Source organism: Propionibacterium australiense, assembly GCF_003666605.1.
GTDB classification, from domain to species: domain Bacteria; phylum Actinomycetota; class Actinomycetes; order Propionibacteriales; family Propionibacteriaceae; genus Propionibacterium; species Propionibacterium australiense.
On record NZ_RCIV01000002.1, the window covers coordinates 1 to 115,343 of the forward strand.

A 115,343-nucleotide genomic window follows, 5' to 3' on the forward strand; every position below is an offset into this window, starting at 1 on the left:
CTTGGACTTCTGGACGACCCCTGGAACGACTTGTTCGGTGAACTCTGCACTGTATTTCGATGCCGACATGATCTAATTCTACCTCACGATCATTTCACCCACTGTCCGAAAAACACCAAGCACTCCAGTGGGGTGTAGGCCTGTTCGTGTTCGATGGGGCTGTGCATGTCTATGGCGGAGTGGGGGCGGGTCGTGTTGTACCAGTGCACCCATTCGGCGGTGGCGAGTTCGACGTCGTCGATGCCCTGCCAGGGGCCGTGGGCGTCGAGGTAGTGGCGGTTGCGGATGAATTCGGCTTTGTAGAGGGAGTTGAGGGCCTCGGTGAGAGCGTTGTCGTAGGAGTCTCCCACTGATCCGACGGAGGCGACGGCGTCGGCCTCGGACAGGGCCTGCCCGTAGCGGATGGCCCGGTACTGGACCCCGCGGTCGGAGTGGTGGATCAGGCCGGTCAGATCGGCTCCTTCTCGTTGGCGCTGCCAGATCCCCATGCGCAGGGCGTCCAGGGCCAGGTCGGTGTACAGGCTGGTGGAGGTCTGCCAGCCGATGATCCTGCGGGAGTACACGTCGGTGACGAACGCGACGTGCACCCAGCCCGAGAAGGTACGCACGTAGGTGATGTCCGCGACCCACAGCTGGTTCGGTCTGAACGCGCTGAAGTGTCTGTTGACGAGGTCCGCCGGACACTGTTCCTTGGGAGCGCTGCGTGTGGTGCGCGGTGATGTGGCGCGACCGATGCCGTGCAGGCCCATCGCCCGCATCAACCTCTCCACGGTGCAGCGGGCCACGTGTCCGGCCCCGTGCCGCTCAGATTCCTCGGGCCGGTTCAGTACCGCGTGCATCTTACGAGCCCCCAGCGCCCAGCAGTTGTCCTCGTGGAGCCTGCTGATCTCAGTCTTCAAAGCGTCATCGCGCACAGCCCGCTCTGATGGGGGCCTGGTCTTGCGGTCCCGGTAGGCGGAAGGAGCGACCTTGATTCCTGACTGGGTCAGGACCTGGCAGATCGGCTCGACTCCATGGTCCGCCTTGTCGTCATCGATGAACGAGTCGATGACCTCTAGCGGCGGTCGAGTTCCGCCAGGGCGAAATACGCACTCGCCTTGCGCAGGATCTCATTAGCCCTGCGTAGCTCACGGTTCTCGGCCTCCAATTCCCGGATCCGTTGGGCGTCCTGGCTGGTGGTTCCCGGCCGGGTGCCGCCGTCGATCTCGGCCTTCTTGACCCAGGTACGCAGCGCCTCGGGATGGACACCCAACTCGCCTGCGATCCTTCCGATCGCGCCCCTGGCCCGCTCCGGTTCCCGACGAGCCTCCACAGCCATCCGGGTGGCCCTCTCCCGCAACTCCTCGGGATACTTCCTTCGTACACTCATGACAGTGATCCTTCCGTGCATTCACTGCCTCCACCAAACCCGGAACGATCCCCCCTGCCACCAAACCCGGGGCTTGACAGTCCAACTCAGGCCTAAGCTTGACCGGTGCCACGCATCAAGCCCCTCGTCCTCACCTCGCCCTCGGGCGGTCGCGTCGAGATCGCGACCCCCGTCATCCTGGCCCCGATGGCCGGGGTCACCAACGCCGCCTTCCGCACGCTCTGCCAGGAACAGGGGGCAGGGCTGTGCATCTGCGAGATGGTCACCAGCCGCGGTCTGGTTTGTTCGGACCGCCGTGCCGGGGCCATGCTCACCTTCTTCGACGAGGAACCGATCCGCAGCGTCCAGACCTATGGCACGAACCCGCCCGTCGTGGCCCGGGCCGTGGAGCTGCTGTGCACGCGTCACGGAGCCGACCACGTCGACCTGAACTTCGGCTGCCCGGTGCCGAAGGTCACGCGCAAGGGCGGTGGGGGAGTCCTGCCCTGGAAGACCGGGCTGGTCCGTGAGATCGTCACCGCCGCCGTTCGGGCCGGCGACCGTCACGGTGTGCCGGTGACCGTCAAGACCCGGATCGGCATCGACGAGAGCCACACCACGTGGCGTGACGTCGCCCGGATCGCCCAGGATGCGGGTGCTGCGGCGATCTGCCTGCACGCCCGCACCGTCGAGGAGGCCTACTCGGGCCACGCCCACTGGGACGTCATCGCCGAGCTGGTGCGCGAGGTCGACATCCCGGTGCTTGGCAACGGCGACATCTGGGAGGCAGACGATGCGCTGGCCATGATGGAGCGCACCGGCTGCGCAGCCGTCGAGGTCGGCCGCGGCTGCCTCGGACGCCCGTGGCTGTTCGCGGATCTGGCCGCAGCGATGTCCGGTGGTGAGCGCCTGACCCTGCCCACCCTCGGCGAGATATGCCGGACCGTGCGCCGGCACGGCGAGCTGCTGGCCCGCCAGATGGGCGAGCGGCACGGCCTGACGGACCTGCGCAAGCACATGGCCTGGTATTTCAAGGGTTTCCCGGTGGGCGGTGAGTTGCGCCAGGCACTCGGCATGATCGATTCGTTCGAGCGCCTCGACGAACTGCTCGCCGTCCTCGTCGACAAGGCCGGAGCCGACTGCCCCTATCCCTCCGGTGTCCTGGGCCGGCCGCGCGGACGCCAGGGCGCGGTGCGCCGCAAGGTCGTCATGCCGACCGGCTGGCTGGACGACCGTGACGGACGCGACCTCGATCTGTCCGACGCCGAACTGGGATACTCCGGCAGACTGAGCTGACCGCCCTGCTCCTGTGTCGGTACCCACCGCCATACTGGTGACCATGACGAGCAGCAGTGACAGCGGTCAGCAGGACCCGGACGGCCATGGGCTGGTGGTCACGGCACGGTCCAGGGCGTGGGCTCGCACCATGAGCGGTCATGAGCACGAGGTCGGTGGCGACGGCATCGTGCGTCCGCACCGGGACTCGCACCTGCTCATCGGCCGCGGGGAACCCGTCGGGCGCCTGGCCCGTGAGGAACTCGAGGCCCGCACCCTCCGCGAGGGAGCCGCACGATCCCATGGCGCCGGCAACCGGCTGCGCGCGGAAGAACCCGACACCGAACGCACCTGCTTCGAACGGGACCACGACCGGATCGTCCACTCCACCAGCTTCCGGCGCCTGGCCGGCAAGACACAGGTCGTCGTCTACCCGACCGACCACCAGCGAACCCGCCTGACGCATGCCATCGAGGTCTACCAGGTGGCCACCTCCATCGCCCGTGGCATCGGCGCCAACGTGGCACTGACCGAGGCCATCGCACTCGGTCACGACTGCGGTCACGGCCCGGGCGGCCACGCCTCCGAGGAAGCCTTCGACGCGTTCCTGCCCGAGGGCTTCGACCACGGCCCCTGGGGCGCCGAGGTGGCCTTGGCCGGCCTGAACCTGTGCGCCGAGACACGTGACGGCATCGCCAACCACTCGTGGTCGAGGCCGGCCCCGTTCACCGTCGAGGGCGAGCTCGTCAGCTGGGCCGATCGCATCGCGTACTGCGCTCACGACCTCGAGGACGCCATCCGGGCCGGCATCGTCGATCCCTGCGATGTGCCGGGCGGGGTCGTCGACATCATCGGTCTGTCACTGCGCGAGCAGCTGGCGGCGCTCATCAGGGCCGTCATCGCCACCACCACACGCACCGGCGCCGTCGGCATGGATGCCCGCACGGCAGGGGCGCTGGCCGCCTTGCGCAGGTTCAACTATGAGCGGATCTACACCCGGCCCGAGTCACTGGCACAGTCGCACGCGATGATCGAGGTGCTGCAGCAGCTCGTCTCGTACTATCTCAGCCACCCGGCAGACCTGCCGGCCGAGTACTGCGACCATGACAATCTGACCCGCAGCGCCGTCACCTATGTTGCGGGCATGACCGACCGCTTCGCCTTCGACTGCGCCGAACGCCTGCTCGGCTGGGACCCGGCGCGGTTGCCACGCGGCGTGGGGCACGGGGCCTGAGGGGCCAGAACCCGGGCGGCGCAGATGCGCCCCCGCTCGGTCGGCCGCTCAGGCGTGCAGTGCCTTGCAGAACACCGATGAAGGCGCCCGGCAGCGTCACCAGACCCGCCGTTCGTGTCTTGTCGAGCGTCGGGACGAGGGACTCGCCCGCAATAGGGCGCACGATGATCCCGATCGCACCCGACCGTGTGAAGCCGAGCGACAGGGCGGCCTCGAAGACGTCCTGTCCCCCGCGCAGGGCCGCGAAGAGCCGCCGTCCGCTCAGCGTATGGGCGCTCATCGCATTGCCGATGATGATCGAGCCGATCGGCACGAGCGAGGCCCCGTTGAGCGGTGCGGCGCCGGTCGCGAAGATGATCGCCAAGACCGGAAGCACACCTGCGGCGATCGTCAGCGCTGACCAGGCCCAGACCCGCCGGGTGCCGATCCGGCCCGTCGTCGTCCATACGGCGACCGCGAACATTGCGGTGACGAACAGTGCGGCGGCCCACAGCCTCGTGACGGCCGCCACGACGATGAACGAAACGGCGAACAGTTGGATGATGGCACGCGCGGCGGCCCAGGGCACGGATTTCAGGAGACTGAAGCGGCCGCCCCACGCGGCGAGCATTGTCAGTGCGACAAGCAGCACAAGCGCGACGGCCAGTCGCGGGCTGGGGTCAATGGACACACCAGTATTCTCCACCAGGACGAGATCCTGGCGGGGCTGTCTGGCACTGCGGACCGCCGCCGAGCTGGTCCACAGCTGGGACCTTGCCGCGGCCTCGATCAGCCAGGAGGCGATCAACTCCTGGTACTCACTTCGGCCTCTGCCGCCGAGAAGGCTCCGCGGCGGTCGCGGACGTGGCATACTGACTCTGTCATGTCCCGGGGACGGTGGAAACCCGTACCGGCGGTGACAGTCCGCGACCCGGCCCCCCGGCCGGTTGATCTGGTGGAACCCCAGAACCGACAGTCAGAGTCTGGATGGAAGGTACATGACATGAGTGGTGATCACTCGGCAGGCCGCACAGGCGCCTGACGGGGGACGGGCCGCGCACCAGCCGGTCGTCCGAGAGCGCTCGCTCATGGCCCCGGGCAAGGATGCCGGAGGGGCAGATGAGTTCACAGTCGGACTGGGGCGGCGTGCAGGCGGAACAGCCCCACACGCCGCTCGAGGCGCAGGCCATGGCAGTGGCCCTCGACGTCGCCAGGCAGGGCGTCCGGGGCGCCAATCCGCTCGTCGGGGCCACCATCGTCGACCAGAACCGGATCATCGCCGTCGGCCACCACAGGGGAGCGGGCACCCCGCACGCCGAGACCGACGCGCTGCGCGCAGCCCAGGAGAGCGGGCAGGACGTGCGCGGTGCCACCATGGTCGTCACCCTCGAACCCTGCGACCACACCGGACGCACCGGCCCCTGCTCCCAGGCCCTCATCGACGCCGGGATCTCACGTGTCGTCTACGCCACGGCCGACCCGCACACCATCGCCTCGGGTGGTGCCGCCAGGCTCCGGGCCGCCGGAGTGGAGACCGTCGAGGGACTCATGGCCGAGCCCGCACGTGAACTCAACGAGCGGTGGCTGCTCGCCGCGAGGCAGGGCCGGCCGTACGTGACGGCCAAGATCGCCCAGAGCCTCGACGGGTGTGCGGCGGCGGCGGACGGCACGAGCCAGTGGATCACCAGCGACCAGGCGCGCCAGTGCGGCCATGACCTGCGCGCACGGGCGGACGCCATCCTCGTCGGCACCGGAACGGTGCTCGCCGACGACCCCAGGCTCACCGCCCGCGACCGGAACGGGGACCCGCTCGGCCAGCAGCCCCTGCACGTCGTCATGGGCATGCGCCCGGTACCCGACGGTGCTGCGCTGCGCGACGGCCGCTGGACCCGGATCGCCAGCCACGACCCCGCCCAGGTGCTCGCCGAACTGGCCGCCGAGGGCATCGGCCATGTCCTCGTCGAGGGCGGTCCGGCGGTCACCGCCGCCTTCATCGCCGCCGACCTGGTGGACACCCTCGTCGTCCACCAGGCCCCCCTCATGCTGGGCCCCGGCCTCGGATCCACTCGCACGCTGAGCGTCGGCACACTGAGCGAGGCCATCAGGTGGCAGCTGGACGGGCCCGTCCGCACCCTCGGCGACAGTCTCGAAATCACTCTCCGGCCGTCCACGCACCGGCCGGAACGAGTACCGACCCATTGAGGAGAAGAATGTTCACCGGAATCGTGAATGGACTGGGAACCGTCGTCGAACTCGCTCCCGGAACCGCCCCGGGCATCACGCGTCTGGTCGTCGATGCGCACGGCGTCGCCGACGATCTCGCCATCGGGGGATCACTGGCCGTCAACGGAGTCTGCCTGACCTCGATCGACGATCCCGCTCACCCCGGCATGTTCGTCGCCGAACTCATGGGCGAGACCATGGACCGCACCAGCCTCGGCCAGATCGCGACCGGGGACGTCGTCAACCTCGAACGTTGCGTGCCCGCCGACGGGCGTCTCGACGGCCACATCGTGCAGGGCCACGTGGACGCCGCCGGCCGGGTGCTGTCCATCACCCCGCAGGGCAGGTGGACGACGCTGCGCGTCAGCGTTCCGACCCGCCTGGCCCCGCAGATCGCGGAGAAGGGCGCCATCGCGGTCGATGGTGTCTCGCTCACCGTCACCGCCGTCAGCGAACCCGGCGCCGCGCAGAGCTGGTTCGAGACCGGCCTGATCCCCACCACGCTCACCGAGACCCGTCTCGGTCGTCTGACCGAGGGAGACCTGGTGAACATCGAGACCGACGTCTTCGCCAAGTACGTGAACCGGCTCATGGTCTTCGCTCCCACCGGGGACCACGAGTGAGCACCCCGCCTGTCCGGCACGTCACGAACGGTGCTGTCGCGACCGGGACAGCACCGTTCGTGGAGCGAACCGAACCCGTCGCCCTGCCGACCGAGTGGGGTTCCTTCACCGCTCAGTGCTGGCGGATCGACGGTGTGGAACACATGAGCCTGGTCGTGCCGGTGCCCGAGTCTGGTATTCCGCTGGTGCGTGTGCACTCGGAGTGCCTCACCGGTGACGTGCTCGGCTCGCACCGCTGTGACTGCGGTGAGCAGCTTCACCTCGCCATGCGCATGGTCGCCGAGTCCGGGGGAGCCATCGTCTACCTGCGCGACCAGGAGGGGCGGGGCATCGGACTGTTCAACAAGCTCCGTGCCTACCGGCTGCAGGAGCAGGGCCTTGACACGGTGGCCGCCAACGAGATGCTCGGGCTGCCTGCGGAGGCGCGCAGCTACGAGTCGGCGGCCACGATCCTGCGAGGGTTGGGCATGACCCGTGTTCGTCTGCTCACCAACAACCCGCTCAAGGCAGCCGGACTGCGTGCCGCCGGCATCGAGGTGTCCGCTCTGGAACCCGACCAGGTGCGTGCCCGGCCCGAGAACATCTGCTATCTGCGGACCAAGCGTGACCGCATGAATCACCTGCTGGACCTGGACTGAAGGAGAAAAGACCATGGCCGAGACCGGCGATGCCCCCGCCAACGCCATCGAACCAACCACCCTCACCGCTCAGGCGGGACGCCGCGGCGACGGCAGCCCGGTGAGCGTCGCCATCGTCGCGGCCAGCTGGTACGCCGAGATCATGGACGGCCTCATCGCCGGCGCGACCCGCGCCTGCGCCGATGCCGCCATCACGCCCGACGTCATCCGGGTGCCCGGAAGCTTCGAGCTGCCGCTGGGCGCTCAGGCCGCCCTGCGTGACCACGACGCCGTCATCGCCCTGGGCGTTGTCGTGCGCGGCGGCACCCCGCACTTCGACTACGTCTGCGACGCCGCCACCGCCGGGCTCACCAGGGTCAGCCTGGACAGCGGCAAACCAGTCGGTTTCAGCCTGCTGACCTGCGAGAACGCCGATCAGGCGTGGGACCGGGCAGGACTGCCCGGGTCGGCGAAGGACCACGGTTACGAGGCGACTGCCGCGGCACTGCGCATGGTCGCCGTCACCGAGGGCCGCGGCTGAGCCGGTCGGCCGCCGAGCCGGGTGCATAGAATTCGGACATGGCCGGACGCATCAACGACGAGGACATCGCCCTGGTCAGGGAGCGTGCCCGGATCGATGATGTCGTCGGGTCCTATGTGACACTGCGCAACGCCGGCGGTGGTTCGCTCAAGGGGCTGTGCCCCTTCCACGACGAGAAGACCCCGAGCTTCCAGGTGACGCCCGCACGCGGCCTGTTCTACTGCTTCGGCTGCGGCGAGGGCGGCGACGTCATCACCTTCATGCAGAAGATCGACAATCTCTCCTTCACCGAGGCCGTCCAGGCCCTGGCCGACAGGACCGGGGTGCAGCTGCGCATCGTCGACGACGGCCGCCCCTCGACGCCGCCCGGGCAGCGGGTACGCATCATGGAGGCCAACCAGCTCGCCGCCGACTTCTACGCCGCCCAGCTGGCCGGCCCGGAGGCCATCGAGGCCCGGCGGATGCTCGACGGCCGCGGCTTCGACCGGGCCGCGGCTGAGAAGTTCGGCGTCGGCTATGCCCCCAAGGACGGCCGGGCCCTGCACCGTCACCTGGCCAAGGCGGGTTTCGGTGACGACGAGCTCGTCCGCGCCGGACTCATCCGCGAACGCGGCGGCTGGGACTACTTCCAGGGCCGGGTCATCTGGCCCATCAAGGACTCGGGCCGCTCGGTGCTCGGCTTCGGCGCACGGCGCCTCTACGACGACGACCGACTGCCCGCCAAGTACATCAACACCCCCGAGACGCCCGTCTACAAGAAGTCGCACGTCCTGTACGGGCTCGACCTGGCCCGCCAGAACATCGGCAAGAAGCAGCAGGCCGTCGTCATGGAGGGCTACACCGACGTGATGAGTGCCCACCTGGCCGGCGTCGACACGGCGGTCGCCGTCTGCGGTACCGCCTTCGGGGAGGACCACGCCCGCCTGCTGCAGCGTCTCATGGGCAGCTCGGACGTGACCCGCGGCGAGATCGTCTTCACCTTCGACGGAGACCGGGCCGGTCAGGCGGCCGCGCTGAAGGTCTACAAGCTCGACCGCTCCTTCACCTCGCAGACCTATGTGGCGGTCGAGCCGAGCGGGCTCGACCCGTGCGATCTGCGCATGGCACAGGGCGATGCCGCGGTGCGTGAACTCATCGGGCGCCGTGAGCCCCTCTACCTGTACGTCATGGCCCATACGATCGCCGGCTACGATCTCGACCGGGCCGATGGCCGGGTCGAGGCGGTGCGCGCCGCCTCGGGGATGATCGCCTCGGTCCGTGACTCCTCGCTGGTCAACGAGTACGTCCGTGAGCTGGCCCGCCTGGTCGGCATGGACCCTGGTGAGGTGCGCAGGATCATCAGCGATGAGCGTCGCCGCCGGCCCCGCCGGCCCGAACCCGAGCGGGCGCCGGACCGCATCGTCGAGCCGGGTCCCGGCCCGACGCGCCAGCAGGTCGGTCTGCCCTGGCCGGACCCGCGGGATCATCGGCTGGACGTCGAACGCGGCACCCTCAAACTCATGCTGCAACGACCGACCCTGTTCGACACGGCCTGGAACGGCGTGGGCGCAGACGACTTCACCCATCCCGCGCTGCGCGCCGTCTTCGAGGCCATCGCCGAGACCGGCTACCAGCCGCAGGGCTGGGTCGAGCAGGTCCAGTCGGCCACCGCCGACCCCACCGCCCGTCAGCTCGAGGTGGCCCTGCTCGTGGAGCCGCTGCTGAGCGAGGAACCGACCGAGCGGTACGCCGCCGCCTACACGTCGAAGCTGCGTATGCTCACGGTGATGCGGCGCATCGACGACCTGAAGTCACGTCTTCAGCGCACCAACCCGGTGACCGATCAGGCCGAGCACGCCGACATGTTCACCACACTGCTGGCCCTGGAGGTCGAGCGCAAGCGGCTCGCCCAGGACAGCATCGGCTTCCTGGAATGACCGGTCCCGGCCAGACACACGACGGGTGTCACGGCCGGTTCTCCACAGAAACCAGTGTTGTCCGTTTCCCGGCGTCCACAGCTCTGGTGCCGGCCGCGAGCCTGCCGGGAGGCTGAGGGCATGGATGCCATCGACGTCATCAGAAACGAACCGAACCGGCTCAGCGCCGAACAGGAGATCGCCCTGGCCAAGGCCATCGAGGCCGGGCAGTACGCCCGGCACTGCCTGGACCGGGGCTTGTGGACCGCCGGGGTCGACGCCACGGAACTGAGCCTGATCGCCGAGCAGGGTGAACAGGCCTTCCTCGTCTTCTGCCGGGCCAATGCGGCCATGGTGCGCCGTATCGCCCGCAAGTGGGACAAACCTGGAGTCGCCGAACTGGACGAGCTCATCGCCGAGGGCACCGCGGCCCTCGTCGAGGCCATCCACCGGTGGGACTGGCGGCGTGGCACGCGCTTCAGCACACTGGCCTGGCTCATCATCTCCCAGCGGGTCGGCGCCCTCGGTGCCCAGCAGCACAGCGCCGGCATGTGCGGCCGTTCGCTCATGAGGCGACTGGCCGTGGCCGGAACGGATGACGGGCGCGGCGAGCCGGTGCGGCTGAGTTCCCTGTGGACGAGCAGTCCGGATCTCGGCGAGGTTCCCGGCACCTGCCACCACGACGAGCAGGACACCGACATCGAGTGGATCTGGTCGCTGCCCGGTGACGAGAGACGCGTCCTCGTCATGACCTTCGGCCTGGACGGTCGCGGGCCCAGGACGCTCGCCCAGATGAGTTCCAGCATGGGTGTCAGCGTGGCCAGTGTGGCGCGCACCAAACGGCGGGCACTGGAGCGGGGACGCCGGCTCGCCACCCAGGCGATGATCGCCTGACCGGGCCGGGCAGCCGCAGCAGCGACAATGGAAGCATGCGAACGATCGGACACACCAGCACACCTGGACGCGAGGAGCTGCGTGAACTGCGCGCGCTGCGGGGCAGTGCCCCTCACGTCATCGCGGCCGGCCGCGGCGAGGGGGTCCTCGTGGTCGCCCTCGGCGACGTTCTCGCCGTCCGGCGCGAGGGACAGTGGGGTCAGGTCGGCTGGCAGCACATCCAGCACGGCTCGTGGGATGGCGACGACGATCGCCTGAGCTGGACACTCATCGACGGCACCGAGCACTCGGCGGTGCTGACCGAGGCGGGACAGCTGCCCGGCGCCTTCCTGGAACGTGTGCAGGCGTCAGTGCTCGTGCAGGAGAAACTCGAGCTTCCAGGTGGGGGATCGGTGGTGCTCATCGGGCGACGGAACCCGGCCGGGACGGGCGAGGTCACCTGGATGGCCCAGCCATCTGGCAGGGCCGCCATGGACGAGCCTGCGGTGCAGGAGTTCATCGTCAGCCAGAGCGAACGCCTGGCCGACGAGTACGGCCTGTGAGGCCCGGGGCCGGGCGGCAGCCCCGATTTTTGTTTCCGGGTGGAGACTGGTAACGTTCCTTCACGCGCTGAGCGCTTCGGCGGGAGGCGGCTATTGATCCCCTGTAGCTCAATTGGCAGAGCATCTGACTGTTAATCAGAGGGTTACTGGTTCGAGTCCAGTCGGGGGAGCCACGAGAGATCACAGGGACTCCGGGCACCTCGCCCAGGGTCCCTGATTCGTCTGAACGACCGAACGCATCCCACGGTGCCACTGGGTCATGGCCGGCCGGGCCATGCTCGGGCCGGGCCATGCTCGGGCCCTGGTCGAGGAGGACCCTGCCGTGCTCTGTGCCGAACGGTCTCTGCCCGCCCGGCGAGCGTGAGGGCATCGCATGCTCCACAACGCCGGCACCTCGGAACGTTGTCGCGGAGAGCCGCGGACACCTGGTCCTCCGGCGGGCTCGTCACCCGGGATCCGCCTCCGGGGGGAGTGGTTCGGATCCGTTCCTGACAAGGAGAAACGTCGTGGTCAGCCGATGGCCCGGTCGCGTGCTCTCGGTCCACTCAACCCGGATCTCGTGCTCCGGGCCCGGCCCGGTCCCGCGCGGGGCTGTTGCCCTGAGGCGGGTCCCCGCCATGACCGCTTTTCTCAACGGGGTGCGAGGACGCAAGGCCCTGCCGTCGTCAGAGACGATCTCCACCGGTCTCCCGTCGAGTTCGATCGCCACGTTGTAGGCGACCCCCTTGCCGACGTGAGTGAGCTCAATGTCCCACGGGGCGATCGCCGGGTGCCCGCTGCGTAGCTGCGTGATCTCTGCCTCGGTACCCGGGTCGATCGTGCAGAGAGCCGGCGACCAGTGGACCCGGACCCGGCGGCGGTTCTTCAGTGCCAGCCACACCGCGACGCCCGCCGATGCTACGCCGCCGAGCATGCCCGCCCATTGCAGGACGATCCACCAATCTCCCATGCAGGAATCGTCTCACAAGGGGACGTCCGCTCACAGGATCGGTGGAGCGGCTCCGTCGTCGGCAAGGGGCAGAAGCTGTCACGATGCCCGAGGTCACACCGGAAACAGTCGAACCGCACGGAGGCCGGCCAGGGGGTGGTGAGATCGGATCACCATCCCGGTATGCGAGCCGGCGTCGGGTTCAGGTTCAGGAGCGCAGCGGGGCCTGGATGACGGCCCGCTCGACGGCGACCCGCATCGCGGCGACGATCTCGTCCTCCTGCTGCTGGGTCCAGCGCGATGCGGGGATCGAGCACGAGATCGCATCGGTCACGGGCTCGGTGTACGGCAGGGCCAGCGCGATGCACCGCAGGCCGGTCGTGCTCTCCTCGTTGTCGGTGGCGTAACCGCGCCGGCGAGTCGCCCTCATCTCGGCCTCGAAGACCCCTGGGTCTGTAATGGAGCGGGGCGTGAGCTGCTCGAAGGAGGAGGGGACAAGGTCAGGGCGTTCGGCGAGAACTGCCTTGCCAAGCCCTGTCGCGGTGGCCGGCATGCGCCGTCCCACACGTGAGTAGGGGCGGATGTCCTGACGGGATTCCTGAGTGACGAGGTAGACGATCTTGTCGGCATCGATTCGTCCCAGATGGAAGGTCTCGTCGAACTGGGTGGCCAGGTCCGTCAGGAGCGGCCTGACAATCCTCACATGGGGATCGGCGTCAATGTACGAGGTACCGGTGATGAGGGCCCTGATGCCGAGGGAGTATCCCTCGGAACCGTCGGCCTGAACCCAGCCACGGGCCTGAAGTGTCTTGAGGATCGCGTACACCGACGACCTCGGGGCGCCCAATGCCTGCGCCATCTCGTTCAGCCGGGGTGGGTTCGCCTGGCGGTCTGCAAGGAATTCGAGAAGTTCGATGGCCCGGCCAGCGGACTTCACGTCGCGCACACCACCTGCCGCGTCGTGAATGCTCGTCATGGGGAATCCTTTCACCGGTGACGCCCGCCTGCGGAAGCCTTCCCGTCTCTTCGCCATGCCGTATGGCGGGCTGAGCGGCGCCGGACGCGCCAACACGATAGCCCGATTCCTCCTCGGCTCTCGATTTGATGCGCGTGTCGCGCAGGGTGATCCTAAAGGACGATGTTTGTTCTTCAGTTAAGACGTATGTCTACGAGTGTGGACATAAGTCTACGAAAAAGCTAGGCTCGACAGCACATGGACGCATCACCGCCGATGCAGGAAGGGAGACCGCCATGTCGTTCAGGCCTCACGGGATCATCCCGGCACTCGTGACACCCCTCGACAGAGAGGGTGAGCTTCTGGAGCAGGGCTTGCGGGATCTGCTCGACTACACGATCTCCAACGGGGTGCACGGGGTCTTCGTCCTGGGGTCTTCAGGGGAGATCTACGGGTTGTCCGATGCGCAGAAACGCCGTGTTGTCGAGATCACCGTCGAGCACGTGGCCGGCCGCGTGCCGATCTACGCAGGTGCTTCCGAGATCACGACCCGTGACTGCATCGCGACGGCACACATGGTCCAGAGCATCGGGGGAGTGCAGGCCCTGTCCGTCCTCACCCCATACTTCATGACGCCGACCCAGTCGGAGCTCGTCGAGCACTACCGGGCGATCGCAGCCGAGACGGACCTGCCGATCCTCGTCTACTCGAATCCCGGGCGCACCCAGGTGCCCGTGGCGCTCGGCACCGTCCTCGAACTCGCCGAGGTCGACAACATCATCGGGATCAAGGACTCGGCCGGCAACATGACCCTCACCGCCGACTACATCCGGGAGGTGCCCGAGGACTTCACCGTCCTCATGGGCCGTGACACCCTCATCTATCCCGCCCTGGCCATGGGCGCCGACGGGGCGATCGCCTCCACGGCGAACATCGCGCCACGGCTGCTCTCCGATCTGTACAACAGCTTCGTGGCCGGTGACCGGGCTCGCGCACTCGAGCTGCAGGAGCAGCTCTCCCCGTTGCGCAATCTTGTCGACAAGGCGACCTTCCCGGTCGTTCTCAAGGAGGGCCTGCGGTACGCGGGCGTCGAGGCCGGGTTCTGCTTCGCCCCGGCCCGGGAACTCGACGAACAGTACCGCGAGCCGCTGCGCACGGCGGTCCTTGCCGTCACCGCCCGCTGACCGGCCTCACACGGCCCTGCTCACAACCGCAGAACTGCATCGCCGGATGCCTCGCGGGACGCAGTGCAGCCTGCCGCGCCTCCGGCTCATCGTAGGGAGGACCCCATGCCCCTGGTCATTCTCGCCGTTGGCATAGCGCTCTTGCTGCTGCTCATGCTCGTCTTCAAGCTCAACGGCTTCATCTCACTCATCCTCGTCGCCGTCGTGGTCGGCCTCCTGCAGGGGCTGCCCTTCATCAGCGGTGACAGCGATGAGGTCACGGTGATGAGTTCAGTCGTCGACGGTGTCGGCGGGCAGGTCGATGACCTCATACTCATCCTCGGCTTCGGCGCGATGCTCGGGGTCCTCATGGCCGACATGGGCGCCGCGAACCGGCTCGCCACCACGCTCATCCGTGCCTTCGGCGTGAAACGCGCCCAGCTGGCCATCGTCATCGTGGCCTTCCTCGTCGGCGTCGTCCTGTTCTGGGAGACCGCGTGGATCATCCTCATCCCGATCGTCTTCGCCGTCGCCCGGCAGCAGAAACTGCCGATCATGTGGCTGGCCATGCCGCTGGCGATCGCACTGTCCTCGATGCACTCCTTCCTGCCGCCACACCCCGGACCCACCGCGGTGGCTGGCATCTACGAGGCCTCGATCGGCAAGACCCTGCTCTTCGGGCTCATCATCGCCCTGCCCGTCGGCCTCGCGGTCGCCCTCGTCTGGCCCCGGCTCAGTTTCGTCCGCAATGTCACCGCGACCGCCCCCGAGGGGCTCGTGAGCGAGAAGGAGTTCACCGACGAGACCATGCCGAGCTTCGGGGTCTCGCTCGGCATCACGGCACTGCCCATCCTCCTCATCGCCGGATCGGCCATCTTCGAGCTGGCTTTCGGCGAGGAACACGTCGTCACGCAGATCTTCGCCGCCATCGGTGACGCCCCGGTCGCCCTCCTCATCGGGCTGCTCGTCGCGATCTGCTACTTCGCGCTGGTGCGCAGGGTGCCGATGGACACGCTCATGAGTTCGTGCAGCTCCTCCATCAAGTCCATTGCGATGATCATCTTCATCATCGGCGCGGGCGGCGCCTTCAAGCAGGTCCTCCAGGCCGGCGGCATCTCCGACTACATCATCGAGCTGACGGGCGGATGGGACGTCTCCCCGATCATCCTCGCCTGGGCGATCGCGGCCCTCATGCGCATCGCCCTCGGCTCGGCGTCGGTGGCCGTGGTGGCGGCGGCCGGCATCGCCCAGCCCCTGGTGGCTTCTGGCGCCGTCAGCCCGGAGCTCATGGTGCTGGCGACGGCGTGCGGCTCCGTCATCGCCTCCCACCTCAACGACCCCGGGTTCTGGATGTTCAAGGAGTTCCTCGGCCTGTCGGTCAAGGACACCCTCAAGGTGCGCACCACCTACACGACGGTGCTCGCCATCCTCGGCCTTGCCGGCTGTCTGATCCTCAGCCTCTTCATCCAGGCATGATCCGACCGGGGAGGGAGTGACCATGACAGCACCGACCATCGTCAGGGCCGACGTCTATCCGGTTGCCGGGCACGACTCGATGCTCCTCAACCTGGCGGGCGCCCACCAGCCCTGGTTCACCCGCAACGTCGTCGTCCTCACCGACTCCGAGGGCCGTCTCGGCGTCGGAGAGGTCCCGGGCGCCGAACGCATCACGACGGCGATCAGGGACGGGTTCACCGCCATCGTCGGCGAACCCGTCACGAACTACCGGAGGATCCTGCGCGAGGTCGCGCGCGCCATGGCAGGGCGCGACGACGCCAACATCTTCTGGACCTTCGAACGCACGGCGATCCACGCCGTGACGGCGATCGAGACGGCCCTGCTCGACCTCTTCGGCCAGTTCACCGGCCTGCCCGTGGCCGAGCTGCTCGGCGACGGGCAGCAACGCGACGAGGTTCGCGTCCTCGGCTATCTCTTCTTCGTCGCCGATCCCGGCCGGACCGATCTGGACTACCTGCGTGAGGACGACGGCGACTGTTCGTGGTACCGGCTGCGCCGCGAGGAGGCGCTGACCCCGGAGGCCATCATCCGGCAGGCCGAGGCGGCGCAGGAGAAGTACGGTTTCCAGGACTTCAAGCTCAAGGGCGGGGTACTGGAACCGGAACAGGAGATCGAGGCCGCCAAGAGGCTCAAGGAGCGTTTCCCGCAGGCGCGCATCACCCTCGATCCCAACGGCTGCTGGTCACTGGACCAGGCCGTCGAGCTGTGCAAGCCGCTGCTCGGCGTGCTCGCCTACGCCGAGGATCCCTGCGGCGCCGAGGGCGGTTTCTCCAGTCGGGAGACCCTGGGCGAGTTCCGTCGCCTGACCGGCATGCCCACCGCGACGAACATGGTCGCCACGACCTGGCGCGAGATGGCCTCGACCCTGCTGCTGCAGGCCGTGTCGATCCCGTTGGCGGACCCGCACTTCTGGACGATGCAGGGCTCGGTTCGGGTGGCGCAGTTGTGTCACGACATGGGGTTGACGTGGGGCTGTCACTCGAACAACCACTTCGACATCTCACTGGCCATGGCTGTCCAGTGCGGCGCGGCGGCGCCGGGGGAGTACAACGCCCTCGACACGCACTGGATCTGGCAGGAGGGCGTCGAGCGACTCACCGTCTCCCCTCCACTCATCACCAATGGCACGGTGCGCGTCCCCGACCGGCCCGGGCTCGGCGTCGAGCCGGACATGGACCAGATCCGGGCCGCTCACGAGCTGTATCGGGAGAAGGTCGCAGGTTCGGGGGCCCGTGATGACGCGATCGGTATGCAGTACCTCATTCCGGGTTGGACCTTCGACCCCAAAAAACCCGCTCTCGTCAGGTGAGACACCGTCGGCCCAGACGGGCTCGTGAAACCAGAAAGGACATCCGATGACCGTTCCCACGGTAGCCAGAATCGACGTCTTCCCCGTCGCCGGACGCGACTGCATGGAACTCAACCTCTCCGGCGCGCACGGCCCCTACTTCACCCGGAACGTCGTCATCATCGAGGACTCCTCCGGGAACGTGGGTGTCGGTGAGGTGCCGGGCGGTGAGAAGATCACGCAGACCATCGAGGACGCCAAACCGATCGTGCTGGGCAGGCCGCTCAGCCAGTACAAGAACATTCTCACGCAGATCCAGGCGACCTTCGCCGACCGCGACGCCGGGGGGCGGGGCCTGCAGACCTTCGACCTGCGGACCACCGTGCATGCGGTGACGGCGGTCGAGGCGGCCCTGCTCGACCTCTTCGGCCAGTTCGTCGGCGTGCCCGTCGCGGCCCTCCTGGGAGACGGCCAGGTCCGCGACCGGGTCAGGACCCTCGGCTATCTCTTCTACGTGGCCGACCCGGACAAGACGGACCTGGAGTACGCCCGCGAGAAGGACTCCCCGGTCGAGTGGTACCGCATCCGCCACGAGGAGGCGCTGACCCCCGAGGCCATCGTCCGCATGGCCGAGGCCACCCACGAGCTGTACGGCTTCCACGACTTCAAGCTCAAGGGCGGCGTGCTGCCCGGCGAGGAGGAGATGAAGGCGGTGCTCGCCCTCAAGGAGCGCTTCCCGCAGGCGCGCATCACCCTGGACCCCAACGGCGCGTGGTCGCTCGACGAGGCGATCGCACTGTGCCGGGACAAGGTCGGGGTGCTCGCCTACGCCGAGGATCCCTGCGGCGCCGAGGACGGCTTCTCCGGACGCGAGATCCTCGCGGAGTTCCGCCGGGCGACCGGCCTGCCCACCGCGACGAACATGGTCGACACGGACTGGCGCCAGATGACCCACTCGATAGCCCTCCAGGCGGTGTCGATCCCGCTGGCGGACCCGCACTTCTGGACGATGCAGGGTTCGGTGCGAGTGGCGCAGTTGTGTCACGACATGGGGTTGACATGGGGCTGTCACTCGAACAACCACTTCGACATCTCACTGGCCATGATCAGTCACTGCGGCGCGGCGGCGCCGGGGGAGTACAACGCACTCGACACGCACTGGATCTGGCAGGAAGGGTTGGAACGGCTGACGAAGGAACCACCGGTCATCGTCGACGGGCAGGTGACGATACCCGACCGGCCCGGGCTCGGCGTCGAGCCGGACATGGACCAGATCCGGGCCGCTCACGAGCTGTATCGGGAGAAGGTCGCAGGTTCGGGGGCCCGTGATGACGCGATCGGTATGCAGTACCTCATTCCGGGTTGGACCTTCGACCCCAAGAAACCCGCCCTCGTCAGGTGAGACGATCGACAGGGACGAGACGTGAACACTGCCCCTCGGGGCCATTCGGGACGATCAACCAGAAAGTTGAAGGAGAGGAATTCATGAAGATCGGTTTCATCGGACTGGGCATCATGGGCCGCCCCATGGCCAAGAACCTCGTCAAGGCGGGTCATGAGCTCTACGTGAACGATCACCACCAGGACGCCGTCGACGACCTCGTGTCGCTCGGGGCGACCGCCGTCGAGAAGGCCTGCCAGGCCGCCGAGGCAGCCGAACTGGTCATCACGATGCTCCCGAACTCGCCCCACGTGAAGGAGGTCGCGCTGGGCCCCGGCGGCATCATCGAGGGCGCCCACGAGGGGCTCGTCTACGCCGACATGTCCTCGATCGCGCCGCTCGTGTCCCGCGAGGTGCACGACGCGCTCGCCGAGGCCGGCATCGCCATGCTCGACGCCCCGGTCTCCGGCGGGGAACCCAAGGCGATCGACGGGACGATGTCGGTCATGGTCGGCGGCGACAAGGCCGTGTTCGACCGGGTCGCCCCAGTCCTCGACGCGATGGCCGGCGACGTCACCCATGTCGGTGCCATCGGCGCCGGCAACATCGCCAAGCTCGCGAACCAGACCATCGTCGCGGTCAACATCGCCGCGTGTGCCGAGGCCTTCACCCTCGCCCAGAAGGCGGGGGTCGACCCAGAGGCCGTGTACCGGGCCATCCGTGGCGGCCTTGCCGGGTCGACGGTCATGGACGCGAAGGTCCCGATGATGCTGGCCCGCAACTTCGCCCCGGGCTTCCGCATCAATCTTCACATCAAGGACCTGGCGAACGTCCTGGACACGGGCCACGGCGTCGACGCGCCCCTGCCGCTGACATCCCTGGTCCGCGAGATGATGAGTGTCCTGGACGGTGACGGCTTCGCCACCGAGGACCACTCCTCGCTCGTCAAGGTGTACGAGAAGCTCGCCAACATCGAGCTGACGCCGGGCGAGCCTCAGGACTGACCCGTCGAGCCCGGGGCGGCACGGTGCAGATGTGAAGGAGGAACTGACATGAAGATCGTCTGCGCACCCGACAGCTTCAAGGAGTCCATGGGCGCGGCCGAGGCAGCCGCGGCGCTCGCCGAGGGCGTGCACCGGGTGCTCCCCGACGCCGACTGCCCCCAGGTCCCCATGGCCGACGGCGGCGAGGGCTTCACCGAGTCCCTCGCCGACGCGCTCGGCCTCGAGATGATCGAGGTGCCCGTCGCCGACGCGTACGGCGGCCCCGCGTCGGCGCGGTTCGCGCTCGCCGACGGCGTGGCCGTCATGGAGTGCGCGCAGGCGATCGGGCTGGGCATGATCCCCGCCGAACGCCGCCGCATCCGTGAGGCGACCACGGCCGGCGTCGGGCAGATGGTCCTCGCCGCACTCGACCGGGGCGCACACGAGTTCCTCATCGGCATCGGTGGGTCGGCCACGAACGACGGCGGCGCGGGGATGTTGCGTGTCCTCGGCGTGCGGTTCACCGACGAGGCGGGCGCCGAGCTGGACGGCAGCCCGGTCTCTCTCGCCCGCCTCGCCGCGGTGGACGCCTCGGGCCTTGACCCCAGGGCCCGGGACGCGGTCTTCCGGATCGCCTGTGACGTCGACAACCCCCTGCTCGGCGACCGCGGCGCTTCAGCCGTCTACGGCCCGCAGAAGGGGGCTTCCCCCGAGGACGTCCGATTCCTCGACGACGCCCTGCGACGCCTCGCCGCCGTGTCCGGTCACCTGGACACCGTCGCTGCCGAGGAGGGCGCCGGCGCCGCCGGCGGGCTGGGCTACGCCTTCCGCGCCTTCCTCGACGGCAGGCTCCAGTCCGGGGCCGATCTGGTCGTCGAGGCCGTCGGGCTCGCCCGGACCATCGAGGGCGCCGATTTCATCTTCACCGGTGAGGGCGCCATGGACCGCCAGACGCTCATGGGCAAGACCCTCTCGGGGATCGCCCGCGTGGCCCAGCCGGCCGGCGTACCGATCGTCGCCTTCGCCGGCAGGCTCGGTGAGGGGGTCGAGGAGCTGTACGATCACGGTTTCGTCGGGCTCGTACCGATCGTCGCCTCCATCACGACCCTCGAGGACTCGCTGCGCAACGGGCGGCAGGCCCTCGCCGATGCCGCCGAGCGGGCCATCCGTCTCATCCTCGCCGGTCGCGGGAACGAGTGAGCACGCCCCAGCGACTCAGCCGCCGTCACCGGACGGCAGCGTCTCGGCGTCGAGGGCCGCGAGGGACCGGGCCAGGTGGGCGCGCATCGCGGCCCGCGAGGCATCGGGGTCACCCCTGACGATCGCATCGCAGATCTGCTGGTGCTCGTGCACGAGCAGGTCGGCGTGGCCGGGTTCCAGCACAGTGGGCCCGGTCAGCCCCGCCCGGTGCCGGAGGATGGCGTGCGGGCCGAGTTCACGCAGGACGTCGTTGATGAGGGGATTGCCCGAGGCGAGCGCTATCGCCGCGTGCACGGCGAAGTCCTCCGCGATGGCCGGTTCCCGGCGGGCAAGGGCCTCGCGCAGGTCCGCCATCGCCCGTCTCATGACCTCCCGGTCCACCTCGGTGCCTCTCGTGGCCGCGAGCGCAGCGGCCTCGCACTCGACGGCGAGACGCAGTTCCATGACGTGGCGGGGGCTGCCCGCCAGGTGGGCAGTGGCGGGTTCCGGGTCGCCACCCGGCGCGGTGACGAAGGTGCCGCGGCCCTGGAAGGTCTCCACCAGCCCCTCGGCCCGCAGTTGGGCGACCGCCTCCCTGACGACCGTGCGCGATACGGCGAAGTCCCGGCACAGCTCGGCCTCGGAGGGGAGCCGTTCGCCGGCACCGAGCTCACCTCCGGCGATGCGGTGCTTCAGCTGATCCGCCAGGGCGTGACCGAGGCCGCGCGGATCCGAGCGGTGCAGTGCTGTCATAGGGTCTCCCGGTGGTTGCGCGTGTCAACGGCAGGCTACCGAGAACCGGGGCCGCCGGACCGCATCGCCACGTCCGGCGGCCCCGGGGTGTCGTCACCGGGCGCCGAGCTCGAAGGTGTCGATCGTCCAGGCACGCAGCTGGTCCGACAGTGTCACGCCCAGTCCGGGGCGTTCCGAGACGATCATGCGGCCGTCCCTGATCTGCATGTGCTCGTTGAAGAGCGGGTCGAGCCAGTCGAAGTGCTCGACCCAGGGTTCGATCGGATAGGTCGCGGCCAGGTGTGAGTGGATCTCCATCGAGAAGTGCGGGGCCAGCATGAGACCGGCCGTGGCGGCCAGGGCCGACAGCCTGAGGAACTCGCAGATGCCGCCGATGCGCGGGGCATCGGGCTGGATGATGTCGCAGGACTTGTGCTCGATGAGCGCGGTGTGCTCGGCGACCGAGGTCAGCATCTCGCCGGTGGCGATGGGTGTGATGACCTGGCGGGCCAGGTCCGCGTGCCCCTCGTGGTCGTAGGCGTCCAGGGGTTCCTCGATCCACACGAGGTTGAACTGCTCGAACGCCTTGCACATGCGCAACGCGGTGGGGCGGTCCCACTGCTGGTTGGCGTCCACCATGAGCGGGAAGCCGTCACCGAGGTGCTCGCGCATGGCGGTCAGCCGTTCGAGGTCGACGTGCGGGTCCGGGTGCCCGACCTTGATCTTGATGCCGCCGATACCGGCCTCGACCGATCGCGTGGCGTTCTCCAGGATGGTTTCGAGCGGGGCGTTGAGGAAGCCGCCGGAGGTGTTGTAGCAGCGGATGGAGTCCCGGTGGGCGCCGATGAGCTTGGCCAGCGGCAGCCCCGCGCGTTTCGACTTGAGGTCCCACAGGGCGACGTCGACGGCGGCGATGGCCTGGGCGGCGACCCCGGACCGGCCGACCGATGCGCCGGCCCACAGCAGCTTGACGCGCAGGCGGTCGATGTCGTTGGGGTCCTCTCCGATGAGATTGTCGGCGATCTCCTTGGCGTGCGCGAACTGCGCCGGGCCGCCGGCCCGCTTCGAGTAGGCGAAGCCGACGCCGTAGAGACCGTCGGTCGTCCAGAGTTCGCAGAAGAGGAAGTTGACCTCGGTCATCGGTTTCTGCCGACCGGTGAAGACCTTGGCGTCCGAGATCTCCGTCGCGAGCGGGAGGACGACGTGGGACAGGTTGAGACGAGCGATGGTGTCATGTGTCACGGTGCGCTCCTTTGCGGTTGCGTGTCACGTACAATTCATCATACGAGTCATCAACATATCTGTTAAGTGGTTTCTGGGGTCGGTCTTCGGGGCGATCCCGGGTCCGGGCCACCGTGTTCTCGGCGATGCGGGCCGGACGCGGCAACCGGGAGAGCCCCGCGGCGGCTCGTCGCCGGCCACGGCGAGGAGCCGGTCAGGCTTCTGTCGCCGCAAGCAGCGCCAGCGGCACCAGCAGGTGCGCGGTCGTCACCGGCGCGGCGCCGATGAACGGTGCCGCCTCCTCAACCAGCCGGCCGGCCGATTGCAGCATCAGCTCGGTGCGGGCGTCTGGCAGGTGCGGTGCGAGATGTTGCAGGTGCAGGGCCCGAGTGAGGGCCAGGGCGGGCAGCATGCGGGCCCTGCCGCTCGTGCCCTCGTGCAGCACGGGGACGCGCAGGGTCGGGTCCCCGGGCGATCCCAGGCGCGGCAGGAACCCGGCGAGCCATTGGCTGAAGGCGCCGGCCGGCAGCACCCGGCGAACCAGGTCGGCCTGCGCCAGGGCGGGGGAGCAGATGTCGTCGGCGTGCGGATCCACCGCCGAGGAGGAACGTTCCCGGCCGCCGAACCAGGAGCGGGCCCGGTCGCTCAGGGCATTGACCACCCGGGCGTCCCCGAGCGTCTGGAAGGCGTCCAGCAGGAGTCCCATGCTGAACGCCGTGTTCTGCTCGGTGCCCAGCCGCTCCGGGGCGCCCATCCGCGGCAGGACGGCGAGCAGACTGTCCCGCACCGCGTCGGCCAACTCGCCCAGCTGGGCGTCCCAGCCCCGGCGGGCGGCGAGCTCGTTGCGGCGGGCCTCGGCGGCGAGCATGACGGTCCACGCCCAGCCGAACATCCGACCGGCCTCGGGGTGCGTGAGCAGATGGTCGGCCTCCACCCCGATCGCCCCGCCATGCCAGCGTCGACGCAGTGCCCCGGTCAGCAGCCGACACAGCTGGGGGCCGAGCTCGGCCGGAGCCGTGCGCAACAGGACGAGCGCGGCCCACAGCATGTGCGAGGAGGAATGCCAGTCCTCCTCGGTGTGCGGGCGGAGGCTTCCGGCGTCCGGCCCGGGCCTGCTCGCCGCGGACGAGCGGGAGGGTGGGGCCCAGGGAGTGGGCGTCCCCAGTGAACGCAGCAGCGAGTGCCCCCAGCCAGCCGCCCACAGGCTGCGCCACAGAAGGTGGGAGGGCGTGCTGCTCACCGGGAAGGAACCTCGCAGACCGGGTGGACGGGTAACGCAAGTGGGGCGCCCATCAGGACGCCCCACCAGATGATCAACGGATCACTCCGCCTTGACCGGAGCGGGCTGGCCGATCTCGGACAGCATCTGCTTGTACCAGTCCTGGTCGATGTCGAAGGGCTTGTGCCCGGCGATCCGTGGGAAGGCGATGACCGACAGCTCGTCGCCGGCCTCCTCGTCCTGGCCGACGACACCGGAGTTACCGGCGAGCGCAGCGTCGACGGCCATGTCGCAGGTGGCCGCGATGAGCTCGAGATCCTCGTCGTTGGACTTGGCCGAACGGCTGAAGTAACCGGACTTCTGGACCATCGTCTTGGCCGCCTTGATGCGCGGGGCGAACTGCTTGGCGAACCATTCGCCCGGGTTCACCTTGTCGAGCTGGATGTGCCCGAAGGCATCCGTCGGGACATCCTGGCCGGCGGCCTGCAGCTGGGCGACGATGTCGTTCACGCCGGCGCCCTCGGACAGGAAGATGTTCACATTGCCGACCTCGTCCATGATCGCGGCCAGGCGCTCCGCCTCGGCGTCGATGTCGATCTTGGCCTCGGGCACGTACACCGCGTGGATGTCCCAGGCCTCGCGCTTCAGTCCGGCCTCGGGCAGCCATTCCTGCTCGTCGAGCCAGGAGCGGTAGCGGCGCGCGGTCTCGGCGGTGAGGTAACCGCAGTTGCGGCCCATGACCTCGTGGATGATGAGTTCGCGGGGGGCCGAGTTGTGCTCGCCGATGATGTTGGCCGCGTACCTGGCGCCCTGCTCCGCCGCTGTCCAGGCGCCGAGCGACTGGCGCACCGGGACGATGTCGTTGTCGATGGTCTTGGGCAGCCCGACCACGGTGAGCGGGTACCCGTTCTGCGCGAGGAACGCGGCGAGATCGGCCGCGGTGGTGTTCGTGTCGTCACCGCCGATGGTGTGCAGGACGTCGACGCCGTCGGCGACCAGCTGGTCGGCGGCGATCTTCAGCGGGTCTGCGCCCTCGGGCACCAGCCCCCGCTTGACCAGATCGGCGACGTTCGTCAGCTTGACACGCGAATTGCCGATGGGCGAGCCGCCGAAGGCGAAGAGACGGTCGTAGTGGGCTCGGACCTCGGGGGAGAACTCGATCGAGTCGCCCTTGAGCAGACCCTCGTAACCGTAGCGGTAACCGATGATCGTGGTATCGGGGGAGACCTCGGTGTAGCGGCGCACCAGACCGGCGATGGCCGAGGACAGGCACGGGGCGAAACCGCCGGCAGTGAGCAGGGCTACCTTCTTCACCATGTGGAAGCCTTTCCATTGAGCAGGGCCCGCCCTTGTGCGGGCCTGTTGCTCCAAGCCTAGGCCACGAGGGCGACGAAAGGGGACCCGTCATCAGGGGGATGTCCACAGCCCTGTCGTCCCGTGAGGGTTCCGTGCCACACTGAAGGCGTCCCCACCCCCCTGGGAGCATGCGATGAGGCCAGACCTTCTCACCGGGAACGCTCGGCACGGCTCACCACCCGGCCCCGCGCGGGCGCTGCCCAGGCCGGCCGGTGACGAGCGCGGCATGAGCGTCAGCACACTCTTCGCCGCCGTCCTGCCCGCCTTCATCCTCGCAGCCGGCCTGGCGGTCGACGGGGCGGCCCGGCTGGCGGCCCAGCGCGAGGCCCAGGTGGCCGCCGCAGCAGCGGCCCGGGCCGCCACCGACAGCGCCGCGACCGGGCGCCTGCAAGGGGCCGCTGGCGACGCGCAGGCGATCGCCGCCGCCGGCGCCGTGGCCCGCGAGTACGACGTCGTCGACGTCCACGTGTCCATCGGTCCAGACCGGCGGGTGCGGGTGAACACCACCGCCGAATGCGACACCACCTTCCTGGGAATCGTCGGCATCAACCGATTCACGGTCACTGGTGAGGCCGAGGCCGAGCTGCGACGGATATGACCGGCCGGCACGTGACTCAGATCACTCGTGCCGGTTCGCGGTGGGGTTCCCGCCCATTCCTGTCCGCCGCACATCCAGAACCCGCCGTACGCCTGGGTCCTGTCGTCTGAGGGCCCAGGCCCGGGGCCGAGTCTCGGCTCGGTCACGCTGTCGGCGTGCTCGTCGTGGTCCTAAGCTGGTCCCATGGCTCGCTACTACCCGGTTCACCCGGTCAACCCGCAGCAACGCTCGATCAACCAGACGGCTGACCTGCTCCGTGGGGGAGCGGTCATCGCCTACCCGACCGATTCCGGATTCGCGCTGGGCACCGCCTACGGCAACAAGGCCGGGATCGACCGCATCCGACGGATCCGCGAACTCGATGAGAAGCACCACCTGTCGGTCGTCGTCAGTGACTTCGCACAGCTCGGCACGTACGTCGAGATGGGCAACCGCCAGTTCCGTGCCGTCAAGGCGGCCACGCCCGGCCCCTACACGTTCATCCTGCGTGCCAGCCGTGACGTGCCCCGTGCCATGCTGCACCCGAGCCACCGCACGGTGGGGGCCCGGGTGCCCGATCACGTGACGGCGCTGGCGCTCATCGAGACGCTCGGCGAACCCATCGTCTCGTCCACGCTGATCCTTCCCGGCGAGGAGGAGCCCCTGGCCGACGGCTGGCAGATCAAGGAGGCCCTTGACAACGACATCGACGCCGTTCTCGACTCCGGCGATGCCGGCTACCTGCCGACCACCGTCATCGACCTGACCGGGGACGAACCGGAGATCGTGCGCCGCGGCGGCGGGAGCACCGAACTGTTCGAGTGAACCGGTTGCGTCCGTGACGTGAATCCCGGACGCCACGGTGGCCTGATCAGAGGTCGCGGGGCGGTCCGTGTCGGCCGAGAGCCACCCGAGGCGGACACCGGACGGCATCGTTGCCATCTGCCCGGTGCGCCTGGCGGGCTCAGAGCAGCGCGGCGACGAGCAGCATCAGGACGATCGGGACGAGCAGCACCCACAGCTCCGTGGTGACGGCCCGCCCGTTCTTCCGGCGCCTGAGCAGCCAGCCGGCCGCCAGCCCCATGAGGAATCCGCCCAGTTTCTGCTGCCAGGGAATCCACGGGTACATGAACACGAGCAGGAAGTTGATGACGAGGATGGTCCAGAAACCGCTCATGGAGCGCAGCTGGTCCCTCGGCAGCAGGGTGATGAGCAGACCGAACGTGCCCAGGATCACGGCCGACGCTCCGGTGGGGATGAGGTACACGTCGAAGACCCGGCACCACAGGACGAGCGTCGCCGAACCGGCGGCGATGAGCAGCAGATAGACCAGGAGGAAGTCGAGGTGGCCCAGGGCCGGCTCCAGACTGCGACCCATGATCCAGATCATCAGCAGGGCGAAGACGAGGCTGAAGAGACTCACGTTCGTGTAGACGAACCCGCCGGTGACGAGCCGCCACGGCTGGGTGAACGCCAGATCGGGGCTCATCTCGAGGGCGCCGGCCACCTGAGGGGCGACGAGCGACACGAACCACAGAGCGGCACAGATCACCATCGTGACGTAGGTGACGAGCGGCTTGGGCTCCTTCGGTATCGGCTGGCCGGCCACGACGACACCGCCGTCTGGCGTCTCCACGTACTGGGGTGCGCTCGGCATCTGGGCCGGCTGCTGGCCCCAGGCCGGCATGGCGGCGCCCCCGGCCGTCCCGGGACCCGGCTGGCCGGCGGGGCCGTAGGGGGTCTGTCCGGCGGCGGCCGGCGGTGTGTAGCCGTAGGACGGCGTCGGGCCCCACGGGGGATTCTGCCGCCCCGCCCCGGGCTGGGCGATGCCCCGGGAGTCTCGGGCATCCCAGGACTGGCCGGTGCCGCCAGCCGTCGAGGTCCAGCTCTGCGGCCGGTGCGACGAGGCATTGGCGCCGAAGGAGGGCGCCTGGCCGTCTGCCGGCAGGTTCGGCTGCTGCCATGCCGGGGTCAGTGGTACCGGTGAGGGCCGGCCGGGCGTTGTGCCCGGCGCTTCCTGACCGTGGCCTGGTGGATCCAGCGAGGGCCAAGCCGACTCGGGTGCGGCGAAATCGGGCATCCCGGACGGGGGAGTCGGCTCGGTGCCGCCGTCCTTGTTCGTCTCGTCACTCACCAGGCCAGTCTACGGTCGTGCCGCGAACCGTCCCGGCTCGTCGCGAACCGATGAGGCCACGCACTGGGGACCCAGCGTGCACCGGTACCTTCCTGCGACAAGCGCGGAGGGTGATCCTGCAACGCCACGGTCGAACTGTTCAGCCCAGGGCTTGACGATCACGGACTGGGGAAAACTGGGGGATGATTGCCTGGTGACGAACTGGGTCTTCCTCCATGCACATCCTGATGACGAGGCCAGCCAGACCTCCGGAACCATGGCCATGGCTCACGAGCGCGGCGACCGGGTCGTCGAGATCCTCGCGACCGACGGCGCCCTCGGTGTCGTTCCCGACGGTCTCGACCCAGCCGGCCTGGCCAGGCACCGCCAAGCCGAGCACGAACATGCCGCCGAGGTCATCGGCATCGACCGGATCGTCCGCCTGGGGTTCACGGACTCGGGAATGGCCGGCTGGGACTCCAACCAGAACCCCAGGGCCTTCTGCAATGCGGACCTGGGGCTGGCTGCCGAGCAGGTCGCCCGGGTCCTGCGCGAGGAGGACGCTGACGTGTTCGTCCACTACGACCCGCGCGGCAATTACGGGCACCCAGATCATCTGATGGTGCACCGTGTCGGTGCTGCTGCGGGGGCACTGCTCGGCCCGCAGCTGCGCGTGCTCGAGGGGACGGTCAACCAGGACGCCATGGTCGAGCAGTACGAGAAGGCCCGTGCCATGGGCCTCGACACCGGCTTCTGGGGCCCCGAAGCGGTCGCCGACGATGGCGAGCTGATCGGTTCGCCCCAGTCGCAGATCCGCTGGGCCGTCGATCTCCCCGAGCACATCATCGCCACCAAGTACCGCGCCCTGGAGGCCCATGCGAGCCAGGTGAGCGATGTCGGGGTCATGTTGTCGCTGTCGGCCGATGTCTTCGCCCTCATACTCGGCACCGAGTACTACCGCGAACCGGCCGATCCCGGGCCGATGCGGTCCGCCTGGCCCCTGTAGGTCCGGCTCCTCCCGAGCCGCCGCGACTGCTCTGGCCCATGCTTGCTCGCTGAAACGATGAAGGCCAGACGCGTGGCAGGTGTCTGGCCTTCATCGTTTCTCCCCATGCCTCGGGGTTGAATCCGCGAGGCATGGCCACAGGCGCCCAGCTGCTACTGCGGTTCCGGGTCCTGATCCGGGCCGCTGTCGTCCTGCGGCTCCGTCTCCGGCGGGGTACCGGTGTCGCCGTTCCTCGGGGTGCCGCCGACGGGGCCGAAACCATTGCCGGCGGCGCTCCCGTCATCGAGGCTCGCGAGGAAGTCCTCGACGGCCTGGCCGATCTCGTCGGCGTTGGGCAGGCCCTCACCGTTGGTCGGCAGGGAGCGGTCTGCCATGAAACGGTCGTACTGGTTCTCGAGCTGTGCGACGATCTGCTGCAGCTGCTCGGAGGCGTTCACCTGGGCGTCGATCTGGCCCCGCACCAGTCGGGCCGCCTGCTCCAGGTCACCCATCGGAACGTCGAGGCCGGCGTTGAGGTTCAACCCGTGCACGAGGGCGATCGCGGCCGGCGGGTACTCGTTCTCGGCAAGGTACTGCGGCACGTGAACCGCCAGGTTGATGACATCGAGGTTCTTCTCACCGAACCGCTGGGTCATCATGGCCGAGAAGGAGGCGCTCATGCGGAACGACCCGATGCCCTGATTCCCGGGCAGCAGTTCCGGACGGGTGGACAGCTTGGTGAGTGTCGCCGGGCGGGTGTGCGGCACCGGCATCGGGACGCCCTGAGCGGTCACCACGAGCTGCACGTCGAGCTCGTCGATGATGCGCTCGATCGAACGCGTGACGCGCTCCCACTGCAGCGACGGCTCGGGGCCGGTCAGCAGCAGGAAGGGATGCCCGGACTTGTCGGTGACCTCGTGCAGCTCGATCGCCGGGGCACGGTAGTTGGTGTAGTGGTCGACGTCCAGGTCGATCATGGGGCGGTGCTCGCGGTAGTCCATGATCTGATCGACGTCGAAGGAGCCGAGCTTGCGGTGGGCAAGGGTGTTGAGCAGGTGCTCGTCAAGCTGGGCCTGGGCCGACCCCGCGTCTGCGTAGCTGCCCAGGGTGACCACCAGCACACGGTCATGAATCGTGCGCTGATCGATGGAACTCTCGTAGCGGAACAGCGATGTGGGATCGGGCATGTCTTCATCCTCCTGTACTCGCGCGCGCGACAGCGCCCACGACACATACAGTGCAACGTCGGCAAGACGTGGTTCATTCCAGGAACTTCAGTGAACCCGACTCAACTTTACCTGGCGGATGGGGGTCTGGGGGTCCTCCCTGGGGCCTGCACCCGCGGCCGGACTCAGGTGAGCAGTGTCCGATCGGACAGCTGACCGCCCTTGATCTTGTCGAACTCGGCCATCAGGTCCTCGACGCTGGCAGCCGCCTTCGCCTGGCCGCCGAGTTCGAGGATGATGCGGCCCTCGTGCATCATGATGAGCCGGTTGCCCAGCCGCAGGGCCTGCTCCATGTTGTGCGTGACCATGAGCGTGGTCAGGCCCTTCTCGGCGACGAGTTCGCGCGTCAGTCGCGTGATGAGCTCGGCGCGCTGCGGGTCCAGGGCTGCGGTGTGCTCGTCTAGGAGCAGCACCTTAGGGTCGCTGAAGGTCGCCATGACCAGCGACAGCGCCTGACGCTGGCCACCCGAGAGCAGGCCCGCCTTGGTGCTCAGGCGGTCCTCGAGCCCCTGCTCGAGCACCGCGAGCTGCTCGCGGAAGAAGGCGCGTTTGGCCTGGCTGATGCCAGGCCCCAGACCCCGGGTGGTGCCGCGGCCCAGGGCCAGCGAGAGATTCTCCTCGATCGTCATGTGCGCCGCGGTCCCGGCCATCGGGTCCTGGAAGACGCGCGCCACGTGCCGGGCGACCTTGTAGTCGGGCAGACGGTCGATGCGCTGGCCGGCGATCTTCACCACGCCGCCATCGGGGCGGTACCGTCCCGAGATCGTGTTCAGCAAGGTCGACTTGCCGGCTCCGTTGGAGCCGATGACAGTGCAGAAGTCGCCCTCGTCCAAGTGCAGGTCGATCCCCGCCAGGGCGACCTTCTCGTTGACCGTGCCGGGGAAGAAGGCCTTGTGAATGTTCACCACGTCAAGCATCTCAGGCTCCTGGTTTCACCAGACCGGACACGGGGTCGCGGTCCTCGATCGACGCCGTCACGTCGGGCTCGGCGGGCAGGCTGCGGGCACGCCGTCGAGCCCGGACATTGGCGAACACGCCCCAGCGGGGGATGAGCAGGGCCAGGACGACGATGACCGCACTGACCAGTTTCATGTCGTTGGGCTGCAGCCCGACCATGAGGGCCAGCTGGATGATCACGCGGTAGATGATCGAGCCGAAACAGACCGCGGCGGTGGCCACGGCGATCCTCGACGAACTGAAGATGGCCGTGCCGATGATGACCGAGGCCAGCCCGGCGACGATGAGGCCGATGCCCATCGAGATGTCGGCGTAGCCCTGGAACTGCGCGATGAGGGCTCCGGACGTGGCGACCAGGCCGTTCGACAGCGCCAGTCCGATGATCTTCGTCGTGTTCGTATTGATGCCATTCGCCCGGGCCATCGACTCGTTGTCACCGGTGGCGCGCATCGCGAAACCAAGATTCGTCGCCAGGAACCAGTCCATGACGAGGACGAACAGGGCCAGCACCAGGGCGAAGATCACGACAGAGCTCAGCGTGCCCAGCAAGGCCCGCTCCGACAGCGGGGTGAACACCGTCGTGGCGCGCAGCAGCGGCAGGTTCGCCTTGCCCATGATGCGCAGGTTGATCGAGTAGAGCGCGATCTGGGTGAGGATACCGGCCAGCAGCGGATGGATCTTGCCCATGGTGTTCAGCAGGCCGGTGACGGTGCCGGCGAGCAGACCCCCACCGAAGCCTGCCGCGGTGGCCAGCACGGGATTGCCGCCGTTGGTGATGATGAGGGCGCACAGACCCGCCCCGGTGGTGAAACTTCCGTCGACCGTCAGGTCGGCGAAATCGAGGATCCTGAAGGTGAGGTAGACCCCCAGGGCCATGAGCCCGTACAGCAGGCCCAGTTCGATGGCACCGAGCATGAGACGTTCAGCCGACCTTCTCCGAGCCCTCGAGCAGGTCATCGGGGATCGTCACGCCCATGGCATCCGCGGCAGTCTCGTTGACGTACACGGTCAGATCGGACTGCGTCTCGACCGGCATGGTGGCCGGATCGGCGCCATCGCGCAGGATCCGGATCGCCATCTCGCCGGTCTGCCGGCCCAGCTTGTTGTAGTCGATGCCGTAGGTGATGACGCCACCGTTGCGCACGGAGTCGCCCTCACCGACGACGAGGGGGATCTTGCGGTCCTCGCACAACGCGACGACCGTGGCCAGGCCCGAGATGACGTTGTTGTCGGTGGGCAGGTAGATGGCGTCGACGTCGAGGGCCTCGGCCGCCTGCTGCAGTTCGGCGGTGTTGGTGATGGTCTTCTCCTGGACCGTCAGGCCCTGGTCGTCGGCGGCCTCCTTGGCCAGGTCGACCTGAACCTGCGAGTTCACCTCGCCGGAGGAGTAGAGGATGCCGACCGAGCCGGCCTCGGGCTTGATCTGCTTGATGAGACCGATCTGCTCGGCGACCGGGTTCATGTCGCTCGTGCCTGTGACGTTGCCGCCGGGGGCGTCCTCGGACTCGACGAGCTGTGCCGTCGCCGGATCAGTGACGGCGGTGAACAGGACGGGCGTCTGGGTGATGGTCTGGGCCGCTGCCTGGGCGGCCGGGGTGCCGATGGCAAGGACCAGGTCGAGGCCCTGGGAGGAGAACTTCGACGCGATGTTCGTCGCGGTGGTCTGGTCGCCCTGGGCGTTCTCCTCGTCGAACTCGCAGGTGATGCCGGCCTCCGCGAAGGCGGACTTGAAGCCCTCGCGGGCGGCGTCCAGCGAGCTGTGGGTGAGAATCTGCATGATGCCGATCGAGTAGCTGGCGGAGGAGGAACCCGACTCGCCCGAGTCGGAGGAACAGGCGGCCAGCGGCCCGGCCAGAGCAGCGAGGCCGGCGGCGGAGAGCAGGGTTCGACGGTTCATGATTGTCCTTAGCCATTGTGAAAGAAAATTTTTCAGGGCCTCACGTTAACGCTCAGCGAAAGCGCGCACTGCCCGTGCCCGACCGCTGGACATTCTTCCGTCCCAGCGGTGCGATCGCGCCGCGGACGAGAGATCGTACGGTGTCCTGGTGGCCGGGGACAGCCTGTCCGGCTCACTAGGATTGTACGGGCCGGCCGAGGTGGGCCGGCCCGTGGGGAAGGAGAACAATGCCGGTCAGCCCTCGCCTGGTTCTGGTGCGTCACGGCCAGACCGAGTGGAACACCCAGCAGCGCTGGCAGGGAGCCACGGACATCCCTCTCAACGAGAATGGCAGGCGGCAGGCAAGGTCGGCCGCACCCTTCTACGCCTCGCTCGAACCGGTGGCGATCTGGAGCTCCCCGCTGAGCCGAGCCCACGACACGGCCACCGAGGTGGCCGCGCTGACCGGGCTCCGGATTCGTACCGACGATCGTCTCAAGGAGATGGACTTCGGTGCGGCGGAGGGCTGCGTCTGGGAGGAGGTGTTGGCCCTCGACCCGGGCATCGCCGGCTGGCGTGCCGGGCAGGACGTGCTGTGGCCGGGCGGCGAGTCGGGCTCTCTCGTCCAGCAGCGCGTGGGTGGGGCACTCAGGCAGATCGACGCGTCAGCGCCGGCCGGCCTCGTACTCGTCTTCTCCCATGGCACGGCCATCCGGATGGGCGCCGCGGCCATGCTCGGATGGGGCGTCGAGGGCGCATGGCGTCTCGGCTCGGTGGACAACTGCTGCTCGACGGGCCTGCTGCCCACGAGCAGCGGATGGCGGCTCGACCATTTCAACGCCTCACCGCAGTGGGGGAGTGACGCCGGACCCGTGCTAACTTGACCGCCATGGCGAATGCGGAGGGGACAGGCGGCGCCGGTGATTTCATCAGCGACGCGATCGAGCGCGACAACGAGGACGGTGTCTACACCGGGCGCGTCCAGACCCGCTTCCCCCCCGAGCCGAACGGATACCTGCACATCGGTCACGCGAAGGCCATCACCGTCGACTTCGGCGCCGCCGAGAAGTTCGGCGGGGTGTGCAATGTGCGGCTCGACGACACCAACCCCGTGGCGGAGGACCCCGAGTTCGTGCAGTCGATCCTCGACGACATCGCCTGGCTCGGCTACGAACCGGCAGCCGTCCTGCACGCCTCCGGCTATTTCGAGCAGCTCTACCAGTGGGCCCGTCACCTGATCCAGCAGGGTCTGGCCTACGTCGACGACCAGGACAACGAGACCATCTCGGCCCAGCGGGGCGGCTACGGCAGGCCCGGCGTCGAGAGCCCCTACCGGGACCGCTCCGTCGAGGAGAACCTCGACCTGTTCACCCGCATGCGTGCCGGCGAGTTCCCCGACGGATCCCGCGTGCTGCGCGCCAAGATCGACATGGCCACGGACAACATGGTCCTGCGCGACCCGGTGATGTACCGCATCCGGCACGCCGAGCACCACCAGACCGGCATGCAGTGGCCGATCTACCCGACCTACGACTGGGCGCACGGTCAGAGCGACGCCATCGAGGGCGTCACCCACTCGCTGTGCACCCTCGAGTTCGACACCCACCGCCCGCTGTACGACTGGTACCTCAACCATCTGCCCCTGCCTGCGGAGAAACCCCGCCAGATCGAGTTCGCCCGCCTGGAGCTCACCTACACGATCACCTCCAAACGCCGGCTGGCCACACTCGTCCGGGACGGTGTCGTGGACGGCTGGGACGACCCGCGCATGCCCACGCTGCGCGGCCTGCGCCGCCGCGGCTACCCGGCCAAGGCGGTGCGCGACTTCTGCACCTACCTCGGCACCACGCGCACCAACGCACGGCACAACATCGAGGAACTCGAATCCTTCGTGCGCCGCGAGCTCAATGCGACGAGTCAGCGCCGCATGGTCGTCACCCGCCCGCTGCACCTGGTGATCGACAACTGGCCCACCGACGAGAACGGCGCGCCCGTCGTCGAGTACTTCCCGCTGACGAACAATCCGGAGAACCCGGACGAGGGCACCAGGCAGGTGGCCTTCACCGGTGACCTGTTCATCGAGCGCGAGGACTTCGCCGAGACGCCCCCACCGAAGTTCTTCCGGCTGTCGCCAGGGCGCGAGGTCCGCCTGCGCGGCGCCTACTTCGTCACCGCCACCGACGTGGTCAGGGACGAGGCCGGAGAAATCGTCGAGGTGCACGCCAGCTACGACCCCGCCACCCGCGGCGGGGACGCCCCTGACGGTCGGAAGGTCAAGTCGACGATGCACTGGGTCAGCGTCCCGCACGCCGTCGACGTCGACGTGGCCCTCTACGACCGTCTGTTCACCACACCCAACCCGGGCGAGGAGACCGGTGAGCCGCTCGACGACCTCAATCCCGGCTCCCGTGAGCTGCTGGCAGGAGCCAAGGGCGAGGCGGCGATCAGCGATGTCGAGCCGGGCCAGGTCGTCCAGTTCGAGCGTCTCGGCTACTTCGCCGCCGACCTGGACCGCCCCGGCCTGTTCCACCGCACGGTGGGTCTGCGTGACGAGTGGGCGGCGCTGCAGCGCAAGGCCTCGAAAGCGGCCATGACGGCGAAGAGAGCCTGAAAGCAATCCCGGCGAGCGATCCGGCGGTGTCCGTTCGTCCAGCCTCCGCTGCAGTACCAGCTCCTGGACGGGGTCATGCTCGGTCCGACAGGCTCTCGTGGCACGGTGGCGGGGCAGGACGCCGGAGAAGAACTCGGCCCCGCCCTCCGCCCGGGTGGGGAAGGACGGGGCCGCAGAGCCCGGGATCAGAGCGTGAAGAGCGTGCTCTCGATGTACTCGCGGGCCTTGACGGCGTACTCGTGCGGGTTGGCGATGGCCGGGTCCTGCTCGGCCTCGACGAGGATCCACTGGTCGTAGCCGTGCTCGACGAGCAGCCGGTAGGGCTCGGTGAAGTCGATGCAGCCGTCCCCGGGCACGGTGAACATGCCGGCCAGGAAGGAGTCGAGGAAGGAACGCTCGGCGTCGCGGGACTCGGCCATCTTCTCGGGCCGGACGTCCTTGAAGTGGACGTGCCTGACGCGGTCGATGGTGGGTTCCAGCAGCCCCATGACCGTGCCGGCGCCGACGAAGGCGTGGCCGGTGTCGAACAGCAGGGAGACCCTGGCAGGGTCGGTCATCTCCATGAGCCGGATGGTCTCCTCGGTGGTCTGGATGACGGTTCCGAGGTGGTGGTGGTAGACGAGTTCGAGGCCGTGCGCATGGGCGACGTCGCCGAGCCGGTTCAGGCCCTCGGCCAGCACCGGCCACTGCTCCTCGGTCAGGACCGGCTTGTTGGTGAAGATGCTGACGTCGCGGACGCCCTGCACCGAACCGGTCTGCTCGGAGACGACGATGCGGGTGGCGCCCAGGTACTCCAGGTAGCGGCAGTTCTCCTCGAAGACCGGGACGACGGCGTCGATCCCGTCCCGCAGGATGAAGGAGGAGAACCACTGGGCTACGATCCGGATACCGCGCGCCTCGATGCGCTCCTTGACCTCCTCCTTGGCGGGGAAGAACCCGGCGCACTCGGTGCCGGCGTAGCCGACATCGGCGAGATCGAGCAGCATGTCGTCGAGGGTGTTGAAGGCGCCGACCTCGGGGATGTCGTCATTGCGCCAGGCGATGGGGTGCATGCCCCAGTTGATGCCGTGCGGATCCTTGATCGCTGTGGCGGGGTCGAGTCGGAAGGCCATGGTGTGTCTCCTTTGTTCGGATCTTGTGTTCTCGGTTGCGTCAGTGAGTCGAAGCCGGGTGACCGCTTGGGTGCGCGCGGCTAGACTCCCTCATGCCCTGCTCGACCGGTCCGGGGCGTCGAAGGTCGTCGTCCCGTCCACCCGGGCGACGTCGTGCCAGGCGCCATCGGCGGCGGAGGCCACGATGGCCTCGTCCACCTCGGCGGCGCACCAGGCGTCGGCGGCGGAGGGGGCGAGCTGCTCTCCGGTGAGGATCGAGCGCAGGAACTGGGCCGCCTCGATGGACTTCATGTCGTCGAATCCCATGGAGGTGCCGATGGCGGGCTGGTAGCGGCTCCACTCTCCCCAGGCCGGGTTGGCCATGGCGCGGGTGTAGCCGTGGGTGGGGCCGCCGTCGACGGTGGTGCAGACCTCTAGTTCGTTGAGGCGCTCGAAGTTCCACCGGGCCGAGCCGTTCATCCCGTAGACCTCGACGACGTACTCGGCGCGCGGGCCCACGCTCACGCGAGAGGACTCCATCGTGCCGATGACGCCGTTCTCGAAACGGACGAGCATGCCGACGTAGTCCTCGTTCTCGACGGGGCCGGTCTCGTCGCCGATCTCGAAACCGGCGTGCCCCATGCCCATCTTCGTGGGGATCGGGCGTTCGGTGATGAAGGTGTCGGTGATGGCGGTGACCGAGGCGATGCGTCCGACGATGTACTGGGCGAGATCGGCGCCGTGGCTCATGAGATCGGGGACGACGCCGGCACCGGCCTTCTCACGGGAGGCACGCCAGGTGAGTGGCCCCTGAGGGGAGGCGTTGTAGTCGGCGATGAACCAGACGCGCACATTGGTGATCCGGCCGAGTTCCCCGGAGCGGACGAGGGTGCGCAGGTACTCGATGGCCGGGACGTGACGGTAGTTGAACCCGACGGCGGTGACGAGGCCGGCTCGGGCCGCAGCCTGCGCGATCGTCCGGGACTGGTCGGCGTTGACTCCCATCGGCTTCTCGATCCAGAAGGGCTTGCCGGCCTCGATGGCGGCCAGCGCGATCTCCTGGTGGAGATAGTTCGGTGCGCAGATGGAGACGGCCTCCACCCGTGGATCGGCGAGCAGCTCGTGGTAGTCGGAGTAGGCCCGTTCGAAGCCGAGGTCCTCGACGGCGGCCCGCCGTGCCTCGTCGATGGGGTCAGCGGCCGCCACGATCCGGGCCTCGGCGCCCAACTCGGGGAAATGTTCCGAGACCGTGCGGTAACTGCGGGCATGGAGGCGTCCCATCCATCCCAGGGAGACGACGCCGACTCCGATCTGCTTCTTGCTGTTCATGGGTGTTCTCCTTCCCGGTCAACAGTGACCGGTCGCGCAGTTTCTGACCTGCGCCGCACGATGTGTTCGAGGTGTGGAACGTGAGATGCCATGAAAGATGTGCTAACGCGCGTCATCAATGACATGACAAACAGTAGCAAGAGTTCTGGAAGCATCGCAAGGTGATGCTCGACCCGATTGCGGGTGTCAGGGGCGTAGACGTCGTGCGCGGTGAGGTGGATCAGCCCCGTGGCGGCCTTCGCCGGCTCGAGGCGCGGATGACGAGGGTGGCCGGGACAGTTACGTGTGCCGCCGGATCTTCCCGTGGGGCGAGCACCGCGGCTATGGCGGCCTCGGCCAGCCGATCCGGGGACTGGTCCACGCTCGTCAGTGAGACCTCCCGGCGTGAGGCCAGCGATGAGTTGTCATAGGAGATGACCGCAAGGTCCGGTCCCGGTGTGAGACGGGCGGACAGCGTCGCCGCGATGAGGTCGATGCCGAGCACGTCGTTGTAGGCGACGGCTCCGAATGGTCCTGCCGAGGTCGCCCGGGCCGCCATCAGGGCCTGGCTCGCGCCGTCGTCGCAGGCGATCTCGGCGAAGTCGAGGCCGCCCGCCGCCGAGGCCTCGCGACAGGCCTCCCGCCGCTCGTCGAGCAGTGACTCGTACCGATTGTGGGCGGGGGAGAAGAAGACCATGCGCTCGAATCCCTGCTCGGCGAGATGGCCGGCGATCTGTGCGGCGGCGCCGGCCTCGTCGAGACGGACCGTCGGGATCGACGGCTCGTCGAGGGCGCGGTCGAGGACGCACAGGGGCATGTGCTCGGACAGCGCCAGGAGTTCCGACTGGCTCATCGAGGTGCCGGGCAGGATCAGCCCGGCGGGTCGCATCGACAGGACGTCGTCCACCGTCGTCTGCTCGAGCTGGTCCTCCAGATCGGAGACGAGGACGACCAGGACGTAGCCGGCCGCGCTGGCGTGGTGGCGCAACCGTCGCAGCAGGCGATCGAAGAAGGGATTGTCGAGATAGGGCAGGATGACGGCCAATCGACGCGAATGCCGGGCGGCGAGTTCGGCGGCGGCGGCGTTCGGGTGGTAGTGGAGGGCCTGGGCGGCGTCGAGAATGCGCTGGCGGGTCTGGTCGGACATGCGGCCCTCGCCCTTGAGGGCGAGCGAGACGAGTCCCCTGGAGACCCCCGCCCGGGCTGCGACGTCCTGCTGCGTGGCATGGGCCTCACGGTCGGGAAGGGACATGTGAACTGATCCTTGTCGTCAGCTGGGTCACATCCGCATTCTGACAGCAAAGGAGCCATCGCGCGTGCTGCGGTGGCGCTGCGATGGCTCGGTGGTCTGGGGGAAGAGATGTGCTGGTGAGTCCTCCTGACGGGTCCGGGTGGTTCTTCCTGCGGCGGCTGACGTCAGATCAGCCCTGGGCGAGGGTGTTGATGCCGTTGTAGGTGCCGAGCAGGGTGGCGGCGCTGAAGGCGAGGGCGCCGGTGAGCATCATGGGGGTCATCGTGGTGGCAAGGCCGACGATGATCATGAGGATGCTGGCTGCGATGAGGGCGCCGGCGACGAGAGTGCCGGCGACAACCGGAGAGATGGTAGCCGTCTCGTGGCGAACGGTGGAGGCCTGAGTGGCAATGGTGTCGATGGCGGTCATGATGTCCTCACTGGGTGCGGAGTGCATGCCGCGACACCAGCCGTGACATGCACGACGGTGTACTCAGGTCCAGGGACGTCCTGGTCCTGCTGACGAGGTCCACTATAGGGGTGGATATTTGTCACAACAAATGGTCTGTTCTGTTGTTGCTCATGGTTGGCATCAGGGAACAAGCATCGTCCCGGACCTGTTGAACCTCATCCTGGCGGGGCCGGACACGCGGCCTCGTCCTGCGTGCCCATCGGTCCTGCCGTCCGCGAGGCCGTGTGTGGCGCGGCCTCGCCCGAGCCGTCAGACGAGCAGAAAGGCCGAGGAGACGATCGTCAGCGCGATCACGAGAACGTCGAAGACGGTGGTCCGGATGCGGCGGATGACGAATCGTCCGAGGAGGATTCCCAGAACCAGCGGCACCAGCAGCACGGCGTCAATGCTCAACGAGCGCGCCGAGAACAACCCGAGGCCGGCCTGGAAGGGAACCTTGGCCAGGTTGACGAAGAAGAAGAAGTAGGCCTGCGTGCCCATGAAACGCATGACGTCGAAGCCGGACGCGACGAAGTACATCGTCATCGGCGGGCCACCGGCGTTGGCGACCATCGTGGTGAAGCCCCCCAGCGACCCGTAGGCCCAGCGAGCGGCGGGGCTCTGGGAGAAGGAGTGGGCCGTCCTGCCATGGTGTCCGGGGCGGCTGCGCCGCCACATCATCCACAGCGTCACCGCGGTGAGCAGGAGCAGGATGACCCCGATCATCCGCTTCATGTGCGCGTCGTCGATGCGCCACAGCACGAGTGTCCCGGCACCGAGGCCCACCAGGATCGCGGGCGCGAGCCGGCGCAACGTCGGCCAGTCGACGTCGTGGCGGTACATCCAGATCGCGGAGAGATCACCGGCGATGAGGAGGACGACCATTGCCGCAGTGGACTCGCGTGCCGGCAGGACGGCGGCGAACAGGGCCACCGACAAGGTGGCGAGCCCGGGCAGGGCGGTCTTCGCGACACCGACGAAGAACGCGGCCAGCGCCAGGACGGCCCACTGCATGATTGTCAGGGCGAACGGTGCGGGCACGGGGTTCATCCTAGGTGTGTTGTGAGGACCGGCGGTGCGCCCGTGCCCGTTCGGCGGCGTCGGGCTCGACAACGAGGCGGGACGGGGCGGGAAGCCGGGCCCGACGACAAGGGGCCGCGCGTCCGGGGTGGTTCCGTGCGCGCGGCCCTCGGTCGAATCCGTCGAACGGGCCGGCTGGTTGTCCGGGTGTCAGATCTTGGCCGCGGCGGCCAGCAGATTGGCCGCGGAGACCTGCAGCCCCTCGACGTTGCCGTACTCGGCGTCCTCGTGCTCGATGTTGACGTTCATGTCGGGATCAGAGCTCTCGATGGTCCGCAGGAACTCGGCCCAGTAGTCGGTGTCGTGGCCCAGGCCGAGGGCGACGAAACGCCAGGCCGGGTCCTGCGGCCACGCCGAGCACCAGTAGCCGTAGGCCGTCGGCGTCTTGTTCTCGGCATCGGCGGGCACGTGGCCGAAGTCGGTGTCGAGGACGCCCCGGTAGGCGACGCCCGGGAAGATCTTCGTGTCCTTGGCGTGGACGTGCCCGACGAGATTCCCCAGCCGCTTGGTGGCGGCGATCGGATCCATCTGCTGCCAGAACAGGTGCGAGGGGTCCATGTTCACGCGCAGGTTCGTGGATCCGGTCTCCTCGACGAGGCGTTCGAAGGCCGGGATGTTGAAGACCAGGTTGCGCGGGTGCAGCTCGAGGCAGACCTTGACGTCGTTGTCGCGGGCCAGCGCGTCGACCTCCTTGAAGAAGGGCACGACGACGGACCACTGGTAGTCGAGGATCTCCAGGTCGATCCCGTTCCACGGGTTGACGACCCAGGAGGCGTACTTGGCGGTGGGATCGGTGCCGGGGGTGCCCGACATCGTCACGATCTCCTTGACGCCGAGCAGCCCCGCCAGCTTGATGGCATTGCGGATGTCCTCGGCGTGCTTGAGGCCCTCGTTCGGCAGCGGTGAGACCGGGTTGCCCGAGGTGTTGAGGCCGGACAGCACCATGCCCTTCGACTCGAAGGCGCCCAGGTAGTCGTCACGGGCCGCCTTCGAGGCGAGCAGGGCGTCGACGGGACAGTGCGGGGAGGGGATGAAGCCGCCGACGTTGACCTCGGCCCCGGTCAAGCCGGCTTCCTTGAGAATGTCGAGGGCGGCTTCGAGCGGGCGGTCCTGGAGACACGCGGTGTAGGCGCCATAGGTGAGTGACATGGCGGGGCTCCTTCGTTCGTCAGTGAGTCAGTTGAGGTGGGTCAGGTCGATTGCTGCGCCGTTGGCGGCGGCGGAACGGGCGATGGCGTCCATGATCTGCATCTCGCGGTACCCGTCGGCGAAGGACGCGCACGGGGGCAGGCCCTCGACGCCGGCGATCTGCTGCAGGAAGGCGTAGGCCTGGTAGGTGAACTGCTCGATCTGGGTGAGACCGACACCGCCGAAGGCCATGGAGGAACCACGGGCGAAGTAGGGGAACTCGGGGTTGACGAGCACCTGACGGGCGCCGCCCAGGCCGGCCGGCGAGTTGGTGTCGTCGATCTTGATCTCGCCGCAGCGGGCGAGATCCCAGGAGGCGCGGCCCTTGCTGCCGAGCACGTCGATCATCATCGCGTTGGGCATGTTCCAGGCCACGCGGGAGACCGAGAAGGTGCCCACGGCGCCGTTGGCGAAGTGGCCGGTGAAGGTGGCGACGTCGTCATTGGTGACCGCCTCCATCTCGAGTTCCGTGGTGTCCAGGGTGGTGCCTCGGGTGACGTGTCCCTTGGCGACCGGGCGCTCCTTGATGGCGGTGGTCATGGCACCGCCGGAGACGGAGACGAGCGGGCCGCAGATGATCTCGGCGGTGTCGATGAGGTGGCTGCCGACGTCGCCCAGGGCGCCGGAGCCCATCGGGCCGCGGTAGCGCCAGGCCATCGGGGTGTTCGGGTCGACGCCGTAGTCGCACCAGTAGCGGCCCGAGAAGTGGTTGATCTCGCCCAGGTGGCCCTCGGCGACGAGTTTCGCGATCTCCGCGACGGCGGCGTTGCGCCGGTAGGTGAAGCCGACCGAGGTGACGACCCCGGCCCGGGCCTCGGCCTCGGCCATCGCCTTGGCGTTCTCGAGGGTGTCGGCCAGCGGCTTCTCGCACAGGACGTGCTTGCCCGCCGCGATCATGGCCTCGGCGATCTCGCGGTGCAGCGCGTTCCCGACGACGATCGAGACGATGTCGATGTTCGGGTCGTCGGCGACGTCGCGCCAGTCCTCGACGGCCTTCTCGTAGCCGTAGCGCTCGGCGGCGTCCTGGGCGAAGGGCGGATAGGCATCGGCGATGGTGGCGAGCCGGATCTTGGGCAGTCCCAGGTCGAAGACGGTGCCGACTTGGCGCCACGCGTTGGCATGGGTGGTGCCGGCCATGCCAGCGCCGATGACAGCCACAGAAAGAGTTTTGGGGGTCATGTCGAAGCTCCTCGTTGTCTTCGTTGACAGTGCTAGTCCGAAGGGATTAACGCGCGTGAAAAACGCGTTGCTACGAGTATGGGCGTCGAACTCGGGCGATGTCAACCCCTGGTGCCCGGTTCTGCATCGCCGGGTGTACTGCATCTGGGCTGGACGGGTGGACCATGGGGAGCGGGTCTGAGGGATCGCAACGGTGCAGCGCCGGGTGGTGCTCGGTTCTGACGTACTCGGTGAGCGGGTCCGGCTGTGGCGCGGTGCCAGGGTCCGTGGGATCGTCCACGGGCCCTGGCCGGTGAATGGATCAAGGCGTCAAGCGCTCCCGGCCGGGGCAGGAGGAACCCCGGATGGCGAGGGCGGGTTCCAGCACCACGTCACGAGGGCTCCTGGGCGGGGCCGTGGCCCCGTCGTCGGCGCGCTCGCACAGCAGGCGCACGGCTGTCGTGCCCAGCACGTCCTCGAGCTGGTCGATGCTGGTGAGGGAGAACTCACCGCGTCTGGCCAGGTAGGTGTTGTCGTAGGAGACGAGGGCGATGTCGCTGCCCGGGTGCCGGTTCGTCTCGCGCAGCACGGGGACGGCGTCGATGGCGAGGATGTCGTTGTGGACGACGAGACCGAGTGGTTCGGGGTGGGAGCTCAGCATGTCGCGCACGGCGGGCCCGGCGTCCTCGCCGCACTCGTGGACGTCGAGGGTTAGTCCGGCGGCCAGGGCGGCACGACGCAGCGCGGACTCTCGCTCGAAACGGGAGGTGTCGTTCACGACGCGCGGTCCGACGTAGCCGACCGAGCGCATGTCGAGCTCGGTGAGATGGCCGATGAGCAGCCGGGCGGCGGCCTGCTCGTCCACGCGCACCGAGTCGACTCTTCCGCCGGGGCTGCGCCGTCCGATGAGGCAGACGGGCACCTCCTCGCCGATGGCGATGAGGTCCTCGTCCGACAGCCAGGGAGAGACGAGGATGAGCCCCATGACGCGGACACTCAGCAGGCTCTCGATGGCGCGGTGGAGAACCTCGGGCTGCTCGGAGCCCACCGTGACGAAGAGGGCGAGGTCCCTGGCGCTCGTGGCGTCGCCCAGGGTGTGGGCGATCTGCTCGAAGAAGGCGTTGCGCAGATTGGGCAGGACCAGGCCGATCGTCCTGGAACGCTGACGGGCCAGCGAGGCCGCGGCCGCGTTGACCCGGTAGCCGAGACGCGCTGCGGTCTCGGCGATGCGCCGTCTGGTCTCCTCGGCGACCTTGGGCGAACCGTTGAGGGCGAGGGAGACCAGGCTGCGAGAGACGCCGGCGGCACGGGCCACGTCGTCCTGGGTGACGTCCTGTCCGCTCGTCCCCACGGGTCCTCCCTGTCTGCCGGTGGACCGGTCCGGCCCACCGGCAGGTTACACGGGAGCGCCGCTGCGGCGGTGATCCCAGGCGGAGTTGCCCGGTAGCGTTCAGGTGTTTCGCGGGCGAGGGGCTGCGCTCCTGGCCGTCAAAGGCGGCGTGCCGATCTCCTCGATCTCGTGCCCGGTACAGGCTTCGTCGGTGACGCTGGCCTTCTGGATGCGAGTCACTGCGAACCAGCGGACGGCGGATCGAGAACGACACCACCCGATGAGGTACCAGTTGCCGCCGGTGGAGGCGAACAGCATGGGCTCCACGTCACGGTGGCTGGTCACGCCTTCACCGGACGTGTAGTCGATGCGGACCACGCGCTGGTCGGCCATCGCTTGTTCCAGGGCGGACCGGATTGCTCTCGACGGGACGGCGGTGCGGTCGACCCAGACGCGACTGGCCAACTGCTCGGCACGCTCCCGGGTCCGCGGATCCAGGACATCGACGATCTTGCGGGCTCCCGCGGCGGCCAGATCGGAGTACGGTGCATCGGGTGATGCGGCAACCGCCGCCAGCAGGGCCATCGCCTGGACCGGGGACAGGTTCACGGGTGGGAGCGAGGCGCCCTGCGCCAGCCCGTACCCGCCGCTGGGGCCGGGCCGCGACCAGATGGGAAGGCCGGCACTCTCCAGGGCTGCCATGTCTCGTTTGATCGTGCGAACCGACACCTCGAACTCGTCCGCCAGCCGCCTGGCGCTGCACCCCTGCTTCCCGCTGCGGCGCAGGGCCTCCGAGAGGGCGTGGAGTCGTTCGGATCGCTTCACGATCGGGCCCACGAGAAATTCATGCCGCACATGGTGACACACCGTTGGCCAAGGGCTCCGGAAGCATCGTGGCATGAGACCAACACCGCAGAACTCAGTCCTGTCCACGATCGTACTGGTTCCCGGCCACTGGCTGGGGGCCTGGGCCTGGGACGAGGTGCTCACGCACCTCAGAACCGCAGGCCTCCGAGCCGTTGCGATGACCCTTCCCGGGCTTGACGACCAGGACCCGGGGAGCTCCTCGAGGACCCTCGAGGAGCAGGCCGCAGCGATTCAGGCAGTCGTCGATTCCGTGCCGGAAGGTGTCGTCCTGGTCGGCCACAGCGGCGCCAATGCTCCGGTCAGCCTCGTCCTGGATCGAAGCCCGGAGCTGATTCGGCGCGTCGTGTGGGTCGACTCCGGCCCGGTCACGCCCGGGAACGTGTTCGCTCCGGAGCTTCCCGAATCCGTCGAGGAACTGCCGTTGCCCTCGTTCGACGTGCTGGGGGAGCGGGCCAGCCTCGAAGGCCTCAGCGCCGACGACCTCGACCGTTTCCGCGCCAGGGCCGTCCCCGAGCCCGGTCCGGTGCTGTGGGAGGCTGTCCAGTTGACCAATGATGCCCGGCTGGGGGTGCCGACCACACTGGTGTGTTGCTCCATCCCCAGCACGCGGATCCTGGAGCTGGCCCACATGGGCCATCCCATGTTCGCGGAAGTGAGCAGGCTCGAACACGTGGAGGTCGTCGACCTGCCCACGGGTCACTGGCCGATGTGGAGCCGGGCCGAGGATCTTGCCGAGACGATCCGCGATGCGGCCCTGCGCCCCACCTGACCAGACCTGATGGCCAGGACGTGCCGGTCAGCCGTCGCCGACACGTCGGGTCGCCCGCCGCCGATCAGGTGAATCGGCGCTGAGCGTTCCCTGTGCGTCCATGCCGCGGTGGAAAGGTACAAGGGCCGGGCGCTGCTCACCGGACAACCGGCGGGCAGCGCCCGGCCCCTGGAGTGGAGGGTCAGGAACTGATCCCGGTTCAGGAGACGAGCCGGACGACCTCACCGGTACGGGCGGACGTCGTGGCAGCCTCGGCCAGCCGCAGGGCCTCGACGGCGTCCGTGATGCCCGTGGGCGGCGTGGTCCCGGCCTCGACGGCCTCGATGAAGGCGGACAGCTCCAGTCGGTAGGCGTCTGCGTAGCGCTCGAGGAAGAAGTCCAGGTACGGCTCCTGGGCATCGGTCACCTCGGCGTTCGACAACCGCACCGTCGTGCCGCGGATGTTCTCCGCGAAGAGGGCGCCGTCCCGCCCGGAGGCCTCGAGACGCTGGTCGTAGCCGGAGGCGCAGTGGCGGTTGTTGATGATCGTCGCGACGGCCCCGGAGGCGGCCTTGAGGGTGACGACGGCGGCGTCGAAGTCGCCGGCCTCCTTGATGGCCGGGTCGAGGTTCTGTCCCACCGCGTGCAGTTCGACGATGTCGCCCAGGAAGAAGCGAGCGGTGTCGAAGTCGTGGATGGTCATGTCGCGGAAGATGCCGCCGGAGACCTTGACGTACTCGATCGGCGGGGCGGCGGGGTCACGGCTGATGATGGTCAGCTGTTCCAGCGCGCCGATCCGGCCGGCCTGGACCGCGGCGCGGACCGCTGCGAAGGAGGGGTCGAAGCGGCGGTTGAACCCGAACATGACGGGCGTGGTGATGGCGTCCAGATCGGCCTGGGCAGCCTCGACGTCGGCCATGTCCAGGGCGATCGGTTTCTCGCACAGGACGGCCTTGCCGGCCTTCGCCGCGGCGATGAGATGAGGGATGTGCAGCGGGGTGGGGGAGCCGACGATAACGGCGTCGACCTGCGGATCGGCGAAGGCCTCCTCGGCATCCTTGGCGGCCCTGGCCCCATGGGTCGATGCGAGCTTCTCGGCGGCGTCGCCGATGGGATCGCAGACGAGCGCGAGACGGGCCTCGGGGTGTCCCGCGATGGTCCGGGCGTGGACATGACCGATGCGGCCGGCACCGATGACGGCGATGTTGAGCATGCTGTTCCTTGTCTGGTCGGGATGAACTGACTGCTGGGGCTGACGTCGTGGGACGTCACTACCGGCAGGTGGGGCATCACACGCGCGTGCGATGCCCCACCTGGTACGGATTCAAGGTCCTCAGCTCACGGCTGGGGCATGATGACGTCGCGCACGAGGGCATCCAGGTCGGCATCGGCCTGGAGGAAGCCGCGCACCGTGCGGACCGTGGCGCCGAAGGTGTCGAACTCCTCGGGGGTCATGCCGTCGGGCTCGTAGGCACGGACGAACTCCGGGATGCTCTGCAGGGTCTTCATGATTGCCGGGGCGACCGGCTCGTCGATGCGGTTGACTACCTTGTAGCCGGAGTTGTTGATGAGCTGCTGCCACTTGAACGGCGGGGAGACGACGAGATCGCCGCCGACCAGTTCGGACCAGTGCATGACATTGCGGAAGGCGGCCGACAGCATGCGAGCGCGCAGTCCGCGGGACTGGAACTCCTGGTAGGCGCGCTTGAACGCCGCCACGCCGGCCCACTCGAGATGACCGGGGTCGATGAACAGGTCGTTCTTCTTGGCGACGATCTTGATCCAGTCGTCCAGTCGCCCGACCATGAGGGTGACGACGGGGCCCATCGTGGAGACGTCCTTGCCCTCGGCCTCGCGGCGCTTGAGACCACGCTCGATGGCCTCGCCGGTGGCGACGGCCTGCGGGACGGAGAAGGAGACGGTCACGTTGACCGAGACGCCGCGGTAGGTGGCGTCCTCGATCGCCTTGATGCCCACCGAGGTGGCGGGGATCTTGACGATGATGTTCTTGGCGAGCTTGGAGAACTCCTCGGCCTGGTCGGCAAGGGCCTTGGCGTTGCGGGCCAGGCGCGGATCGGTCTGGATGGACAGGCGTCCGTTGCGGCCGTTCTGCTCGTCGAAGATGGGCTCGAGCAGCTTGGCCGCCTCGATGCTCAGTTCGCGCACGATCCGCCAGCCGATCTCGGACTCGGTGGCCTCGGGCATCTCCTCGGCAAGCTCGGCGATACGGGGCAGCCACACGTCCTTGCGCTGGTTGATGCAGGTGTAGGCGATGGCCGGGTTGCAGGTCGCGCCAACGGCGCCGAAGGAGATCGACTGACTCAGTTCGTTGGGGTCGGCCGAGTCATTCCACAGGGCCGTCGGGGTGTTCCGCGACGCGTCGAGGAGGGGGCCTGGAGTGTATTCGATGGTCATGCGCTGCTTCTCCTATGCGGTTGGACCTCGCGCCCCGTCGTCGGTGCCGGGGTGCATGACACTCATTGAAGCCCTCCGAGGGCACGCTGTCAACTAATGTCATGACAAATAGTCCGAAGCTCGGCCTGTCGGCTCAGGGTCGGCTCCACGGCTCGATTCGCCCTCCGTCATGCTTCGATGTTCAACTAGTGACGAACCCGTTGTTGTCGCGTCCTGGAAAGGGTTTCATGGTCAGGACTTCCCAAATCCCGATTGTCATGACAATATGAGGGAGGCATCGACACCGTTGTTGATTGAACAGGAGCAGCACCCGTGGTTGACATCGCCCTAGACCCGAATATGTACTACATGACCATGTCGGCGCCGGACACCCTGCGCAAGGCGGCCGAGCTCGGCTTCGCGCACGTGGAGCTCTCGCCCCGCTCGGACTTCCACTTCTGGCACCACTATCCGAAGGCCGACAAGGCCTTCATCGACGAACTGAACAGGACGCAGAAGGAAACCGGCGTCACCATCCGCACTCTCAACCCGGTCTTCAACTGGTCCGCCGTCGACGAGCAGGAGAGGCGGGCCCAGGTGCGCAACTGGCGGCGGCTGCTGGAGATCGCCGACCAGCTGGACGTGCGCGACATCGTCTCGGAGTTCTCCGGCGACCGCAACAGGGCCCGTGAGTCCGAGCACCAGTGGTACCACTCCATCGAGGAGCTCACCCCCGTCTTCGAGCGCTACGGGATCAACCTCACCATGGAGGCGCACCCCTACGACTTCGTCGAGCTGCACGACCGCGCCCTGGAGATCGTCCGCGGCGTCGACAAGGACTGGATCGGCTACGAGTACTGCTGCCCCCACACCTTCCACCTGTCCGATGGCGCCGGTGACGCCGGCCGCATGATCCGCTCCGCTGCCGAGGCGGGCAAGCTGCGCGAGGTGCACGTCTCCGATGCCTTCAACCATCGCGCCAACGACGGCAATCGCTACATCGTGAACCCCCCGGGCGCCGATGTCACCGTCCACCAGCACAACGCCATCGGACAGGGTGAGGTGCCCTGGGGCGAGGTCTTCCAGACGCTGCGCGAGGTCGGTTTCGACGGTGTCCTGTCCGTGTGCATCTTCGGCTGGCACGAGTACGCCGATGAGTACAACAAGGCCGCGCTGGAGCGTCTCACCGCCGAGCTCGGCGCCTGAGTCCTGCGGCCGCTTGGTCTGCCGCGGAGCGGCCGGTGTCCCGTCCTCCTCTCAACCGGCGAGGGGTGAATCACGTGCACCAGATATGTCCTGACATTTAATCGTCGCTCGTGTTAGCGTTACCTCATCATTTGAACAGACAAAGGAGTCAATGTGTCGCATAGTTCGACTGCCAGCGCACAACCCGGTGCGTCCAAGCTCCCCCCACTCACGCCCGGCCCCTACCGTGCCCGGCTGACCGTCGTCGCCCTGATCGCCACACTGGGCGGTCTGCTCTTCGGCTACGACACCAGCGTCATCAACGGGGCCCAGAGCTTCATGGTCCGGCCCGACCAGCTGAATCTCACCGACTTCGGCCTCGGTATCGCAGTCAGCTCGCTGCTGTTCGCCAGCGCCGTCGGCGCCCTGACCGGCGGCCGCGTCTCTGACAGGATTGGCCGCAAAACCACGATCACGTTCATGGCCACCATGTTCATCGTGGGCGTGGTCGTCGTCGTCACAGCTGTCAACCTGCCCATGCTGGCCATCGGCCGTGTCATCCTGGGGCTCGCCGTCGGCTCGGCCTCCGTGGTGGTGCCGGTGTACCTGGCCGAGCTCGCCCCCTACGAGATTCGCGGCTCGTTGGCCGGTCGCAACGAGATGATGATCGTGACCGGTCAGCTTCTGGCCATTGTCATGAACGCCATCATCGGCAATGTCTGGGGCGGCGAGTACCCGTGGGTGTGGCGCGCCATGTTTGCGCTGGCAGCTGTCCCCGCCATCCTCCTGCTGCTGGGTGTGGCACGTCTACCCGAGTCCCCACGCTGGCTGGCTGACAAGGGTCGTGAGGAGGAGGCCCTCAAGATTCTGGACAATCTGAGGCCCGAGGGGCGCGCCAAGCCCGAGCTGGCCGAGATTCAGGCCACCAGCAGGGAGGAGGCCAGCCGGGTCAACATGTCGATCAAGGAGATCTTCTCCAACAAGAACCTGGTGCGCATCGTCCTCATCGGGTGCGGTATCGGCTTCTTCCAGCAGACCACGGGCATCAACTCCATCCTCTACTACGGGGAGAGGGTGTTGGAGGAGTCCGGGTTCAGTACGGGTGCGGCCCTCATCGCCAACATCGCCCCAGCCACCATCTCGGTGATCGCGGCGATCATAGCCCTGCAGATGATGGACCGGTTCTCCCGGCGCAAGACCTTCCTGTGGGGCTACGGTCTGGTCGCGATCACCCATGTGCTCATCGCCACTGCGGCCAGCGTGCTGCCGGAGGGCGGCGCAAAACCCTTCGTGCTGCTGGCACTCATCGTGTTCTTCGTCGGCTCGATGCAGCTGTGCCTCAACGTGGCAACCTGGGTGACCTTGTCGGAGATCTTCCCGCTGAGGATGCGCGCCTTCGGCATGGGGCTGTCGGTCTTCGTGCTGTGGATGACCAACTCCTTCCTGAGCCTTGGCTTCGCCAGTGTCATCTCGGCCATCGGGCTGTCCATGTCCTTCCTCGTCTTCGCCGTCCTCAACGTCATCGCGTTCTTCTTCTTCCTCCTGTTCGTGCCCGAGACCAAGGGCCGCACACTGGAGCAGCTTGAGGCCGACGTCACCAGTGGCAAGCTCTTCAAGCGTGGCGGAAAGTAGTCCACGGTTCTTTCTCCCGATGAGACCGAGCCGCAGTGGGACAAGTCCACAGTCCATTGGGCGGATCCCGTATTCGCGAAGTACGCGATCCGCCTGGATGCTAGGTCGTGTCGGGCGGCCCGATCAGCCCTCGAACAAGCAAGGAATGGCTCGGTGACGAGTGCCGCTGCCGCGCACCTTCCGCCTGTGGCGGTGCCAGTCGGATGGTTCTCGCCACGGCGGCGGTGGGCAAGTCGCGCGAGGTCGGTTTCGACGGCATCATGTCCGTGTGCATCGCGGCTGGCATGCGCGAGCCGGCGAAAACAAAATAAGGCTGCGCTGGAGCCCTCACAAAGGAGCCCAGCGCCTTGATTCTTGGATCGGTCGTCCTGAGCGCCGCGAGAGGCGATCGATTCTCCTGCGGTGCTGCCTCCTCCGGAGGAGGCAGCACCATTTCTTGTGGCGCATCCCCCAACCTGCCGATGACGGCAGGCCCTCAAAGGAGATCAACATGTCCTCATCACCCGTCACGGCGGCGGACTACAGCCGCGAACAGCTCCAGGAGCTGGTCGAGAAGACCCCTCCTTCCGGCAAGAAGCGCTCGCTGGGGCTCATCGCCCTGGTGGCCACCCTCGGCTCGCTGCTGTTCGGCTACGACACCGGCGTCATCGCTGGCGCCCTTCCCTACATGTACCTGCCCACCGACGCCGGTGGTCTCGCCCTGAAGACCTGGGAGGAGGGCCTGGTCGGCACCTTCCTGTGCATCGGCGCCGCCCTGGGCGCCTCGGTCGGCGGCAAGCTCTCCGACAAGTACGGACGGCGCCACAACATCACCATGCTGGCGATCGTCTTCCTCCTCGGTGCGCTGGGCTGTACCATCTCCCCGAACATCTGGATTCTCTACTTCTTCCGTCTCATCCTCGGATTCGCCGTCGGCGGCGCCTCCGCCACAGTCCCGGTCTTCCTCGGTGAGACGGCCCCGAAGCGCATCCGCGGCACGCTCGTGGCCGTCGACCAGATGATGATCGTCTTCGGCCAGTTCCTCGCCTACTCGATGAACGCCATCCTCGCCCGGGCCCATGGCGGCCCGGAGGCGACCATGGCGAACGACGTCGTCAACAGCGCCGGCGAGACCGTCGCCCGGGCCGGCCAGACCGTCTCCTGGGAGACCGTCCAGAACCTGGCCAACGTCGCGGTCACCTCGGGCAACGGCATGACCTGGCGCTACATGCTCGTGCTGGCGTCCCTGCCCGCCATCGCCCTGTGGATCGGCATCCGCCTCATGCCCGAGTCCTCCCGCTGGTACGTGGCCAATCTGCGCATTCCCGAGGCCATCGGCTCCCTCAAGCGCGTGCGCAACGAGGCCAAGGACGGCTCCATCGCCGACGAGGTCGACGAGATGCTCGAGATCCAGCGCAAGGAGGCCAACCAGGAGAAGTGGAAGCTGTCCCAGATCTGGAACACCAAGTGGACCCGGCGCCTGCTCATCATCGGTATCATCCTCGGCCTGGCCGACCAGGTGACGGGCATCAACACCGCCATGTACTACACGCCGAAGGTCCTGTCGGCCGCCGGCCTGCCCATGAGCGACGCCATCTCGCTCAACGTGGTGTCCGGTGCCGTGTCCTTCATCGGCTCGGCCGTCGGCCTGTGGCTCGTCACGAAGTTCGCCCGCCGCCACGTCGGCATCTACCAGGAGACCAGCATCGTCATCTCGCTGAGCCTGCTGGCCGCGGTGTTCTTCTTCCTCATCCAGCCCTACCAGAACGATGAGGGTGACATCATCGGCGCCCCGACGTTCGCGCCCTTCCTCGTGCTCATCATCGTGAGCCTGTTCGTCTTCGCCAAGCAGTCGGGCACGGTCACCTGGGTCCTCGTCGCCGAGATCTTCCCCAGCAAGATCCGTGGCACCGCCATGGGCCTGGCCGTCGGCGCCCTGTGGATCGCCAACGCCATCGTGGCCGCCGTCTTCCCGATCATGATGGAAGGCCTGGGCGGGGCGGGGACCTACCTCATCTTCGCCCTGCTCAACGTGCTCTCGCTCATCTTCTACATCAAGTTCGTCCCCGAGACGAAGTACGACTCCCTGGAGGAGCTCGAGGAGCGCTTCGAGAAGGAGTACAGCTGATGTCGCTGGCCGGCGAGCAGAGCCGACCCTGACAGCCCCATGACCGGTTCGTCCCGCGCCCTCCCGAGGGCGCGGGACGAACTCTGTCCGTGTCCGCGCCCCCGCGTCTGCCTTGAAGAGACGGTCACTGGCCGAAGAAGCACTCCCGTGCATGACGGTGCGGTGGAGCCGCCGATCTCCGGGTGGGCTGTGCGGCGGTTCGTCACGGCAGCCCGGAAACCCCTGCGTGACCCCTTGGGGGACGCCGGTGGTCAGGGGCCGGTGAACGCCGTCACGGTGCCCGAGGCCCGTGGATGCTCGGTGGCCGGTCGGCGTCCAGCAGGTCATCGCTTGACGCGCTGGAGACCTTTCTCGATCTCCCGGGCCGCGATCCACCGGTGGCGGCCCCGGGTGACGTCGACGCGGCGCAGCCGGGCGGCACGCCTGTCCGTCCTCAGCGTGACGAGGGCGACACAGCAGGCGGTCCTCGGCGATGTCGAGCCGCCCTGCCGGGCTCACGAGGGATCCAGTAGCCCCGCGTCATGGTGAATCGGTCATGACGTGCACGGATGCCGACCGGCCGCGTCGGCGGCTCCCGGTGGACCGTGGAAAAAGGGCGGTGGGCCACGGCGTCATGCCGTGGCCCACCGCCCTCGGAACGCTCACCCGGCGTCCTCCAGCGACCGCCGGTCCGGGTTGAGTGCGGGACCTCACTCCTCCCGCTGGAAGGACATCGTCGCCGCGTAGGTCTTCTCGGAGGGCCAGCGCGAGGTGATCGCCTTGGCGCGGGTGTAGAACTTGACGCCCTCGGGGCCGTGGATGTGGGTGTCGCCGAGCAGCGACTCCTTCCAGCCGCCGAAGGAGTAGTAGGCGACCGGGGTCGGGATCGGCACGTTGACGCCGACCATGCCGGCCTCGGTGTCCAGCGTGAAGCGGCGGGCGACGCCGCCGTCGTTCGTGAAGATCGCCGAGCCGTTGCCGAAGGGCGAGGCGTTGACGATCTTGATGGCCTCGTCGTAGCTGTCGGCGTGGACGATGGTCAGGACCGGGCCGAACACCTCCTCGGTGTAGACCGGGGCGTCGAGCGGCACGTCGTCGATGATGGTCGGGCCGAGGAAGTGGCCGTGCTCGTGGCCGGGAATCACCAGGGGGCGCCCGTCGAGGACCACGTTCGCGCCTCGCTGCTCGGCGTCGTCGATGAGGCCGGTGATGCGCTGCTTGGCCTTCGCGTCGATGACCGGGCCCATCTCGACGCCCTCGTCCATGCCGTAGCCGACCTTGATCCTCTCCGCGTTGCCCTTGACCCGCTGGGCCAGGTCCGGGCCGATGCCGCCCACGGCGACGACGACCGGCAGCGCCATGCAGCGCTCGCCGGCAGCGCCGAAGGCAGCGGCCGAGATGTGCTGGGCCGCGAAGTCCAGATCGGCATCGGGCATGACGATCGCATGGTTGTTCGCCCCGCCGAGCGCCTGGACGCGCTTGCCGTGGGCGACGCCCGTGTCCTGGATGATGTGTGCCACCGGCGTCGAACCGACGAAGGAGATCGCGTTGATGCCGGGGTGCTCGAGGATCCGGGTGACCGTGTCCCGGCTGCCGGCCACGACGTTGAAGACGCCGTCGGGCAGGCCGGCCTCCTTGTAGAGCTGCGCCGTGAGCAGTGAGGCGGAAGGCGTCGGCGACGCGGGCTTGAGGATGAACGCGTTGCCGGTGGCGATGGCCAGCGGGTGCATCCACATCGGGACCATGGCCGGGAAGTTGAAGGGGCAGATGCCGGCGACGACGCCCACCGGCTGGCGCAGTGTGTGGATGTCGACGCCGGTGGAGATGTCGTAGGAGTACTCGCCCTTGAGTGCCACGTTGATGGCGGTCGCGAAGTCAAGGGTCTCACGGCCCCGCTGGATCTCGCCGATGGCGTCGGAGTAGTTCTTGCCGTGCTCGGCGACGATCAGCTCGGCCATCTCGTCCTGGTGGTCGAGGACCAGCTGGCGCATGCGGAACATGATCTCCACGCGCTTGGCCAGGGAGAACTTCGCCCACTTCTTCTGGGCCTCGCGGGCCACCTCGACGGCATGGTCGAGATCGGCGGCGGATGCCTGGAGCAGTTCCGCCTCGACCTCACCCGTGCCAGGGTTCTCCACGGGGATGCGCCCCGCCGGCGTACCGGTGTACGGCGCGCCATTGATCCAGTGCTCAATCGTCTTCATTGTCCGTGAACTCCTCTGGAGTGTGTTCGTGTGCATGAGCGAGTGAACGGCGACCGGCCATTGCCGGTTCGCTCACGGGCCACCCTTCGGACCCTGTCGGGGGTAGTTGGATGTCACTCGCCACCCGTTGGTCAGTCTACCCTGTGCCGCCCTCTTTGTAACCCAAAACTCGGTATTTGTTCTAACAAATAAGAGTCCTTGTGGTGGGGTTTTCTCGGAGACGGGAGGGCCCGCGACCCAGGCCGGTCTGGAGTCCGGGTCGCGGGCCCTCGGTCATGTCGTCACATCCGTGGGCCGTTCCCTCACAGGTAGTGGCGCTGTGGTGCGCGATCGCGCAGGTAGTCCTGGTAGGCCTCCTGCGTGCTCTCGATGCGGGAGACCTGGGAGACGGGCACGTCCCACCAGGACGAGCCGGGCGGGTTGGGGCCGTACAGGTCGGTCTCGATGTGGATCATCGTCGGCCGGTCGGACTCGGTGGCCCGGCGGTAGGCGTCCTTGAACTCCTCGATGCCATGGGCCTCGATGACGTCGATGCCCCAGGAGCGGGCGTTGGCGGCGATGTCGACGTCGAGCGGCTTCCCCTCGGCGGTGTGCGAGGCTCCCGCACCACCCTGGCGGTAGCGGGTGCCGAAGCGCTGCGAGCCGCGCGACTCGGACAGCGAACCGATCGAGGCGAAGCCGTAGTTCTGCAGCAGCAGGTAGATGACCTTGATGCCCTCCTGGGCGACCGTGGCCAGTTCCATCGGGAGCATCTGGTAGGTGCCGTCACCGACGATCGCGACGACCTCGGCGTCGGGCAGCGCCAGTTTGACGCCCATCGCGGCGGGGATCTCGTAACCCATGCACGAGAAGGCGTACTCCACGTGGTACTGGACGGGTGTGCGGGCGCGCCACAGCGCCTGCAGGTCGCCGGGCATGGATCCCGCCGCGTTGATGACGACGTCCTCGTCGCCCATGAGCTCGTTCAGGGCGCCGAAGACCTCGGTCTGTGCCGGCAGGGGGCCGTGACCGAGGTGGTAGCACTCGTCGACCCGCTTGTCCCACGCCGCCTTCTCCCGTGCGATCTCGGCGGCGTACTCGCTGTCGACCGAGTAGCCGTCGAGTGCCCCGGTCAGCGCCGTGAGGGTCTCGCGGGCATCGGCCACGAGCATCTCGCCGCTGTTCTTGACGGCGTCGAAGGCCTTGACGTTGATGTTGACGAAGCGCACGTCCGGGTTCTTGAACTGGGTCCGCGAGGCCGTCGTGAAGTCCGAGTAGCGCGTGCCCACGCCGATGACCAGGTCCGTCTTGTCGGCGATGTGGTTGCCCGAGTCACCGCCGGTCGACCCGACGCCGCCGATCGACTGGGGGTGGTCGAAGTTGATGGCGCCCTTGCCGGCCTGGGTGTCGGCGACCGGGATGCCGGTCGCCGAGGCGAACTGCCTCAGCTGCTCGGATGCCTCGGAGTAGATGGTGCCGCCGCCGGCGATGACCATCGGTCGTTTCGAGGCCTTGACGAGCGCCACTGCGCGTTCGAGCGAGGCCGGGTCGACGGGCGTGCGGCGTACGTGCCACACGCGCCTGCGGAACATCTCGACGGGGAAGTCGAAGGCCTCGGCCTGGACGTCCTGGGGCATCGCCAGGACGACGGCGCCGGTGTCGGCCGGGTCGGTCAGCGTGCGCATCGCCTGCATGAGGGAGGGCAGCAGCTGCTCGGGGCGGTTGATGCGGTCGAAGAAGGCCGCGACCGGACGGAACGCGTCATTGCACGTGGTGTCGAGCGTCTGGGCGTTCTCGATCTGCTGCAGGACCGGGTCGGGGTAGCGGGTGGAGAACTGGTCCGACGGGAAGAGCAGCACCGGGAGCCGGTTCGTCGTCGCGAGCGCCGCGCCCGTGACCATGTTGAGCGATCCCGGGCCGATGGACGCGGTGCACATCATCGTCTGCATGCGGTTCGTGCTCTTCGCGTATGCGGAGGCCGCGTGCACCTGGCCCTGCTCGTTGCGGGTCATGATGTAGGGCATCGAACCGCCGTCGGGTTCGGGATCGAGTTCGTTCTGCAGCAGCGCCTGACCGATTCCGGCGACATTGCCGTGCCCGAAGATGCCGAAGGCGCCGGCGATGAGGCGCTGCTCACGGCCGTCTCGCTCGGAGTACTGGTTGATGAGGAATCGGATGGTCGCCTGAGCCACCGTCAGACGAACCGTGGGTACGGGACTGGTCATTGTTTCTCCTGCTCGGGACGGGAACGGGGCAGTTCTGGTCGGGTTCTCGGTGGGGTGTCAGTTCATCGGTGTCATCGGCAGCCTGGGATCGACCTCCTGGTCCTGCCAGGACCGGCGGACCCAGGTGTGATGGGGGTCGTCGGTCATCAGCCAGACCGAGTCCTCGGCCGGCCCGGCCATGACGTTGAGGTAGTAGAGGTCGTAGCCGGGGGCGGCGACGGAGGGACCGTGGTAGCCGTAGGGCATGACGACGATGTCGCCGCTGCGCACCTCGGTGCACACGTCGATCTCGTGTCCGGGGGACGGGTAGATCCGCTGCAGGGCGAAACCGGGCGCCGCGCCCTCGTCGCCGGAACGGACCTCGTAGTAGTAGATCTCCTCGAGGACGCGTTCGACGTCATTGTGCTCGTCGTGCTTGTGCGGGGGATAGGACGACCAGTTGCCGCCGGGGGTCAGGACCTCGCACGCCAGCAGGTGCGAGGTCTCCAGTTCGTTGCCGAGGGCGTAGTTGTTGACCTGGCGGGAGGAGGGGCCGGCCCCGCGCAGTCCCGTGCCGACCTCCTCGCGCCCGCAGTAGCTCACGGGCAGGTCCTTCGTGGCCTTCGCCCCGGGCAGGGCGATACGCGCGCCGTCGTCGCTGGTCAGCGCGATGTCGGTGGCGCGCGGGACGTACAGGTAGTCGGTGATGTCGGTGAACACCGATGCCCTGCCGGTGATCTTGTAGGAGCGGCCGTCGACCTCGACGGTGCAGCCGCCCGAGAGCGGCAGCACGAGGAACTCGGCCTCGCCGCCGGGTACGTGGACGTCCTGGCCCGGGGTCAGGTTCAGCACGCGCAGGGAGGACCACTCCCAGCCCGCGCGCTCGGGGCTCAGATCGGTCTCGTACGCGTCATGGGCGAGCTGACCCGAGCGGATGATGTATTTCTCTTCGTTCACAGCAACTCCACAGCATTGTCGACGGCCGCCTCGACGTTGTCGTCCGGCGGATACAGGAGGGACCGGCCGATGACCAGGCCCCTGACGTTTGGCAGGGACAGGGCCCTGCCCCATGAGGCCCGTGCGGCCTCGGGGTCCTTGGAGACCTCACCGCCGAGGATGAGACTGGGCAGGGTGGTGGACTCCATGACCCGCTCCATGTCCTCGACGCAGGGCAGTTTCAACCAGGTGTGCGCCGAGCTGTGGCCGAGTCCCTGGGCCACCGAGATCGAGCCGATGACGGCGTCCGCGGACAGGTCGTTGACGACGCGGCCGTTCTCGCGGTGCGAGAGGAAGGGCTCGACCATGGCGTTGAGCCCCCGGTCCGCCAGCGCGTCGATGGCGCGGGCGCTGGCCTCGAGGGTCCTGGCGGTGGCCGGATCGTCGTAGTCGATACGGGTGAGCATCTTGCCCCCGTTGAGCCCTGCGGCGACGATGCCCCCGGCGTCATAGCCCCCGAATCGATCGTCCATCTCGAAGGCGGCTCCCTGCAGGCCGACCCGGTTCATGGATCCCCAGACGAGCTTGCCGTCGAGCGCCCCGAGCAGGGCGAGGTCCTCGATGAGATCGGCGGTGCTGAGGAAGCCGTTGACCCCGGGGCGGGACAGCGCCGTGACGCAACGGCGCAGCAGGTCCTCACGCGAGGCCATCGCCATGGGATCGGACCCGGCGCCGAGCGCCCCGCGGGCCGGGTGGTCGCAGGCGATGACGAGCAGTCGCCTGGTGGCGGCGAGATCCGCGCGCGGGCGCAGGGCGAGGGCACGGGAGATCCGCTCCGGCTCGCTCGCTCGGATCTCGGCGAGCTGTTCAATCAGGATGCCCATCGTCTGTCTCACCTGTTCTCGATGACCGGCTGGATGTCGGGGTGCGCGCCGATGACGCGCTCGATCTCGTCGGCGGTCGGCATGGCCGTGGAGCACTCCAGGCGGGAGGCGACGATCGCGCCCGCCGTCGATGCGAACTGTACGGCCCCGGCCAGGTCGAAGCCCTCGAGGATCGCATGGCAGAAGGCCCCGCCGAAGGCGTCCCCGGCGCCGAGGCCGTTGCAGACCTCGACGGGGGTGACCGGCATGACGATCCGTTCGGTGCGGGTCTTCGCGAGGGTTCCCAGGGGGCCCTGCTTGACGATGGCCATCTCCACGCCCCGGTCCAGGAGTGCGTCGGCCGCGCGATCGGGTTCGGTCTCGCCCACCGCGATACGGCACTCCTCCTTGTTGCCGATCGCCACGTTGACCTTGCCCAGGACTCGTTCGACCTCCCGGGTGGCGGTCTGCTCGTCCTCCCAGAACATCGGCCGGTAGTCCAGGTCGGCGATGGTCCACTGGCCGCGTTCCCGGGCGCCGAGCGCGGCATGGTGCGCGGAGCGCGAGGGCTCGACCGACAGGCCGGTGACCGTGAACCAGAAGATCCTGGCCCTGCGCACGGCATCGAGGGGAATGTCGGACTCGGTGAGTTCCAGGTCGGGTGCCTTGGGCTGCCGGTAGAAGTAGAGGGGGAAGTCGTCCGGGGGGAAGATCTCACAGAAGGTCACGGGAGTGCTGTACTCCGCGTTGCGCACGACGAAGTCGTCGCAGACCCCGAGCCGTCTCATCTCCCGGCAGATGAACCGGCCGAAGGGATCGTCGCCGACCGCCGTGATGACGGCGCTGCGTGCCCCCTGGCGGGCGGCCGCCACCGCGACGTTCGTGGGGGAGCCGCCGAGGAACTTCCCGAAGCTCGTCACGTCCTCGAGTCCGATCCCGGTCTGGAAGGGGTAGAGGTCGACTCCGCTGCGCCCGATGGTCAGCAGATCGAGGTCGTCGTTGTCGGTATCGGACGGGCAGGGCATCGTCGTTCCTGAAAGAGTGGACATCGTCGTTCCTTCTCGTGCGCCCAGGGCTGCTCGCGTGCCGTGCACGCTGCACCTCCGAATCTATGCGCAGTCGAGGCCGAGCGTCAACACTTTGTCCTAACAAATCATGGTTGATGCTGCATTTATGATGACGATGTACACTGCGAGCGCTTCATGTCACTCAGTGCGGCAGGTGCAGAACCCGCCGACGGCAACACCGAGGTGAGTCGATGGAGGAGACCGGCAGCACGGAGAATCTCGACGTGCCCTTCGTCCCGCAGATCGTGCTGGACCGCGAGTCCGATGTTCCCCTGTACCAGCAGATAGCCCGCCCGATCGAGGAGCTCATCGTGGCCGGTGAGCTCGGTCCGGGCCGTCTCATCGAGGACGAGGTGTCCATGGCGAAGCGGCTCCAGGTGTCACGGCCCACGACCCGCAGGGCGCTGCGTGATCTCGTCACGCGAGGACTGCTCACGCGGCGTCGCGGTGTCGGCACCCGGGTGACGCCCATGCACGTGCATCGCTCGCTGGGGCTGACCTCGCTCAACGACGATCTCGTCGCCGCCGGGTTCACCCCACGGACCGAGGTCCTGTTCTACGAGGTGATGCTCGCCGACGAGGCGGTCGCCCACAGCCTGCACTGCGAGCTGGGGACGGAGATCATCCAGGTGAGGAGACTGCGCTACATCGAGGACGAGCCCCTGGCCGTCATGACCAATCTGCTGCCGGCCGGGGCGAAGGCCCCCACCATCACGCAGCTCTCCGGACAGGGGCTCTACGAGAGCCTTGCCGCGCACGGCATCCGCCCGGTCATGGCGCAGCAGTCGATCGGTGCCCGGCTCGCCTCGCCCGAGGAGGCGCGTCTGCTCGCCGTCGACGAGGGGGCCGCCGTGCTCGTCATGGAGAGGACCGCCTTCGACAAGGAGGGCAACGTCATCGAGTACGGCAACCACGTCTACAACAGCGGCCTGTACTCGTTCCAGTTCAACCTGGTCGGGGGCGGCTGAGCCGGGGCGTGCGGGCCCCGGCTCAGGAGTATCCGGCACGGGGACGTCACAGCGACATGTCGACGACGCCTCGCCCCTGCACCTTGCCCTGCCTCAGCAGGTCATAGCCCTCGGCCACGTCCTCGAGTGCGAACCTCCTGGTGACGATGTCCTGGTAACGGATCGCGCCCTCTGTGGCGAGACGGACGACCTCGGGAAGATCCTGCCTGGTCCGGGCGCCGTAGGAACCGAGGATCGACTGGGAGCGGCGCACCGTCCGGTTGATCTCGACCTCCGCCGTCTGCACCCCGGCGCCCAGTCCGATCGGCACCATGCGCCCGCCGTCCCGCAGGGCGTCGAGCGCGGACGTCCAGGTCTGGGGGCGACCGAGGGCCTCGAAAGCGACGTCGACCCCGCGTCCTGCGGTGAGCGCGAGGACCGCCTCGTGGACGTCCTGCTTCGTCGAGTTGACGACGTCCGTGGCGCCGAGGGCACGGCTCGCCTCGAGCTTGTCGTCGTCGACGTCGATCGCGATGATCTGCTTCGCGCCGAATGCGCGGCTGACCTGGATGATGTTGGAGCCCACGCCCCCGGTTGCCACGACGGCGACGGACTCGCCGTGGCGCAGGTCTGCACCACGGCGCACCGCCCCGTAGGCCGTCATGGCCGCACAGCCGAGGATGGCCCCGGCGACCGGGTCGACGGAATCGGGCAGGGGAGCGACCGAGGTCGAGGGGATGACGCAGTACTGTGCCAGACCACCCATGGAGTACATCGCGATGGGTGAGCCGTCTCGGTCGAAGAGGCGGGTCTGGCCGTCGTAGAGCCTGCCCTGGAGACGGTTCAGGTCGAAGAAGGGTCCGCACAGGTCGTCACGGCCCGAGGCGCACGCCGGGCACTGTCCGCAGGGCATGAGGAAGGCCCCGGCGACCCGCTGTCCGACGGCGAGCCCGGTGTGGTCGTTGCCGGGGCCGAGCTCGACGATCTCACCGGCCACCTCGTGACCCAGGACGCAGGGCAGGGGGAAGGCGATGGCCCCGCCGATGACGTGGAGATCGGAGTGGCACAGCCCGCAGGCACTCGTCTTGACGAGTACCTCGCCGGTGCGGGGTCTCGGCGTGCGGATCTCCTGGATCTCCAGTCCGCGCGAGATGTCGCGCAGGACTGCCGCGCGCATCATGGCGGGGATTTGTGATGACATTTTGTCCTCCATTGGATCAAATCAATCATGCCATGTCAGGGCTCGCGCCACTGATTTTGCTCTGACAGTAGTCGATGCCTCACAGCTTGTAAAGAACTTTTGTGAGAACAAATGATCACGCGGTTCTGTTCGGTCGGGCGGTCGGGCCGGTCCGCGCCCTCAACCGGTGCGGGGGCGGGTGGAACCGCGCGGCACCAGCCTCGGTGCGAACACCTCTTCGGCCTGGTCGGCCCGTCCGCCGATGCGTTCACTGAGCAGGCCCATCGCCGCCTCGGCCAGTTCCGTGGTCCGCGGATCGATGCTGGTGAGCGAGACGGCGGGATGCGAGGCGATCCGGGAGTCGTCGAACCCCGTGATGCCGTAGTCGGCGCCGGCCTGCAGGCCCCGCCCGGCGAGCACCCCCATGGCCTCGAGGGCGATGGCGTCATTGTGGCAGCAGAAACCGGCCCCTGGTCCGAAGGCGTCGAGAACGTCCGTGAGGGCGTCCTCGACACTGGTCGAGAGCAGGTCGACGCTCAACGGTTCACGATCCTGGTGCTGCATCTCCTGGGCGAAGCCGCGTAGACGGGCAGCCGCCGAATCGCCCGGGACGGCGCGGTCGAATCCCAGGTAGACGACGGGGGCATAGCCCTGGGACCGCAGATGGCGGGTGGTCATGCGTGCCCCCGCCTCGTCGTCGCAGTGGACGAGGTCGACCTGTTCCGGGCCGGTGTTGTGCGTGAGCAGGACCGTGGGGACCTGGGTGCCGATCCGGTGCAGGTCCGCCGTACCGAGAGGCGGCGACACCAGTGCCAGGCCCTCCATTCCCATGTGGAGGAAGCGTTCGGCGGACATGAGGCAGGTGTCACGGTCATGACCCGACACCGCGATGAGTGGCACCAGGTTCAGCGCCTCGCAGCGGTTGCGCAGTTCGTCGCACAGATCCGCGTAGAAGGGGTTCGTGATGTCGGTGAGGACGATGCCGATGAACCGGGAGTTGCGTGCTGCCAGGGCACGGGCTGCGATGTTCGGCCGGTAGTCCAGTTCGTGCATCGCGGCGAGCACCCGGTCACGGGTCGCGGGGGAGACCCGCGGGTCGTCGAGAGCCACCAGTGAGACCGTCTGCCGGGACGTCCCCGCCAGGCGCGCGACATCCACCTGCGTCGGTCTGTGCGGCTTGGCCATGACCCACCTTTCGCCGGACGGAGAGGACAGCGTACCGATGGGATGGAAGCATATCGGCGACGTCTGGGCCGGGAGCCCCGATCCGGGGCTCCCGGCCCAGACGATCGGGCGGGTGGGGAGATCAGGCGTACAGCGCCGGCTTCTCGATGAGGCTCACCGCGACCATCGGCGAGGACTCGTCCTCGAGCGAGGCGACCGCGGCGTCGACGACGGAGGTGGCTGCGTAGCCGTCCCACGAGGTCGAGCCGGTGTGCTCGTCGCGGGCCACGGCGTTGATCCACTCCTGGAACTCACGATTGAAGGCCGCCTGGAAACGATCGATGTGCGACTGGCACATCGCGTTGCGGTTGCCCTGGGCGTCGCGGATGTGGATCCTCTCCTGGTCGCCCAGGCGCACCGCGGCGGTCTCGAGCACGAGCTCGCACTCGATGGAGTAGGCCCACTGGAGGTTGACGTTGACCTCGTCGTCGATGCGCACCCCGGACTCGGTGTACATGACGACGACGACAGGGTCGATGAGGTGGTCGAAGCGGTGCGTCGTCGACTTCGGGCGCTCGACGCGGACCCTGACGATCTCCTCGCCGAGCAGCCAGCGCATCGTGTCGATCTCGTGGATGGCGGTGTCGTCGATGGCCATGCGCGAGGTGTAGGACTGCGGCACGGAGGGATTGCGGTGGCGGTTGTGCACCAGCAGCGCCTGGCCGTTCTCGCCGGCCTCCAGGACGGCCTTCATCTCGTTGTACGCGGCATCGAAGCGGCGCATGAAGCCGACGGTGACGAGCTTCCTGCCGGCCCTCTGCTCGGCCTGCATGATCGCGATGCAGTCCTCGGCCGTCGTGGCCAGGGGCTTCTCGCACAGCACGTACTTGCCGGCCTCGATGCACTTGATGACGTCGGGTGCGTGGACCTTGCCGAAGGTGGCGATGATGACGGCGTCGACGCCGGGATCGTTGATGAGCTCGTCGGAGGTGTCGTAGACCCTGGCCCCATAGGGCTCGGCCGCCGAGACCGCGGCGTCGTGGTTGATGTCGGCGACGGCGACGATCCGGCCGCCGGACAGCTCGTTGGTGATCCGGGCCAGGTGGGCGCGGCCCATACCGCCGGCGCCGATGAGTCCGATACGGACAGTCATGATGTGTTCTCTCTTCTCTCTTCTTCGAGCGATGGGGATGGGGGTTCGGTCAGGCCAGGCCGAGGCCGCACTCGGCCAGATAGGTGCGCATGTTGATGGCGTTGGGCTTCGGGAAGGACGGGTCGCAGGGGTAGCAGTCCTGCTCGCAGATGCAGTAGATCGGCTTGTCGAGTGCGGCGAGCGCGTCGACGAAGGCATGCATCTCGGGCAGCCCGGCGGGCGGGCAGACCGAGGCGCCCTTGGTGACGGCCTCGCCGAAGGGCCAGTCCTTCTCGTGGGCCTCCTTCGTGATCGCCTCGTCGAAGGCCTTGATGTGCACGTAGGTGATGCGTTCGGGGTACGTGCGGCACAGCTCGACCGGGTCTCCGCCGCCGTAGACGACGTGGCCGGAGTCCAGGCACAGGTTGACGTAGGTGGGGTCGGTCGCGTCGAAGATGCGGGCGATCTCCTCAGGGGTCTCGATGTGGGAGTCGCCATGGGGATGGAGCACCATCTTGAGGCCGTACTCGTCCAGCAGCATCTGGCCCAGGGCGTTGGCGTGCTCGACGTAGAGCTTCCAGGCGTCGTCGCCCAGGACGCGGTCGTCGGTCCACTCCCAGGTCTTGTCGTCGCGGTACAGCGGGGGCAGGTGGACCATGTACTCGGCGCCGACGGCCGCATGGGTCTCGGCGATCTCGCGGAAGTGCCGCTGCGTCTCGGGCCAGGCCTCCTCCTTGTGCAGGATGCCCCAGCCGGTGCCGGCGACGACGCGCATGCCGAATTCGTCGCACCACTTCTGGAGCTCCTTGGGATCGGTGGGGAAGTATCCCCAGGGGCCGGTCTCGATGACCTCGAAGCCGGCCTCGGCCATCTCCTGCCAGGCCTGGCGGGGATCCATCTGCTTCGGGTCGTCGGGGAACCACACGCCCCACTGGTCCGGGCACACGCCGATGGTGAGCTTGGAGTACTTCGGGTCGTTGGTGTTGCGTGCTCGCGAGGCCATTGTTCTTCCTCCTCGTTGAGGGATGATGGGCGGAGAGCTCTTTTGGAGCGCGCCAATAGCGTATCAACCCGGGCCCGAATTGGGTACCCTCAGTTCTCCCCGAGTTCGCTGCCGGGACCTGCCCGTCCGACCGACCCGACTCCTGCAGTGCGGCCGGCGACGGTCTCACCCGAGAGCGGTGCCGGTCCGGTCCCGGTCCGGCAACCGGCGGCACCAGGTGCACAACTGGTCGAGGAACTGCTCCACCGCGGGCTCGTGCGAGCCGGTCCTGGTGCGGTGCCGTGCGAGCAGTCGGCGTACCCCCAGGCCCGGCAGTGCCGTGACGCGCACCTCTGGCCGGTTCGCGTCGGCCAGGGCGAGCTGGGGGAGCACGGTCGCGCCCAGCCCCTCGGCGACCATGGCCACGCCCGTCGAGTACGAGTAGTGCATGTGGGGGCTGTGAGTCGGGTGGGCCATCGGTGCCGTGATGCGCTCCATCGCGTGGTTGCCGGCCGAGCCGGCGGGCTGGCGCAGCCAGGTCAGCCCGTCCAGGTCGCGGTGCGAGGTGATCGGGCCGGTGCCGGCAGGAGTGATGAGCACCCACGGCTCGTCGTAGACGGGGATGTCGGCGTAGCCTGGCGGGGCGGTCTCCGGGTTGGTGTCGCGTTCCAGGCACAGGACGTCCAGGTGTCCGGTGCGCAGCATCGCCATGCCCTCGGGCTCCTCGATCTCGGCGATCCGCAGCTCGATGCCCGGCGTCGTCCGGGCCAGCTCCCGGCGGGAGGGCAGGAGGATCGCGTTGATGAAGGTGGGGAAGGCCCCCACCCGGATCGTTCCCGTGGCGCCGCCGGCAAAGCTGCGCAGGACGCTCGACAGTTCCTCCAGCTCGTTCTCGATGCGTTCTGCGCTCGTGGCCAGGGCCCGCCCGGCGGGTGTGAGCACTGCGCCGGAGGGTGTGCGTTCGATGACGGCGACGCCCGCCTCCTGCTCGAGCCGGGCCAGCTGCTGGGAGACGGCCGATGCCGAGACCGACAGCGCTGCGGCCGCCGCGACGACGCCGCCCTCACGGTGGACGGCGAGCAGCACCTCCAGGCGTCTGGGGTCGATCCTCACGGTTCAGATGCCCCTGGAGACCGCCTCGTTGGCGAGGGCGCGCGGGCCTGCTTCGCCGATCAGCTCCACATCCGCCGCGCGCCCGTACAGCCACATGGCGAGTTCGGTCGGGGTTCCGCGGACGAGCACCGTCGCGCTGCCCCCGGCCAGGGTGCGGGTCTCGGCCGCCCCGTCGGTGCGGGCGAGTTCCAGGCCGACCTCGCTGCGGCGACCGATCAGCCTGCCGATGCCGCCGATGGCGCCCCAGACCTGGTCGGCCAGTGCGAACCGTTCCTCGACGGGCGGCACTGGCCGCTCGACGGATCCGGCGGGCTGCGCGCGGAGGAGGTCCTCGTAGTGGATGAGGTACTCGATGCCGTTGAGCCGCCTGTTGATGGCCCGGGGACGCATGATCGACAGCCGGCGCGGGCCGCTGCGCAGGGCCGAGACGATCTCATCGAAGCTCTGACGTGCCAGCAGCGTGCGGGCCCGGGCCTCGGTGACGGGCTCGAGAGCCGGGACCAGCATGCCGGGCAGGCTGATCACATCATTCTCGCGCAGGAACAGGTGCGCCGCCAGGTCCTTCGCGGCCCATCCCGTGCAGAGCGTGGGGGCCTCGGGGCCGAGCTGGTCGAACAGATCGCAGATGGCCGCGCGATGGAAACCGGCAAGGTCAGGGCTCATGCCAGCGAGTCTATTGCCCGGACCGCCATTCGGCGGTGGCGATGCTCCGGTGGATCGGCGGGGACAATGGTGTCATGCCCTCCGATGCCTTCGACTCGCCCGACGTCCCCGAGCTGCCCGCCGAGATCGCCTCTCGTGTGAGGTACGACGAGGCCGGGCTCATCCCCGCCATCGCGCAGGACGCCACGAGCGGCCGGGTGCTCATGATGGCCTGGATGAACGCCACCTCACTTGCGATGACCCTGGTCACCCGGCGGGCGACCTACTGGTCGCGGTCCCGGTCCGAGCTGTGGGTCAAGGGCGCGACGAGCGGTCACACGCAGTACGTGCGAGGGGCCTGGCTCGACTGCGACGGCGACACGATCCTGCTGAGCGTCGACCAGGCCGGCGGCGCCTGCCACACCGGTGAGCGGTCCTGCTTCGACACCGGCGGGCCCCTGCCCCTGGCCGGCGACGAGCCCGAGGAGGTCCGCTCGTGATCCCCGATCTCGACGTCACACCCCGCCTGGACGAGTTCGTCGCCCAGGCCGCTGATCGCCGCGTCATCGGTGTCCATGCTCGCCTGCGTGCCGACGACCTGACTCCGGTGGCGCTCTACCAGCAGCTCACCGGGGGGCGTCAGGGTAGTTTCCTGTTCGAGTCGGTCGAGCGCGGCGTGTGGTCCCGCTGGTCGTTCGTCGGCGTGGACTGCCCCTCGATCCTCGTCGGCACGGCGGGACAGAGCCACTGGCTCGGCCGCCCGCTCGCCGGCCTGCCCACGCAGGGTCCCCCGCTGTCGGTGCTGGGCGAGACGCTCAGGACGCTGCACACGCCATCGGATCCGGGACTGCCCCCGTTCAGCTCCGGCATGGTCGGCTATCTCGGGTACGACGTGAAACGCGAGCAGGAACCCACCCTGGGCCAGCCGCTGCCCGACGACCTCGGCGTGCCGGACATGGTCATGATGCTGGCCTCGGACATGGCGGTCCTCGACCACGACGGCGGCGAGGTCTGGCTCATCGCCAACGCCATCAACTTCGACGGCAGCCCCGAGCGCGCCGAGCAGGCCTGGGACGACGCCGTCCGCCGGGTGCACGCCATGGCTGCTCGACTGTGCGAGCCGCGCCCGGCGATGCTGGCCACCAGGGGGGAGACCGTTCCGCTCGAGGTCCATGACCAGCGGGCGAGGGGGGAGTTCCAGGAACTCGTCGAGATCGCCAAGGAGTACGTGCGTGCCGGTGACGTCTTCCAGGTGGTGCCCTCCCAGCGTTTCGACGTCCCGTTCACCGCGTCCGCCCTCGACATCTACCGCGAACTGCGCGTCACCAATCCCAGCCCCTACCTGTTCCTGCTGCGTCTGCCCGGATTCGACCTGGTCGGGTCGAGCCCCGAGGCGCTCGTCACCGTCAAGGACGGCGTGGCGACGACCCATCCGATCGCCGGTACCCGCCCCCGGGGCCGGGACGAGTCCGAGGACCGCAGACTGGCCGACGAACTGCTGGCGGACGAGAAGGAACGTGCCGAGCACCTCATGCTCGTCGATCTCGGCCGCAACGACCTGGGCCGGGTCTGCGTCCCGGGCACCGTCGCCGTCACCCGGTTCATGCACGTCGGCCGCTACTCCCACGTCATGCACCTGGAGGCCTCCGTCACCGGCATCGTCAGGCCCGGCGTCTCGGGGCTGGACGTGACGATGGCGTGCTTCCCGGCCGGTACCCTGTCGGGTGCGCCGAAGCTGCGCGCCATGCAGATCATCGACGAGCTCGAGGTGGCCCGCCGGGGCCCGTACGGCGGGGTGGTCGGTTACTTCGACTTCGCCGGCAACGCCGACGCGGCCATCACGATCCGCTCCGCGGTCCTCAAGGACGGTGTCGCGCACGTGCAGGCGGGCGCCGGTGTCGTGGCCGATTCCGTACCGGACAACGAGGACACGGAGACCCGCAACAAGGCTGCCGCGATGATCGCGGCCCTTGGCAGGGCGCGGGCGAGTGTCCCGCTCGTCGGTGCGAGGAACGAGGTGAGCGTCCCGGCCGCCGGGGCCGCCGATGAGGAGGGATGAGGAGGAGAGGCCATGAGCACGGGAACCGTCCTGGACGAGATCATCACCGGCGTGCGCGCCGACATGGCGGCCCGCATGGTGCGCACGACCCCCAGCCGGCTGGAGGCCGCCATCGCGTCGATGGGGCCGACGATCGACCCGCGCCCCTGTCTGCGCAGTGCCGAGTCCGTGCGGGTCATCGCCGAGGTCAAACGATCCAGCCCCTCCAAGGGGGCTCTGGCCGAGATCCCCGACCCTGCTGCCCAGGCCCGGGCCTACGAGCAGGGCGGGGCGGGTGCCGTCTCGGTGCTCACCGAGCAGCGCCGCTTCGGCGGCAGTCTCGACGATCTCGTCGCCGTGCGGGCCGCGGTCGCGGTCCCGGTGCTGCGCAAGGACTTCGTCGTCGACCCCTATCAGGTACTGGAGGCCCGGGCCGCCGGGGCCGACCTGGTCCTGCTCATCGTCGCCGCTCTCGGCGACGCGCGGCTGCGAGCCCTGTACGACCAGGCCATCGCTCTCGGCCTGCTGCCGCTGGTCGAGGTGCACACCCCGGAGGAGGCGCGCCGCGCAGCCGATCTCGGTGCCGAGCTGATCGGCGTGAACAACCGTGATCTGCGGACCCTCGACGTCGACCTGGCCCAGTTCGAGCGGCTCGTCGGCCTCCTTCCCGACCGGACGATCAAGGTGTGCGAGTCCGGGATCGGTTCGGTGGCTGACGTCGTGCGCGTCCGCGATGCCGGAGCCGATACGGTACTCGTCGGGGAGATGCTCGTGCGCAGTGGTGATCCCGCCGTTGCCGTGCGCGCCATGATGGAGGCCACGAGATGATGGTCGCTGCGAGAGACGAGGATGGGAAGTCCTGATGAGTGAGATCGTGTCGGGGATGCTGCCCGACGCCCTGGGGCACTACGGTCCGTTCGGCGGCCAGTTCGTGCCCGAGGCGCTGATGGCCGCGCTGCAGGAGCTGGCGGCGGCCTTCGAGGCGTCCCAGAATGATCCCGGGTTCGCGGCCGAGCTCGCCGATCTGCAGGTCAACTACGCCGGTCGGCCCAGCCCGATCACCGAGGCGCGGAACTTCGGGCAGCGTCACTGCGGCGGTGCCCGGATCCTGCTCAAACGCGAGGACCTCAACCACACGGGCAGCCACAAGATCAACAACGTGCTCGGTCAGGGGCTGCTGACCAGGCGCATGGGCAAGAAACGTGTCATCGCCGAGACCGGCGCCGGCCAGCACGGCGTGGCCACCGCGACGATCGCCGCGCTCATGGGTTTCGAGTGCCGCGTCTACATGGGCAGGGTCGACACCGACCGGCAGGCGCTCAACGTGGCCCGCATGCAGCTCCTGGGGGCCGAGGTCGTGGCCGTCGAGGCGGGCAGTGCCACCCTCAAGGACGCCATGAACGAGGCCATGCGTGACTGGGTCACCAATGTGGCCACGACGCACTATCTCATCGGCTCGGCCTCGGGTCCGTATCCCTTCCCCAAGATGGTCAAGCAGTTCCAGTCGGTCATCTCCGCCGAGTCCCGCGCCCAGCTGCTCGAACGCTTCGGGACCCTGCCCGACGCGGTCTGCGCCTGCGTGGGGGGCGGTTCCAACGCCATCGGCTCGTTCGCCGAGTACATCGGGGACGAGGACGTGGCCCTCTACGGTTTCGAGGCCGGCGGTGCCGGTGTCGAGAGCGGCGAGCACGCCGCCTCGATCAACGGCGGCTCGGTGGGCGTTCTGCACGGCACCCGCACCTTCGTCCTGCAGGACGACGACGGCCAGACGGTGGAGTCGCACTCCATCTCGGCAGGCCTGGACTACCCGGGCGTCGGCCCCGAGCACGCCTATCTCGCCGAGATCGGCCGTGCCCGCTACGAGCCGGTCAACGACGACGAGGCCATGACCGCTCTCGACCAGCTGACCCGCTGCGAGGGCATCATGCCGGCCATCGAATCGGCCCACGCCATCGCCGGCGCCCGGCGCCTGGCCCTGCGCATGATCGAGGAGCGTCCCGACCGTCGCCCGACGATCCTGGTGACCGTCTCCGGCCGTGGCGACAAGGACGTGGACACGGCGATGAACTACTTCGGCGTGCACGGTGACGTGGACGCCAGCACGGGGAGGATGTCATGACCGAGTCGAGCCGGCGTTTCGACGACGAGTCCCGCCTGGGCGTCTCAGGGCGCACGGTGGCCGCCTGCCTGGACGAGAACCGGGCGGCTCTCGTCGGCTACCTGCCCGTCGGCTATCCCGACGTGCCCGGCTCCATCGCCGCCATGGTCGCCCTCACCCAGGGTGCCCAGGGCAGGGGGGTGGACGCCGTCGAGATCGGCATGCCCTACTCGGACCCGATGATGGACGGTCCGGCCATCCAGCACGCCGACACGAAGGCCATCGAACGCGGCGTGCGGACGCGGGACGTCTTCTCGGCCGTCGAGGCCGTCGCCGCCACCGGGGCGACCCCGTTGGTGATGATCTACTACAACCTCGTCGAGCACTACGGGGCCAGGGGACGCCAGAGCGATCCGGCCGGTTCCGTGCGCGCCTTCGCCCGGGATCTGGCCAACGCCGGCGGTGCCGGACTCATCACGCCCGACCTGACCCCGGATGACGCCGAGTTCTGGACGGCCGCCTCGGACGAGTTCGGGCTCGACCGCATCTACCTGGTCGCCCCCTCGTCCACCGATGACCGTGTCGCCAGCACCGCGGCGGCCTGCCGCGGCTGGATCTACTCGACCTCGGTCATGGGCGTCACCGGCACCCGCTCACAGACCTCCGACGCTGCGCCGCGGCTCGTCGAGCGGGTCCGCAGCCTGGCCCCGGACCTGCCGGTCGGGGTCGGCCTGGGCATCTCGAACGGCGCCCAGGCCGGCCAGATCGGCTCGTTCGCCGACCTGGCCATCGTCGGTTCGGCGCTCGTCAAGGAACTCATCTCGGCCGAGGAGGCCGGGACCGCTTCGCTCGACGGTCTGCGCGCCCTCGTCGACGATCTCGCCGCAGGGGTGAGGGCCGCCCGGTGACCACCTTGTTCCTGCCCAGCCCCGCGGCCAGCTCCTTCTCGATCGGCCCCGTCACTGTGCACTACTACGCCCTGTGCATCCTGGCCGGCGTCTTCCTCGCATGGTGGCTCAGCGAACGCAGGCTCCGGGCCCGGGGGGCCGAGCCGGGCCAGTTCGACGCCATGATGGCCTGGGCCGTCGCGGCCGGCATCGTCGGCGCCCGCGCCTACCACGTTGTCACCGACCACCAGCTCTACTTCGGGCCCGGACGCGACCCGCTCGACGCACTGAAGATCTGGCACGGCGGCCTGGGGATCTGGGGCGCCATCATCGGCGGTGGCCTGGCCGTCCTCGTGTGGTGCCGCGTGCACCGGGTGCGTCTCGGTGCGGTCGCCGACGCGGTCGCCCCGGCCCTGCTCCTCGCCCAGGGCATCGGCAGGGTGGGCAACTGGTTCAACCAGGAGCTCTTCGGCCGCCCGACCACCCTGCCGTGGGCCCTCGAGATCGACGAGGCGCACCGGCCGAGCGGCTATCTGCAGTACGCCACCTTCCACCCGACCTTCCTCTACGAACTGGTCTGGGACATTGCAGGCGGCCTTCTCCTGCTGTGGGCGTCCTCGCGGTTCAGGCTGGGCCGCGGCAAGACCTTCACCGTCTACGTCGCCTACTACTGCCTGGGCCGCTTCTTCGTCGAACTCCTGCGCATCGACCCGGCCAACCAGATCGGCGGGATACGGATCAACAACTACACCAGCGCGATCTGCTTCGTCGCGGCGCTGGCACTGCTCTTCTGGCAGCTGCGGTACCGACCCGGCAACGGCCCGCGGCTCGATGCTGGCGAACCGGGTCACGAGGCAGGGCGGGCTCAGCGTGCCGGCGCCGCAGGCCGGGGGCGCGAGGGCGAGGAGGCGTCCGGACCAGATCTGCGGGACGGTGAGGGCGGCGACACGCCTGCGCACCGGGCGGCTGACCAGAACCGGCAGGGCGAGGAATCCGCGGACGGGTGAGCGGCTCTTCTCACAGCCAGTCGCGGCGTTTGAAGACGATGTAGAGGATCACGGCGGATGCGACCATGAGCCCGAGGGCCATCGGGTAGCCGTACCGCCAGTCCAGCTCGGGCATGTGCGAGAAGTTCATGCCGTACACCGAGCCGATGAGGGTCGGGACCAGCAGGATGGCGCCCCAGGAGGAGACGGCCTTCATGTTGTCGTTGCGTTGCTGATCGGTGAGGGTCGCGTTGACCGTCAGGATCTGGGTCAGCAGCTCGCGCACCTGGCTGATCTGAACGTCCACGCGGCGCACGTGATCGGCCACGTCGCCCAGGTGGGCGCGCAGCTCGTCGGCGACCCGGTGCTTGTCGAAACCCGCGCGCAGCGCCTCGATGATGTCAGACACCGGGGCGACGGCCTGCTGCAGGTCCAGCACCTCGCGGCCCAGCCGGTAGATGCGTTCCGGTGCCGCGGTGTCGCCGCTGAACACCTGGCGTTCGATCTGGTGCAGATCGGTCTGCACACCGCGCACGACGGGGAAGACCGAGTCGACCACCGCATCGAGAATGCCGTAGAGAAGTGCCTCGGAACCGAGGGCCAGGAAGTCCGGCGGGTAGTTCAGCGCCGGGCCGGACCAGATCATGCCGTGCGCACTCGGACGCACCAGCATGACGATGAGGTTCGCGCGTTTGAGGACGTGCACCTCCGCGACGTCGACGTCCTCGGTGTCGTCCAGGTAGAGGACCGGTTCGGCGACGACGAACAGGGTGTCCTCGTGTCGCTCCAGTTTCGGTCGCTGGTGGCCCTTGAGCAGGTCCTCGACGAGCAGCGGGTGCAGGTCCAGCAGCTGCCCCAGCTCACGGACCTGGGGCTGGCTCGGCGCCGTGTAGGTGACCAGGGCCGTGCGACCCGGGTCGTCGGCCAGGAGGTCGAGGACGCCGGAGAGCTCTGGCGGCTCCTCGATGCCGATCCTGCGGCCCCCGTCGAACAGTTCGACGGTCGAGATCCCCGCCATGGGCTGATGCGTCGTCCAGCCGGTGGCTGTCTGGCGCCGGCCGGACCTGGCGTTCTGGTCGATCCTCACGGGGCATCCTCCTCGCGTCGCAGGCACTGCGTACCCGGAATCGTCGCAGGGTCACGGTCCGTCGTCAGTCGATGACGTCGCCCTCGATGACGACGTCCTCCCCGCCGTCCTCCCGGTGCCGGGCACGGTCAGTCGTCAGCCGGGTCGCCATCGCCTCGTGCTGGACCGAGGCGGCCCGGAACCTGGTGATGTAGCCGCGCAGGCGCAGGGCGAGTGCGATGAGTGCGGCACCCAGCAGGGCCAGGACGGCGCCGATGATGATGCCCACGGCAGTGGTGCCGAACTGCGGGTGGATGAGGAGGACGAGGCCGACGACGGCCCCGACCAGCCCGTTGATCTGCAGCCAGCGGGTGCTGCCGAAGGAGCCGTGCAGGACCGTCCCGAGCGCACCGGCCGCCAGGCCGGACGCGAGGATCGCCCCACCCATCACCAGGACGATGAGCTCACCGGTCAGGCCCGGGTGCCAGAGCATGAAGATGGCCGCCAGCAGCAGGAGGACACCGGAGAAGATCATCGTGCCCGAACCGACCCGACCCCGTGAACGCAGCCCGGTGACGATCGAGCCGAGCGCCGAGACGAGCATGGCGAGGGCGATGATGCGAACGAGGGCGCTGACCGAGTGACCGGGCCAGATCATGCAGGCAAGACCCGCTCCCGCGACGGCGATGCCGGCGACCAGACTGGCGCGCCAACCACGGCCGGAGGGCACTCGACGCGTGAACGGTCCGTCGTTCTTGCTGGGAACATGCATTCCGGTGCTGCTCATGGCTACTCCTGAACCAGACGTGATGAATCAATCTTGAGCGAGCACGACTCAACTATCAAGGAGCAACGCTGATGACCAGCTGTTGCGCTGGAGGCCGAACCGGGATCGGGGCGCCGGTGATCGTGCTCGTGGCGGCGCGCGAGTAGCCTGAGACGGGCTGTCATCGAACCAACGGGAGACCGCGGTGAGGGGAGTGAGATGAGCAGGAGCAACTTCGTCCACCTGCACGTGCACACCGAGTACTCGATGCTCGACGGAGCCGCCAGCAACGTGAAGCTGTTCGCCGAGGTCGCCCGTCAGGGCATGCCTGCCGTGGCCATGACCGATCACGGCAACATGTTCGGCGCCTACGAGTTCTTCCAGACCGCCAGGAAGTACGACGGCGCCGAGAACCCCGCCATCAAGCCCATCATCGGCATCGAGGCCTACGTGGCACCCAGCTCCCGGTTCTCCCGCAAACAGGAGTTCTGGGGCGGCGGGCGTGACTCGGACGCACCCGAGATCGAGGGCGGCAAGGACGTCTCCGGCGGCGGCCGCTACACGCACATGACGATGTGGGCGCGCAACCCGACCGGCCTGCACAATCTGTTCAAGCTGAGCTCGCTGGCCAGCTACGAGGGCTACTACATGAAGCCGCGCATGGATCGCGAGCTCATCGCCGAGCACGCCGAGGGCATCATCGGAGCCACCGGCTGCCCCTCGGGCGAGGTCCAGACCCGCCTGCGGCTGGGGCAGTTCGAGGCGGCCTGCGAGGCCGCCGCCGCCTACCAGGAGATCTTCGGCAAGGAGAACTACTACTGCGAGCTGATGGACCACGGCGTGCCCATCGAGCACGAGGTGCGCGACGAGCTGCTGCGCCTGGCCAGGCGGCTCAAGCTGCCGCTGCTGGCCACCAACGACTCCCACTACGTCACCGAGGACCAGGCCGACGCGCACGACAATCTGCTGTGCGTCGGCGTGGGACGCAACAAGGACGACCCGAACCGCTTCCGGTTCAACGGTTCGGGCTACTACATCAAGACCAACGAGGAGATGCGCGCCCTGTTCCCGGCCGAGGCGGCGGACAACACGCTGCGCCTCGCCGAGATGATCGAGCCCTACGACGAGGTCTTCGCCCACGTCGACCGGATGCCGCAGTTCGACGTGCCCGCCGGCGAGACGCAGGAGAGCTGGCTGCGCAAGAAGATCCAGGCCGGCCTGAAGAAGCACTACGGCGACAACCCCAGCCAGCAGGTGCTGGAGCGCGTCGAGACGGAGCTGGCCACCATCGAACCGCTGGGTTTCAGCTCGTACTTCCTCGTCGTCTCCGACATCTGCGATGCCGCGCGGCGGATGGGCGTGCCGGTGGGGCCGGGCCGTGGCTCGGCCGCCGGCTCGATGATCGCCTATCTGACCGACATCATCGCCATCGACCCGCTGGAGCACGACCTGTTGTTCGAGCGCTTCCTCAACCCGGAGCGGGTCAACCCGCCCGACATCGACCTCGACTTCGACGACCGTCAGCGGGACAAGGTCATCGAGTACGTCACCGACAAGTACGGAGCCGAGTACACCAGCCAGGTCAACACCTTCAGCACGATCAAGGCGAAGGCCGCCGTCAAGGACGCCAACCGCATCCTCGGCTATCCGTTCAGCCTCGGCGATCGGATCACCAAGGCCATGCCGCCGGACATCATGGGCAAGGGCGTCCCGCTCAACGACCTGTTCGACCCCGAGCACCCGCGCTACGCGGAGGGCGGGGAGTTCCGCGAACTCTACGAGGCGGACCCGGACGTGCACCGGGTCGTCGACACCGGCAAGGGCCTGGAGGGGCTGATCCGTGGCACCGGCGTGCACGCCTGCGCCTTCATCCTGTCCAACGAGAAACTGCTCGACCTCGTCCCCATGCACAAGAGGGACAAGGACGGCATGATCATCGCCGGTTTCGCCTATCCCCAGCTCGAGGAGATGGGCCTCATGAAGATGGACTTCCTGGGGCTGCGCAACCTCGGCATCATGGACCACTGCCTGAAGATCATCAAGCAGAACAGGGGCGAGGACGTCGACCTCACCTCGGTGCCGCTGGACGACAAGGCCACCTACGAGCTGCTGTCCCGGGGGGACACGCTCGGCGTCTTCCAGCTCGACGGCACGGCCATGCGCGCCCTGCTGCGGCAGATGGGACCGAACGTCTTCGACGACATCATCGCCGTCCTGGCCCTGTACCGGCCAGGCCCGATGGGCGCCAACGCCCACATCGAGTACGCCGACCGCAAGAACGGCCGCCGTCCGATCATCCCGATCCACCCCGAACTCAAGGAGGACCTGGACGAGATCCTGGCGCCCACCTACCACCTCATCGTCTACCAGGAACAGATCATGGCGATCGCCCGCAAGCTCGCGGGCTACACGCTCGGCGGCGCCGACCTGCTGCGCCGGGCCATGGGCAAGAAGAAGAAGTCCATCCTGGACCAGAACTTCACGCCCTTCCAGGCCGGCATGCGCGCCAACGGCTACTCCGACGCCTCGATCCAGGCGCTGTGGGACGTCATGGTCCCGTTCGCCGGATACGCCTTCAACAAGTCCCACGCCACCGGCTATGCGCTCGTGAGCTACTGGACGGCCTATCTCAAGGCCAACTACCCGGCCGAGTACGGCGCGGCCCTGCTGACCAGCGTCGGAGACGACAAGGACAAGATGGCCCTCTACCTGGCTGACATGCGCGCCCAGCACATCAAGGTGCTGCCGCCCGACGTCAACGCCTCCCAGAACGAGTTCACCGCCGTCGGCGAGGACATCCGGTTCGGTCTGGGCGCGATCCGCAACGTCGGCGAGTCGGTCGTGACCGGTATCGCCGAGTCGCGCGAGGAGCACGGCCCGGCGAAGGACTTCTACGAGTTCCTCGACCAGGTGCCGCTGAGCGTGTGCAACAAGCGCTGCATCGAGTCCCTCATCAAGGCCGGTTCCTTCGACTCGATGGGGCACTCCCGTCGTGCGCTCATGGACGTCTTCGAGAGCGCCGTCGACGACGTCATCGACCTCAAACGCAACCAGGCCAACGGCCAGGACGATCTCTTCGGCGACCTCATGGGTGGGGACGAGGACAGCAGCGGCACCGGGCTGCGGCGCACCGTCCCCGAGCTGCCCGACTGGGACAAGCGCACCAAGCTGGGCTTCGAACGGGAGATGCTCGGCCTGTACGTCTCGGATCATCCGCTGCAGGGCCTCGAGCACGTGCTGAGCGCCGAGAGCTCGATCGGTGTCGGCGCGCTCATCGAGTCCGGGCCCGAGCTCGACGGCCGGGTCGAGACCATCTGCGGCATGATCACCCAGGTCCAGCGCCGCCAGTCCAAGTCGGGCGCCTTCTGGGCGACCGTCACCGTCGAGGACCTCGACGCCAGCATCCAGGTGCTCGTCTTCCCGAAGGTCTACCAGACCTGCCTGACCCAGCTCGTGCCCGACACCGTCGTGCGCATCACCGGCCGGGTCGCCAACAAGGACGAGTCCATCGAGATGCAGGCCAACGAGCTGACCGTGCCGGACGTGCGGATGAGCTCCGACGGCCCGGTGACGATCCAGCTGGCCGCCACGCGCTGCATCCCGCCGGTGGTGCAGGAACTGCGCCGGGTCCTCACCGCGCACCCGGGCGGTACCGAGGTGCGCATCAAGGTGCTCGGCTCCAGGAGGAGCACCCTGATGAGGCTCGGCGACTCGCTGCGGGTCAGCAACGAGCAGCCGCTCATCGCCGATCTCAAGGCGCTGCTCGGTCCGAGCTGCATCGCGGTCTGAGCGGTCACGACCCGCCCGGGGGTCGCTAACCTGTGGGGGAGTCATCGAGTCCGAGGGGGCAGGTCATGAGTGAGGAGCCGTTGCGCATGCCGGACGGCAGCGTCCCCGCGGTCGTCGCGTCCACCGAGACGACCGGCAACCAGAAGGCGATCGCCGCCCCGGTTGCCTCCGAGCTGCATCGCGTCAGCCTGTGGCGCCCGCACATCAGCAGACGCGACTGGCTCTTCGCCGCCGTCTACGCCGGGCTCGTGCTCGTCCTCGGTGTCCTGGCCGGATTCTGCTGGTACCTGGTGACACCGTTGCAGTCGGTCACCGTCAGCTCCGACGGCACCGCCACGATGACGAACCTGGCCGCAGTGGAGATCTTCAGCACCGATGCGGTCTTCGTCATGATCGGTCTCGCCGTCGGCATCATCCTCGGCATCTTCGCCTGGCGCTGGTTCAAGCACGCCGGATGGCTCGTCGTCCTCCTGGCCGTGGCCGGCGCCGGGCTGTGCGCGCTCGTCGCGACACATTTCGGGGCCCTCATCGGACCCAGCGGCTTCGATCGGCGCCTGGCCGCCGCAACCGCCGGCGAGACCGTCGTCTTCGACCTGGCCCTGACGACCCCGACGGCCTGGGTCGTCTGGCCCTTCGCCGCCGTGATCCCGGTGCTCGTCTACAGCGCCCTCACCCGGGACGCCGATGACCGGCGGACCCGTGAGCGCGCCGAGGAGCAATCCTCCCAGGACCCGCACTCCCCGCGTTGGGCCGAGGAGGGCCGGACGGGCAGCGGGCACAGCCTGCTGCGTTTCCTGCACGGCCAGCACCCCGCCCAGCCGGCCGGCGGGGACGAGAAGGGACGTTCCCCGGACTGATGGTGCCGGGTTCCGGCACCGGGCACCGGCGCCACCGCGAACCGGGGCACCCGGCTCGCGGTTCGTGCCCGGAGGACCCCCGGAACTCCTGCCGGGCGGTCGGGCCGGTGCTCAGAGCAGCGAGATGCCCCAGACGGTGGCTGGGGCCAGGACCAGTGCGGGCAGTACCTCGACGACCGGCAGTCTCCTGACGCCGGCCATCGTGAGGCCCAGCGAGAGCAGGATGATGCCCCCGGCCGAGTTCAACGCCGCCACCTCCGGGTCCGGCAGCATTCCACCGGCGAGGAAACCGACGAACGTGATCGAGCCGAGGTAGCAGAACTGTACGATGGCCGAACCCATCACCGAGGCGCCGAAGGTCGAGGCCAGCGCGATCGAGGTGAAACCATCCAGCACCGCGTTGATGCACAGCTGGCTGGGGCCGTTGCCGAGACCGTCCTGCAGGGCCCCGAGCAGCCCGAGCGGACCGACGCAGAAGATGAGCACCGCCGTGACGAAACCCTCCAGATCGTCCCTGCTGCCCGGGGCCGGATCCTTGCGGCGCATCCGCATGATGACGCGCCGGCCCCACTGGCCGAGCTGGTCGAGGCGTTCGGCCAGGCGCAGCCAGCGCCCGATGAGCGTGCCGACGACCAGGCAGAGCATGACGACGACCATCCCGAAGTCCCCGACGACCTCGGCCAGGGCCGGGTCGGAGAAGTCCATGCCCGCGTCGACGCCGATGACGATGACGACCAGGCTCAGCACTGTGGTGATGGCGTTGCGGGTGGCCTGGGACAGGCGCTGGCCGATGAGCAGACCGATCGCGGAGCCGACGACGATCGACGACACATTGATGACCGTGCCGGCGCCGATGAAGATCTGAGGTGTCACCGCCCCATTCCACCATCGCCGGGGGACCGCCCGGAGCATCGTCCACTCCCAGTGCGCCTGCGCGCCGGGGCGGCGGTACGACCCGGTCTCACCCCGGGCGCGGACGTCCGTTCTGCCGGCCGCCGCGACTAGGCTGATGCCATGCCCATGCTGCGGATCACCGACCTACGCGGACAACGACTCGAGGACTACACTGCCGTGCTGCCGCGCGGCAGCTTCGACGTCGAGCAGGCCCTGGCGGCCGTCGAACCCCTGTGCACCGCCGTCAGGGACGAGGGGCAGGCCGCCCTCCGCCGTTTCGCCGAGCAGTTCGACCACGTCGTGCCCGAGCAGCTGCGGGTCCCGGACGCCGCCCTGAGCAGGGCCCTCGACGAACTCGACCTGCAGCTGCGTGCCGCCGTCGAGGAGTCGATCCGCCGTCGTCGCGTCGTCGCCGAGACCATCGAGACCGAGGAGCCCCACCGCAGCGTCGAGGTCGCCCCCGGGGCCGTCGTCGGCAACCGCCTCGTCCCCGTCGAGCGGGTCGGCCTCTACGTGCCCGGCGGCCTGGCGCCGCTGGCCTCCACAGTCCTCATGAACGTCGTGCCGGCCCAGGTCGCCGGTGTCTCCCAGGTGGCGGTGGCGACCCCGCCGCAGGCCCAGTTCGGCGGGTTGCCGCACCCGACGATTCTTGCCGTGTGCAAGCTGCTCGGCGTCGACGAGGTCTATGCCGTCGGCGGCGCCCAGGCCATCGCCATGTTCGCCTACGGCGTGCCCGGCCTGTGCCGCCGCGTCGACATGGTCACCGGTCCCGGCAACATCTACGTCGTGGCCGCCAAACGCCATCTGCGCGGCCTCATCGGCATCGACGCCGAGGCAGGCCCCACCGAGATCCTCGTCCTGGCCGACGGCAATGCCGACCCGTGCCACGTGGCGGCCGATCTCATCAGCCAGGCCGAGCACGACCCCATGGCCGGCGCCGTGCTCGTCACCGATTCGACCGCGCTGCTCGACGGCGTCGAGGCCGAACTCGCGGCCCAGGTCGCCCGGCTGGACACCGCCGACCGCCTGCGCACCTCCCTGACCGGCGAGCAGTCCGGCGTCATCCTGGTCGACGACATGGAGCAGGGCATGTGTGTCAGCAATGACTACGCACCCGAGCACCTGGAGATCCAGACGGCCGACGCGTCCGCGCTCGCCCGGAAGGTGCGCAATGCCGGCGCCGTCTTCGTCGGCGGTTCGGCCCCTGTGCCGCTGGGCGACTACTCGGCCGGCTCCACGCACGTCCTGCCCACCGGAGGAGCTGCCCACTACGCGTCGGGCCTCACCACGCGCAGCTTCATGAAGTCGGTGCACGTCATCGAGTACACCCCGCAGGCGCTGGCCGACCTGGGGGAGACGGTCCAGCGGTTCGCCCACGCAGAGAACCTTCCCGGCCACGCCGCCGCGGTCGCAGCACGCACAGGAAGCCAGGTGCAGGCATGAACGAGAACGTGAACATCCCCGGCCCCTCGCTCACGCTCGACGAACTGCCACTGCGTCCCGAGCTCGTCGGCTCACAGCCCTACGGCGCCCCGCAGCTCGACGCGCCGGTGCGGCTCAACACCAACGAGAACCCGTACCCGCCCAGCGCGAAGGTGCGGGCACAGATGGCCCGCCAGATCGAGCGGATCGCCGACTCGATCAACCGCTACCCAGATCGTGAGGCCCTGGCGCTGCGCGCCGACCTGGCCGCCTACCTCGGTTTCGGGCTCACCAGCTCGAACATCTGGGTGGCGAACGGCTCCAACGAGGTCATGACGCACATCCTGCAGGCCTTCGGCGGCCCGGGGCGCACGGTGCTGAGCTTCACGCCCACCTACTCGATGTACCCCGAGTACGCGCGCAACACCCATACGAGATACGTCGCCGTGCCCCGCAGGGACGACCACACGCTCGACGCCGATCTGGTGGTCTCGGCCGTCGCCGAGCACCGGCCCGACGTGCTGCTCATCACGACGCCCAACAACCCCACCGGAACCCTCACCCCGGTCAAGGTGATCGAGGAGATCTGCGAACGGGTCGACTGCATCGTCGTGGTGGACGAGGCATACCAGGAGTTCACCGAGTTCCCCGCGGACTCCTCGCTGGCCCTGCTCGCCCGCTTCGGCCGCCTCATCGTCTCGCGCACCATGTCGAAGGCCTTCGCCCTGGCCGGCGGCCGCGTCGGCTACATCGCGGCGGCGCCGGCCGTCGTCGACGCCTGTCGCATCGTGCGCCTGCCCTACCACATGAGCGCGCAGACCCAGGCCATCGCCAGGGTCGCCCTCGCCCACAAGAACGAGATGCTCGCGCAGGTGGAGGCCCTGCGCGAGGAGTGCCAGCAGCTCCAGGAGTGGCTGCGCCGCGCCGGCCTCGAGGTCGTGCCGAGCCAGTCGAACTTCGTCCTGTTCGGGCGCTTCGCCGACCGCCACGAGGTCTGGCAGGAGATCCTCGACGCCGGCGTGCTCATCCGCGAGGTCGGGCCCGAGGGCTTCCTGCGCCTCAACGCCGGCACCCCCGACGAGATGAAGGCCTTCCGCGAGGCCATCAGCCCGATCATCGCCCGCCCGGGCGTCCTGATCCGCTGAGAGTCTCCAGAACACCGCAGCACGCAGCCTCCGAAAGGACGATCATGAGCCGCACGGCACGCATTCATCGGGTCACGAGCGAGTCCGACGTGCAGGTCAGCCTCGATCTGGACGGCACCGGCACCTCGAACATCAGCACCGGGGTGGGCTTCTACGACCACATGCTCACCGCGCTGAGCAGGCACTCGCTCATCGACCTCGACGTCACCACGACGGGCGACACCTGGATCGACGGCCACCACAGCGTCGAGGACACCGCCATCGCCATCGGCCAGGGACTCCGCGAGGCGCTCGGCGACAAGTCGGGTATCCGCCGTTTCGGCGACGCCCTCGTCCCCCTCGACGAGGCGCTGGCCCAGGCCGTCATCGACGTCGCGGGCCGCCCCTACGCCGTGTGCAGCGGAGAACCCGAGTCCCAGGTCACCGCACGCATCGGCGGCTCCGGGGTGCTGTACGCCGGTTCGATGACCTACCACGTCATGGAGACGCTGGCCTTCAACGCCGGCATCTGCCTGCACCTGCGGCTGCTGGCCGGTCGTGAGCCGCACCACATCGTCGAGGCCCAGTTCAAGGCCGTCGCCCGCGCCCTGCGCGCCGCCGTCGAACCCGACCCCCGGGTCCGGGGGATCCCGAGCACGAAGGGCGCGCTGTGAGCGGCGCCGGTCCGCTCATCGGCGTCCTCGACTACGGCTCCGGAAACCTGCACTCGGTCTGCAGGGCCCTCGACGCCGCCGGGGCCCGGATCCGCCTGTCATCGTCCCCGGACGCCTTCGCCCACTGCCGGGGGCTCGTCGTGCCGGGCGTCGGCGCCTTCGCGGCCTGCATGGCCCAGCTCAGGGCCGGCGGGGGAGTCGATCTCATCCGCTCCTGGGCGGCCGGGACCAGACCGCTCCTGGGGGTCTGCGTCGGGCACCAGGTGCTGTTCTCCTCCGGGGACGAGCACGGCACGGTCAGTGCGGGCATCGGCGTCTTCGACGGCACCGTCACCGCGCTGACGAGCACCCGGGTGCCCCACATGGGGTGGAACCTCGTCGAGCAGGCCCCCGGCAGCCGGCTCTTCGCCCACCTGGAGGGGCGGCGGTTCTACTTCGTGCACTCCTACGGCGTGCACACCGCCCCGGCCGATGCGCTCGTCAGCTGGGTCGAGCACGAGGGCGATCGCTGCGTCGCCGCCGTCGAGCGCGGCCCCGTCTGCTCCACCCAGTTCCATCCGGAGAAGTCCGGGCGGGCGGGGGCCCGTCTGCTGCGCAACTGGCTGGACCTGGTCGAGCAGGCCTGATGGACTGAGACGCTCCGGGCAGTGTCGAGGACCCGGGCCGATCCGGTCGGTGGGCTAGGGTTTTCCCGTGAGCATTGAACACAGCGAGACCCTTCAGCTCCTTCCCGCCGTCGATGTCCAGGACGGGAAGGCGGTTCAGCTGGTCCAGGGAGTGGCCGGTTCGGAGAAGGTCTTCGGTGATCCGTTCGAGGCCGCCAAGCGCTGGGTGGAGGCGGGGACCAGCTGGCTCCACCTGGTCGACCTTGACGCGGCCTTCGGACGCGGTTCGAACGCCGATCTTCTCGCCGGGCTCATCAGCGAACTCGACGTCGACGTCGAGTTGTCCGGCGGTATCCGCGACGACGCAAGCCTCGAGCGGGCCCTGTCCACGGGCTGCCGTCGGGTCAACATCGGGACCGCTGCGCTGGAGAACCCCCGCTGGTGCGCAGAGGTCATCGCGAGTCATGCGGATCGCATCGCCATCGGCCTCGACGTACGCGGCACCAGGCTCGCGGCCCGTGGCTGGGTGACCGAGGGCGGCGAACTGCTCGACACCCTCGAGGTCATGAACGCGGCAGGATGCGCCCGTTACGTCGTCACCGACGTCACCTCCGACGGCATGCTGTCGGGTCCGAACCTGGAGTTGCTGGCCACCGTCTGCGCCCACACCGACGCGCCGGTGGTCGCCTCCGGCGGCATCACCTCGCTCGAGGACATCCAGGCCATCCGGGCCATGGTCGACCAGGGCGTCGAGGGTGCCATCATCGGCACCGCCCTGTACGTCGGCAGGTTCACGCTGCCCGAGGCCCTGGCGGTGGCGCGGTGACTCCGGAGTGGGCCGAGACCTTCGTCGACGACCTCCTCGACTGGAGCTTCCTGAGCTTCGACGATCTTCCTGAGCTCGCCGAGCTGCGAGCCGCCATGGAGTACTACGACGACCCCCTGCAGACGATGAGCTACGACGATCTCGTGGCCGACTGGAACCGTCCCGGTGCCCATGCCAGCCACCACGCAGTGGTGGGGCGCGAGAAGAGCGGCCGGATCGTCGCCTACGGCTGGAACCACCCGGACCTCAGTGACCGCTCGCTGCCCAGGGTCTGGTTCGATGTCGGCGTTCACCCCGCGTGGCGGCACCAGGGCATCCGGCACAATCTCTCGTTGTGGCTCATCGCCCGTGCCGAGCAGTGGTACCTGCACATCCACGACGAGCAGACCGGTCCGCTGTGGGTCGGTTCGCTGGTCGACAAGAAACGCATCGGCCTGACCGATTCGATCGTCAGTGCGGGCCTGGCGCCGGAGCGCTGGCAGTTCGACATGCACCGCGACCTGGTCGGCACCGAGCTGCCCGAACTGGTCGTCCCGCCCGAGGTCACGATCGTGCCCTTCGAGGAGAAGTACTCCGAGCAGGCCCGCGCCGCCCACAACGAGGCCTTCGCCTCGCGCCCCGGGGCCCGGGAGACCAGCCGCGAGGACTGGGAGCGTTCCCTGAACTCGGAGGGGGCACGTGCCAGGCTGTCCTGGCTGGCCATCGTCAACAGGCCCGAGCCCAGCCACACCGACGCGCCGCACGGGAGGGTCGTCGGCTACGCCATCAACCGTGCCTACGAGGACGAGGTCGCCGAGGGCTGGACCGAACGCATCGGCGTGTGCCCCGAGTGCCACGGCAAGGGCATCGGCCGTGCCCTCATGATCACCTCGATGAGGGGTTTCGTCGAGGCCGGGCTCGAGAGCGCCGGCATCGGTGTCGACACGGTCGTGCCACAGGTCGCGGAGGACTACTTCACCTCGATGGGATTCGTCGCCACCGAGCGGCTCATCGTCTACGGGCGTACCAGCAGCCACGAGGAACTCCTGGCCAAGCGCGCCGGGTGACGGCCGATGCGGGCCCGGCCTGGTGGGCATTCGGGCCGGGCACTTCGCTGCGGTGAGTAGAATCGACGAGGTTGCGGCGCCGTCTGAGCGCGCCCATTGCCGAGCACGAGGAACGAACGAGTCAAGAGGGGATCTGCGTATGAGCGGTCACTCCAAGTGGGCCACCACCAAGCACAAGAAGGCGGCGATCGACGCCAAGCGCGGCAAGCTCTTCGCCAAGCTGATCAAGAACATCGAGGTCTCGGCCCGCGTGGGCGGTGGCGATCCCACCGGCAACCCGACCCTGTACGACGCGATCCAGAAGGCGAAGAAGAACTCGGTTCCCAACGACAACATCGAGCGTGCCGTCAAGCGCGGCTCGGGCGAGGGTGCCGACTCGGTCAACTACGAGGAGATCATGTACGAGGCCTATGGCCCCGCCGGCGTGGCGATCCTCATCGAGTGCCTGACCGACAACCGCAACCGGGCCGTATCCGACGTGCGGACCGCTGTCACCCGTAACGGGGCGACCATGGCCGACGGCGGTTCGGTGCAGCGGCTGTTCAGCCGCAAGGGCATCGTCGCCGTCTCCAAGACCTTCCAGGTCGAGGAGGGGCGCAAGACGGTCGAGCACACCGTCGACGAGGACCAGCTGCTGGAGGCCACCATCGACGCGGCCGTCGAGGACCTCCAGGACCAGGGCGAGGTCTTCGAACTGGTCTGCGATCCGAACGACCTGGTCGAGGTGCGCAAGGCCGTCCAGGGCGCCGGGATCGACTACGACTCGGCAGAGGTCAGTTTCGTCGCCAGCTTCGACCAGTCCGTCGACAGCGCCGAGGACGCCACGAAACTCGAGAAGATCCTCGATGCCCTCGAGGACCTCGACGACGTGCAGAACGTGTACACCAATGCCGAGTACTCCGAGACCGTCGAGAAGGCCCTCGCCGAGCAGGAGTGAGCTTCCCGGAGTGTTCCCGCCCGCTTCCGGCGCACGTCCGGGATACACTCGGTTCTCGAACTGATGTTCGGATTCTGTCGCGGGATGCCCGTCGTCCCGCGCGGTGAACCGGTGCCAGGGCAGGTGGGGCCCGGATACGGAGGAGCGCCAGTGCGCGTCATGGGAGTCGACCCGGGGCTGACCCGGTGCGGGGTCGCGGTCGTCGAAGGGCGTCCCGGCGCTCGCCCGTCGCTCGTCGCGGTCGGTGTGGTACGCACCAGCCCCGACATGCCGCACGAGTTCCGCCTGCTGCGGCTGGAGGAGGGCCTCACCGAGTGGTACGAGGAGTACCGTCCCGAGGCCCTGGCGATCGAACGGGTCTTCGCCCAGCACAATCTGCACTCGGTCACCGGCATCTCCCAGGCGGCCGGGATCGCCATGCTCATCGGCGCCCGGCATGACACGCCCGTCGAACTGCACACCCCGAGTGAGGCCAAGGCCACCATCACCGGCTCGGGGCGGGCCGACAAGAAGCAGGTCGCTGCCATGGTCGCCCGCATCCTCGGGCTCGCCGCCCCGCCCAGGCCCGCTGACGCGGCCGATGCCGTGGCGCTGGCCATCACGCACCTGTGGCGTGGCGGGGTCCAGGCCAAGTATGCCCAGGCCGCTGCCGCCGCGGCTCGTAGGAGGGTCTCGTGATAGCTCAGGTGCATGGGAGGGTCGCGGCCGTTGGCGCCACGTGGGTCGTCGTCGACGTGAACGGGCTCGGGCTGCGCATTGCCACGACGCCGGCCACCGTGTCCGGACTGCACATCGGCGGTGAGGCCCTGCTGCACACCGTCATGATCGTCCGCGAGGACGACATGAGCCTGTACGGTTTCGCCGAACGCGACGAGCGGGACTGCTTCGCCATGTGCCTGTCGGCCTCCGGCGTCGGACCGAAGCTGGCGCTGGCCATCGTCAGTGTGCTGAGCCCGGCGCAGCTTGCCGCGGCCGTGCAGGCCGATGACGTTGGCCAGCTCACGCAGGTGCCGGGTATCGGCCCGAAGAGTGCCCGCAAGATCATCCTCGAGCTGAAGGACAAGGTGTCCGCGCTCGGTGTCGCGGATCTGCCGTCCTGCCCGCCTCCCGACACGGCGCCGTGGCGTGAGCAGGTCCGCGAGGGCCTGGAATCGCTCGGCTGGTCCGGCCGGGACGCCGAGGCCGCTGCCGACTCGGTCGCCGAACTCGCCGAGTCCGAGCCGGCGCCGACGGTCTCGGTCCTCATGAAGGCCGCCCTCGCGTCGTTGGCCCGCGCATGAGCGCGGTTCGGGCGGGTGCGCGCATGAGCGCGGTTCGGGCGGGTGCCGGACCGGTCGGCGGGCGCCCGGGGGTGTCCGCGTTCGGTCTCCGCGCTCCTGGCTCTAGGCTGGCCTGATCATGGAGTACTCACCGGTCAGTCCGCAGGCCGAGCCTGCCGAGCGTGCCGCCGAGGCCGCGCTGCGTCCGTCCACCCTGGCGGAGTTCGAGGGGCAGCCGCGGGTCCGCGAGCAGCTCGGGCTCGTCCTGGCCGCCGCCAGGCACCGCGGTGCCGTGCCCGACCACGTCCTGCTCTCCGGCCCTCCCGGTCTGGGCAAGACGACGCTCGCCATGATCATCGCCGCCGAGATGGGGGTGCCGCTGCACATCACCTCAGGTCCCGCCATCCAGCACGCCGGTGACCTGGCGGCGATCCTGTCCGGTCTCGTCGAGGGCGAGGTGCTCTTCCTGGACGAGATCCACCGGATGTCCCGCCCGGCCGAGGAAATGCTCTACCTGGCCATGGAGGACTTCCGGGTCGACGTCGTCGTCGGCAAGGGCCCCGGTGCCACGGCCATCCCCATCGACATCCCCCCGTTCACGCTCGTCGGCGCGACGACCCGGGCCGGGCTGCTCCCCGGCCCGTTGCGCGACCGCTTCGGTTTCACCGCCCAGCTCGACTTCTACGAGACCGAGGACCTGGCCCGGATCGCGCTGCGCTCGGCGGACAAGCTCGGGTTCGGGCTGGACGACGACTCGGCCCAGGTGATCGCCTCCCGCTCCCGCGGCACGCCGCGCATCGCCAACCGTCTGCTGCGCCGCGTGCGCGACTACGCCCAGGTCAACAACGGGGGTGCGGTGACCGCGGAGCTCGCCAGGGCCGCACTGGAGCTCTACGAGGTGGACGAGCTGGGGCTTGATCGTCTCGACAGGGGGGTGCTCGAGTCGATCTGCCTCAAGTTCGGCGGCGGCCCGGTCGGGCTGTCGACCCTGGCGATCAGCGTCGGCGAGGAGACCGAGACGGTCGAGGAGGTTGCCGAACCGTTCCTCGTGCGCAAGGGTTTCATCATGAGGACTCCGCGGGGGCGGGTCGCCACCGCAGCCGGCTGGGCCCATCTCGGACTGGCCCCTCCGCAGGGCGCCGGGGATGATCTGTTCGCCTGAACCCCAGTTCAGTTGTCCGGCGTGAAGTCGGTCCCGCCAGTCGTGCCTCGTCCCGCGATGCTGGACCAAGCCGGTAAACTCGCCACGGCGTGCCATGTCGGGCACGGCTCGAGAAGTGAGGATTGCAATGAGTAGCTCCTATCTCATCATCATGATCGTGGTGATGTTCGCCCTCATGTACTTCATGGTGATGCGTCCCCAACGCAAGCAGATGGAGAAGCAGCGCGAGATGCTCAACCAGATGAGCGAGGGCACCCGCGTCATGCTCACCAGCGGCCTGTTCGGCACCGTGCGTGCCACCGGCGACAAACAGGCTGTCATCGAGCTGGCCCCCGGCGTCGACATCACGGTCCTCAAGCAGGCGATCAGCAGGATCGTCAAGCCCGAGGACGAGGAGTTCGAGTTCGCCGATGACATCGCCGAGGATCAGGCGGCCACGGCTGACGAGCCCGTCGTCGAGAACGATGCCGAAGCAGCTGCCGACGTGGAACCGGTCTCTTCGGCCGGTGAACCCGCCGGTGAGGCCGAGAACTCCGGTGCGGAGCAGGATGGGCCCGGTGAGGCCGACGTGACCGAGGACACCGCTGACGAGGACGCGGTGGAAGAGGTTCCCGACGAAGCCGCCGTGGCCGGCGACGACAAGAACTGACCTAGTCCCTGGAGAGCCTGATCAATGGCCGCTCGAAGCACGACACATTTCTCCCCCTGGAAGCGGCTGGCAGCCTTCGGCCTGATCGTCGTCCTGCTGTACGCGATGATGGCGCTGACCGACTCGTGGACCCCCAGGCTCGGCCTGGACCTGCGCGGCGGCACCACCATCACGCTGACGGCGAGGAACAGCGCCGACGGTTCCACCCCCTCGCAGGACAACATGGAGACCGCCCGCACGATCATCCAGAACCGCGTCGACTCGCTCGGTGTCGGTGAGAGCTCGGTCACCCTCCAGGGCGACCGCCAGATCGAGGTCTCCGTTCCGAACGTGAGTGGCGACGAGCTCGTCGACCTCGTCGGTACGACGGCGAGGCTGGCGTTCCGCAACGTCTACTACATGGACTACAGCGCCGTCGCACAGCAGCCCGAGTCCGATGGTGAGGGCGGCGCGGACGGCGAGCAGCCCGACGACTCGGCGGAGACCGGTTCGGCCGAGGAGTCGGCGTCGGCCGATCAGGCGAGCAGCGAGCCGGGCAGCGGGGAGAGCACGGCCGGGCGGGTCATGCCCGAGCTGCCGACCTCGCCCCCTCCGGCTCCGACCGATCGTCCCACCAGCGCGGGCTCGGGCCCTGCCGACTTCGAGAGCCGGCTGAACTGGATGCCGAGCCAGCAGGACCTGACCGATTTCGCGGCGTGGGACTGCAACCAGGCGACACCGGACGTCGAGGATCAGCCCCTCTTCGCCTGCAGCGAGGACGGCCAGTACAAGTACCTGCTCGGCCCGGTGCTCATCTCCGGCGAGAACGTCTCAGACGCCACCGCCGGCGTCCCCCAGAACGAGGTCTCCTGGGTCGTCAACCTGGACTTCGACGAGACCGGCGCCGACCAGTTCGGCGAGGCCACAACCTACCTGGCCACCCAGCAGAGTCCGCGCAATCAGTTCGCCATCGTCCTCGACGGCCAGGTCATCTCGGCCCCGCAGGTCTCCGAGGCGATCGTCTCCGGCTCCGCGCAGATCAGCGGCGGCAACATCAACCAGGAGAGCGCCACGGCGCTGGCCAGCCAGCTCAAGTACGGCGCCCTGCCGATCGCCTTCGACGTCTCCAGCGTCGACACCGTCTCGCCGACGCTCGGCGGTGACCAGTTGACCGCCGGGCTCATAGCCGGGGCCATCGGGCTGGGGCTCGTGCTCCTGTACAGCTTCCTGTACTATCGCGGGCTCGGTGTCGTGGTGGCCGGCTCACTCGTTGCCGCGGCCGTCGTCACCTGGGCCACGCTGGTGCTGCTCGGCACGGCCGTCGGTTTCGCCATGAACCTTCCCGGCATCGCCGGCGCGATCGTGGCCATCGGCGTGACGGCCGACTCGTTCATCGTCTACTTCGAACGCATCCGCGACGAGATCCGCGACGGATACTCGCTGCGGCACTCGATCCAGAGTGGCTGGACGAAGGCCCGCGGCACCGTCGTCATGGCCGACGCCGTCCAGCTGCTGAGCGCTGCCGTGCTGTTCATCCTGGCGATGGGCACGGTCAAGGGATTCGCCTTCACGCTCGGCGTGACGACCGGCATCGACCTGTTCATCGTCTTCTTCTTCACCCATCCGCTCGTCACGCTGCTCGGGAACACGAAATTCTTCGGCCAGGGCAGGCGCTTCAGCGGTTTCGAACCGGAGCACCTGGGGGTCAGCCGTGCCTCGCTCACCGGTCAGCGCAGGGCCCGCGGCGGCTCGGCGGCGACCAGGCCAGATGACACGAGCCGGCCCGCCGACGATCCGAAGGAGTCGCGATGAGCAGCACCGCAGCACACTCCCCGGCCAAGGCACCCGGGAACGGGAAGGCCCCCGCCGGTTTCTTCCACAAGCTCTACACCAGCCAGTTCTCGATCGACTTCGTGGGCAGGCGCAGGACCTGGTACGCCATCTCGATCGTGCTCATCGTCATCTCGCTGCTGGCCGTCACCATCCGGGGACTCAACCTCGGCATCGAGTTCAAGGGCGGCTCGGTCTTCACCGTGCCGGTGGCCCAGGTCAGCGATGAGACGGTCGGTCAGATCCGCAGCGCCGTCGACTCCTCGGGCATCCCCGACGTCTCCGGCGCCCAGGTCACCACCGTCGGTGACGGCTCGGTCCGCGTCCAGACCCGCAGCCTGTCGACCGAGGAGGTCGTCCAGATGCGCCAGGTGCTGGCCGATCAGGAGGCCGACGTCGACTCCGATGACGTCACCTACCAGCTGATCGGCCCGTCCTGGGGTTCCCAGATCACGGTGAAGGCGATCCAGGCTCTGGTGGTCTTCCTCGTCCTGGTCGGCGTGATGATCTGGATCTTCTTCAGGAACTGGCGGATGTCGCTGTCGGCCCTGCTCGCCCTGGCCCACGACCTGATCGTCACCGTCGGTCTCTACGCCCTCATCGGGTTCACCTTCACGCCGGCGACCCTCATCGGCCTGCTGACGATTCTCGGCTACTCGCTGTACGACACGGTGGTGGTCTTCGACAAGGTGCGCGAGAACACGGCGAACGTCACCAAGCAGAATCGCACCTTCTCCGAGGCCGCGAACACCGCCATCAACGACGTGCTCGTGAGGTCGATCAACACGACCCTCATCGGGGTCCTGCCGGTGCTGGCCCTGCTGATCGCCGGCGTGGTCTTCATGGGTGGCGACGGTCCGCTGGCCGACCTCGGCCTGGCGCTGCTGCTCGGCATGGTGGCCGGTGCCTACTCGTCGATCTTCATCGCCACCCCGTTGTTCAGCCAGCTGCGCGAGCGCCAGCCCGACATGGTCAAGCACCGCGCCAACCTGGCCAAGCGGGCCAAACGCGCCAAGGCCAAGGTCAAGATCGCCACCACCGAGGTGGACGAGACGGTCAGCCCGTCCACCATGGTCAGCGATGCCACTCCCGTGAGCGCGGACGAGGGCCCGGACCGGCCGCTCGACTCGAGGAACTCAGCGGGACGCGCGCAGCCCGCCCGCACCACCCGCTCCCAGCGAAAGAAGTGACCGATGGCAGTGAACCAGGCCAGGCTCGAGCGCATCGAGTCCCTCATCCGTACGATCCCGGACTTCCCCAAGCCAGGCGTCATCTTCCGCGACATCACCCCCCTCATGGCCGACCCGGACGGTCTCGCCGAGACGATCGACGAACTCATCAACCAGATCCCCGGCCCGGTCGACGTCGTGGCCGGTGTCGACTCGCGGGGTTTCCTGTTCGGCTCACCGATCGCCGTCAAACTGGGCATCGGCTTCGTGCCGATCCGCAAGCCCGGCAAGCTGCCGGCGGCCGTCTACGAGGAGAGCTTCGAGCTGGAGTACGGGTCCAGTACGTTGAGCATCCACCAGGACGCCCTCGAACCGGGTCAGCGCGTCCTGCTCATCGACGACCTGCTGGCCACCGGCGGCACCCTCGGTGCGGCGGCGCGGCTCGTGCTGCGGGAAAGGGCGGTGCTGACCCACACCGAGACCGTCCTCGAACTCAGCGGTCTGGGCGGACGCGAGCACCTGGCACGACAGGGCGTCGACTCGTTCTCCTCGCTGCTGATCTTCTGAACCGGGTCCGCCCGGTGCGGCCCGACCAGGACATCGCGCCCGGACTCGTCGGCGCGGGCAGCGGCGTGCCCCTTGTCGTTGCGTGGATGCGCATGGCAGGTCCGCACTCGCACTAAGATTGGCGCACCGAGACAGCGAAGGGGCTTACCGCTATGACGAGTGAGGGAGTCTACGGGCCCTACGGCACGGGCGAGGGCGGGGCGCCCGCCTCTCCCGGCTCCGCTGGTGCCCTGGCGCGCGTGAACTCGGGACCGGAACAGCCCAGGCGGCGCATGCGCCAGCGCATCGCCCGGCTCGGCGCGAACGCCAAGAACCCGCAGCTGGCGGTGCTCGACCCGCTGTTCTCGGTCGTCCGGGCGAACCATTCACGGGCCGACTTGGCCGTCCTCGAGAAGGCCTATCGCACCGCCGAGCACTACCATCGCGGGCAGACCCGCAAGAGCGGCGATCCCTACATCACGCATCCGCTGGCCGTCGCCACGATCCTCGCCGAGCTGGGCATGACGGAGCCGACGCTGTGCGCGGCCCTGCTGCACGACACCGTCGAGGACACCAGCTACACGTTGGACCAGCTCACCGCCGACTTCGGCGAGACCATCGCAGCCCTCGTCGACGGCGTCACCAAGCTGGACAAGGTGCAGTACGGCGCCTCGGCCAAGGCCGAGACCATCCGCAAGATGGTCATCGCGATGAGCCGTGACATCCGGGTACTCGTCATCAAGCTGGCCGACCGGCTGCACAACATGCGCACGCTGGGTTTCCTGCGCCCGGACAAACAGAGCCGCATCGCCCGTGAGACCCTCGAGATCTACGCTCCGCTGGCCCACCGGCTCGGCATGAACGCCATCAAGTGGGAACTGGAGAACCTGTGCTTCTCGATCCTGGAGCCGAAGGTCTACGACGAGATCGTCCGTCTCGTCGCCCAGGCCGCGCCCAAACGCGAGCAGCAGCTGCGCGAGGTCATCGACCTGGTCAAGGGCTATCTCACCGAATCCGGGCTGGAGGCCGTCGTCTACGGCCGGCCGAAGCACTACTACTCGATCTACCAGAAGATGGTCGTGCGGGGCCGCGACTTCAACGACATCTACGACCTCGTCGGCCTGCGCATCCTCGTCGACACGGTCCGTGACTGCTACGCGGCGCTCGGCGTGATCCACACCCACTGGAACCCGCTGCCCGGCAGGTTCAAGGACTACATCGCCATGCCGAAGTTCAACATGTACCAGTCCCTGCACACGACGGTCATGGGCCCCGGCATGCACCCGGTCGAGTTCCAGATCCGCACCCACGACATGCACCGCCGCGCCGAGTACGGTGTCGCAGCCCACTGGAAGTACAAGGAGGACCCGAACAAGAAGACCGGCAACGTCGATCCCGAGGGCACCGACCTGGCCTGGGTGCACCAGCTCAACCAGTGGACGAAGGAGGAGAAGGATCCGGAGGAGTTCCTCGGCACCCTCCGCTTCGAACTGGCCACGACCGAGGTCTACGTCTTCACGCCGAAGGGCGACGTGCTGGCCCTGCCACAGGGCTCCACCCCGGTCGACCTGGCCTACTCGATCCACACGGAGGTGGGCCACCACTGCATCGGCGCCCGCGTCAACGGCAAACTGGCCCCACTCGAGTCGAAGCTGTCCAACGGCGATCTGATCGAGATCCTCACCTCGAAGGCCGAGAACGCCGGACCCAGCCGGGACTGGCTGAACTTCGTCGTCAGCCCGAGGGCCAAGAGCAAGATCCGCGCCTACTTCACCCGGGAACGCCGCGAGGAGGCCATCGACCAGGGCAAGGACGCGCTCGCCAAGCAGCTGCGCCGCGCCGGCGTGCCGATGCAGCGGCTGCTCACCATCGAGCATCTCACCGAGGTCGCCGACAGCTTCCGGCTGCCCGACGTCGATTCGCTGTACGCGGCGATCGGCGAGGGCAATGTCGGCGCCCCCGGCGTCGTCGCCCGGCTCATCGCCGCCGAGGGCGGCCTCGAGGAGACGGTGGGGGAGAGCCTCGAGGAGGCCGCGATCATCCCCAACGCGCCGAGACGCCGCCGCAACCGCGTCGGCAAGGGCACGACCGGTGTCGTCGTCGAGGGCGACCCCGACATGTGGGTCAAGCTCGCCAAGTGCTGCACGCCGATGCCCGGCGACGAGATCCTCGGTTTCATCACCCGCGAGAACGGCGTCTCGGTGCACCGACGCGACTGCACGAACGCCTCGAACCTGCTGACCCACCCCGAACGCATCGTCGAGGTCAGCTGGGCGCCCGACGTCTCCAGCGGCTACCTGGTCAGCGTCCAGGTCGAGGCCCTCGACCGTCCCGGTACGCTCGCCGACATCACCAGGGCCATGGCCGACCAGCAGGTCAACATCACCTCGGCCACGGTCAACGTCACCAAGGACCACCTGGCCAGGATCAAGCTCACCTTCGAGTCGAGCGATCCGGTGCACCTGCACCATGTCATGTCGACGATCCGCAAGGTCTCCGGCGTCTACGACGCCTACCGCCTCAAGCAGTGATGCGCGAGCGATCACTGGTCGTTCCCGGGCGGCGCGGAAGGCGCCCGGCGGCCGATCCGCCCCGATACCGGAGCAGACCGCGCCGGTTGTTCAGGAGCTGAACTCGTCGAGCGTCTTCTGGGCCTGGTCGAGCCAGCCCTGGTAGGTGGCGATCGAGTCACGCAGCTGCGCGGCCTTCTTCTTCTCACCCCTGGCCTGAGCCGACTCTGCCTGGGCGGTCAGCTTCTCGATCTGGGAGCCGAGCATGGCCACCGTACCGGCGGCCCGCTCCCTGGCCTGCGGGTCGGTGCGCTTCCACTCCTTGTCGGCTGCCTGCTTGACGGCCTGCTCGATGGCTCGGACCCGGCCGTCGACGGTGCGGACGGCATCACGCGGCACCCTGCCGTAGGCGTTGAACCGTTCGAGGAAGTCACGAAGCTGACCACGAGCCCGCTCGACATCGGTGACCGGCAGAATCGTCCGCTCGGCCTCGTCGAGCAGCTCCTGCTTGGCGGCCAGGTTCTGCGCGAACTCGGCGTCCTGCTCACGGAAGACCGCGTTACGGGCGTCGAAGAAGACGTCCTGGAGGCCCCTGAAACGCTTCCACAGCTCGTCGTCGACCTCGCGCGGGGCCGGTCCGGCAGCCTTCCACTGGGCCATGAGCTCACGGAAGGCGCGGGCGGTGGGGCCCCACTCGGTACTCGTCGAGAGCCTCTCGGCCTCGGCGATGATCCTCTCCTTGGTCCGGCGGGCCGTCTCACGCTGCTCCGCCTGCTGTGCGAACTGCGCCTTGCGGCGGCGCGTGTAGGTGGTGCGGGCCGAGCTGAACCGGTGCCACAGCTCGTCGTCCGTCGCCCGGTCGATGCGGGGCAGGGTCTTCCACTCCTCCAGCAGGGCGCGGAAACGATTGACGCCACCGCGCCAGTCGTTCCCGGTGGCCAGTGCCTCGGCCTCGGCCACCATTTTCTCCTTCGCCGCCCTCGTCTCCTCGTGCTGGCGGGCGCGGGCCTCGCGGCGCTCGGCCGCCTTCGTCTCGAGAACCGGGGTCACCTCGTCGAGGCTGGCGGCCAGGGCATCCAGATCGCCCACTGCGTTCGCCTCGAGAATGCTCGTGCGCAGGACGCCGATCTGCTTGCGCGCCTCGTCAGGACTCACCGAACCGGAGGCGACGCGCTGCTTGAGCAGGTTCACCTCAGTGTCCAGGGACTCGAAACGACGCACGAAGAAGGCCATGGCCTCGTCAGGGCTGACGTCGGGGACTTGACCGACGCGGCGCTCACCGGCTGAGGTGATCACGTAGACGGTCCCATCGGCATCGACGCGGCCGTGATTCGTCGGACTCGGGGTTTCGCTCATGCTCCTTATCTTGCCCGATAGGCTGGCATTTGTGTTCATCGCCTACTTCGTGGCAGGTCCCCTGGACAACAACTGCTATCTTCTCGCACCCGACCAGGGGCGGTCGGCGGTCGTGATCGACGCGCCGATGGGTTCGGCCGAGACGGTCGAGAACACCCTTGCCGAGCACGGCCTGGAACTGGCCGGGGTGCTCCTCACCCACGGGCACCTCGACCACTGCGCCGAGGCGGCCAGGCTCGCCGACGCCCACGGTGCGCCGGTGTTCGTCGCCGCGGCAGACCGCCGGCTGCTCAGCAGGCCCGAGGACGCATTCTCCGCGGACCTGATCGCCCAGCTCCCCCTCCTCATGCCCGAGCCGCTGTCCGAGCCGCGCCTGGTCGAGCTCTATGAACCGGACAGCCCCCTGCTGATCGGCGGTCTCCGCTTCACCGTCCTGCCGGCCCCCGGCCACACCCCCGGATCGGTGCTGCTGCGCACGAGCACCGGCGAACATGAGATCGCGTTCACCGGAGACGTGCTGTTCGCCGGTAGCATCGGGCGCACGGACCTGCCCGGCGGTGACGATCCGGCGATGCGCGCGAGCCTGCGCGACGTCGTCCGGGCGCTGCCGCCGCAGGTCCAGGTACTGCCTGGTCACGGCCCGTTCAGCACGATGGCCGTCGAGCTGGCGGGCAACCCCTATCTGACCGATGCCTACGTGGAGGCGCTGAACTGATGGCCCGTCCCAAGCCGCTGTCCGGATTCCCGGAGTTCCTGCCCGAGGAGAGGATCGTCGAGCAGACCGTCCTCGACACCCTGCGCGAGACCTTCGAACTGCACGGGTTCGCCAACATCGAGACCCGTGCCGTCGAGCCCCTGGCGCAGCTGTCCCGCAAGGGCGAGATCACCAAGGAGGTCTACGTCGTCCGTCGCCTGCACGCAGACGAGGCCGACAAGGACGAGCTGGGGCTGCACTTCGACCTGACCGTTCCGCTCGCCCGCTGGGTGCTCGAGCACTCGGGCAGCCTGCAGTTCCCGTTCCGCCGCTACCAGATCCAGAAGGTCTGGCGCGGTGAACGCCCGCAGGAGGGCCGCTACCGCGAGTTCACCCAGGCCGACATCGACATCCTCGGTCAGGGCTCGCTCGCGGCCCACCACGACGTCGAGGCCCCGCTCGTCATGCTCGAGGCCCTCGAGAGGCTGCACGAGCGCATCGGGCTGCCGCCCGTCCTCATGCATGTCAACAACCGCAAGCTGTCCGAGGGCTTCTACCGGGGACTCGGCGTGGAGGACACCCTCGCCGTCCTGCAGATCGTCGACAAGTACGACAAGATCGGCGCGCAGGCCACCGCGGAACTGCTGGTCAGCGAACTGGGGCTGAGCGCCGAGGCGGCCGACAAGTGCGTGCAGCTGGCCACCATCCGCAGCGACGACACGGGTTTCGTCGACCAGGTCCGTGCCCTGCAGGTCACCGATGAACTGCTCGACGAGGGACTGCGGGAGCTGACCACCCTCGTCGAGGAGGCCAACAAGCGCGTGCCCGGGCGCATCTGCGCCGACCTGTCCATCGCCCGAGGACTGGACTACTACACCGGGTGCGTCTACGAGACCGAGCTCGTCGGCTTCGAGTCGATGGGCTCGATCAGCTCCGGCGGGCGCTACGACTCCCTCGCCTCCGACGGGCGCACCAGCTATCCGGGCGTCGGCATCTCACTGGGGGTCACCCGGCTGCTCGGGCCGTTGCTGGCCAGGAAGCAGTTCGTCGTCTCACGCCCCGTGCCCACCTGCGTGCTCGTCGCCGTCGACTCCGAGCAGACCCGTGACCAGGCACTCGACGTGGCCGCGGCCCTGCGCGCCCGGGGCATCCCCACCGAGGTCGCGCCGAAGGCCGACAAGTACGGCAAGCAGATCCGTCACGCCGACCGCCGTGGCATCCCGTTCGTCTGGTTCGGCCCGGTGATCGGTGAGGTCAAGGACATCCGATCCGGCGATCAGCAGCCCGCTGATGCCGGCGACTGGATGCCGGACGAGGCCGATCTGCATCCGCACGTGCTGCCCGCGGAGTGAACCGCGATGACCAGGATCAGGCGGCGGCGATGAGCGGCGAACAGGACACACGCCACCACATGGTGCGTCACGAGGTCTTCCAGACGAGCCTCATGAGCGCCCTGCTCGACGGTGTCTACGAGGGCGAGATGACGCTGGCCGAGCTGCTCGGGCACGGCAACTTCGGCATCGGCACCTTCCAGGGGCTCGACGGGGAGATGATCATCATCGACTCGGTGCCCTGGCGCATGCGGGTCGACGGCAGCGTCAGCAGGGCCGGCCTCGAGGACCGCACCCCCTTCGCCACCGTCACCAACTTCGTCCCCACCGTCACCCGCCAGATCACCGCGCCGACCACCCGGGGCCAGCTGCACGAGATCATCGACCAGATGATGATCTCGACGAACTACCTGTACGCGCTGCGCATCAGCGGCGAGTTCGAGTGGGTGAGCACTCGCGCGGTCGAGCGCCAGGAGCGTCCCTACCGTCCCATGACCCAGGCCACTGCCGGCGAGGACGTGCTGCGGCACGAACGGACCAGGGGAGTGATGGCCGGCTTCCGGACGCCGCTGTTCGAACAGGGCATCAACGTCGCCGGCTGCCACGTACACTTCATCGACGAGACCCGCAGCCACGGCGGGCACGTCATGGACTTCGTCCTCGACCGAGGGCTGGTCGAGGTCTGTCTCGGCACCGACCTGCACGTGGCGCTGCCCCTCACCGAGGAGTTCGCGGACGCCGACCTGGCCCCCGGTGACCTGGACGCCCAGGTGAGGGCCACCGAGAACCACGAGTAGACCAGGATCGGCTGGCAGGACACCGGCTGTCGGCTCTACAGTGGTGCTGGTCATCGTGCGCCGCCGATCGACGTCGGCGCGCGGGCAGCTCCGGCGGCCAGTCCCTCCTTGCGAGGGTCCGTCCCGCCACCCACCAGGCCTCAGGGCCATTGCGACAACGGAGTGCAGAAACAATGACGATCGCCATCAAGTACGGTGCGCTGGTTGACGAGAAACTGGTCGACGAGGACGGCAACCTCGCCGTCAAGGGCAGCGGCGGTGCCCTCGTCGAGCGGCTGCTGAAGATCTTCCCCGAGTCCTGCCTGGTCGGCTACGAGGACATGAAGGCCAACGGTTTCGAGATCAAGCGCGTCACGAGCCTCGACCCGGTCTCCGACCTGCTCATCAACCTCGACGTCATGGACAGCGTCGGCAGCTTCCAGGTGCTTCACCGGCACGGCGCCGAACCCAAGATCATGAACCTGCAGTGGCTGCCACCGCGCCACTACCACCACAGAGTCAACTTCGCGGCCCTCGGCCTGAGCTACGCGCTCTTCCCGACCCTGTGCGCCGGTGAGCGCACCGCCAGCGAGGTCACCGAGCTGTGCCATCGCTGGGGCAGCCCCGCCATCCGTGAGAAGGCGCCGATCTCGTGGTTCTACCCGGGTGTCCGCGACGACCTCGTCCAGCCGCACCGCGGCGCCGAGATCCCCACCGTGCTGTACCCGACGACCCACGTCTCGGAGGACAAGCAGCCCAGGGTCTTCATGTCGATCGTCTCCGAGGTCGCCAGCCGCATGGAGCTGCGGATGGAGGCCAGCCTGGCCGAGCGCGAACTCGTCTCGATGGCGGCCATGCGCATGAGCTCGCACTCGTGGACCCACGTCGGACCGGTCTTCGGCCGCCGCGAGAACTACTGGGAGTCCCTGTCGCAGATGACCGCCTTTCTGTCGACCGCCCGCGAGGAGGCCTACTCGCTGGAGTACCTCGAGGCGCTGCTGGCCGGCGTCATCGGCGTCCTGCCGCGCCGCGCGTGGGTCAAGGGCGTCGTCCCGGACGCCTACCCGTACCTGTACAGCTCCGAGGAGGAGGCCGCCGACATGCTCGAGGAGGTGCTGCGCGACCCGCAGGCCGCCCAGGCCAAGGTCGATGAGGCCTCCGGCGGCTCGATCCGCGACTGGATCCTCGCCCACCACGCCCGCGAGGCCGGTAACAAGGCCATCCAGGAGAAGGTGCGGGACTGGTTCCCCGAGGTCTTCTGAGCCAACCACCGGCCGGGTCGGCGGCCGGGGACCCATCCGTGGAAGAATGGCTCCGGCCGCCGTACCGTCCATGCGTCGGCGCAGAAGGGAATACATCGTGATCCGAACTCGTGAAGCGGGCAGCCTGCGCGCATCCGACGAAGGCAAGACCGTCACCCTGGCCGGATGGGTCGCCCACCGCCGCGACCACGGCGGGGTGGCGTTCATCGACCTGCGTGACGCCAGCGGCATCGCCCAGGTCGTCGTTCGGGACGAGGTGCTGGCGAACTCGGGGGCGCACGAGTTGCGCAACGAGTTCTGCATCGCCGTGACCGGCGTAGTGGAACGCCGCCCCGAGGGCAATGAGAACCCCGACATGGCGACCGGGGAGATCGAGGTCAACATCAGCGAGCTCGAGGTCCTCAACCCCTCGGCGCCGCTGCCGTTCCCGCTGGACGAGTACTCCACCGTCGGCGAGGACATCCGGCTGAGGTACCGCTATCTCGACCTGCGCCGCCCCCGTATGCACGACGCCCTCGTCCTGCGCTCCAGGGTGAACCAGGCCGCCCGTTCCGTGCTGGCCGAGCACGGCTTCGTCGAGATCGAGACCCCGACCCTGACCCGCTCCACACCCGAGGGTGCCCGGGACTTCCTCGTGCCGGCCCGCCTGGCGCCGGGGTCCTGGTACGCCCTGCCGCAGAGCCCCCAGCTGTTCAAGCAGCTGCTCATGGTCGCCGGCATGGAGCGCTACTACCAGATCGCCCGCTGCTACCGCGACGAGGACTTCCGCGCCGACCGGCAGCCGGAGTTCACCCAGCTCGACATCGAGATGAGCTTCGTCGATCAGGACGACGTCATGACCCTCGGCGAGGAGGTCATGAAGGCCTGCTGGCGGCTCATCGGCTACGAGATGACCACCCCGCTGCCGCGCATCAGCTGGCACGAGGCGATGGACAAGTACGGCTCCGACAAGCCCGACCTTCGGTTCGACCTGCAGCTCACCGAGGTCACCGAGTTCTTCGCCGACACGCCCTTCCGCGTCTTCCAGGCCCCCTACGTCGGTGCCGTCGTCATGCCCGGCGGGGCCTCACTGCCGCGCCGCCAGTTCGACGCCTGGCAGGAGTGGGCCAAGCAGCGCGGCGCCAAGGGCCTGGCCTACATCACCATCGCCGACGACGGCACCCCCGGCGGTCCCGTCGCCAAGAACATCGCCGAGCACGAGAAGGCCGGCATCGCCGAGGCCGTCGGGGCCGAACCCGGTGACGCGATCTTCTTCGCCGCCGGCGAGCGCACCAGCTCCCAGGAACTGCTCGGCGCCGCCCGCCTCGAGATCGGCAGGCGCTGCCAGCTGTACGATCCCGCCGACTGGGCGTTCTGCTGGGTCGTCGACGCCCCGCTGTTCAAGCCCGCAGCGGAGGCCCGCGCCGAGGGCGACGTGGCGGTCGGCGAGGGCGCGTGGACGGCCGTCCACCACGCCTTCACCAGCCCCAAGCCCGAGTGCCTCGACACCTTCGACACCGACCCCGGCCAGGCCCTGGCCTACGCCTACGACTTCGTCTGCAACGGCAACGAGGTGGGCGGTGGCTCGATCCGTATCCACCGCCGTGACGTCCAGGAACGGGTCTTCAAGGTGATGGGCCTGTCGCCGGAGGAGTCCCAGCGCAAGTTCGGCTTCCTGCTCGACGCCTTCAAGTTCGGCGCGCCTCCGCACGGCGGCATCGCCTTCGGCTGGGACCGTCTCGTCATGCTGCTCGGCGGCTTCGACTCGATTCGCGATGTCATCGCCTTCCCGAAGACCGGCAACGGCTACGACCCGCTGACCGGGGCCCCCGCCCCGATCACCCCGGCCCAGCGCCGCGAGGCCGGCGTCGATTTCAAGCCAGCGCCGAAGAAGGACGAGAAGGCGGCCACAGGTGAGAGCTGAGCCATCGGGCTCCAATCCTCTTCGATACCGGCCGCCCGGGGCGGGGGTCCTGCACAGACCTGCCGGAAGGTGCTGTTGGCGCCGACTTCCTGTTCGTACAGAACGAACAGGGTCTGGTCCACATGGATGATGTGCCGGAAAGGTTTGCTTGTTATACTGAAGGTACGACGGTCCGCCACACGTAACATCAGGAACGTTGTCAGCCGGGGCTCCGCAGCGCGGAGCTCCCGTTCATGTGCGTCGCCAGGGTCGGGGCACCCATGTGTTGGCATTGACCATTGACCTGTCAACGTATCGCATGAGGCGTTTCTGAAGTGCTGCGGCCTTCGGATGCTGATTGGGTACCGTCGCTCGTCGCCGGTACAAGTACCACGATGTCGATGAGTTGCAGCCCGAACTCGGTTCGTGAATCGTGGAAGTCCATTGGACTGATGAGGTGTTCCAGTCTGTTGTCGTAGTAACGGGAATGCGTTCCGTACTGCTGATAGCCAGCGAACTGCGACTGAAGTTCGGAGGACAGATCGACTTCGTCGGCGACAACGCGGATGGCGTGCGGTGGAAGCCGTAAGTAGGCGCCATGCCTTTCGAGTCGTTGCAGGACATGTTCCAAGGCGACACTGTGCGGGTGGCGAGGGATCGAGTAACGCTGCTTCAACGCTGGGATGTCGACGCCGCGAACGAAATACCTGATGTCGTGCTGCTCGGCGTGACGCAGTATGGTTGACACGATCTCCCCGACCTCACGGTGTCTTCCTCTGAGAGGTCTCCACTCACCACGGCCGCCAAACATCTGTGCAGCATGGAATTCGACATCGGAGGGGAGCCCGAACTGTGCGCTGACCTTGGTCTGGAGTAGGGCCAGATCAGCGGTGAAAGCAGTCCAAGAGACATCGGCAGCGACGGCCGCGCCAACGAAGTACACCACGGCTGTGTAGGACTCATCGATGTATGCGGTCGTCATGCTCCCGATGATCCCACAGCGGCCGGTATGTCGTCCGGGCAGAAGCTCAAACCACAAAGAAAACAGCAGGGTGGATCGTCCCGGGTTTGGTGGAGGACACGGTTCAGGCCGAGGTCGCCGATGGCCCAGCGGGCGGAGCGGTCGGTGTCCCGATGCGGCTCTCGGCCCTGCCGGACGATCGGTCCAGCGCAGTGGGGATGAGAGTCGGTGCCCGGCGCTATCGTTCGTTCTGTGAGCGAGGACCTGTTCGGGGCGGTGACGTCCCCAGAGGAGCACCACGGCCTGGGCGGCTCGCTGGGCGATGCCGTCAGCCCCGACGCGCCGCTGGCCGTGCGGATGCGTCCCCGCACCCTCGACGAGATCGTCGGGCAGAAACAGTTGCTCGCCCCTGGCTCGCCGCTGCGGCGGTTGGCCGAGGGCACCGCCTCGATGAGTGTCTTCCTGTGGGGGCCGCCCGGCGTCGGCAAGACCACGATCGCCTCGGTCGTCTCGCACGTCACGAACCGCCGCTTCGTCGAGATCTCCGCGGTCACCGCCGGCGTCAAGGACGTGCGCCGCGAACTCGACACGGCCCGCCGCGAACTGGCCCGCGGCAGACCCACCGTTCTGTTCGTCGACGAGGTCCACCGGTTCAGCAAGGCCCAGCAGGACGTCCTGCTGCCCGCCGTCGAGAACCGCGTCGTCACCCTCATCGCGGCGACCACCGAGAACCCGTCCTTCTCGGTCATCTCGCCGCTGCTGTCCCGCTCGCTGCTGCTGACCCTCACGCCGCTGTCGGCCGAGGACATCAACGAACTCGTCGACCGGGCGCTGAGCGCCGAGCGCGGACTGCGCACCCCGGGCGGCGGGCGCTACACGATCACCGAGGAGGCGCGCGAGGACCTGCTGCGGCTGAGCGGCGGGGACGCCCGCCGCGTGCTCACCTACCTGGAGGAGGCCGCCGCCGGGGCCACGGCCCGGGACAGCGAGCAGATCACGGCCCAGATCCTCGCCGCCTCCGTCGACCGGGCGGCCGTGCGCTACGACCGGGATGGCGACCAGCACTACGACGTCGTCAGCGCCTTCATCAAGTCGGTGCGCGGCTCGGACCCGGACGCGGCGCTGCACTGGCTGGCGCGCATGATCGCGGCGGGGGAGGACCCGCGCTTCATCGCACGGCGGCTCGTCATCCTGGCCAGCGAGGACGTCGGCATGGCCGCACCGAGCGTCCTGCAGACCGCGGTGGCCGCGGCGCAGGCCGTGCAGCTCATCGGCATGCCCGAGGCCCGCATCAACCTGGCCCAGGCGACCATCGCGGCCGCCACAGCCCCCAAGTCCAATGCCGTCGTCGTCGCGATCGACAAGGCCCTGGCCGACGTGCATGCCGGCCGGACCGGACCAGTCCCGGCCCACCTGCGCGACGCCCACTACGCGACCGCGTCCGACTACGGCCACGGTGTCGGATACCGCTACGCCCACGACTGGCCGCACGGCGTGGCGCCCCAGCAGTACCTGCCCGACGAACTCGCCGGAGCCCGCTACTACGAACCCACCGACCACGGCAACGAGGAGCCGATCGCGGCCCGGCTCGAGACGATCCGCACCCTCCTCGCCCAGACCCCACCTGAACACTGAACTGACCGAGACCGACCACTCCGATCACTCTGAGGAATCCGGCACAGTCAGCCCGCCTGTTGGCGGTAGTCTTATTCGCGGACCTCGCACGATGCGGGTCCCACCCCCTGAACCTCACGAGGGAAAGGCACCCATGAAAGCTGCTGAGATCGGCCGTCGCTTCCAGGACTTCTTCGCCTCCAAGGGACACACCGCCGTGCCCAGCGCCTCGCTGCTGTACAACGATCCCACACTGCTGTTCGTCAACGCGGGCATGGTGCCCTTCAAGCCGTACCTCATGGGCGAGGAGCCCTCCCCGTGGAAGCGGGCCACGAGCATCCAGAAGTGCCTGCGCACCCTCGACATCGACGAGGTCGGCAAGACCACCCGCCACGGCACCTTCTTCCAGATGATGGGCAACTTCAGCTTCGGCGACTACTTCAAGAAGGAGGCCATCGAGTACGCCTGGGAACTGGTCACCGGCCCGCTCGACGACGGCTGCTACGGTTTCGCCCCCGACAAGGTCTGGGTCACCGTCCTCGGCCCCGGTCACCATCCGGACTACCCGGACGGCGACATCGAGGCCCGCGAGGCCTGGCTCGCGGTCGGCGTCCCGGCCGACCACATCCAGGGCCGCGGCCTCAAGGACAACTACTGGCACATGGGCATCCCCGGCCCCGGCGGGCCCTGCTCCGAGATCTACATCGACCGCGGCCCCGAGTACGGCCCCGACGGCGGCCCCATCGCCGACGAGGACCGCTTCCTCGAGATCTGGAACCTCGTGTTCGAGACCGAGGAGCTCAGCGCCGTCCGTGCCAAGGACGACTTCGACATCGCCGGCCCCATGACGATGCGCAACATCGACACCGGCGCCGGCCTGGAGCGCATCGCCTATCTGCTGCAGGGCGTCGACAACATGTACGAGACCGACGAGGTCTTCCCCGTCATCGAACGCGCCGCCCAGCTGGCCGGTGTGGCCTACGGGCAGGACCACACCACCGACGTGCGCCTGCGCGTCGTCGGCGACCACGTCCGCAGCTCCCTCATGCTCATGACCGACGGTGTCAGCCCCGGCAACGAGGCCCGCGGCTACGTGCTGCGCCGCCTGCTGCGCCGCTCCATCCGCTCCATGCGCCTGCTGGGCGTCCAGCAGCCCACGGTCATCGAACTGCTCGACGTCTCGAGGTCGTGCATGCACGCCACCTATCCCGAGATCGACGAGGCCTGGGCGCGCATCAAGGACGTCGCCGCGGCCGAGGAGGCCTCGTTCGCCCGCACCCTGAACTCCGGCACCCAGCTGTTCGAGAGCGCCGTCGCCGAGACGAAGGCCGCCGGCGCCCTCGTCCTGCCGGGCGACAAGGCATTCCAGCTGCACGACACCTACGGCTTCCCGATCGACCTGACCCTCGAGATGGCCGCCGAGCAGGGCCTGAAGGTGGACGAGGAGTCCTTCCGCTCGCTCATGGACGCCCAGCGCGCCCGTGCGAAGGCCGACGCCCAGTCGAAGAAGGCCATCTCGGCCGGTACCGAGGCCTACGCGCAGCTGCGCGCGGACGGCGAGACCGGTTTCGTCGGCTACTCCGAACTCGACGTCCCCACGACGGTGCGCGGCCTCATCGCCGACGGTCAGGTGGTCGACCGGGTCGCCGCCGGGCAGACGGTCGAGATCGTCCTGGCGGAGACGCCCTTCTACGCCGAGATGGGCGGCCAGGACTCCGACGCCGGCGTCATCAGGGCCGCCAGCGGCGAGTTCGAGGTCATCGACGTCCAGCGCCCGGTGCCCGGGCTGATCGTCCACACCGTCAAGGCAGGCAGCGAACTGGCCGTCGGGGACGAGGTCCAGGCCGTCGTCGACGCCTTCCACCGCCAGGGCTCCTGCCAGGCCCACTCGGCGACGCACATCCTGCATGCCGCGCTGCGTCAGCTGGTCGGTCCGACCGCGACCCAGGCCGGCTCGTACAACAAACCCGGCTATCTGCGGTTCGACTTCGGCGCCACGCACGGTCTGTCGGACCAGCTGGTCGCCGAGATCGAGGCCCGCTGCAACGAGGCCATCCGCGACGACCTCGAGGTGCGCGCCACCCAGATGCCGTTGGAGCGGGCAAAGTCGATGGGCGCCCTGGCGATGTTCGGCGAGAAGTACCCCGACATCGTCCGCGTCGTCGAGATGGACGGCGCGTGGAGCCGGGAGCTGTGCGCCGGCACCCATGTGGCACATTCCAGCCAGATCGGTCTGCTGAGCCTGCTCACCGAGCAGTCGATCGGCGCCGGCACCCGCCGCATCGAGGCCCTGGTCAGCACCGATGCGTTCGACCACATGGCGGCCGAACGCAGCCTCGTCAGCCAGCTCACCGGAATGCTGCACGTGCGACCCGAACAGCTCACCGAGCGCGTCGGCACCCTGGTGACCGACCTGAAGGCCGCGCAGAAGCAGATCGAGGAGATGAAGAAGGCCCAGCTGCTCGCCGGTTCCGGTGACATCGTCGACTCGGCGAAGGACATGTGGGGGGTCGCTTTCGCGGCACGGCAGCTGGCCGGCGTCGACGGCGGTTCGCTGCGCACCCTGGCCGGTGACGTCCGAGACCGCTTCAACGACCGGCCGGCCGTCGTCGCCCTCATCGGGGGCACCGACAGCAAGCCGACCATCGTCGTGGCCACCAACCAGGCCGCCCGCGACCGGGGGCTGCGAGCCGGCGAACTCCTGCGCGAGGGCGCCGCCACGCTCGGCGGCAGGGGCGGCGGCAAGGACGACCTGGCCCAGGGCGGCGGCTCCGACGCCGCCAAGGCGTCCGACGCGCTCCAGGCCGTCGAGTACGCCGTCGGCCATGTCATCCTCGGCTGAGGACAGCGCCCCGGTGAGCCCGGACGCACCCAGGTGGCGTCCCGGCGTGCGGCTGTGTCTCGACTGGGGCAGGGCCCGCATCGGGGTGGCGGCCTGCGACCGGGACGGTGTGCTGGCCTACCCGGTCGCTACGGTGCCCAACGACGACGACGTGATGGTCGCCATCAGGTCACTCGTGGCCGACTACCAGCCCCTCGAGATCGTCATGGGGCTGCCCACCGATCTGCGGGGAAACAAGGCCGGGGTTGCGGCCAGGGCCATGCGCAAGAACGCGCGCCGGGTCAACTCCGAGACCAATCTGCCGGTGCGGATGCTCGACGAGCGGCTCACCACCGTCGCCGCGGCCCGGCGGCTGGCCGCCACCGGCAAGGACGCCCGCGTGCGCCGCTCCATCATCGACCAGGCGGCCGCCGTGGCGATCCTCGAGCAGGCCATTGACATGGAGAAACGCAGCGGAACAGCACCGGGGGAGGTGATCGACAGGGCTTGAGTCCGCTACAGTGCAGGCCAATGGGGGAGGTGACTCGGTGAAACCGAAACGAGCTGCCGACGATGACAATCTCGATGATTTCTTCGCAGAGCCGGGGCCGGCACGCGCCTCGCGTCGCTCCGAACAGGACGACGAGTTCAGCGATGACGAGTTCGGTGAGTGGAAGGCCGCCCGGTACCGTGCCGAGGACACGCAGGACGAGGAGCCGGCTGGCGACGAGGAACGCCCGGAGGACGACGAGCAGCCGGACGAGGAGGACTCGATCCTTCCCGTCGGTGAGCAGTCCCAGCGCGGCGCCGGCTCCAGGTGGAAGTCGGTCATCGCGGTGCTGCTGTCGATCGTCATCATCGGTGGCGGCGGCTACTTCGGCTTCCAGAAGGCGTCACAGCTCTGGACGAGCTACCGGGGCGTCGACTACGAGGGGCAGGGGGACGAGTCGACCTCGGTGCTGGTGACCATCCACGAGGGCATGACGATCTCCGAGATCGGTGACACGCTGGCCGCCAACCAGGTGGTCGCCTCGTCCCGGGCCTTCGTGCGCATCGCCAGCGGGGACGGCCGTGCGAGCAGCATCCACTCGGGCACCTACCCGATGCGGCAGCACATGTCGGCGCAGGCCGCGCTCGACGTCCTCGTCGACCCTGCGAACCTGGCGACGAACCTCGTCACCGTCCCCGAGGGACTGCGCAACTCGGAGGTCTTCGCCCAGCTGAGCCAGTCGACCGGTCTTCCCGTGTCCGACTTCGAGGCCGCGGCCAAGGACACCGCCGCCCTCGCCCTGCCCGAGTACGCGCAGGGCAACGTCGAGGGATACCTGTTCCCCGAGACCTACAGCTACGACCCGGCCGACACGGCCACCGACGTGCTCGCGAAGATGGTCGCGCAGTTCAAGAAGATCGCCGCCGAGGAGGACTTGGTCGACAAGGCCGAGGCCCTGGGACGTTCACCCCACGACGTGGTCGTCGTGGCCTCGATCATCGAGAAGGAGACCACGAACTTCGACTACGGCCCCCAGATCGCCGAGGTCTTCTACAACCGCCTCGACAAGGGCGTCAAACTGCAGTCGGACGCGACGGTCATCTACGCCAACGACATGAGCGGGCGGATCACGACGACCGACGAGGAACGCGCAGTCGACTCGCCGTACAACACCTACGTGGCGGACGGTCTGCCTCCGGGGGCGATCTCCAACCCCGGCCGGGAGGCACTGCACTCGGCGCTCAACCCCACCTCCGGCGACGACATGTTCTTCGTCGCCGTCAACCCGGACACCGGGGAGACCAAGTTCGCCGCCACCGAGGAGGAGCACGCGGCCAACGTCAAGGAGTTCCAGAGCTGGTGCCAGGCCAATGCAGACAGGTGCGCCGAGGAGGGCTGAGGCCCCGGAGCGGTGAGGCGGACTCGCCCGCGTCCACATCCGCGGCCCGCCCGCCCGGACCCTGGATCGGCTGGGATACTTGATGGCATGCTGCGCTATCTCACTGCGGGGGAGTCCCATGGCCAGGCGCTCGTCGCCACCCTCGACGGCATCCCCGCCCATGTCCGTGTCTGCTCAGACGACATCCGCCGGGCCCTGGCCCGTCGCCGCCTGGGGGCCGGTCGTGGTGCGCGCATGAGTTTCGAGGCCGACGAGGTGACGATGGTCGCGGGACTGCGCCACGGCGAGACCCTGGGTTCACCGATCTCGATCATCATCGGCAACACCGAATGGCCCAAGTGGCAGACGGTGATGAGCCCGGACGAGGTCGACCCCGCCGAGCTCGAGGGCCTGGCCCGCAACGAGGCGCTCACCCGGCCACGCCCCGGCCATGCCGACCTGGCAGGCATGCAGAAGTACGACTGGGACGAGGCCCGCCCGCTGCTCGAACGTGCCAGTGCCCGCGAGACCGCCGCCCGGGTCGCCATCGGTCAGGTGGCCAGGAACTTCCTCGCCCAGGGATTCGGCATCACCGTCCTGAGCCACGTCGTCGAACTGGGCGGCATCGCCGCCAGGACCGATGAGCTGCCGCGCACGGCGGATCTCGACCTCATCGACGCCGACCCGGTGCGATGCTTCGACCCGCAGGCATCCGCAGCCATGCAGGCCGAGATCGAGGCGTGCCGGAAGGACGGCGACACCCTCGGCGGCGTCGTCGAGGTGCTCGCCTGGGGCTGCCCGCCCGGGCTCGGTGCGATGCGCGAGGGCGATACCCGCCTGGACGCCAGGCTCGCGCAGGCGATCATGGGCATCCAGGCCATCAAGGGCGTCGAGCTCGGGGACGGCTTCGAGCTGGCCAGGGTGCGCGGCTCCAGCGCCCACGACGAGATCGTCAACGGACCGGACGGCATCAGGCGTTGCACCAGCCGTGCCGGCGGCACCGAGGCCGGGATGACCACCGGCGAGGTCCTGCGCGTACGCGCCGCCATGAAACCGATCGCCACCGTTCCCCGCGCCCTGCGCACCATCGACGTCCGCACCGGAGAGGCGACCACCGCTCACCACCAGCGCTCCGATGTCTGCGCGGTCCCGGCCGCCGGCGTCGTCGCAGAGGCCATGGTCGCACTGACGCTCGCAGATGCCTGCCTGGAGAAGTTCGGCGGCGACTCGCTCGCCGAGTGCCGCCGCAACCACCAGTCCTACCTCGCGTACCTGTCGGGCCGGGGCCTGTCGGTGCAGCAGTGAGTATCGCACAGCGCCCAGCCCGCTGCCGGATGGTCCTGGCCGGTGCCGTTCCGGGGTCAGCGCGACCCCTGTACCGTGAGCTCTCGGACACTCACATCGACCGGAAGCACGCCGGCCGGGTCGCCGTCGAACCGGCCGCTGCCCTTGGCCAGGGCCGGGGCATGGACGAGGAGGATTGAGTCATGACCGTCGTCGATTTCGCCACCGAGAAGCCCTACCAGGCCATCATCGGGCCCGGCGTCCTGGAACAGCTGGGACGCTACGTCGGCGCCGCGGCCAAGGTCGCTGTCCTCCATGCCCCGCCGCTGTCCGGAGTCGCCGGCCGGGCCGCCGACGTCGTGCGTGCCGCCGGAGCCGAACCCGTCCTCGTCGAACTGCCCGGTGGCGAGAGCGCCAAGACCCCGCAGGTGCTGGCCGAGTGCTGGAGCACCCTCGCCACGGCGGATTTCACCCGAGGCGACCTCGTCGTCGGCATCGGTGGGGGAGCGAGCACAGACCTGGCCGGCTTCATCGCCGCCACCTGGATGCGCGGCATCCGGTGGGTGAGCGTGCCCACCACGGTCCTGGCGATGGTCGACGCGGGCATCGGCGGCAAGACCGGCGCGGACCTGCCGGAGGGCAAGAACCTCATCGGCGCGTTCTGGGAGCCCTCGGCGGTCCTGGAGGACACCGATCTGCTCGGCACCCTGCCGATCGGCGAGCTGCGCGCCGGCCTCGGCGAGGTCATCAAGCACGGTTTCATCGCCGACAGCCGCACGCTCGAGCTCATCGCCGCATCCCCGGCGGAGGCCCTCGACCCGGCCAGCCCCCTCCTCGCCGAACTCATCGCGCGCTCGGTGCAGGTCAAGGCACGCGTCGTGGGCACGGACCTGCGCGAGTCCATGTCGGTGGGCGACGAGGTCGGGCGCGAACAACTCAACTACGGCCACACCATGGGCCACGCCATCGAGGCCGGCGAGCACTACACCCGGCGCCACGGCGAGTGCGTGGGCCTCGGCATGGTGTTCGCCGCCGAACTGGCCCACCGCACCATCGGGCTGGCCGCCGAGCACGTGGACCGGCACCGCCGGATGCTCGAGCTGGTCGGGCTGCCCACGCGGTACCAGGGCATCGGCTGGCAGCGGGCCCGCGAACTCATGGCCCGCGACAAGAAGACCCGGGGCACCACCCTGCGTTTCGTCGGGCTGCGCGCCCCCGGTGAGGTCACGATGATCGTCGACCCGCCCGAGCGGGCGCTGCTCGGGGCCTGGGACGCCCTGACCGGCTGAGGCCCGCGATGTACGTTCCCGAGCACTTCACCTACGACGCCGGCCGGCTCGGTGCTCTCCTGCACCGGGTCGGTGCCGGGGACCTCGTCACGAACGGGCCGGACGGCCTCGAGGCCACCTTCCTGCCCTGGAGCCTGGATCCGACGGCCGGCGAGCACGGCGTCCTGCGCAGCCACATGGCCCGCGTCAACCCCCAGTGGCACGACCAGGGTCCTGCGCTGGTCATCCTGCACGGCCCGGACGACTACATCGACCCGTCCGACCACGAGGCGCCGGGCCAGGTGCCCACCTGGAACTACATCACCATGCACGTGCGCGGGACACTCCTCGCCCACGAGGACCCGGAGTGGATCATCGGCTCGCTGGGTGAACTGGTGGCCGCCCAGCCCACCGGATGGACCATGGCCGAACTGAGCCCCGAACGCCTCAGCGGCATGGTCGCCGCGATCGTCGGCGTCGAGCTGCGCATCACCTCGATCACCGGCAAGGCCAAGATGAGCCAGAACCGTCCGAGCTCTGACATCGACGCCCTGGCCGACGCGCTCGAGGCGCGTCGCACCCAGGACGAGGAACCCCGCTACCCGCGCCCATCGATGCAGGCCGTGGAATACCTGCGCGGTCCCTCCCGGGAGCACGCCCTGGCCCGCGAGCAGGCGGTCGAGCGGGCACGTACCGCGAAGAAATCCGGGAAGAAACCCGGCCGGACCATCGGCTAGGATGGCTGACCGCGGCCATGCGCCGCGTGACCGGACGCCGGCCCCGGGCGGCGAGCCCCAGCCCAGCGGGGCGCGACGCCGCTGCGGCCCGTCGACAACTGTGTGAAAGGCTTCCAGTGGCTACGACCAATGACATCAAGAACGGCACCGTGCTGAACCTCGACGGCCAGCTCTGGCAGGTCCTGTGGTTCCAGCACCACAAGCCGGGCAAGGGCAACACCGTCGTCCGCACGAAGATCAAGAACGTGGTGAACGGCAAGGTCGTGGACCGCACCTTCCCCGCCGACACCAAGATCGAGATGGCCCAGGTCGACCGCCGGGACATGCAGTACCTGTACAACGACGCCAGCGGCTACGTCTTCATGGACACCGACACCTACGAGCAGCTCATCATCGCCGAGGACATCATCGGGGACGACAAGGAGTACCTGCTTGAGGGCATGACCGTCACGGTCGCCACCAACGAGGGCAACCCGCTGTACATCGACCTGCCCGCCTCCGTCGAGGTCGAGGTGACCTACACCGAACCCGGCCTGCAGGGTGACCGCTCCACCGGTGGCAGCAAGCCCGCCACCGTCGAGACCGGCAAGCAGGTGCAGGTGCCGCTGTTCATCGACACCGGCGAGCGCATCAAGATCAGCACCTCCGACGGCTCCTACCTCGGCAGAGCACAGGGTTGATGAGCGGGGACCACGAGGAGGTCATCGCGCTGTCACCGGGAGAGCACCCGCCGGTGCCCGGTGCGGTCAAGGTGGCCAGCACCAGCTTC

At 68.5% G+C, this 115,343-nt stretch carries 102 protein-coding genes, 1 tRNA gene, 1 riboswitch and 1 other annotated feature (1 of these 105 running past the window's edge); of the genes, 63 read left to right on the forward strand and 40 right to left on the reverse strand.

What is annotated here, in order from left to right; all coding sequences use genetic code 11:
* Positions 1 to 89: 89 nt before the first annotated feature.
* Positions 90 to 1,369 (reverse strand): IS3 family transposase gene (locus tag D9T14_RS02095; protein WP_374955756.1). Its coding sequence is split into 2 segments (ribosomal slippage): positions 90 to 1,087 and positions 1,087 to 1,369, totalling 1,281 coding nucleotides; the frame shifts between segments, so codons are not numbered across the junction.
* Positions 960 to 1,091: a sequence feature (AL1L pseudoknot), on the reverse strand. (Overlaps the previous gene by 132 nt.)
* A 105-nt stretch (positions 1,370 to 1,474) precedes the next feature.
* Between D9T14_RS02095 and dusB the strand changes: the two genes are divergently transcribed.
* Both dusB and D9T14_RS02110 read left to right on the forward strand, forming a co-directional pair.
* Positions 1,475 to 2,644 (forward strand): tRNA dihydrouridine synthase DusB, encoded by a 1,170-nt coding sequence (gene dusB, locus D9T14_RS02105; RefSeq protein ID WP_232012269.1) that lies wholly within the window; start codon positions 1,475 to 1,477, stop codon positions 2,642 to 2,644.
* Positions 2,645 to 2,774: 130 nt separating this feature from the next.
* Complete coding sequence (locus D9T14_RS02110) at positions 2,775 to 3,857, forward strand: HD domain-containing protein (RefSeq protein ID WP_232012539.1); 1,083 nt, start codon at positions 2,775 to 2,777, stop codon at positions 3,855 to 3,857.
* Here the strand turns inward: D9T14_RS02110 and D9T14_RS02115 are convergent.
* A complete protein-coding gene (locus D9T14_RS02115; protein WP_119160854.1) occupies positions 3,751 to 4,527 on the reverse strand; it encodes an ABC transporter permease in 777 nt (258 codons plus the stop codon). The two genes, D9T14_RS02110 and D9T14_RS02115, sit on opposite strands and share 107 nt — an antisense overlap.
* A 188-nt stretch (positions 4,528 to 4,715) precedes the next feature.
* Positions 4,716 to 4,840, forward strand: a riboswitch (FMN riboswitch).
* Positions 4,841 to 5,024: 184 nt separating this feature from the next.
* Here D9T14_RS02115 and ribD point away from each other — a divergent pair.
* The 8 genes from ribD to D9T14_RS02155 all read left to right on the forward strand — a co-directional run bounded on the left by ribD (position 5,025) and on the right by D9T14_RS02155 (position 11,344).
* Positions 5,025 to 6,038, forward strand: coding sequence for a bifunctional diaminohydroxyphosphoribosylaminopyrimidine deaminase/5-amino-6-(5-phosphoribosylamino)uracil reductase RibD (gene ribD / locus D9T14_RS02120; RefSeq protein WP_119160855.1), 1,014 nt, complete (start codon positions 5,025 to 5,027; stop codon positions 6,036 to 6,038).
* Positions 6,039 to 6,046: 8 nt separating this feature from the next.
* Positions 6,047 to 6,682: a riboflavin synthase gene (locus tag D9T14_RS02125; RefSeq protein WP_119160525.1), complete on the forward strand. Its 636-nt coding sequence runs from the start codon at positions 6,047 to 6,049 to the stop codon at positions 6,680 to 6,682.
* Positions 6,679 to 7,320: a GTP cyclohydrolase II gene (locus D9T14_RS02130; protein WP_119160526.1), complete on the forward strand. Its 642-nt coding sequence runs from the start codon at positions 6,679 to 6,681 to the stop codon at positions 7,318 to 7,320. Before D9T14_RS02125 ends, D9T14_RS02130 begins: the two co-directional genes overlap by 4 nt.
* Before the next feature lie 13 nt (positions 7,321 to 7,333).
* On the forward strand, positions 7,334 to 7,840 hold the full coding sequence (gene ribH, locus D9T14_RS02135; RefSeq protein WP_119160527.1) for a 6,7-dimethyl-8-ribityllumazine synthase: 507 nt from the start codon (positions 7,334 to 7,336) through the stop codon (positions 7,838 to 7,840).
* Between the two features lie 38 nt (positions 7,841 to 7,878).
* Positions 7,879 to 9,756 (forward strand): DNA primase, encoded by a 1,878-nt coding sequence (gene dnaG / locus D9T14_RS02140; RefSeq protein WP_119160528.1) that lies wholly within the window; start codon positions 7,879 to 7,881, stop codon positions 9,754 to 9,756.
* 120 nt (positions 9,757 to 9,876) lie between these two features.
* Positions 9,877 to 10,629 carry a sigma factor gene (locus D9T14_RS02145; RefSeq protein WP_119160529.1) on the forward strand — a complete coding sequence of 251 codons (753 nt, stop codon included), beginning with the start codon at positions 9,877 to 9,879 and terminating at the stop codon, positions 10,627 to 10,629.
* 35 nt (positions 10,630 to 10,664) lie between these two features.
* Positions 10,665 to 11,171: a hypothetical protein gene (locus D9T14_RS02150; protein ID WP_119160530.1), complete on the forward strand. Its 507-nt coding sequence runs from the start codon at positions 10,665 to 10,667 to the stop codon at positions 11,169 to 11,171.
* A gap of 97 nt (positions 11,172 to 11,268) precedes the next feature.
* Positions 11,269 to 11,344: transfer RNA gene (locus D9T14_RS02155), tRNA-Asn, on the forward strand.
* Between the two features lie 272 nt (positions 11,345 to 11,616).
* On the opposite strand, the gene D9T14_RS02160 is transcribed toward D9T14_RS02155, so the two are convergent.
* Both D9T14_RS02160 and D9T14_RS02165 read right to left on the reverse strand, forming a co-directional pair.
* Positions 11,617 to 12,120, reverse strand: a complete 504-nt coding sequence (locus D9T14_RS02160) for a hypothetical protein (RefSeq protein WP_119160531.1) — start codon at positions 12,118 to 12,120, stop codon at positions 11,617 to 11,619.
* 187 nt (positions 12,121 to 12,307) lie between these two features.
* Positions 12,308 to 13,075 (reverse strand): IclR family transcriptional regulator, encoded by a 768-nt coding sequence (locus tag D9T14_RS02165; RefSeq protein ID WP_119160532.1) that lies wholly within the window; start codon positions 13,073 to 13,075, stop codon positions 12,308 to 12,310.
* Between the two features lie 275 nt (positions 13,076 to 13,350).
* Here D9T14_RS02165 and dapA point away from each other — a divergent pair, with 275 nt between their 5' ends.
* The 6 genes from dapA to D9T14_RS02195 all read left to right on the forward strand — a co-directional run bounded on the left by dapA (position 13,351) and on the right by D9T14_RS02195 (position 20,587).
* Positions 13,351 to 14,238 (forward strand): 4-hydroxy-tetrahydrodipicolinate synthase, encoded by an 888-nt coding sequence (gene dapA, locus D9T14_RS02170; protein WP_119160533.1) that lies wholly within the window; start codon positions 13,351 to 13,353, stop codon positions 14,236 to 14,238.
* A gap of 105 nt (positions 14,239 to 14,343) precedes the next feature.
* A complete protein-coding gene (locus tag D9T14_RS02175; RefSeq protein WP_119160534.1) occupies positions 14,344 to 15,693 on the forward strand; it encodes a gluconate:H+ symporter in 1,350 nt (449 codons plus the stop codon).
* Between the two features lie 22 nt (positions 15,694 to 15,715).
* Complete coding sequence (locus D9T14_RS02180; protein WP_119160856.1) at positions 15,716 to 17,044, forward strand: enolase C-terminal domain-like protein; 1,329 nt, start codon at positions 15,716 to 15,718, stop codon at positions 17,042 to 17,044.
* Between the two features lie 46 nt (positions 17,045 to 17,090).
* Positions 17,091 to 18,425, forward strand: a complete 1,335-nt coding sequence (locus tag D9T14_RS02185) for an enolase C-terminal domain-like protein (protein WP_119160535.1) — start codon at positions 17,091 to 17,093, stop codon at positions 18,423 to 18,425.
* 83 nt (positions 18,426 to 18,508) lie between these two features.
* On the forward strand, positions 18,509 to 19,408 hold the full coding sequence (garR, locus tag D9T14_RS02190; RefSeq protein WP_119160536.1) for a 2-hydroxy-3-oxopropionate reductase: 900 nt from the start codon (positions 18,509 to 18,511) through the stop codon (positions 19,406 to 19,408).
* Between the two features lie 48 nt (positions 19,409 to 19,456).
* Complete coding sequence (locus D9T14_RS02195) at positions 19,457 to 20,587, forward strand: glycerate kinase (RefSeq protein ID WP_119160537.1); 1,131 nt, start codon at positions 19,457 to 19,459, stop codon at positions 20,585 to 20,587.
* A gap of 15 nt (positions 20,588 to 20,602) precedes the next feature.
* On the opposite strand, the gene D9T14_RS02200 is transcribed toward D9T14_RS02195, so the two are convergent.
* From D9T14_RS02200 to D9T14_RS02215, 4 genes are all read right to left on the reverse strand, one after another.
* Positions 20,603 to 21,319, reverse strand: a complete 717-nt coding sequence (locus D9T14_RS02200; RefSeq protein ID WP_119160538.1) for a FadR/GntR family transcriptional regulator — start codon at positions 21,317 to 21,319, stop codon at positions 20,603 to 20,605.
* A gap of 93 nt (positions 21,320 to 21,412) precedes the next feature.
* Positions 21,413 to 22,540, reverse strand: coding sequence for an L-talarate/galactarate dehydratase (locus D9T14_RS02205; RefSeq protein ID WP_119160539.1), 1,128 nt, complete (start codon positions 22,538 to 22,540; stop codon positions 21,413 to 21,415).
* Positions 22,541 to 22,733: 193 nt separating this feature from the next.
* Complete coding sequence (locus D9T14_RS02210) at positions 22,734 to 23,759, reverse strand: DUF2891 family protein (RefSeq protein ID WP_126464222.1); 1,026 nt, start codon at positions 23,757 to 23,759, stop codon at positions 22,734 to 22,736.
* An 81-nt stretch (positions 23,760 to 23,840) separates the two neighbouring features.
* Positions 23,841 to 25,055 (reverse strand): pyrophosphate--fructose-6-phosphate 1-phosphotransferase, encoded by a 1,215-nt coding sequence (locus D9T14_RS02215; protein ID WP_119160541.1) that lies wholly within the window; start codon positions 25,053 to 25,055, stop codon positions 23,841 to 23,843.
* Positions 25,056 to 25,320: 265 nt separating this feature from the next.
* Here D9T14_RS02215 and D9T14_RS02220 point away from each other — a divergent pair, with 265 nt between their 5' ends.
* Together D9T14_RS02220 and D9T14_RS02225 are read left to right on the forward strand one after the other, a co-directional pair.
* Complete coding sequence (locus D9T14_RS02220; protein ID WP_170175706.1) at positions 25,321 to 25,692, forward strand: pilus assembly protein; 372 nt, start codon at positions 25,321 to 25,323, stop codon at positions 25,690 to 25,692.
* Positions 25,693 to 25,875: 183 nt separating this feature from the next.
* Positions 25,876 to 26,496, forward strand: a complete 621-nt coding sequence (locus D9T14_RS02225) for an L-threonylcarbamoyladenylate synthase (protein ID WP_119160543.1) — start codon at positions 25,876 to 25,878, stop codon at positions 26,494 to 26,496.
* 139 nt (positions 26,497 to 26,635) lie between these two features.
* On the opposite strand, the gene D9T14_RS02230 is transcribed toward D9T14_RS02225, so the two are convergent.
* Positions 26,636 to 27,805, reverse strand: coding sequence for a rhomboid family intramembrane serine protease (locus D9T14_RS02230; RefSeq protein ID WP_119160544.1), 1,170 nt, complete (start codon positions 27,803 to 27,805; stop codon positions 26,636 to 26,638).
* A 193-nt stretch (positions 27,806 to 27,998) separates the two neighbouring features.
* Between D9T14_RS02230 and D9T14_RS02235 the strand changes: the two genes are divergently transcribed.
* The gene (locus D9T14_RS02235; protein ID WP_119160545.1) at positions 27,999 to 28,790 is read left to right on the forward strand and encodes a PIG-L family deacetylase; all 792 of its coding nucleotides are present in this window, start codon (positions 27,999 to 28,001) and stop codon (positions 28,788 to 28,790) included.
* Between the two features lie 152 nt (positions 28,791 to 28,942).
* Here D9T14_RS02235 and D9T14_RS02240 read toward each other — a convergent pair whose 3' ends face one another.
* The 4 genes from D9T14_RS02240 to D9T14_RS02255 form a co-directional block, all read right to left on the reverse strand.
* The gene (locus D9T14_RS02240; protein ID WP_119160546.1) at positions 28,943 to 29,956 is read right to left on the reverse strand and encodes a proteasome assembly chaperone family protein; all 1,014 of its coding nucleotides are present in this window, start codon (positions 29,954 to 29,956) and stop codon (positions 28,943 to 28,945) included.
* Between the two features lie 164 nt (positions 29,957 to 30,120).
* Positions 30,121 to 30,912: an ABC transporter ATP-binding protein gene (locus D9T14_RS02245; RefSeq protein ID WP_119160547.1), complete on the reverse strand. Its 792-nt coding sequence runs from the start codon at positions 30,910 to 30,912 to the stop codon at positions 30,121 to 30,123.
* 1 nt (position 30,913) lies between these two features.
* A complete protein-coding gene (locus D9T14_RS02250) occupies positions 30,914 to 31,867 on the reverse strand; it encodes an ABC transporter permease (protein WP_119160548.1) in 954 nt (317 codons plus the stop codon).
* A gap of 7 nt (positions 31,868 to 31,874) precedes the next feature.
* Positions 31,875 to 32,849, reverse strand: a complete 975-nt coding sequence (locus D9T14_RS02255) for an ABC transporter substrate-binding protein (RefSeq protein WP_119160549.1) — start codon at positions 32,847 to 32,849, stop codon at positions 31,875 to 31,877.
* A gap of 227 nt (positions 32,850 to 33,076) precedes the next feature.
* Here D9T14_RS02255 and D9T14_RS02260 point away from each other — a divergent pair, with 227 nt between their 5' ends.
* Together D9T14_RS02260 and D9T14_RS02265 are read left to right on the forward strand one after the other, a co-directional pair.
* A complete protein-coding gene (locus D9T14_RS02260; protein ID WP_119160550.1) occupies positions 33,077 to 33,712 on the forward strand; it encodes a histidine phosphatase family protein in 636 nt (211 codons plus the stop codon).
* Positions 33,713 to 33,717: 5 nt separating this feature from the next.
* A complete protein-coding gene (locus D9T14_RS02265; protein ID WP_119160551.1) occupies positions 33,718 to 35,439 on the forward strand; it encodes a glutamine--tRNA ligase/YqeY domain fusion protein in 1,722 nt (573 codons plus the stop codon).
* Positions 35,440 to 35,624: 185 nt separating this feature from the next.
* Here the strand turns inward: D9T14_RS02265 and iolE are convergent, their stop codons facing one another.
* The 9 genes from iolE to D9T14_RS02310 all read right to left on the reverse strand — a co-directional run bounded on the left by iolE (position 35,625) and on the right by D9T14_RS02310 (position 45,113).
* Positions 35,625 to 36,551 (reverse strand): myo-inosose-2 dehydratase, encoded by a 927-nt coding sequence (gene iolE / locus D9T14_RS02270; RefSeq protein WP_119160552.1) that lies wholly within the window; start codon positions 36,549 to 36,551, stop codon positions 35,625 to 35,627.
* Positions 36,552 to 36,641: 90 nt separating this feature from the next.
* Positions 36,642 to 37,859, reverse strand: a complete 1,218-nt coding sequence (locus tag D9T14_RS02275; RefSeq protein ID WP_119160553.1) for a Gfo/Idh/MocA family protein — start codon at positions 37,857 to 37,859, stop codon at positions 36,642 to 36,644.
* A 220-nt stretch (positions 37,860 to 38,079) separates the two neighbouring features.
* On the reverse strand, positions 38,080 to 39,090 hold the full coding sequence (locus tag D9T14_RS02280) for a LacI family DNA-binding transcriptional regulator (protein WP_119160554.1): 1,011 nt from the start codon (positions 39,088 to 39,090) through the stop codon (positions 38,080 to 38,082).
* A gap of 169 nt (positions 39,091 to 39,259) precedes the next feature.
* Positions 39,260 to 39,526, reverse strand: a complete 267-nt coding sequence (locus D9T14_RS02285; RefSeq protein ID WP_119160555.1) for a hypothetical protein — start codon at positions 39,524 to 39,526, stop codon at positions 39,260 to 39,262.
* 264 nt (positions 39,527 to 39,790) lie between these two features.
* Complete coding sequence (locus D9T14_RS02290; RefSeq protein ID WP_232012266.1) at positions 39,791 to 40,561, reverse strand: sulfite exporter TauE/SafE family protein; 771 nt, start codon at positions 40,559 to 40,561, stop codon at positions 39,791 to 39,793.
* Between the two features lie 189 nt (positions 40,562 to 40,750).
* Positions 40,751 to 41,749 (reverse strand): sugar phosphate isomerase/epimerase family protein, encoded by a 999-nt coding sequence (locus D9T14_RS02295; RefSeq protein WP_119160557.1) that lies wholly within the window; start codon positions 41,747 to 41,749, stop codon positions 40,751 to 40,753.
* A 27-nt stretch (positions 41,750 to 41,776) separates the two neighbouring features.
* Positions 41,777 to 42,967 (reverse strand): Gfo/Idh/MocA family protein, encoded by a 1,191-nt coding sequence (locus D9T14_RS02300; RefSeq protein WP_119160558.1) that lies wholly within the window; start codon positions 42,965 to 42,967, stop codon positions 41,777 to 41,779.
* Positions 42,968 to 43,268: 301 nt separating this feature from the next.
* A complete protein-coding gene (locus tag D9T14_RS02305; protein ID WP_119160559.1) occupies positions 43,269 to 44,297 on the reverse strand; it encodes a LacI family DNA-binding transcriptional regulator in 1,029 nt (342 codons plus the stop codon).
* Between the two features lie 99 nt (positions 44,298 to 44,396).
* Positions 44,397 to 45,113: a helix-turn-helix transcriptional regulator gene (locus D9T14_RS02310; RefSeq protein WP_197720550.1), complete on the reverse strand. Its 717-nt coding sequence runs from the start codon at positions 45,111 to 45,113 to the stop codon at positions 44,397 to 44,399.
* A gap of 61 nt (positions 45,114 to 45,174) precedes the next feature.
* Here D9T14_RS02310 and D9T14_RS02315 point away from each other — a divergent pair, with 61 nt between their 5' ends.
* Positions 45,175 to 45,912 carry an alpha/beta fold hydrolase gene (locus D9T14_RS02315; RefSeq protein ID WP_119160560.1) on the forward strand — a complete coding sequence of 246 codons (738 nt, stop codon included), beginning with the start codon at positions 45,175 to 45,177 and terminating at the stop codon, positions 45,910 to 45,912.
* Positions 45,913 to 46,111: 199 nt separating this feature from the next.
* On the opposite strand, the gene iolG is transcribed toward D9T14_RS02315, so the two are convergent.
* Together iolG and D9T14_RS02325 are read right to left on the reverse strand one after the other, a co-directional pair.
* A complete protein-coding gene (iolG, locus tag D9T14_RS02320) occupies positions 46,112 to 47,104 on the reverse strand; it encodes an inositol 2-dehydrogenase (RefSeq protein ID WP_119160561.1) in 993 nt (330 codons plus the stop codon).
* Positions 47,105 to 47,229: 125 nt separating this feature from the next.
* On the reverse strand, positions 47,230 to 48,306 hold the full coding sequence (locus tag D9T14_RS02325; protein ID WP_119160562.1) for a transaldolase family protein: 1,077 nt from the start codon (positions 48,304 to 48,306) through the stop codon (positions 47,230 to 47,232).
* 339 nt (positions 48,307 to 48,645) lie between these two features.
* Here D9T14_RS02325 and D9T14_RS02330 point away from each other — a divergent pair, with 339 nt between their 5' ends.
* The 3 genes from D9T14_RS02330 (at position 48,646) to D9T14_RS02340 (ending at position 53,209) form a co-directional block, all read left to right on the forward strand.
* Positions 48,646 to 49,491 carry a sugar phosphate isomerase/epimerase family protein gene (locus tag D9T14_RS02330; RefSeq protein ID WP_119160563.1) on the forward strand — a complete coding sequence of 282 codons (846 nt, stop codon included), beginning with the start codon at positions 48,646 to 48,648 and terminating at the stop codon, positions 49,489 to 49,491.
* A gap of 153 nt (positions 49,492 to 49,644) precedes the next feature.
* Positions 49,645 to 51,102, forward strand: coding sequence for a sugar porter family MFS transporter (locus D9T14_RS02335; protein WP_119160564.1), 1,458 nt, complete (start codon positions 49,645 to 49,647; stop codon positions 51,100 to 51,102).
* A 544-nt stretch (positions 51,103 to 51,646) separates the two neighbouring features.
* Positions 51,647 to 53,209: an MFS transporter gene (locus tag D9T14_RS02340; protein WP_197720696.1), complete on the forward strand. Its 1,563-nt coding sequence runs from the start codon at positions 51,647 to 51,649 to the stop codon at positions 53,207 to 53,209.
* Between the two features lie 689 nt (positions 53,210 to 53,898).
* Here the strand turns inward: D9T14_RS02340 and D9T14_RS02345 are convergent.
* The 5 genes from D9T14_RS02345 to iolC form a co-directional block, all read right to left on the reverse strand.
* Positions 53,899 to 55,392 carry a CoA-acylating methylmalonate-semialdehyde dehydrogenase gene (locus tag D9T14_RS02345; RefSeq protein WP_119160566.1) on the reverse strand — a complete coding sequence of 498 codons (1,494 nt, stop codon included), beginning with the start codon at positions 55,390 to 55,392 and terminating at the stop codon, positions 53,899 to 53,901.
* A gap of 302 nt (positions 55,393 to 55,694) precedes the next feature.
* On the reverse strand, positions 55,695 to 57,596 hold the full coding sequence (iolD, locus tag D9T14_RS02350; RefSeq protein WP_119160567.1) for a 3D-(3,5/4)-trihydroxycyclohexane-1,2-dione acylhydrolase (decyclizing): 1,902 nt from the start codon (positions 57,594 to 57,596) through the stop codon (positions 55,695 to 55,697).
* A gap of 57 nt (positions 57,597 to 57,653) precedes the next feature.
* Positions 57,654 to 58,532 (reverse strand): 5-deoxy-glucuronate isomerase, encoded by an 879-nt coding sequence (gene iolB, locus D9T14_RS02355; protein WP_374955758.1) that lies wholly within the window; start codon positions 58,530 to 58,532, stop codon positions 57,654 to 57,656.
* On the reverse strand, positions 58,529 to 59,395 hold the full coding sequence (locus D9T14_RS02360) for a Cgl0159 family (beta/alpha)8-fold protein (protein ID WP_119160569.1): 867 nt from the start codon (positions 59,393 to 59,395) through the stop codon (positions 58,529 to 58,531). The genes iolB and D9T14_RS02360 overlap by 4 nt, the downstream gene beginning before the upstream one ends.
* 8 nt (positions 59,396 to 59,403) lie before the next feature.
* Entirely contained in the window at positions 59,404 to 60,423 is a 1,020-nt protein-coding gene (gene iolC, locus D9T14_RS02365) for a 5-dehydro-2-deoxygluconokinase (protein ID WP_119160570.1), read from the reverse strand.
* Between the two features lie 209 nt (positions 60,424 to 60,632).
* Here iolC and D9T14_RS02370 point away from each other — a divergent pair, with 209 nt between their 5' ends.
* Complete coding sequence (locus tag D9T14_RS02370; protein WP_119160571.1) at positions 60,633 to 61,409, forward strand: GntR family transcriptional regulator; 777 nt, start codon at positions 60,633 to 60,635, stop codon at positions 61,407 to 61,409.
* Positions 61,410 to 61,455: 46 nt separating this feature from the next.
* Here D9T14_RS02370 and D9T14_RS02375 read toward each other — a convergent pair whose 3' ends face one another.
* The 6 genes from D9T14_RS02375 to D9T14_RS02400 all read right to left on the reverse strand — a co-directional run bounded on the left by D9T14_RS02375 (position 61,456) and on the right by D9T14_RS02400 (position 67,622).
* Positions 61,456 to 62,589 carry a zinc-binding dehydrogenase gene (locus tag D9T14_RS02375; protein ID WP_182482031.1) on the reverse strand — a complete coding sequence of 378 codons (1,134 nt, stop codon included), beginning with the start codon at positions 62,587 to 62,589 and terminating at the stop codon, positions 61,456 to 61,458.
* A gap of 159 nt (positions 62,590 to 62,748) precedes the next feature.
* On the reverse strand, positions 62,749 to 63,753 hold the full coding sequence (locus tag D9T14_RS02380; RefSeq protein ID WP_119160572.1) for a LacI family DNA-binding transcriptional regulator: 1,005 nt from the start codon (positions 63,751 to 63,753) through the stop codon (positions 62,749 to 62,751).
* 121 nt (positions 63,754 to 63,874) lie between these two features.
* A complete protein-coding gene (locus D9T14_RS02385) occupies positions 63,875 to 64,885 on the reverse strand; it encodes a Gfo/Idh/MocA family protein (RefSeq protein ID WP_119160573.1) in 1,011 nt (336 codons plus the stop codon).
* Positions 64,886 to 64,934: 49 nt separating this feature from the next.
* A complete protein-coding gene (locus D9T14_RS02390) occupies positions 64,935 to 65,867 on the reverse strand; it encodes a sugar phosphate isomerase/epimerase family protein (RefSeq protein ID WP_119160574.1) in 933 nt (310 codons plus the stop codon).
* A 165-nt stretch (positions 65,868 to 66,032) separates the two neighbouring features.
* A complete protein-coding gene (locus D9T14_RS02395) occupies positions 66,033 to 66,959 on the reverse strand; it encodes a LysR family transcriptional regulator (RefSeq protein WP_119160575.1) in 927 nt (308 codons plus the stop codon).
* A gap of 3 nt (positions 66,960 to 66,962) precedes the next feature.
* Positions 66,963 to 67,622: a TIGR03085 family metal-binding protein gene (locus tag D9T14_RS02400; RefSeq protein ID WP_119160576.1), complete on the reverse strand. Its 660-nt coding sequence runs from the start codon at positions 67,620 to 67,622 to the stop codon at positions 66,963 to 66,965.
* Between the two features lie 74 nt (positions 67,623 to 67,696).
* Between D9T14_RS02400 and hisI the strand changes: the two genes are divergently transcribed.
* Genes hisI through lgt form a run of 6 tightly spaced genes read left to right on the forward strand, consistent with a single transcriptional unit; the run spans position 67,697 to position 73,631 of the window.
* Positions 67,697 to 68,101: a phosphoribosyl-AMP cyclohydrolase gene (gene hisI / locus D9T14_RS02405; protein ID WP_119160859.1), complete on the forward strand. Its 405-nt coding sequence runs from the start codon at positions 67,697 to 67,699 to the stop codon at positions 68,099 to 68,101.
* Positions 68,098 to 69,660 carry an anthranilate synthase component I gene (locus D9T14_RS02410; RefSeq protein ID WP_119160577.1) on the forward strand — a complete coding sequence of 521 codons (1,563 nt, stop codon included), beginning with the start codon at positions 68,098 to 68,100 and terminating at the stop codon, positions 69,658 to 69,660. The genes hisI and D9T14_RS02410 overlap by 4 nt, the downstream gene beginning before the upstream one ends.
* 12 nt (positions 69,661 to 69,672) lie before the next feature.
* The gene (trpC, locus tag D9T14_RS02415; RefSeq protein WP_119160578.1) at positions 69,673 to 70,467 is read left to right on the forward strand and encodes an indole-3-glycerol phosphate synthase TrpC; all 795 of its coding nucleotides are present in this window, start codon (positions 69,673 to 69,675) and stop codon (positions 70,465 to 70,467) included.
* Between the two features lie 34 nt (positions 70,468 to 70,501).
* Complete coding sequence (gene trpB, locus D9T14_RS02420) at positions 70,502 to 71,758, forward strand: tryptophan synthase subunit beta (RefSeq protein WP_374955759.1); 1,257 nt, start codon at positions 70,502 to 70,504, stop codon at positions 71,756 to 71,758.
* The gene (trpA, locus tag D9T14_RS02425; protein ID WP_119160579.1) at positions 71,755 to 72,645 is read left to right on the forward strand and encodes a tryptophan synthase subunit alpha; all 891 of its coding nucleotides are present in this window, start codon (positions 71,755 to 71,757) and stop codon (positions 72,643 to 72,645) included. Before trpB ends, trpA begins: the two co-directional genes overlap by 4 nt.
* Positions 72,642 to 73,631, forward strand: a complete 990-nt coding sequence (lgt, locus tag D9T14_RS02430; protein WP_119160580.1) for a prolipoprotein diacylglyceryl transferase — start codon at positions 72,642 to 72,644, stop codon at positions 73,629 to 73,631. Before trpA ends, lgt begins: the two co-directional genes overlap by 4 nt.
* Before the next feature lie 10 nt (positions 73,632 to 73,641).
* On the opposite strand, the gene D9T14_RS02435 is transcribed toward lgt, so the two are convergent.
* Both D9T14_RS02435 and D9T14_RS02440 read right to left on the reverse strand, forming a co-directional pair.
* On the reverse strand, positions 73,642 to 74,697 hold the full coding sequence (locus D9T14_RS02435) for a magnesium and cobalt transport protein CorA (RefSeq protein WP_119160581.1): 1,056 nt from the start codon (positions 74,695 to 74,697) through the stop codon (positions 73,642 to 73,644).
* Between the two features lie 64 nt (positions 74,698 to 74,761).
* Positions 74,762 to 75,463, reverse strand: a complete 702-nt coding sequence (locus D9T14_RS02440) for an HdeD family acid-resistance protein (RefSeq protein WP_119160582.1) — start codon at positions 75,461 to 75,463, stop codon at positions 74,762 to 74,764.
* 198 nt (positions 75,464 to 75,661) lie between these two features.
* Here D9T14_RS02440 and dnaE point away from each other — a divergent pair, with 198 nt between their 5' ends.
* Positions 75,662 to 79,231, forward strand: a complete 3,570-nt coding sequence (dnaE, locus tag D9T14_RS02445; RefSeq protein WP_119160583.1) for a DNA polymerase III subunit alpha — start codon at positions 75,662 to 75,664, stop codon at positions 79,229 to 79,231.
* A gap of 65 nt (positions 79,232 to 79,296) precedes the next feature.
* Positions 79,297 to 80,088: a DUF1428 domain-containing protein gene (locus D9T14_RS02450; RefSeq protein ID WP_126464221.1), complete on the forward strand. Its 792-nt coding sequence runs from the start codon at positions 79,297 to 79,299 to the stop codon at positions 80,086 to 80,088.
* 111 nt (positions 80,089 to 80,199) lie between these two features.
* Here D9T14_RS02450 and D9T14_RS02455 read toward each other — a convergent pair whose 3' ends face one another.
* Positions 80,200 to 80,961, reverse strand: a complete 762-nt coding sequence (locus D9T14_RS02455) for a DUF554 domain-containing protein (protein WP_170175705.1) — start codon at positions 80,959 to 80,961, stop codon at positions 80,200 to 80,202.
* A gap of 147 nt (positions 80,962 to 81,108) precedes the next feature.
* Here D9T14_RS02455 and hisD point away from each other — a divergent pair, with 147 nt between their 5' ends.
* The 15 genes from hisD to D9T14_RS02530 all read left to right on the forward strand — a co-directional run bounded on the left by hisD (position 81,109) and on the right by D9T14_RS02530 (position 96,741).
* On the forward strand, positions 81,109 to 82,425 hold the full coding sequence (hisD, locus tag D9T14_RS02460) for a histidinol dehydrogenase (protein ID WP_119160861.1): 1,317 nt from the start codon (positions 81,109 to 81,111) through the stop codon (positions 82,423 to 82,425).
* Positions 82,422 to 83,549 (forward strand): histidinol-phosphate transaminase, encoded by a 1,128-nt coding sequence (locus D9T14_RS02465; protein ID WP_374955760.1) that lies wholly within the window; start codon positions 82,422 to 82,424, stop codon positions 83,547 to 83,549. Before hisD ends, D9T14_RS02465 begins: the two co-directional genes overlap by 4 nt.
* A 44-nt stretch (positions 83,550 to 83,593) precedes the next feature.
* Positions 83,594 to 84,202, forward strand: a complete 609-nt coding sequence (gene hisB / locus D9T14_RS02470; protein WP_374955761.1) for an imidazoleglycerol-phosphate dehydratase HisB — start codon at positions 83,594 to 83,596, stop codon at positions 84,200 to 84,202.
* The gene (gene hisH, locus D9T14_RS02475; RefSeq protein WP_232012264.1) at positions 84,199 to 84,828 is read left to right on the forward strand and encodes an imidazole glycerol phosphate synthase subunit HisH; all 630 of its coding nucleotides are present in this window, start codon (positions 84,199 to 84,201) and stop codon (positions 84,826 to 84,828) included. Before hisB ends, hisH begins: the two co-directional genes overlap by 4 nt.
* Before the next feature lie 67 nt (positions 84,829 to 84,895).
* On the forward strand, positions 84,896 to 85,633 hold the full coding sequence (priA, locus tag D9T14_RS02480; protein ID WP_119160586.1) for a bifunctional 1-(5-phosphoribosyl)-5-((5-phosphoribosylamino)methylideneamino)imidazole-4-carboxamide isomerase/phosphoribosylanthranilate isomerase PriA: 738 nt from the start codon (positions 84,896 to 84,898) through the stop codon (positions 85,631 to 85,633).
* Positions 85,630 to 86,679, forward strand: a complete 1,050-nt coding sequence (locus D9T14_RS02485; protein WP_119160587.1) for a GNAT family N-acetyltransferase — start codon at positions 85,630 to 85,632, stop codon at positions 86,677 to 86,679. The genes priA and D9T14_RS02485 overlap by 4 nt, the downstream gene beginning before the upstream one ends.
* A gap of 139 nt (positions 86,680 to 86,818) precedes the next feature.
* A complete protein-coding gene (locus D9T14_RS02490) occupies positions 86,819 to 87,616 on the forward strand; it encodes a YebC/PmpR family DNA-binding transcriptional regulator (protein WP_119160588.1) in 798 nt (265 codons plus the stop codon).
* A gap of 159 nt (positions 87,617 to 87,775) precedes the next feature.
* A complete protein-coding gene (ruvC, locus tag D9T14_RS02495) occupies positions 87,776 to 88,294 on the forward strand; it encodes a crossover junction endodeoxyribonuclease RuvC (protein WP_119160865.1) in 519 nt (172 codons plus the stop codon).
* Positions 88,291 to 88,896: a Holliday junction branch migration protein RuvA gene (gene ruvA, locus D9T14_RS02500; RefSeq protein WP_119160589.1), complete on the forward strand. Its 606-nt coding sequence runs from the start codon at positions 88,291 to 88,293 to the stop codon at positions 88,894 to 88,896. Before ruvC ends, ruvA begins: the two co-directional genes overlap by 4 nt.
* A gap of 112 nt (positions 88,897 to 89,008) precedes the next feature.
* Positions 89,009 to 90,037 (forward strand): Holliday junction branch migration DNA helicase RuvB, encoded by a 1,029-nt coding sequence (gene ruvB / locus D9T14_RS02505; RefSeq protein ID WP_182482040.1) that lies wholly within the window; start codon positions 89,009 to 89,011, stop codon positions 90,035 to 90,037.
* A gap of 127 nt (positions 90,038 to 90,164) precedes the next feature.
* Entirely contained in the window at positions 90,165 to 90,686 is a 522-nt protein-coding gene (gene yajC, locus D9T14_RS02510; protein WP_170175704.1) for a preprotein translocase subunit YajC, read from the forward strand.
* A gap of 24 nt (positions 90,687 to 90,710) precedes the next feature.
* Positions 90,711 to 92,477: a protein translocase subunit SecD gene (gene secD, locus D9T14_RS02515; protein WP_119160592.1), complete on the forward strand. Its 1,767-nt coding sequence runs from the start codon at positions 90,711 to 90,713 to the stop codon at positions 92,475 to 92,477.
* A complete protein-coding gene (gene secF, locus D9T14_RS02520) occupies positions 92,474 to 93,685 on the forward strand; it encodes a protein translocase subunit SecF (protein ID WP_119160593.1) in 1,212 nt (403 codons plus the stop codon). Before secD ends, secF begins: the two co-directional genes overlap by 4 nt.
* A 3-nt stretch (positions 93,686 to 93,688) precedes the next feature.
* Positions 93,689 to 94,231 (forward strand): adenine phosphoribosyltransferase, encoded by a 543-nt coding sequence (locus D9T14_RS02525; RefSeq protein ID WP_119160594.1) that lies wholly within the window; start codon positions 93,689 to 93,691, stop codon positions 94,229 to 94,231.
* A gap of 152 nt (positions 94,232 to 94,383) precedes the next feature.
* Positions 94,384 to 96,741, forward strand: coding sequence for a RelA/SpoT family protein (locus D9T14_RS02530; protein WP_119160595.1), 2,358 nt, complete (start codon positions 94,384 to 94,386; stop codon positions 96,739 to 96,741).
* A 90-nt stretch (positions 96,742 to 96,831) separates the two neighbouring features.
* On the opposite strand, the gene D9T14_RS02535 is transcribed toward D9T14_RS02530, so the two are convergent.
* Positions 96,832 to 98,115, reverse strand: a complete 1,284-nt coding sequence (locus D9T14_RS02535; RefSeq protein ID WP_119160596.1) for a DUF349 domain-containing protein — start codon at positions 98,113 to 98,115, stop codon at positions 96,832 to 96,834.
* On the opposite strand from D9T14_RS02535, the gene D9T14_RS02540 reads away from it, so the two are divergent.
* The 5 genes from D9T14_RS02540 to aspS all read left to right on the forward strand — a co-directional run bounded on the left by D9T14_RS02540 (position 98,108) and on the right by aspS (position 104,042).
* On the forward strand, positions 98,108 to 98,791 hold the full coding sequence (locus tag D9T14_RS02540; RefSeq protein WP_197720549.1) for an MBL fold metallo-hydrolase: 684 nt from the start codon (positions 98,108 to 98,110) through the stop codon (positions 98,789 to 98,791). The genes D9T14_RS02535 and D9T14_RS02540 overlap by 8 nt on opposite strands.
* Complete coding sequence (gene hisS / locus D9T14_RS02545) at positions 98,791 to 100,122, forward strand: histidine--tRNA ligase (protein WP_119160598.1); 1,332 nt, start codon at positions 98,791 to 98,793, stop codon at positions 100,120 to 100,122. Before D9T14_RS02540 ends, hisS begins: the two co-directional genes overlap by 1 nt.
* A 29-nt stretch (positions 100,123 to 100,151) precedes the next feature.
* On the forward strand, positions 100,152 to 100,898 hold the full coding sequence (gene budA, locus D9T14_RS02550) for an acetolactate decarboxylase (protein ID WP_232012260.1): 747 nt from the start codon (positions 100,152 to 100,154) through the stop codon (positions 100,896 to 100,898).
* Between the two features lie 173 nt (positions 100,899 to 101,071).
* Positions 101,072 to 102,139, forward strand: a complete 1,068-nt coding sequence (locus D9T14_RS02555; RefSeq protein WP_119160599.1) for a glycosyltransferase — start codon at positions 101,072 to 101,074, stop codon at positions 102,137 to 102,139.
* A 97-nt stretch (positions 102,140 to 102,236) separates the two neighbouring features.
* On the forward strand, positions 102,237 to 104,042 hold the full coding sequence (gene aspS, locus D9T14_RS02560) for an aspartate--tRNA ligase (RefSeq protein WP_119160600.1): 1,806 nt from the start codon (positions 102,237 to 102,239) through the stop codon (positions 104,040 to 104,042).
* Between the two features lie 286 nt (positions 104,043 to 104,328).
* On the opposite strand, the gene D9T14_RS02565 is transcribed toward aspS, so the two are convergent.
* Complete coding sequence (locus D9T14_RS02565; protein WP_119160601.1) at positions 104,329 to 105,003, reverse strand: DUF3800 domain-containing protein; 675 nt, start codon at positions 105,001 to 105,003, stop codon at positions 104,329 to 104,331.
* 231 nt (positions 105,004 to 105,234) lie between these two features.
* On the opposite strand from D9T14_RS02565, the gene D9T14_RS02570 reads away from it, so the two are divergent.
* From D9T14_RS02570 to nusB, 9 genes are all read left to right on the forward strand, one after another.
* The gene (locus D9T14_RS02570; protein ID WP_119160602.1) at positions 105,235 to 106,617 is read left to right on the forward strand and encodes a replication-associated recombination protein A; all 1,383 of its coding nucleotides are present in this window, start codon (positions 105,235 to 105,237) and stop codon (positions 106,615 to 106,617) included.
* Positions 106,618 to 106,750: 133 nt separating this feature from the next.
* A complete protein-coding gene (alaS, locus tag D9T14_RS02575; protein WP_119160603.1) occupies positions 106,751 to 109,438 on the forward strand; it encodes an alanine--tRNA ligase in 2,688 nt (895 codons plus the stop codon).
* A complete protein-coding gene (gene ruvX, locus D9T14_RS02580; RefSeq protein WP_119160604.1) occupies positions 109,422 to 109,928 on the forward strand; it encodes a Holliday junction resolvase RuvX in 507 nt (168 codons plus the stop codon). The genes alaS and ruvX overlap by 17 nt, the downstream gene beginning before the upstream one ends.
* A 37-nt stretch (positions 109,929 to 109,965) precedes the next feature.
* Positions 109,966 to 111,306, forward strand: a complete 1,341-nt coding sequence (gene mltG, locus D9T14_RS02585; protein ID WP_232012258.1) for an endolytic transglycosylase MltG — start codon at positions 109,966 to 109,968, stop codon at positions 111,304 to 111,306.
* Between the two features lie 87 nt (positions 111,307 to 111,393).
* The gene (aroC, locus tag D9T14_RS02590) at positions 111,394 to 112,590 is read left to right on the forward strand and encodes a chorismate synthase (protein ID WP_119160605.1); all 1,197 of its coding nucleotides are present in this window, start codon (positions 111,394 to 111,396) and stop codon (positions 112,588 to 112,590) included.
* A 182-nt stretch (positions 112,591 to 112,772) separates the two neighbouring features.
* Positions 112,773 to 113,858, forward strand: a complete 1,086-nt coding sequence (gene aroB, locus D9T14_RS02595) for a 3-dehydroquinate synthase (protein ID WP_119160606.1) — start codon at positions 112,773 to 112,775, stop codon at positions 113,856 to 113,858.
* An 8-nt stretch (positions 113,859 to 113,866) separates the two neighbouring features.
* The gene (locus D9T14_RS02600) at positions 113,867 to 114,574 is read left to right on the forward strand and encodes an FMN-binding negative transcriptional regulator (protein WP_119160607.1); all 708 of its coding nucleotides are present in this window, start codon (positions 113,867 to 113,869) and stop codon (positions 114,572 to 114,574) included.
* A 116-nt stretch (positions 114,575 to 114,690) separates the two neighbouring features.
* Complete coding sequence (gene efp, locus D9T14_RS02605) at positions 114,691 to 115,254, forward strand: elongation factor P (protein WP_232012256.1); 564 nt, start codon at positions 114,691 to 114,693, stop codon at positions 115,252 to 115,254.
* Positions 115,254 to 115,343: the 5' end (the start) of a transcription antitermination factor NusB gene (gene nusB, locus D9T14_RS02610; RefSeq protein WP_119160609.1), read on the forward strand. Its footprint extends 423 nt past the window's final position; 90 of the gene's 513 nt are visible here — the first part of the coding sequence; its start codon is at positions 115,254 to 115,256; its stop codon lies off the right edge, out of view. The genes efp and nusB overlap by 1 nt, the downstream gene beginning before the upstream one ends.

Bases quoted from the DNA above. Each gene is read 5' to 3' on its own strand.
- D9T14_RS02110 (WP_232012539.1), top strand. From the start codon at position 2,775: ATGAGCGGTCATGAGCACGAGGTCGGTGGCGACGGCATCGTGCGTCCG.
- ribD (WP_119160855.1), top strand. From the start codon at position 5,025: ATGGCAGTGGCCCTCGACGTCGCCAGGCAGGGCGTCCGGGGCGCCAAT.
- D9T14_RS02125 (WP_119160525.1), top strand. From the start codon at position 6,047: ATGTTCACCGGAATCGTGAATGGACTGGGAACCGTCGTCGAACTCGCT.
- ribH (WP_119160527.1), top strand. From the start codon at position 7,334: ATGGCCGAGACCGGCGATGCCCCCGCCAACGCCATCGAACCAACCACC.
- dnaG (WP_119160528.1), top strand. From the start codon at position 7,879: ATGGCCGGACGCATCAACGACGAGGACATCGCCCTGGTCAGGGAGCGT.
- D9T14_RS02145 (WP_119160529.1), top strand. From the start codon at position 9,877: ATGGATGCCATCGACGTCATCAGAAACGAACCGAACCGGCTCAGCGCC.
- D9T14_RS02150 (WP_119160530.1), top strand. From the start codon at position 10,665: ATGCGAACGATCGGACACACCAGCACACCTGGACGCGAGGAGCTGCGT.
- D9T14_RS02160 (WP_119160531.1), bottom strand. From the start codon at position 12,120: ATGGGAGATTGGTGGATCGTCCTGCAATGGGCGGGCATGCTCGGCGGC.
- D9T14_RS02165 (WP_119160532.1), bottom strand. From the start codon at position 13,075: ATGACGAGCATTCACGACGCGGCAGGTGGTGTGCGCGACGTGAAGTCC.
- dapA (WP_119160533.1), top strand. From the start codon at position 13,351: ATGTCGTTCAGGCCTCACGGGATCATCCCGGCACTCGTGACACCCCTC.
- D9T14_RS02175 (WP_119160534.1), top strand. From the start codon at position 14,344: ATGCCCCTGGTCATTCTCGCCGTTGGCATAGCGCTCTTGCTGCTGCTC.
- D9T14_RS02180 (WP_119160856.1), top strand. From the start codon at position 15,716: ATGACAGCACCGACCATCGTCAGGGCCGACGTCTATCCGGTTGCCGGG.
- D9T14_RS02185 (WP_119160535.1), top strand. From the start codon at position 17,091: ATGACCGTTCCCACGGTAGCCAGAATCGACGTCTTCCCCGTCGCCGGA.
- garR (WP_119160536.1), top strand. From the start codon at position 18,509: ATGAAGATCGGTTTCATCGGACTGGGCATCATGGGCCGCCCCATGGCC.
- D9T14_RS02195 (WP_119160537.1), top strand. From the start codon at position 19,457: ATGAAGATCGTCTGCGCACCCGACAGCTTCAAGGAGTCCATGGGCGCG.
- D9T14_RS02200 (WP_119160538.1), bottom strand. From the start codon at position 21,319: ATGACAGCACTGCACCGCTCGGATCCGCGCGGCCTCGGTCACGCCCTG.
- D9T14_RS02215 (WP_119160541.1), bottom strand. From the start codon at position 25,055: ATGGTGAAGAAGGTAGCCCTGCTCACTGCCGGCGGTTTCGCCCCGTGC.
- D9T14_RS02220 (WP_170175706.1), top strand. From the start codon at position 25,321: ATGAGCGTCAGCACACTCTTCGCCGCCGTCCTGCCCGCCTTCATCCTC.
- D9T14_RS02225 (WP_119160543.1), top strand. From the start codon at position 25,876: ATGGCTCGCTACTACCCGGTTCACCCGGTCAACCCGCAGCAACGCTCG.
- D9T14_RS02240 (WP_119160546.1), bottom strand. From the start codon at position 29,956: ATGCCCGATCCCACATCGCTGTTCCGCTACGAGAGTTCCATCGATCAG.
- D9T14_RS02245 (WP_119160547.1), bottom strand. From the start codon at position 30,912: ATGCTTGACGTGGTGAACATTCACAAGGCCTTCTTCCCCGGCACGGTC.
- D9T14_RS02250 (WP_119160548.1), bottom strand. From the start codon at position 31,867: ATGCTCGGTGCCATCGAACTGGGCCTGCTGTACGGGCTCATGGCCCTG.
- D9T14_RS02255 (WP_119160549.1), bottom strand. From the start codon at position 32,849: ATGAACCGTCGAACCCTGCTCTCCGCCGCCGGCCTCGCTGCTCTGGCC.
- D9T14_RS02260 (WP_119160550.1), top strand. From the start codon at position 33,077: ATGCCGGTCAGCCCTCGCCTGGTTCTGGTGCGTCACGGCCAGACCGAG.
- D9T14_RS02265 (WP_119160551.1), top strand. From the start codon at position 33,718: ATGGCGAATGCGGAGGGGACAGGCGGCGCCGGTGATTTCATCAGCGAC.
- iolE (WP_119160552.1), bottom strand. From the start codon at position 36,551: ATGGCCTTCCGACTCGACCCCGCCACAGCGATCAAGGATCCGCACGGC.
- D9T14_RS02275 (WP_119160553.1), bottom strand. From the start codon at position 37,859: ATGAACAGCAAGAAGCAGATCGGAGTCGGCGTCGTCTCCCTGGGATGG.
- D9T14_RS02280 (WP_119160554.1), bottom strand. From the start codon at position 39,090: ATGTCCCTTCCCGACCGTGAGGCCCATGCCACGCAGCAGGACGTCGCA.
- D9T14_RS02285 (WP_119160555.1), bottom strand. From the start codon at position 39,526: ATGCACTCCGCACCCAGTGAGGACATCATGACCGCCATCGACACCATT.
- D9T14_RS02295 (WP_119160557.1), bottom strand. From the start codon at position 41,749: ATGTCACTCACCTATGGCGCCTACACCGCGTGTCTCCAGGACCGCCCG.
- D9T14_RS02300 (WP_119160558.1), bottom strand. From the start codon at position 42,967: ATGACCCCCAAAACTCTTTCTGTGGCTGTCATCGGCGCTGGCATGGCC.
- D9T14_RS02315 (WP_119160560.1), top strand. From the start codon at position 45,175: ATGAGACCAACACCGCAGAACTCAGTCCTGTCCACGATCGTACTGGTT.
- iolG (WP_119160561.1), bottom strand. From the start codon at position 47,104: ATGCTCAACATCGCCGTCATCGGTGCCGGCCGCATCGGTCATGTCCAC.
- D9T14_RS02325 (WP_119160562.1), bottom strand. From the start codon at position 48,306: ATGACCATCGAATACACTCCAGGCCCCCTCCTCGACGCGTCGCGGAAC.
- D9T14_RS02330 (WP_119160563.1), top strand. From the start codon at position 48,646: ATGTACTACATGACCATGTCGGCGCCGGACACCCTGCGCAAGGCGGCC.
- D9T14_RS02345 (WP_119160566.1), bottom strand. From the start codon at position 55,392: ATGAAGACGATTGAGCACTGGATCAATGGCGCGCCGTACACCGGTACG.
- iolD (WP_119160567.1), bottom strand. From the start codon at position 57,596: ATGACCAGTCCCGTACCCACGGTTCGTCTGACGGTGGCTCAGGCGACC.
- D9T14_RS02360 (WP_119160569.1), bottom strand. From the start codon at position 59,395: ATGGGCATCCTGATTGAACAGCTCGCCGAGATCCGAGCGAGCGAGCCG.
- iolC (WP_119160570.1), bottom strand. From the start codon at position 60,423: ATGTCCACTCTTTCAGGAACGACGATGCCCTGCCCGTCCGATACCGAC.
- D9T14_RS02370 (WP_119160571.1), top strand. From the start codon at position 60,633: ATGGAGGAGACCGGCAGCACGGAGAATCTCGACGTGCCCTTCGTCCCG.
- D9T14_RS02375 (WP_182482031.1), bottom strand. From the start codon at position 62,589: ATGTCATCACAAATCCCCGCCATGATGCGCGCGGCAGTCCTGCGCGAC.
- D9T14_RS02380 (WP_119160572.1), bottom strand. From the start codon at position 63,753: ATGGCCAAGCCGCACAGACCGACGCAGGTGGATGTCGCGCGCCTGGCG.
- D9T14_RS02385 (WP_119160573.1), bottom strand. From the start codon at position 64,885: ATGACTGTCCGTATCGGACTCATCGGCGCCGGCGGTATGGGCCGCGCC.
- D9T14_RS02390 (WP_119160574.1), bottom strand. From the start codon at position 65,867: ATGGCCTCGCGAGCACGCAACACCAACGACCCGAAGTACTCCAAGCTC.
- D9T14_RS02400 (WP_119160576.1), bottom strand. From the start codon at position 67,622: ATGAGCCCTGACCTTGCCGGTTTCCATCGCGCGGCCATCTGCGATCTG.
- hisI (WP_119160859.1), top strand. From the start codon at position 67,697: ATGCCCTCCGATGCCTTCGACTCGCCCGACGTCCCCGAGCTGCCCGCC.
- trpC (WP_119160578.1), top strand. From the start codon at position 69,673: ATGAGCACGGGAACCGTCCTGGACGAGATCATCACCGGCGTGCGCGCC.
- trpB (WP_374955759.1), top strand. From the start codon at position 70,502: ATGAGTGAGATCGTGTCGGGGATGCTGCCCGACGCCCTGGGGCACTAC.
- trpA (WP_119160579.1), top strand. From the start codon at position 71,755: ATGACCGAGTCGAGCCGGCGTTTCGACGACGAGTCCCGCCTGGGCGTC.
- D9T14_RS02440 (WP_119160582.1), bottom strand. From the start codon at position 75,463: ATGAGCAGCACCGGAATGCATGTTCCCAGCAAGAACGACGGACCGTTC.
- dnaE (WP_119160583.1), top strand. From the start codon at position 75,662: ATGAGCAGGAGCAACTTCGTCCACCTGCACGTGCACACCGAGTACTCG.
- D9T14_RS02450 (WP_126464221.1), top strand. From the start codon at position 79,297: ATGAGTGAGGAGCCGTTGCGCATGCCGGACGGCAGCGTCCCCGCGGTC.
- hisD (WP_119160861.1), top strand. From the start codon at position 81,109: ATGCTGCGGATCACCGACCTACGCGGACAACGACTCGAGGACTACACT.
- D9T14_RS02465 (WP_374955760.1), top strand. From the start codon at position 82,422: ATGAACGAGAACGTGAACATCCCCGGCCCCTCGCTCACGCTCGACGAA.
- hisB (WP_374955761.1), top strand. From the start codon at position 83,594: ATGAGCCGCACGGCACGCATTCATCGGGTCACGAGCGAGTCCGACGTG.
- D9T14_RS02490 (WP_119160588.1), top strand. From the start codon at position 86,819: ATGAGCGGTCACTCCAAGTGGGCCACCACCAAGCACAAGAAGGCGGCG.
- ruvC (WP_119160865.1), top strand. From the start codon at position 87,776: ATGGGAGTCGACCCGGGGCTGACCCGGTGCGGGGTCGCGGTCGTCGAA.
- yajC (WP_170175704.1), top strand. From the start codon at position 90,165: ATGAGTAGCTCCTATCTCATCATCATGATCGTGGTGATGTTCGCCCTC.
- secD (WP_119160592.1), top strand. From the start codon at position 90,711: ATGGCCGCTCGAAGCACGACACATTTCTCCCCCTGGAAGCGGCTGGCA.
- secF (WP_119160593.1), top strand. From the start codon at position 92,474: ATGAGCAGCACCGCAGCACACTCCCCGGCCAAGGCACCCGGGAACGGG.
- D9T14_RS02525 (WP_119160594.1), top strand. From the start codon at position 93,689: ATGGCAGTGAACCAGGCCAGGCTCGAGCGCATCGAGTCCCTCATCCGT.
- D9T14_RS02530 (WP_119160595.1), top strand. From the start codon at position 94,384: ATGACGAGTGAGGGAGTCTACGGGCCCTACGGCACGGGCGAGGGCGGG.
- D9T14_RS02535 (WP_119160596.1), bottom strand. From the start codon at position 98,115: ATGAACACAAATGCCAGCCTATCGGGCAAGATAAGGAGCATGAGCGAA.
- hisS (WP_119160598.1), top strand. From the start codon at position 98,791: ATGGCCCGTCCCAAGCCGCTGTCCGGATTCCCGGAGTTCCTGCCCGAG.
- budA (WP_232012260.1), top strand. From the start codon at position 100,152: ATGAGCGGCGAACAGGACACACGCCACCACATGGTGCGTCACGAGGTC.
- D9T14_RS02555 (WP_119160599.1), top strand. From the start codon at position 101,072: ATGACGATCGCCATCAAGTACGGTGCGCTGGTTGACGAGAAACTGGTC.
- D9T14_RS02565 (WP_119160601.1), bottom strand. From the start codon at position 105,003: ATGACGACCGCATACATCGATGAGTCCTACACAGCCGTGGTGTACTTC.
- alaS (WP_119160603.1), top strand. From the start codon at position 106,751: ATGAAAGCTGCTGAGATCGGCCGTCGCTTCCAGGACTTCTTCGCCTCC.
- ruvX (WP_119160604.1), top strand. From the start codon at position 109,422: ATGTCATCCTCGGCTGAGGACAGCGCCCCGGTGAGCCCGGACGCACCC.
- aroC (WP_119160605.1), top strand. From the start codon at position 111,394: ATGCTGCGCTATCTCACTGCGGGGGAGTCCCATGGCCAGGCGCTCGTC.
- aroB (WP_119160606.1), top strand. From the start codon at position 112,773: ATGACCGTCGTCGATTTCGCCACCGAGAAGCCCTACCAGGCCATCATC.
- D9T14_RS02600 (WP_119160607.1), top strand. From the start codon at position 113,867: ATGTACGTTCCCGAGCACTTCACCTACGACGCCGGCCGGCTCGGTGCT.